A 115,343-nucleotide genomic window follows, 5' to 3' on the forward strand; every position below is an offset into this window, starting at 1 on the left:
CCGCCTTCGCGCTTCTCATCGACATGCCCGAACTCGGTACACTCGACCAGGCCCAGGTCGCTTCCCTCGCCGGCCTCGCTCCGGTCGCTCGCCAGTCCGGACAGTGGATCGGCCGCGCCTTCATCCGCGGCGGCCGGGCCAATGTCCGACGAGCACTCTACATGCCCGCGCTCGTCGCCATCCGCTTCAATCCCGACCTCAAGGCCAAATACGACCCGCTCAAGGCCGCCGGAAAAGCCTCAAAACTCGCCATTACCGCCGTCATGCGAAAGCTCATCATCATCGCAAACGCATTGCTCAGGGATGGCCGCATATGGGAACCAACCCGTACTTGACCAACACGGATACTCTAAAGCGCGTCGCGATCTTTCAGATTCACTCCTTGCGCTTTAAGCGCTCGACATTTCGCAGGTCGTTATCACAAAACCGCTGCGCACTTTTGCGCGACAAGCTTTAGTGAATGCCCGCAGTCAGGGCCGGCGCTTTGGTCGCGAGCGCCACTCTGAGCTTTTCGAGCGCCCGAGTTTCGATCTGTCGCACCCGTTCCTTGGAAATGCCGAGATCGAGGCCGAGCTCTTCCAGCGTCGCACCGTCCTCCGACAGTCGTCGTGCACGGATGATCCGCATCTCCCTTTCGGTCAAGGCACCCAGCGCATCGCGGAGCCACACACGGGCCCGCTCGCCGTCGATCATGTCGCTGACCTGTTCGTCCGGAAGCGGCGCATCGCTGGCCAGGAAATCCAGCCGCTCGCCGCCATCGGAATCGGCGCCGCCAACGGGGGCCTGCAAGGAAGTGTCGCTGCCGGAAAGCCGCGCATCCATGGTCTGCACATCGGCGATGCTGACGCCGAGCGCCGCGGCAATTTCCTCATGCATAGCCTGCGATGTAAGTTGCCTGTCGCCTTGCGCCAGACGTGCACGCAACCGCCGCAGATTGAAGAACAGCGCCTTCTGAGCCGAACTCGTGCCGCCCCGGACGATCGACCAATTGCGCAGGACATAGTCCTGCATCGATGCCCGGATCCACCAGGTCGCATAGGTCGAAAACCTGACCTCACGGCTGGGTTCGAAGCGGGCCGCCGCTTCCAGGAGGCCGATATGGCCTTCCTGCACCAAGTCGCCCATGGGCAGGCCGAAGTTGCGGAACTTCGCTGCCATCGAGATCACGAGCCGCATATGCGACATGGCGATCTTGTTGCGGGCTTCCTGATCATGGTCGTTCCGCCAGGCCTGTGCCAGCGCGTGCTCCTCGTCGCGCTCGAGATAAGGCGCCTCCATTGCGATCTTGATCATCCGCCGGTCTGCAGTGAGAGTCTTCATCGATCACTCCGTGACTGGCGCCCGGGCGCCATTGCGTGTGAAGTCTAAAAGGCCGGACAGATGGCGCGTCCGGCAGCAGGGGCGTCTAGATCACGATGATTTGGATCGGATCGATCGAAATCATCGTGATCGGTTCTTTTAAGTCAGAGCGGGATGGGCGCGGAAAACCGCATGATCTTTTCCTTCCCCGCTCAAGAGCCTCAGCGCCGAACTTGAAGAAACGACGCGGCGCCCTAACTTCAAAATCACGAACCTGAACGGTGACGGATCACAGAACCAAGATCGCCCGGCGCGAAAGCGGCGCGTTCCTGCCGGCTAATGTAAATGCGCGTGGCGGGCAAAAGTTCCATCAGATCAAAGAAAAAGCCCGGCGCGATGGCCGGGCTTTTTTGCAGTCTCACTGCGGGTGGAAGCCTATGCTGCTTCGTCCTGGGCGTCGTCTTCGTCGATCGCCTTGCCGCGCTTCGGGCCCTTGCTGAGGTTTGCCTCGACGAGGCGCACAGCTTCGGTCTCCGACATTTTGTTCACGGCAGCGATTTCGCGCGCCATGCGGTCGAGAGCAGCTTCATAGAGCTGGCGTTCGGAATAGGACTGTTCCGGCTGGTTTTCGGCGCGATAGAGATCGCGAACGACTTCCGCGATGGAAATCAGGTCGCCGGAGTTGATCTTGGCATCGTATTCCTGGGCGCGGCGCGACCACATGGTGCGCTTCACGCGAGCCTTGCCCTGCACAACCTTCAACGCACGATCGACGAAATCGGTTTCAGACAGCTTGCGCATGCCGATGCTGACAGCCTTGGCCACCGGCACCTTCAACCGCATCTTGTCCTTCTCGAAATCGATGACAAAAAGCTCAAGCTTCATGCCCGCGACTTCCTGCTCTTCGATCGCCACGATCTGGCCAACGCCGTGGGCCGGATAGACGATCGATTCACCGGTCTTGAAGCCCTGGCGTGTCGAAGATTTTTTCTGCTGGGTCGTCATTCGTTTCAAAAACTCCCTGTTTCGCGCCGGCCATTCTGGCCGGGGCCGGGTCAGTGAGGCCCGGGATAGACGGGGATACCGCCGGGTGGGTACATCCTGGTCCGTCCACGGAACGCAAACAGCCTCATGAAATGCGGTCGCAACAGAGCAAAGCCATGTTGCGTAATAGGGAGAAACCGCCTTTTGGAGATCGTTTGCTTTCGTGATGGTTTTCGGGCGCGCAAAAACACCCTCTGTGGATCAGTAGAAGGAACCTATCACAAAAAAGTGCCGAAATCAATAATTTGCTGCATGGCAGCCATCAAGCCACCATTCTCGCACCTGCGAGCGCAGTGCGTGTTTTCCCCAGGTTTGGCGCGCTGGGTCGCGCTCGCTGCGTCAGCCTCGACGAACGATAGAGATCGTCCGTCTCAGTCGCCCTGTCCCGGCTCGGCGGAGAAGAACTTCTCGTACTTGCCTTCGACGCCGTCCATCTCCTTGGCTTCCGGCATCGGGTCGCGCTTGACCGTGACGTTCGGCCACTTCGTGGCAAAATCAGCGTTCACTTTCAACCACATATCAAGGCCCGGCTCGGTGTCCGGCTTGATCGCCTCGGCAGGACATTCCGGCTCGCAAACGCCGCAATCGATGCACTCGTCGGGATGGATGACGAGGAAATTCTCGCCCTCATAGAAGCAGTCCACGGGGCAGACTTCGACACAGTCCATATACTTGCAGCGAATGCAATTGTCGGTCACGACATACGTCATGAGGTACTCCAGCCAATGCTCACGTTTGATGGCAGACGGCAATCAATGGTGATGCTCATCGTCCGCGCATGCTAGGAATGTCCGGCGCGCATAGCTGCCGAAGCAAGACCGATGCACCCAACGTGGGTCTGTCAGGTAAAGGCTTTATGGACCCTTTGCAAGAATATTCAATGCGCGAAACGCCGCGGCAAAGGCAGAGTTTTCTAATCCTCGCGCGGATCGAAATCGGGTTTTAGCCGATCGGTATCCCGCCGCTCTTTCTTGGTCGGGCGTCCCGCCCCACGGTCGCGTGTGGCGAGATCAAATGCCGAGAGTTTCTCCTTAGGCAATTCCGGCGTGAGATCATCATAAAGAAGCCGCGCTTCCTCGTAGGGGCCACGTCGTTCCCCTGGAGCAAGCACGCGCACGGTCACGCTGCGGCGGTCGAGGACGAGCTCAAGCAGGTCCCCCGTCTTGACCTGAAACGACGACTGCGTCACGCGCTGCTCGTTGACGGCCACGCGGCCGTCCTCGATCGCTTTTTGCGCAAGCGAGCGCGATTTGATCAGCCGCGTGAAAAACAGCCACTTGTCGAGACGCTGGCGCGATGCCGGGTTGGACGTGGGCTGTTTTTCCATGACCTGCCTTACTTCTTCATCTGCTCCTTGAGCGCCGCGAGCTTGGCGAAGGGCGAATCCGGATCCACCGGCTTCTCGCGACGCGGCGGGCGCGCCTCGAACTTGCCCTGGCCCGGCTTGCCGCCGCGGTCGTGGCGATCATGACGGTCACCACGGTCCTGGCGCGGACCGCCTTCCGACTTGCCGCCGTCATGGCGCTTGCCGCGCACCGGCTGGCCGCCCTTGCGTCCGCCCTCACGTCCCTCGCCCTGGCCTTGGCCTTGGCCATGTCCATGGCGCTGGCCGCCGCGACGCTGGTCGCCCTGGTGGCGACCGCCGCCCTGGCGCTGGTTATCCTGGCGGGTGCCGGGACGCCACAGCAGCACGGGCTTGGCTTCGACCGGTTCTCCGGTCTCGGCGACTTGAGCTTCGGCTGGTTGGACCTCGCTGGTGGCGACTTCGCCCTCAGGCTTCTCGGCCTCGGCGGCCGGTGCCTCAACGGCTGCGGTCTCGGCATCCGTCGCGCTGTCAGCAGCGTCCGCGTCATCGACGGCGGCAACCGGCTCGGAGGCGGCGGCAGCAGAGGCGGGCGCACCGTCCTGGCTGGCGAGGAAGGCCGCAGCCTCCTCGGCCTTGACGCTGTCGGCCCGATAGCCAAGGCCCTTCAGGATCTCTTCCATATCATCAGGCGTTGCGCCGAGGATCGAAAGCATCGAGGTGGTGGCGGTGAAACGACGGCCGTCATAGGCGCCTTCAGGACGCGGCTGCGCGCCGGGCTTCCACTGCAGCAGCGGCCGGATGAGATCGGCCAGGCGCTCGAGGATGTCGATGCGCACGGCGCGCTTTCCGAGGAAGCGGAAGCCGGCAAGCTTGTAGAAGGTGCGCTCGAAGGACGGATCGGTGACGACCGACGTACGGCCGGCAGCGAGCATCGGGATGAGGTCGCCATAGCCGGGCTTGTCGAGGCCGTCGTTCTTCAGCGCCCAGAGCAGCGTGATCAGCTCGGCCGGAGCCGGCTTCAAGAGCGCCGGAAGGAAGATGTGGTAGGCGCCGAAGCGAACGCCGTATTTGCGGATCGACGCGCGACCGTCCTGGTCCAGCGACTTCACGTCGTCGGCGACATCGCGGCGGAAGAGCACGCCGAGGTTCTCGACGAGCTGGAAGGCAAGGCCCTTGGCGAGGCCTTCGAGGTCTTCAGCGCGCGAGATATCGTCGAGCGGCTTCAGCACCGTACCGATGTGATGGTTCACGAAACGCTCGATGCGCGCCACGACATGCTCGCGGGCGTTCGCCTGCAGCTGATCGTCGGCAAGCAGGATGACGCGCGGACGCATGACATGGTCGCTCGCTGCCAGACGGGCGACGGGATCGCCGAGCCAGCGCACGAGACCATCCGACGAAAGCGCCAGGTCGTTGTTGCCCGAGGCGTGCAGACGTGCGGCCCGCGCCTCGAACTCGAGCGCCAGCGCCTTCTGGGCAGCGCCCTGCACGGCCTTGGCATCCGGGCCGTCGCCGCCGGTCGCCAGCGTAAACCGGAAACCGGTTAGTTGTCCTACGTGGTGTCCTTCGACGAAGACATCACCATTCACACTGATTTCAGCTTCCAGCATAGCATTCTCTCTCAGGCGCTTCATGAGCACAGATGTCCTGCGATCAACAAAGCGTTTCGTCAACCGTTCATGTAGTGCGTCGGATAATCGATCTTCAATTTCCCGCGTCTTTTCTTGCCAGTGTGTCGGATCGGCCAGCCATCCCGGCCGGTTCGACACATAGGTCCAGGTTCTGATCTGCGCGATTCGCGCCGAAAGTGTGTCGATCTCACCGTCGGTGTGATCGGCACGCCTGACCTGTTCGGCCATGAAGTCCTCGTTCACCGTACCCCGGCGAACGAGATCCGCGTAGATCGTCGAGATCAGATCGGCGTGCTGGGCGGGCGTGATGCGCCGATAGTCCGGCAGCGCGCAGGCTTCCCATAGTTTTTCGACGCGCTCGGCATTGGTCGTAATGTCGACGACCTCCGGGTAGCGGGCCAGATGCTCGAACGCCTGCTGGTCTACCGCAGGTAGCGCCCGGGCAAGGCCGGGAACTTTCGGCGCGGCATCGAGGCTCTTCTTCAAGGCGGTAAGCGAGGAATAGTCGAACGCCTTCGAGCGCCATTGCAGCACCTTGACCGCATCGAACTCGTGCGACTCGATGCGATGAACGAGCTCGTTGTCGAAAGGATCGACGCGACCCGTGACGCCGAACGTTCCGTCACGCAGATGTCGCCCGGCGCGCCCGGCGACCTGCGCCAGTTCCGCCGGGTTCAGGTTGCGAAACTGGTAGCCGTCGAACTTGCGGTCCTGCGCGAAGGCGACGTGATCGACGTCGAGGTTGAGACCCATGCCGATCGCGTCGGTCGCCACCATGTATTCGACGTCGCCTTCCTGATAGAGCGCCACCTGCGCATTGCGCGTGCGCGGCGAAAGCGCGCCGAGCACGACGGCGGCGCCGCCGCGCTGGCGACGGATCAGTTCGGCGATCGCATAGACTTCGTCGGCCGAGAAGGCGACGATCGCCGAGCGATGCGGCAGGCGGGTGATTTTCTTCGAACCGGCATAGAGCAGTTGCGACATGCGCGGCCGCTCGACGACGGTAATGCCGGGCAGGAGGTGCTCCAGGATCGGCCGCATCGTTGCAGCCCCCAGAAGCAGCGTCTCGCCACGCCCCCTCAGATGCAGGATCCGGTCGGTGAAGATGTGACCGCGCTCGAGATCGCCTGCAAGCTGCACTTCGTCGATCGCCACGAAGGACGCGGTCGTCTCCCTCGGCATCGCTTCGACGGTGCAGACCGAATAGCGGGCGCGATGCGGAGTAATCTTCTCCTCGCCAGTGATCAGCGCGACATTGTGATGGCCGACCCTTTCGACCAGGCGCGTATAGACCTCGCGCGCCAGGAGGCGCAGCGGCAGGCCTATGACGCCGCTGTCATGCGCGATCATGCGCTCGATCGCGTAGTGCGTCTTGCCGGTATTGGTTGGCCCGAGCACCGCGGTTACGCCGCGGCCGCTCAGGATCATGGGGTGAACGGACACGTCATCGATCCCGGGCATTCAGAAATTACGACAGCGTCTTTTCACGCTGGCGGCAAACACATGCCCACGCACCGAGCCAAACGCAAGGGGCGCCGACAACTAAAACCATCGTTCGGCGTCTCTCAGCCCATTGCACCACCTGTTGTGGTTGGCGCAATCGAGAACGGGAACAGCCATGGAACGAATCGGCGACGAATCGAAGACTCATCGCGATTCACTGTATGTTCACGACTACATATAGATTTCAACACCAAACGTTGCACCACATGCTGAATCTGACGCCGCGCGCGTGTGTTAGAGCCCACGACTCGCCTCAATCCTGGCTGTCCCATTGCCAGACAGGTCAAAGGATTCCGAATCCAAGACTCTGGAAAGCCTAGAAAATTTTTAACGAAATTCATCGGAGATTCGCTGGGGAGAGAGAATGAGAATCGCACCGAGCACCCTCGACCAATACGGGAGGATCCGATGGCGACTCGTGGTACGGGCATCATTCCGCTTTTGTTCTCCACAAGATATAGTGTCTGCGCCGCGCGCCGGCAGCAGATTCACGTGCGCGATTTCGGGATTCAAATGCCGGGGCAACAGGCGTCTCTTCTCTCCGCCCTACACAAAGACGGCGCCCCGAAGGGCGCCGTTCAAAGCAATGATGAGATCAAAAGGTCAGACGAAGAACTGTCCGCCATTCGCCGAAATCGTCGAGCCGGTGATGAAGCCGGCGTCGTCGGAGGCCAGGAACACAACGCAGCGGGCGATTTCTTCCGGCTCGCCGAGGCGGCCAACCGGGATCTGCGGGATGATCCGCTCGTTCAGCACTTTCTCCGGCACCGCCCGCACCATTTCCGTGCCGATATAACCCGGGCAGATGGCGTTGACCGTGATCCCCTTCGCCGCACCTTCCTGGGCAAGCGCCTTGGTGAAGCCGAGATCACCGGCTTTGGCCGCCGAATAGTTGGCCTGGCCCATCTGGCCCTTCTGGCCGTTGATCGACGAGATGTTGATGACGCGGCCGAAACCGCGGTCGCGCATGGCGGACCAGATCGGATGCGTCATGTTGAAGAGACCGGTGAGGTTGGTGCCGACCACCTCGCCCCATTGCTCGGGCGTCATCTTGTGGAACATCGCGTCGCGGGTGATGCCCGCATTGTTGACCAGCACTTCGACCGGGCCGAGATCGGCCTCGACCTTGGCGATGCCTTCGGCGCAGGACTGATAGCTGGAAACATCCCACTTGTAGACGGGGATGCCGGTTTCCTGCTTGAAGGCCTCAGCCTTTTCGTCATTGCCGGCATAGTTTGCGGCCACCTTGTAGCCGGCATTCTTGAGTGCGACGGAGATTGCCGCGCCGATGCCGCGCGACCCACCTGTGACCAATGCTACCCTGCTCATGCACGCCTCCCACTTGATCAGTTCAGTTTCTCAAAGGCCTTCTTCATCAGCTTTTCGCCGACCTGTCGTCCGTAGAGCTCGGCGGCAGCCTGGAACTGAGGCGTCGCGAGCATAGACATACCCACCTCGCACTTGGTGAGCGCGAGGTTCATCATCAGACTGGAGAGCTGAACGAGCGACGCTTTCAAAGCGCCACTGTCATCGTTCGGGGCCGCAACCATCATGTCCTTGAAAACGGCCTCGTCGTCCGAGGTCGTATGTTCCAGCATGCACTGAACCAACCGCGCCTCGTCGAGAGGCGCGGGATTGGCATGTGCGGAAACGATCGGCGAACCGGCCAGAAGAAGGGAAAACGGAACCCACCTGGCGCTGTTCATGCCGCCAAACCGATTAGAGCCGTTCGACGCACATGGCGACGCCCATGCCGCCGCCGATGCAGAGCGTTGCAAGCCCCTTGGAAACGCCGCGGCGCTTCATTTCGAAGAGCAGCGTGTTGAGCACGCGGGCGCCGGAAGCGCCGATCGGATGGCCGATGGCGATCGCGCCGCCATTGACGTTGACGATCGACGGATCCCAGCCGAGGTCCTTGTTGACCGCGCAGGCCTGTGCCGCGAAAGCCTCGTTGGCCTCGACCAGTTCGACGTCGCCGATCGCCCAGCCGGCTTTCGCCAACGCCTTGCGCGAAGCCGGGATCGGGCCGGTGCCCATGACCTGCGGATCGACGCCGGCCGTTGCCCAGGAAACGATACGGGCGAGCGGCTGGATGCCGCGCTTGGAAGCCTGCGCTTCGGTCATCAGCAGAGTGGCCGCGGCGCCGTCATTGAGGCCGGAGGCGTTGCCGGCGGTGACCGTGCCTTCCTTGTCGAAGGCCGGACGCAGCTTCGTCATCTGGTCGAGCGTTGCGCCATGGCGGATATATTCGTCCTGGTCGACGGTGACGTCGCCCTTGCGGCCTTTGACGATGAAGGGAATGATCTCGTCGGCGAACCGCCCGGCCTTCTGGGCCGCTTCGGCCTTGTTCTGCGAGGCGAGCGCGAAAGTATCCTGCTCTTCACGGCTGAGCTGCCACTGGCGGGCGACGTTTTCGGCAGTGATGCCCATGTGATAGCCGTAGAAGGCGTCGGTCAGACCGTCCTTGATCATCGTGTCGATCATCTTGAAATCGCCCATCTTCACGCCGCCGCGAAGATGCGAGCAATGCGGCGCCATCGACATGGACTCCATGCCGCCGGCGACGATGATATCCGCATCACCGGTTGCAATCTGCTGCATGCCGAGCGCCACGGCACGAAGACCGGAACCGCAGAGCTGGTTCATGCCCCAGGCGGTTTTCTCCTGCGGAAGACCCGCCTTCATCGCCGCCTGACGCGCCGGGTTCTGGCCCTCGCCGGCCTGCAGGACCTGGCCGAGGATCACCTCGTCGACCTCGCCTGCCTCGACGCCTGCGCGCTCGAGCACGCCCTTGATGACGGCGGCGCCGAGTTCGTGCGCCGGTGTGTTGGCGAATGCACCGTTGAAGGATCCGACCGCGGTACGGGCGGCGCTGGCGATCACGATGGAGGGATTGCTCATGGGACGTTTCCTCAGATCTTTCTTGCCTAATGGAAGCAGACTGGCAAAGCGCGCGGCGCAAGTCAAACGCCTTGATGCGGTGCCACAAAACCGTCACCCAAGACGCAACCGCAAGATTTCGCACTTGCGTCGCCGCAACGCACAAAGACATTGTCAGCGGCGCTCTTTTGCGGATACTCTGAAAAACGCAATAAAGACGGGATGATGGGTGAGAGGAGACCCTGATGGCGAAGCACGAAGGCCAGATCGTTATAAAAAAATATGCGAACCGGCGGCTCTACAACACCGGGACCAGCACCTATGTCACGCTCGACGACCTGGCTGTCATGGTGAAGAAGGGCGACGATTTCATCGTCCAGGACGCAAAGTCCGGAGAGGACATCACCCATTCCGTGCTGACGCAGATCATCTTCGAGCAGGAGTCCAAGACCGGCAACACGCTGCTGCCGATCTCCTTCCTGCGCCAGCTGATCTCGTTCTACGGCGACCAGATGCAGATGGTGGTGCCGAGCTATCTCGAGCATTCGATGCAGGCTTTCACCGAGCAGCAGTCGCAGATGCGCGAGCAGATCAACAAGGCCTTCGGTGACACGCCGCTCGGCAAGAACCTGCAGGTTCCGCTGCAACTTGTCGAAGAGCAGGTCCGCCGCAATACCGAGATGTTCCATCAGGCGATGCAAATGTTCTCGCCGTTCATCACCGCCCCGCCGGTGAAGGAAACCAAGAAGGCCGAAGCCAAGGATATCGACGAGCTCAAGGAACAGCTTCGCGCGCTCCAGACCAAGCTCGACAATCTCGGCTGAGCGCATTCTCCTTGCAAAGGCGGGTGTGAGTCACCCGCCCAATTCCCGTCCAGCAAACCATGTTTTGAATTGGGCCAACGCCCCGGGATCGATCGTGACCTAAAGCGCGTCGCGATCTTTCAGATTCGCGCCTTGCGCTTTAAGTTCTTGATATTTCGCATGTCGTTGTCGCAAAACCGCTGCGCACTTTTGCGCTACAGGCTTTAAAGGCCGATCGACACGTCCCGTCCGGCCGAGCGCATCGAGACGGCGAAGCCGGCGATGACGTCGATGAAGCTGATCGTCATCAGGATGAAGAAGAGCTGGGTTGCCGCCGGCGCCAGCAGCAGGAATTCGATCAGGAAGGCGATGAACAGAATCATCGACAACAGGTGATCCATCAGCGCACGCGTGCTCGTGCGGGTCGCCTTCAGCAATTCGACGAAGAGCAACAGCAGTGCGACGACGATCAGGAGGTCGCCGAAGCGCATCGTCCAGGTCGCGCCCGACAGCATGGACAGCGACAGCATCTCGGCGTTCAAGCCGGCAATACCGCCGAACATTCCGATCATCGCGAGATTGTAGACAACGAACGGCAGGATCAGCAGCGGAACGGCAGCGAGCATCGGGCACGAACTCCTTTGCCGCGTCTTGCGGCGTCTTCAGGCCTACTGCATGTTTCCTTTAATCGTAGCCGGTTAAAGGACAAAAACATGCAGCAATTCAAAGTGCTACAGCGACGTTTGCGCGTCTGATAAGACGCGCGGCGCTGTAGAGCGCTGTGCGTTCGCATGAACGCACCAAGGACGCTCCAGCACTTAGGGTCTAGAGCATCTCTCCGCTTCCAGTGACTTCACCTTGGCGCGTGATGCTCTAGCTCCTGCGGATAACACAGGGTCCAAGCGAGAAAATGTCAGACGCAAAACAAAAGGGCCGGCAGAGCCAGCCCTTTGAACCATTCCACGAACGGAAACGCTTATGCGTTTTCCTTCGGGGTCAGAACCTGACGGCCACGGTACATGCCGGTCTTCAGGTCGATGTGGTGCGGGCGACGCAGTTCGCCGGAGTTCTTGTCTTCGACGTAGGTCGGCGTCTTGAGAGCGTCAGCGGAACGGCGCATGCCACGCTTGGACGGGCTCGTTTTTCTTTTAGGTACAGCCATTTCATTCTCCACTTATCGGGCAAACACTGTTCAGCAGCCGAAATGGCCGTGTTAAACAGATGTCAATCACGGAAATTTGGCGCGCTTATACATGGGCAACTGCTGTTTGACCAGTCCCCAGCCGCAATTTTTCGACTCAAGATCTGGCGGCGCCGATTCAGACCTCGTCATCGGGAACGACCCACGGCTCGGCGCGGGCAGCCTCTTCCCACTTCCGGAAAGCGAAATGTGCCTTCACCCGTTGCATGTAGCCGAGCGTTTCTTGATCCGCAACGAGATCGTAGACGTCGAAGCGGTTGACCACAGGCGCGTACATTGCATCGGCCGCGCTGAAGGATCCGAAGAGGAACGGCCCGCCGGAGTGGGCAAGCGCCTCCTTCCAGATCTGCTCGATGCGCACGACATCAGCGCGAACGTCGGCATCCACCTGAAGCGCCCGCCTCTCCCGGCGGATGTTCATCGGGCAGGCACCGCGCAGCGCCCTGAAACCGGAGAGCATCTCCATGGAATAGCTGCGGGCCCGGGCGCGGGCCTGGCGATCGGACGGCCAAAGCCCGGCGTCGGGAAAGAGCTCGGCGACATATTCGATGATCGCCAGCGATTCCCAGACGAGCAGATCGCCGTGGCGCAGCAGCGGCACCTTTCCGGTCGGCGAGATCGCGCGGATATCAGGATTGCCGGCCGCGAAATCGAAGGGAATGACCACGTCCTCGAAGGCGATGCCCGCGGCGGTCATCGCCATCCAGGGCCGCATCGACCAGGACGAATAGTTCTTGTTGCCGACGTAAAGGGTAAGTCCGGTCATCTACATTCCTTGATGCTGGCCTTAATTGCTGGCCGTGATTGCTGATCTGTCCGAGAAAACGATCAGTTCCTCGAAATGGTTCATGTCCTCGAACGAGCAGAAGGCCGGCGGATCGAGCTCGATCACCGGCGCCCGCTCCCTGAGGCAGGCGAGTTGTTCGCTCAACATTTCCTGCCAGCGCGGCAGTGCCGCGTCATCGAGCCAGTCGATGACATAGGCGAAGGTGATGTGAAACGCATAGTCGTCATGATCAGGATGGCGATAGCCGAAGACTTCGGCGAAAGCATCGCGCCAGGCCTTGAGGCAAGCCCGATCGGCGACGCTGTCGCCTTCAAGCGCGAGACCGGTTGGCGTGATCTCGGTCACGCGGGCACGGAAGGGCTGCAACGGCGCAAAGTGCCTCAGCCGCGCACAGTAGTGTTCGGTCATCACATCGATCGGTGTATCGAGCGCCATATCGACGGGCCAATAGGGTAGCCTGCGACGATATTCGATGATGCCCTGGAAGATCGTCATGTGCAGGCTGGACGGATGCGTGAAGGCGAACTGCCCCGCCTCGGGCATCGCCATCAGACGCTCGCGCACGGCAAGCACGGCCGTCTCGGACGGCGATCCGGCGGTGACGTGGGAGACGACCGTGTTGCCCGGCTCACGCAGGAAGCGGCCGTCCGTGGCGTAGCGGGTTCCGAGATGCTTCGGCGGAATGGTGTCCGCGTTGCGGCCAAAGGCGAGAAGCGAAGGGGAAATCGAGGTCATGGGAGCGATCGGGCCTTTTGAATGGAGAGAGGGCCCAGATGGCAGAACTCTACGAAGCCAGGATGACATCCCCCGGCAACCGCATCCAATGAAAAGGTCTGATCTCAATCATAAAGGCAGGTGATGTAGCCGCCGGAGCGGCTGGCGCGACGCTCGATCAAATTCGCCAGACGCTTGAGCCCACGGCCGGGTTTGCCGACATTGCGCTCTTTCGGGTTGGGCAGCGAAACCGCAAGCAGTGCGGCCTGCCGGCGCGAGAGCTTCGCCGCGGAAACGCCGAAATGGTGGCGGGCCGCCGCCTCGATACCGTAGATCCCATCACCCCATTCGGCGACGTTCAAATAGATCTCCATCATCCGCCGCTTGCTCCAGACGAAATCGGCAGCGACCGCCAGCGGCAGCTCCATGCCCTTGCGCAGGAAGGAGCGGCCGTTCCAGAGGTAGAGGTTCTTGACCGTCTGCATCGGGATGGTGCTGGCGCCACGGGTCGATTCCCCTTCAAGCGCATCCTCGACCACGCCGCGCATCTGGCCCCAGTCGACGCCGTCATGGGCGCAGAACTGACCGTCCTCCGACATCATCACCGATTGGACGAGCACCGGCGAGATGTTCTCGAAATCGACCCATTGGCGGTCGTAGCCGCGAAGCAGAACGAGATCGCGCAGCATCAAGGTGGAGACCGGGTGGACGAACTCGACGAGATAGAGAACGATCAGCACATAGGGGAGGGCAACGAAACCCAGGACAGCCAGGATGATCTGGCGGCGTTTCTTGCGCAATGTCCGGCGAAGCGAAGACCAGCGACTGGAAGGCACTTCGCCCTCCTCGCGCGCTTCCGGAACGACGTTCACGGCCTGACTGTTCACCTCGCTGTCCATCCGCTTCTCTTAGTGCATGGTCCGGCAAAGTTGAACGGGCTTTCTGGTAAAAGGCAAGGCGCCCAGGCGGCTGTCCCAGGGAAAGCGCGCCGCTGCGACACGAATCCCCGTTGAAAGCCCTCTTCGCCCGTGCCAAAGAGCGCGCATGAGCCAGGACACATCGCCCTTCACCCGCCGCCTCACCGGCAATGCCCGCGCCGTCGAAGCTCTGCTCGAGCGCCTGCTCGGCTCGGCGACGGCGGTCGACGAGATTGCGCGACCAGCAAACCTGCTCGCGGCCATGCGGCACGGCGTGCTGAACGGCGGCAAGCGGCTGCGCCCCTTTCTGGTGATCGAATGTGCGGATCTTCTCGGCGGCAGCTTGGATGCATCCTTGCGCGTCGGGGCGGCGCTCGAATGCGTCCATTGCTATTCCCTCGTCCATGACGACCTGCCGGCGATGGACGACGACGATATCCGCCGCGGCCAGCCGACGGTGCACAAGGCCTTCGACGAGGCAACCGCGATCCTCGCCGGCGACAGCCTGCTGACCTTCGCCTTCGACATCATCGCGGCCCCCGAAACGCTGCTGACGGACGGCCAGAAAGTGGAGCTGATCCTGGCGCTCGGACGCGCCGCCGGCCACGGTGGCATGGCCGGCGGACAGGCGCTCGATCTGGCAGCAGAGAAGTCGCCGCCCGACGAGGCCGGCATCGTGACGCTGCAGGCCATGAAAACCGGCGCCCTCATCCGCTTCGCCTGCGAAGCGGGCGCCATCGTCGCTGCCGCATCGAAAGACGACCGCGCCCGGCTTCGCCACTTCGGCGAAAAGATCGGCCTTGCCTTCCAGCTCGCTGACGACCTGCTCGACCTCACTGCTGACGCGGAGACCATGGGCAAGGCGACCGGCAAGGACGCCGCCCGCGGCAAAGGCACGCTGGTCGCGCTGCACGGCCAGGCCTGGGCAGAGGAGCGGCTGGAGCAACTGGTCGCAGAAGCCGAATCCCTGCTCGCGCCCTATGGTGAGCGCTCGGCCATCCTCATCGAAACCGCCCGCTTCGTCGCCAACCGCAGGAATTAGCCCCGTGAGCAAATACTGGTCGCCGATCGTCTCGAAGCTCAAGCCCTATGTGCCGGGCGAGCAGCCGCGCATCGCCAATCTGGTGAAGCTTAACACCAACGAATGCCCCTACGGTCCCTCGCAAAAAGTGCTCGACGCGATCGGCGCTGCAGCAAGCAGCGATCTCCGCCTTTATCCCGACCCGCTGGCGCTCAAGCTTCGCCAGGCGATCGCCGCGCGCTATGGCGTGACGGCGGAGGAAGTCTTCGTCGGCAACGGCTCGGACGAGGTGCTGGCCCATATCTTCGCCGGCCTCCTGAAGCACGACTCGCCGCTGCTCTATCCGGATATTTCCTACAGCTTCTATTCGACCTACGCGCGGCTTTTCGAGATCGACACGGTCGAGGTCCCGCTCAACGACGCCTTCGAGATCGACATCGCCGACTATGATCGCCCCTGCGGCGCGATCATCCTGCCGAACCCGAACGCTCCGACAGGCATCGGCCTGCCGCTCGCCGAAATCGAGCGGCTCGTCGCAAGCCACCCGGACCAGCCCGTCGTCATCGACGAGGCCTATGTCGACTTCGGCGGCCAGTCGGCAGCAGAACTCGTTTCGAAATACGAGAACCTGCTGGTCGTCCAGACCTTCTCCAAGTCGCGCGCGCTTGCAGGCCTTCGTGTCGGCTTCGCCATCGGCCAGCGGCCGCTGATCGAGGCGCTGGAGCGGGTGAAGGACAGCTTCAACTCCTATCCGCTCGGCCGTCCGGCGCAAGCAGGCGCCATCGCCGCGATCGAGGACGAGGCCTGGTTCGAGGAAACGCGCGCAAAAATCATCGACTCCCGCGAACTGCTTGCGGCGGACCTCACTCAACGCGGCTTCGAGGTATTGCCATCTCAGGCCAACTTTGTGTTCGCCCGGCATCCGGGCCATGACGGCGAGGCATTGATGAAGGCGCTGCGCGAGCGGGCCGTGCTGGTCCGCCATTTCGCCAAGCCCCGCATTTCCGATTTCCTGCGCATCACGATCGGCACCGATCAGGAATGCGCGCGACTGATCGAAGCGCTGGACGAGATCCTCTAGAGCGTCTTTCCGCTTCGAGTGATTCCACCTGAGAGCGGGCTGACGTCGCGGCGATAGGCCCCAAGCCGCGCGCTTCCGGGCGGCAGGAGCCTTGTACGTCGCTTGGAACTGCCCGGAAGAAACCGCCTATTCGGCAGCCGCCTGGCCGCGGCCATAACGCTTCTCGATATAATCGGAAACCAGCGTCTCGAAGTCCGCGGCGATGTTCGGGCCGCGCAGGGTCATCGCCTTCTGGCCGTCAACGAAAACTGGGGCGGCCGGCATTTCACCGGTGCCCGGAAGCGAGATGCCGATGTCCGCATGCTTGCTTTCGCCCGGGCCGTTGACGATGCAGCCCATCACCGCGACCTTCAGGCCTTCGACACCGGGATATTTCTCGCGCCAGACCGGCATGTTGCGGCGGATGTCGTCCTGGATCTTCTGCGCGAGCTCCTGGAACACGGTGGACGTCGTGCGCCCGCAGCCGGGACACGCTGCAACCACCGGAATGAACTGGCGGAAGCCCATGACCTGTAGCAGTTCCTGCGCCACCTGCACCTCGCGGGTGCGGTCGCCACCGGGCTCCGGCGTCAGCGAAATGCGGATCGTGTCGCCGATGCCCTGCTGCATCAGGATGCCGAGCGAGGCCGAGGAGGCGACGATGCCCTTGGTGCCCATGCCGGCTTCCGTCAGCCCGAGATGCAGCGCATGGTCGGAGCGTGCCGACAGCATGGCGTAGACGGCGATCAGGTCCTGGACACCCGAAACCTTGGCGGAGAGAATGATGCGGTTGCGTGGCAGGCCGATCTCTTCTGCGAGATCCGCCGACAAGAGCGCCGACTGCACGATGGTCTCGCGCGTCACCTGCTGGGCCGTCAGCGGAAAGCCGTTCGCCTGGTTCTCGTCCATCAGCCGCGTCAGCAGTTCCTGGTCGAGCGAGCCCCAATTGACGCCGATGCGCACCGGCTTGTCGTAGCGGATCGCCATTTCGACGATCTCGGCGAACTGCTTGTCCTTCTTGTCCTTGAAGCCGACATTGCCCGGGTTGATGCGGTACTTGGCGAGCGCTTCGGCGCAGGCCGGATGATCGGCGAGCAGCTTGTGGCCGATATAGTGGAAGTCGCCGACGAGCGGCACATCCAGACCGAGGCGCTCGAGGCGCTCGCGGATCTTCGGCACGGCGGCGGCACTTTCGTCGCGGTCGACGGTGATGCGCACCAGTTCCGAGCCGGCCTTGTGGAGAGCGGCAACCTGCGCCACCGTTCCGTCGATATCAGCGGTATCGGTGTTGGTCATCGACTGGACGACCACCGGCGCGCCACCGCCCACTATGACCCCGCCGACATCGACGGCGACGGACGCACGGCGGGGCTGCGGATCAAAATCGAAGGCGGCAGACATGGAGGCCTCTTGGTCCCCAGGTCACGCCAGTGACCTGGTCTCATCGTTTCAGCGCGGGATGCGGGCGGAAAACCACATGGACTTCTGCCCGTCCCGCTCTTGCTTTTCGTCCATCAGGTGGATGAGGAAAGCACCGTTGTCAACGGCGACATCATGCCCTGACGGCGATTTGATGGCAGGCGGCCGCCGTCAGTGTCCCTTTGCGTGGTCGGCATGATGAGCATGATGCGACAGCATCAGCACGACGATGAACAGCACCGGCACCGAGGCAAAGACGATCGCGAAGCCCGTATGCTCGGCGACGAAGCCGATCACCGATGGAGCAAACAGCATGCCCGAATAACCCATGAAGGTCGCGACCGAAAGGCCGATGCCAGGCTGCAGGCCCGGCATGTTGCCGGCCGCCGAAAAGGCGATCGGCACCATGTTGGAGATGCCGACGCCGGCAATCGCAAAGCCGAGGATGGCGATATAGGCATTCGGCGCCGTGCCCGCGATGATCATGCCGATGAGTGCAGTGACCGTGCAAATCCGCAGCGTCTTCTTGGCACCGAAGCGGTCGCGCACGAGGTCGCCGGCAAAGCGCATGGTCGCCATGGTGGCGGAGAAAGCGGCGAAGCCGAAGCCGGACAGTTCCACCGAGGCACCAAGCTCGTTGCGCAGGTAGAGCGCGCCCCAATCGAGCACCGTGCCCTCCGGCACCATCGAAAACAGCGCCATGATGCCGATCAGCCAGGGAAGCGGCGTCATCGGCAGGCGGAGCTTTTCCTTGGCGGCGGCCGGATGCGGCTTGTCGGCAAGGATCATCGGCCAGGCAATCGCAATCAACGTCAGGCAGATCACGGTGACGACGAAGACATGCGGCAGCACGCCGACGCGCGCCATGAGGAACCCGCCGATGCCGGCACCGATCAGGCCGCCGAGGCTCCAATAGGCGTGGCAGGAGGACATGATTGCCCGCCGCATCGATTTCTCGACCTCGACCGCATTGGCGTTCATGGCGACATCCATCGCGCCGACGAAACCGCCGAGCACGAACATGCCGATCGCCGCCGCCCAGACGTTTGGCACCAAGGTCAAAAGCAGAAGCAGCGGCGACAGGATGATGGCCGTGACCTTGACGACCTTCTGCGAGCCGATGCGGGCGATGTAGCCGCCGGCAATCGGCATCAGCACCAGCGAGCCGATGCCAAACATCAGGATCAGGAGGCCGAGTACGCTTTCGCTGATGCCGAGCCGGTCCTTGAACTCGGGGATCTTCGGCGCCCAGCTGCCGGTGACGAAGCCATTCATCAGAAAGAGCAGGGAAACCGCCAGCCGGTTGCGGGTCATATAGCCCTGGCGGACGGTTGCAGTGGGAGAACGTTGGTCCATGGTATTGCCTCTGTGCCGGATCGTGCCGGCTCAAACAGTGATTTCGATCAGATTTCCATCGGGGTCGCGCAGCACCGCCTCGTAGAAGCCGTCGCCGGTCCAGCGCGCCTTCGCGACCAGGATGCCCTCGGCCTCGGCGCGCACAGCAATGGCATCGACCGCCTGTTCGCTGCCGAGCGACAGCGCGACATGGGCAAAGCCTGCGCGCTCGAGCTCGGCCGGATCACCCGGAGCGACCCAGGGACCTTCCATGATCTCGATCGCCGGTCCTTTGCCGAGTGTCAGGAAGCGCGAACGGAAGCCAGGCCGCCGCCGGCTTTCGTAAACGTCGCCGACCTCCGCACCGAAGAACGCCGACCAGAATCCGGCAATCTTATCGAGGTCGTGGGTCCAGAGAGCCACATGGGTTATCGTCATTGTTCCACCCCTCCCGCAATCAGGATGTCTGCACCCGCTGCCTCGAATGCCGCGCGATGCTCAGCAGGCGCGTCTGCCTCGAGAAGCAGCGTCGCCTTGTCGTCGATATCGACGATCCCATGAGCGGCAGCCGTCCCGAGTTTGTCGCTGGTGATGGCAACGACCAGACGGCGGCTGCGCAAGGCGACGAGCCGCTTGAATTCGGCGTCCTCGAAATAGATCGCCGTCAGGCCCGCTTCGGCATCGGCGCCGCAGGTGCCGAGAAAGCAGAGATCGGGCCTGAGCAGTTCGGCGTCGCGCTGCGCCCGCGCGCTGATGGCCGCACCGACCGCACGGTTGAGTGGCCCGCCAAGCAGGATGAGATCGACGCCAGGCTTCTCCATCAGCGCTGCAGCGATCAGCGGCGTATTGGTGACAATCGTGACCTGGAGCTCCGGCTCGATCAATTGCGCGATGGCGAGGTTTGTGGAACCGGCATCGAGGAACACGGTCATGCCCGGCTTGATCAATCCGACCGCCGTGCGGGCAAGTGCTGCCTTGCGCTCCGGCGCCATCGCCGCCCGCTCGCTCAAACTGCTGTGTGCAGCAGGAACGACCGGGAGCGCGCCACCATAGACCCGCTCGCAAAGCCCCGCTGCCGCCATTTCGCGCAGGTCACGGCGGATCGTGTCTTCGGAAACATTGAGCTCGGCAGCAAGATCCGCAGCCAGCACCCGGCCCTTGGCCTTCAGCCGCTCCTGGATCAGCGTCTTTCGTTCACGAAGAAGGAGTTCACCGGACATTTTTACCAATCGTGCATAAACGTGCATGAATCGCCATAAATGTGCATAGCGAATTTTGAAACCGATTTCAAGTCGCGGAGTCAGCCAAATCACCGCGGGCCAGCAATTCGAGCAAACCGTGCCTTTTGCGCGTGGTCGACGCCATTTCGAGGAAAATTCTTCATCAAAACGCTCGGGAATTGGTGTTTTATACGCTCAGATCGCCAATCTTTTGTGCGATTGTCCGCTCAATCCGGACGACGGGCCGGACCACAAAGAAGATGGAAATCACGATGAAGCTCCTCCCCACGCTGTTCGCCGCCGCTCTGATGCAGGTTGCCGCCCTCGCCTCCGCTGAAGCCGGCGAGAATCTCGACGCGGTCAAATCCGCCGGCGTCCTGAAGATCGGCACCGAGGGCACCTATGCGCCCTTCACCTATCACGATGCCTCCGGCGCTCTTGTCGGCTTCGACGTTGAGATCGGCCAGGCCGTCGCCGAGAAGCTCGGCGTCAAGGCCGAATTCCTCGAAGGCAAGTGGGACGGCCTGATCGCCGGCCTCGACGCCAACCGCTACGACACGGTCATCAACCAGGTCGGCATCACCGAAGAGCGCAAGAAGAAGTACGACTTCTCCGAGCCCTACATCGCCTCGAAGGCCGTGCTGATCGTCAAGACCGACAACGAGGAGATCAAGGGCTTCGCCGATCTCAAGGGCAAGAAGTCGGCTCAGTCGCTGACCAGCAACTTCGGCAAGCTCGCAACCGCCTCCGGCGCCGAACTCGTCGGCACCGACGGCTTCGACCAGTCGATCCAGCTCGTGCTCACCGGCCGCGCCGATGCCACGATAAACGACAGCCTCTCCTTCCTCGATTTCAAGAAGAAGAAGCCCGACGCGCCGGTAAAGATCGCGGCCGAACAGGCTGACGCCGACTTCTCCGGCATCATCATCCGCAAGGACGAGCCGGAACTCTTGGAAGCGATCAACAAGGCGCTCGGCGAGATCAAGGCCGACGGTACCTACGACAAGATCTCGCAGAAGTACTTCGGCGCCGACGTCTCGAAGTAACCCCTGTCCCGAGCGCCGGGTCGGTTTCTCCGCCGGCCATTCTCGGTTATGAATCGCGATCCGTTCCGGACACCGGGGCGGATCGCGCTTTTTGAAAGGCCCGCCCCTTGCCCACCTGGCTCCAACTGATGCTGGATTCGCTGCCGTCCCTGCTCTGGGCCGGCCTCACCTTCACCATCCCGCTGACGCTGCTTTCCTTCATTTTCGGCCTGATCCTCGGGCTCGCAACCGCCGTCGCCCGCCTCTTCGGACCGGCGCCGGTCGTCGCGATCGCGCGATTTTACGTCTGGGTGATCCGCGGCACGCCGCTGCTCGTCCAGCTCTTCGTGATCTTCTACGGGCTGCCGAGCGCCGGCATCCTGCTCGACGCCTTCACCGCCGCGCTCATCGGCTTCTCGCTGAACGTCGGCGCCTATACCTCCGAGATCATCCGCGCCGTCATCTCGTCAGTGCCACGCGGACAGTGGGAAGCGGCCTACTCCATCGGCATGAGCTGGAGCCAGGCGATGCGTCGCACCATCCTGCCGCAGGCGACCCGCGTCGCCGTGCCGCCGCTGTCGAACACTTTCATCTCGCTGGTGAAGGACACCTCGCTGGCCGCCGCCATCACCGTGCCGGAGATGTTCCAGACCGCGCAGCGCATCGTCGCCACCACCTACGAGCCGCTGATCCTCTATATCCTGGCGGCGCTGATCTATCTCGCCATGAGCTCCGTGCTCTCGGCCCTGCAAGTGCGGCTGGAGCGGCGCTTTGCCCGCTATGGCGGCTTCCTGGAGGCACGTGCATGATCGAGCTCTCCCACATCGAAAAGCGCTTCGGCGACAATCTCGTGCTGAAGGATATTTCCGTAACACTCGCCGAAGGCACGGTGACGGCGCTTGTCGGCCCATCCGGCGGCGGCAAGAGCACGCTGCTGCGCTGCATCAATCTGCTGGAAATCCCAACGTCCGGCGCAATCCGGCTTGGGGACGAGACGCTCGAATTTTCGCCCGGCCGCAAGGTCGGCTGGGCGGCGATCCAGCGCCTGCGCCGGCAGACCGGAATGGTGTTCCAGAACTTCCAGCTCTTCCCCCACCAGACCGCGCTCGGCAACGTCATGGAAGGCCTCGTCACGGTGCTGAAGTGGCCGGCCGACAGGGCGAAGACGCGCGCGATGGAACTCTTGGAAAAGGTCGGCATGGCGCACAAGGCCGACGCCTGGCCGGCGACCCTTTCCGGCGGCCAGCAACAGCGCGTGGCGATCGCCCGCGCGCTTGCCCCGTCGCCCCGCGTGCTTCTCTGCGACGAGCCGACCTCTGCCCTCGACCCGGAACTGGCGGAGGAAGTGGTCGAAGTCCTGAGCCGGCTTGCCCGTGAAGGCACGACCATGGTCATGGCGACCCATGACCTGCGCCTCGCCTCCCGCGTCGCCGACAAGGTGATCTTCCTCGATGGTGGTGTCATCGTCGAAAGCGGTGCCCCGAAGACGATCTTCTCGGCGCCCGAGCGTGAGCGTACCAAGAAGTTCATCGCCTCGCTGAGCGCCCCGCACGACTACGAAATCTGAGCGGAGGGGACGACGGATCACAGGACGATCCGGCGGGTGTGGGTCGGGCACCCTTTGCGCCAGCCTTGTCTATCTCTACCGTCATCCTCGGGCTTGATGTTCAGTCCGGGGAGCAGGACGGACGACCCCAGCAGGCTAGACGCCCCCTCTACTTCCAGAAAACAAAACGGCCGGATTCGCATCCGGCCGTTTCTGTTTGTTTGAACTTACCCTCAGGCGCCGAAGACCATCAGCAGATCCTTGGCGTCGATCTGGTCGCCGGCGCGCACCAGCACTTCGGCAATCGTGCCGTCCTTCTCCGCATGCAGCGCCGTTTCCATCTTCATCGCCTCGATCGAAAGCAGCACGTCGCCCGCCTTGACCGCCTGTCCTGGCGAGACAAAGACCGTCGAGATGACACCCGGCATCGGCGCGCCGAGATGGGCGGCGTTACCGACCTCGGCCTTGCGACGCACCGCGCTCTGAGCGCTGCGGTTGCGGTCCGGCACTTTGATCAGGCGCGGCTGGCCGTTGAGCTCAAAGAACACCTTGACCATGCCCTTCTCGTCCGGCTCGCTCTTGGCCTGGTGCAGGATCACGAGCGACTTGCCCCGCTCGATCTCCGGCTGCAGCTCCTCGCCCGGCGCAAGCCCGTAGAAATAGGCCGGCGTCGGCAAGACGCTGACCGGGCCATAGGTGTCGGCAGCAACCGCATAGTCGGTGAAGACCTTCGGATACATCAGATAGGAGGCGAACTCGAAGTCGTCGACCTTGCGCTCAAGCTTGTCCTCGATTGCCTTGCGCTCAGCATCGAGGTCGGCCGGCGGCAGCAGCGAGCCCGGAACGGCGGTATAGGCCTTTTCGCCCTTCAGCGCCTTCTTCTGCAGCGCTTCCGGCCAGCCGCCCGGGGGCTGGCCGAGATCGCCCTTGAGCATCGAGACGACCGAATCCGGGAAAGCGATGTCCTTCGCAGGATTTTCGACGTCGGCGACGGTCAGGTCCTGGCTCACCATCATCAGCGCCATGTCGCCGACGACCTTGGACGATGGCGTCACCTTGACGATATCGCCGAACATCTGGTTGGCGTCGGCATAGGCCTGGGCGACGCGGTGCCACTTGGTTTCGAGACCGAGCGAACGCGCCTGTTCCTTAAGGTTTGTGAACTGTCCGCCCGGCATTTCGTGCAGGTAGACTTCGGACGCCGGTCCCTTGAGGTCGCTTTCGAAGGCGGCATACTGGTGGCGCACCGCTTCCCAATAGAAGGAGATGCGACGAATCCACTCGGGATCGAGACCCGGATCGCGGTCCGACCCCCGGAGCGCCTCGACGATCGAGCCGAGGCAGGGCTGCGAGGTATTGCCGGAAAGCGCGTCCATCGCCGCATCGACGACATCGACGCCGGTCTCCACGGCGGCAAGCACAGTCGCGGCCGCAATGCCCGAGGTGTCGTGGGTGTGGAAATGGATCGGCAAGTCGGTCGCCTCACGCAGCGCCTTGAACAACACGCGTGCGGCCGCCGGCTTCAACAGGCCCGCCATGTCCTTGACGGCGATCATGTGCGCGCCGGCCTTTTCGAGGTCGGCGGCAAGGGCTGTGTAGTATTTGAGATCGTATTTCGGCCGGGCCGAATTCAGGATGTCGCCGGTATAGCAGATCGCCGCCTCGCAGATGCGATTCTCCTCGGCAACGGCCTCCATCGACACCCGCATGTTGTCGACCCAATTGAGGCAGTCGAAGACGCGGAACACGTCGATGCCGCCTTTTGCCGCCTGGCGCACGAAGTATTTGACCACGTTGTCGGGGTAGTTTTTGTAGCCGACGCCATTGGCGCCGCGCAGAAGCATCTGCAGCAGCAGGTTCGGGGCATCTTCGCGAATGCGGGCCAGGCGATCCCACGGGTCTTCGGTGAGGAAGCGCATGGACACGTCGAAGGTCGCGCCACCCCAGCATTCGAGCGAGAAGAGCTGGGGAAGCGCGCGGGCATAGGTGCCGGCGACGCGGGCGATATCATGGGTGCGCATGCGGGTCGCAAGCAGCGACTGATGGCCGTCGCGCATCGTCGTATCGGTCAGGAACACTTGGCGTTCGCCACGCACCCACTCGGCGAACTTCTTCGGGCCGAGTTCGTCGAGCTTCTGCTTGGTACCGGATTTGATGTCGCCGTCGATGAACGGGACGACGGGCTTTGCCGCATCCGCCGGCGGCTTCGGGCGGCCCTTCGTCTCCGGGTGGCCATTGACCGTGACGTCGGCGAGATAGGTGAGGAGCTTCGTCGCGCGGTCCAGGCGCTTCACCTGCTGGAACAGTTCCGGAGTCGTGTCGATGAAGCGCGTCGTATAGCTGTTATCCTGGAACTTCGGATGGCTGATGATCGCCTCGAGAAAGGTCAGGTTGGTTGCCACACCGCGGATGCGGAACTCCCGCAGCGCGCGGTCCATGCGGCTGATCGCTTCGAGGGGGTTCGGCGCCCAGGCGGTAACCTTGACGAGCAGTGGGTCGTAGAAGCGGGTAATGACTGCACCCGGATAGGCGGTGCCGCCATCGAGACGGATGCCGAAGCCGGACGCCGAGCGATAACCGGTGATGCGGCCATAGTCCGGAATGAAGTTCTGCTCCGGGTCTTCGGTGGTGATGCGGCACTGCAGCGCGTGACCGTTGAGGCGGATGTCCTCCTGCTTCGGCACGCCCGATTCCGGCGTGCCGATCGCCTCGCCGTCGAGGATGTGGATCTGCGCCTTGACGATGTCGATGCCAGTCACGACTTCCGTGACGGTGTGCTCCACCTGAATGCGCGGGTTGACCTCGATGAAGTAGAACTTGCCGGTGTTGGCATCCATCAGATACTCGACCGTGCCGGCGCCGACATAGCTCGTCGCACGGGCGATCATCAGCGAATAGTCGGCAAGCTCCTGGCGCTGCGCATCCGAGAGGTAGGGCGCCGGCGCGCGCTCGACGACCTTCTGGTTGCGGCGCTGGATCGAGCAGTCGCGCTCGAAGAGATGCACGACATTGCCGTGGGTATCGCCGAGGATCTGGCTTTCGACGTGGCGGGCGCGCTCGACTAGCTTTTCAAGATAAACCTCATCCTTGCCGAAGGCGGCCTTGGCTTCGCGCTTGCCTTCCGTCACCTCGCGGATCAGGTCCTTCGGGTCGCGAATGGCGCGCATGCCGCGTCCGCCGCCGCCCCAGGAGGCCTTGAGCATGACCGGATAGCCGATCTCGGCCGCAAGGCGGTGGATTTCCTTTTCGTCGTCCGGCAGAGGATCGGTGGCCGGAACGACCGGCACGCCGACGGAAATCGCGAGGTTGCGCGCGGCAACCTTGTTGCCGAGCTGGCGCATCGTCGCCGGCCGCGGACCGATGAAGATGATGCCGGCGGCATCACAGGCATCGACGAATTCAGGGCTTTCCGAAAGCAGGCCGTAGCCCGGGTGGATCGCGTCGGCGCCCGAAAGCTTGGCGACGCGGATCACTTCTTCGATCGACAGGTAGCTCTCGATCGGACCGAGGTCGCGGGCAAGGTGCTGCCCGCGGCCGATCTGATAACTTTCGTCCGCCTTGAAGCGGTGCAGCGCCAGTTTGTCCTCTTCAGCCCATATCGCGACCGTTTTCAGACCGAGTTCGTTTGCAGCGCGGAAAACGCGGATGGCAATTTCAGAACGGTTGGCAACAAGGATCTTCGAGATAGGCAAGTCGGTCTCCTCAATGACTTGATATTGCGGGAAATGCTGCACCCGCGAAATAAAGTATTAGCGAGTCACCGAGCAGAGCGCAATTTCAGATGCGACAGGAAACCGAAAGCCTTCGACTCTAGGAGATCAGCCCGAGCCGGAAGGCGATCGCCACGACGTGATGGCGGTTCTTGCCCTTCAATTTCTCCTGGATGCCGTTCATATACCAGTCGACCGTATGGCTCGAGATATCGAGCACCTTGCCTATGTCGTTCGAAGTCATGCCGTCGGCGAGATAGTTGAGCGCTTCCATTTCGCGCCGCGTCATCTGCACCTCGACGCGCGAGCCGAGTTCGGCCGAAACCTCGGGATCGGTCAGCTCCAGAAGCTTCCAGAACAGCCGCTTGGCGATGGCGTCGAAGAGGCTGATCTCGACCGGGCTCAAGTCGACGACGCGACCGCCGACCGTCAGGTTGCCGAGCAGGCCGCGCCGGCCGTGCACCGGAAAGATGTAGCCATCGTAGAGACCGTGGTTTCTGGCCTCGATCATCATGCTTTCCATGCGCTTGCGATGTGGATCGGAGCGGAAGGCAAACAGCGTGTCACGCCAGCGGAAGCCGCGCTGCGCATGGCCGAGATAGCGGATGGTCGGATCGATCACCACGAACTTCTTGCGGATGTAGATCTGCGGCCAGCCTTCCGGCCAGCGGCCGGCGAGCAGCAGCCGCAGCGGATTGTCATGCGGTTTCGGCTGCCGAACGACACCGTAGAAGTCGAAGCCGCAGCGATCGAGCAGGCGCTCGAATTCCGGGACGATTTCCTCGCGTGTCTTCATCTCCTCCAGAAGCGCGAGAAACTGTACGAGCAGCGTAATGTTCATGGATCACCTTCCAGGTAGATGCATATGGTCGCATTTCCGAATCCGGACATAAAGGCACCGTTCAGCGACCATTCATGTTGCACCCGCGATAATCCCTCATACCACGCCCGGTCTTATGCGAAATATGCAAGAAATCGGAGTTGGCACGACAGATAGCAGACTATGAATATTCTCGCCAAGCTCGCATTCGAGCGAAACGGGAAAACGAGTGGCTGTCCATGCGTCCGGCTACGGCTTCCCTTTGCCGCAAAAGACCGTCTCAGCGCGGCCCCGAGTGTATGGGGGCGGAGCCCAAGCCCGCCAACCGTAGCTCGAGGACGCGGGTGCATCCGCCGCAGAAGGACTGCGGCGCGTCAAATCCGGTACCCGGAAGGGGTGAGACAGTGTCATTGTTCCAAGTGTATGCAAGAGCGCTCCAGTATCTTGCGGTTCACAAGTTTCGTGTCTCGGCGATCGTCCTCGCCAACGTCGTTCTGGCAGCCATCTCGATTGCCGAACCGATCCTGTTCGGGCGCATCATCGACGCCATCTCGTCGAAGGGCGAGGTCACGCCGATGCTTTTGATGTGGGCTGGCCTCGGCGTCTTCAACACCGTCGCCTTCGTGCTCGTTGCCCGCGAGGCGGACCGGCTGGCCCATGGCCGCCGCGCCACGCTCCTGACGGAAGCCTTTGGACGGATCGTTTCCATGCCGCTCGCCTGGCATAGCCAGCGCGGCACGTCCAACGCGCTGCACACGCTGTTGCGCGCCTGCGAAACCCTATTCGGTCTCTGGCTCGAATTCATGCGCCAGCACCTGGCTACGGCCGTCGCGCTGATGCTGCTCATTCCGACCGCCTTTGCCATGGACGTGCGCCTCTCGCTCGTCCTTCTCGTGCTCGGCGCGGCCTATGTCATGATCAGCAAGGCGGTGATGAGCCGCACCAAGGAAGGTCAGGCCTCGGTCGAGAACCACTATCATACGGTTTTCTCCCACGTTTCCGACGCCATCAGCAACGTCTCGGTCGTGCACAGCTACAACCGCATCGAGGCTGAAACCCGCGAGCTGAAGAAGTTCACCGAGCGGCTGATCTCCGCCCAGTTCCCGGTGCTCGACTGGTGGGCACTGGCGAGCGCGCTGAACCGCGTCGCCTCCACCATTTCGATGATGGCGATCCTCGTCATCGGCACCGTGCTGGTGCAGCGCGGCGAGCTCGGCGTCGGCGAAGTCATCGCCTTCATCGGTTTTGCCAACCTGCTGATCGGCCGTCTCGACCAGATGAAGGCCTTCGTGACGCAGATTTTCGAAGCCCGCGCCAAGCTCGAAGACTTCTTCCAGCTCGAGGACGCCGTGCGCGAACGTGACGAGCCGGCAGGCGCGACTGAACTGCCGCCAGCTGTCGGCGAAGTCGAGTTCCGCAACGTCTCCTTCGATTTTGCCAACACGAACCAGGGCGTGCACAACGTCTCGTTCACGGCCAAGGCCGGCCAGACGATCGCGATCGTCGGCCCGACGGGTGCCGGCAAGACGACGCTCGTCAACCTGCTGCAGCGTGTTCACGATCCGCGTGACGGCCAGATCCTGATCGATGGCAACGATATCTCGAAGGTAACGCGCAAGTCGCTGCGCCGCTCGATCGCCACCGTCTTCCAGGATGCGGGCCTGATGAACCGTTCGATCTCGGACAACATCCGCCTCGGCCGTGACGATGCGACGATCGAGGAAGTCATGGCTGCCGCCGAAGCGGCCGCCGCCTGCGACTTCATCGAGGGCCGGACGGGCGGCTACGACACGGTGGTCGGCGAACGCGGCAACCGTCTGTCGGGCGGCGAACGCCAGCGTGTGGCCATCGCCCGCGCCATCCTCAAGAATGCGCCGATCCTGGTGCTCGACGAGGCGACCAGCGCGCTCGACGTCGAAACCGAGGCCCGCGTGAAGGATGCGATCGATGCCCTGCGCAAGAACCGCACGACCTTCATCATCGCACACCGCCTGTCGACGGTGCGCGAGGCCGACCTGGTGATCTTCATGGATCAGGGCCGTGTCGTCGAAATGGGCGGTTTCAACGAGCTCAGCCAGAGCAATGGCCGCTTCGCAGCCCTCTTGCGCGCCAGCGGCATCCTGACGGACGAAGACGTCCGCATGAGCCACACGGCGGCATAAGACACGCGCTTGAAGTCAAGCGAACGAACCGAACCACCCGCGGTCAAACGCGGGTGGTTTTTTGCTTTTCGGCTTTCTGACAACGTCGCGTCGACCAGCCTTGCCATTCTCGAGATTGTTGGTAGACGGGAATTCCGGCCCCAATTCCAAAGGAGTCATCATGCCGGACATCTCCACAATCGCAGTTTTCGCCACAGCAAGCCTCGTGCTCACCGCCACGCCCGGCCCTGACATGCTGCTCATCGCTTCTCGGAGCGTGAGCCAGGGGCGCGCAGCCGGGTTCCTCACCTATGCCGGGATCGCAGTCGGCACCTATTGCCACGCGCTGGCCGCAGCACTCGGTCTTTCCCAGCTCTTCGTCACCTTGCCGGTTGCCTATGAGATCGTGCGCTGGGCGGGCTGCGCCTATCTGCTGTACCTCGCCTACAAGACAGTCCGCTCGAACGCATCGAGCGCGTCACCGGTTTCGACGCTCAAGCGACTTTCGAACTGGCGGATCTTCGGCGAGGGGCTGATGACGAACCTGCTCAATCCGAAGATGGCGCTCTTCGTACTGGCGCTGCTCCCACAGTTCGTAACCCAAAGAGCGGGTCGATGGTCACGCAGATGCTTCTGCTGGCGACCGTGTTGAACGGGTCGGCTTCCTCGTGAACGGCTCGGTCATCCTGGTCGGCAGCCATCTGCGCGCGCGGCTCGCTGGCATCAGGCGTTTCCCGAAGCTGCCGCAGTATCTTCTCGCCGGCGTATTCACGGGGCTCGCCTGCCGCCTTGCCCTTGGTTCCAGAAATTAGTCGCCCAGCAGGGGCGGCGTTCTCTTACGCCGCCCGCAGCGGCTTTGCAGTAGCAATGCCGCGCAACCATTCGAGATAATAGGCATAGGCGAAATGCAGCCCGATGCCGACGAGCACGAAGAGGCTGCCGAAGATCGGGTTTCTCCCGGTGACGAACAGCAGCACCTGGCCGGACATCGCCAGGATCGTGCCGAAGATGAAGATCGGCAGCGAGTGTCGCCCGACAACCGCGAGCGGATGATCGCTGTCGAGTTTGGCGAGGTTGCTGATGCGAGGCGTCACGGCGACGATGTAGGCAAGCGCCAGCACATGGAGCAGCCGGGGGCCCGACAGGAAGGTCTTGTCAAAGCCGGTCAAGACCGCTGGAAGACCGAAGGAAAGGTCGATGCTCCAGAAGGAGAAGAGTACCCAGACAGCGGAGACCGCAAGATAAGCGCCCGACAGGACGATCAGCCAGGGCCATCGGGGGAGTGATCCACCATTGCGAACGAAGGTCATCATGACGATGCCGATGACGAACAGGAACTGCCAGGACCAGGGATTGAGGAACCAATAGCCCTCGTCGAGGAAATTCGACGGCACGAACTTGAAGATGCCTGCTGCGAGCCACAGGGCGGCCGACAGCGACAGCAGCAGTTTCTTGCTGACGCCGTTCAGCCAGAGAATACCCGGCAGCATCAGGAACAGCGCCGCATACATCGACAGGATGTTGTTGTAGCCGAGCTGATACCCCAGAAGCACCATGGCGACGATGCCCTGTTCCGTCTGTTCCACCATCGGCCGAATGTTGATCTCGCCGATCAGATCCTGCCGGCCGAAATAGATCGCCCCGGCCGCAAAAATCGCCAGCGTCACGATGCTGGTCATGATGTGGGCGACATAAAGCGCCAGCGCCCGGCGCCAGATTTTCAGCGTCATCGCCAGCCGTTCTCCGGCGGCGAACTTGCCGCCATAGGCGATCCCGACCGACAGGCCGGAGATCAGCACGAAGGCTTCGGCGGAATCGGAAAAGCCGAAGTTCTTGTGCGTCAGATATTCGAGGTACTGTCCCGGAACGTGGTTGACGAAGATCGTCAGCAGGCACAACGCCCTGAACACGTCGAGGCGTGTGTCACGCTCGTTGGGAACCATTCGGGCGGACGTCGGGTTGACACCACCCTGAAAAGTCTTTTGCAGCATGCGGTCCGTTTTCCAGGATTTGGCGCCCCTGCCCCATCCCTGTTGAAACGGGCACCGACAGCCCGCGCCGTCATTCAAACGCGCGAGATGCCCGGCACCATGAACTAGCTGGGATGAGGAACATGTTGCAGTTCTCCGCCCCATCCCGCTCCGATGATCTAGAGCATCCCGCTTTCAAGTGAAGTCACTGGAAGCGGATAAGATGCTCTGGCTTCAAAGTGTTAGAGCGCCCTTTGTGCGTTCGTCTGAACGCCTGGCGCTCCAAGACACGACACCCGGCCGTCGGGGTCATGCCGCCCGCATTTCCGCAAAGAAAAACCGGCCTTGCCCTTGCGGGAACAAAGCCGGTCTCATCCTGTCTTCAATGCCGGCCGTTACAGCAAAATGCCTTCATGCGCGTTTTTTGTGACACTATTGTTTATGCTGACAATCGGCTCGCCACTTTTCTGGTCGCGCTGCACCGAAATCTTGTGCCGCGCGCCGTTGAGCGTCACTTCTGCGGAGTAGCCGTCCCAGGCCGCCGGCAGCACCGGCCGAATGACCAGCTTGTCGCCCTGTCTGCGGATCCCGAGAATACCTTCGACGCCGACGCGGTAGAGCCAGCCAGCCGAACCGGTGTACCAGGTCCAGCCGCCGCGTCCCGCCAGATCGCCTTCGCCATAGATATCGGCGGCGACGACATAGGGCTCGACGCGGTAGTGTTCCGCCGCCTCGCGGCTCTGCGCATGCGAGACCGGGTTCAGCATCTGGAAGACGCGCCAGGCTTCTTCCGCCCTGCCCTGTTCGGCGAAGGCAAGCGCCACCCAGGTGGCCGCATGGGTATATTGCCCGCCATTTTCGCGCACGCCGGGCGGATAGGCCTTGATGTAGCCTGGATCCTGCGACGTCCGCTCGAGCGGCGGCGTGAACAGCCGCACGATGTGCTGGTCCGGATCGACCAGTTCGGCCATGACCGCATCCATCGCCTTGAGCGAACGCTGCTCGTCGCCTTCGCCTGAGAGGACGCTCCAGGACTGGCCGATCGAATCGATCCGGCACTCGAGCGCCTCGCTGGTGCCGAGCGGCGTGCCGTCGTCGTAATAGCCGCGACGATAGTAGTCGCCGTCCCAGCCGGCGGTGTCGAGCGCCTTCTTCAGGGCTTCGAGATGCGCCTCCCAACGGGTGACGCGTGCCTGGTCCTTACGCTCGCGAGCGTAAGGCAGGAAGCCGCGGAGCGTGCCTGCGAGGAACCATCCAAGCCAGGTGCTGGTGCCCTTTCCGGCAGCACCGACACGGTTCATGCCATCGTTCCAGTCACCGCCGAGGATCAACGGCAGGCCGTTCTCGCCGGTCCGCTTGATCGCGAGGTCGAGCGCACGGGCGCAATGCTCGTAGACGTCGCCGACCTCCTCGGAAATCTCAGGCTTGTAGAAGGCGTCGTGCTGGCCCTCTTCGAGAGCCGGACCGCTGATGAAGGCGATCTGTTCTCTCAGGATGTCGGAGGTACCGGTCACCGAGCAGTAATGCGTAACGGCATGGGCGAGCCAGACGACGTCGTCGGATATCATCGTGCGCACGCCGGCGCCGGTTCCCGGCAGCCACCAGTGCTGCACGTCGCCCTCGACGAACTGACGAGCCGCAGCATTCAGGATCTGCGCCCGGGCAAGCTCCGGCCTGTGGATCAGGAAAGCCAGCGTGTCCTGCAGTTGGTCGCGGAAGCCGAAGGCACCGCTCGCCTGGTAGAAGGCGGAGCGCGCCATGATGCGGCAACCGAGGCTCTGGTAGGGCAGCCAGTTGTTGATCATGGCGTCGAAGGCCGGATCCGGCGTTTCCACCTTCACGATATCGGTGAAATCGCGCCAGAACGTCTTGGCCGCCCCGAGCACCGTGTCGAATGCAGTCTCACGCAACTCACCGAGTACGGCACGAAGCTGATCCTCATTGTCGGCATCGCCGAGAATGAAGGTGACCTGCTGCTCGGCACCGGGTTCGATGGTCAGATCGGACGCAATGACCGCGCAAGGGTCGCCGTCTACGTCGACCGAACCCGAGAGATCGGCACCCGAAAGCACCGCCTGCGGCACGAGGATGCCGCCGAGCGAGCCCAAGAACTCCCGCCGGCTCGCGGTGTAACCGGCAGCCTGGCCGCCATCAGCGGTGAAGAACGCCGAACGACCGGCATAGTCGATGCTGTAGGGGTTGGTCGCGACCAGCGCTGCTGTCTCCTCATCCCATTTCGAGAGAATGAAGGGCGCCGAGCGGGCGCGATTGTTGCCGAGTACCCATTCGTTGTAGCCGTAGAGCCTCAACCGTCGCGCTGTCGTCGCACGGTTGCGGATCGAGACGCGGACGAGCTTTGCCGGCAGGCTCCGGTGAACCGTATGGGTCGCCTCGATCTCGAGGTCGTCCTGGGTGCTGCGGAAGCGCGAATAGCCGAGCCCATGCGCCGTTTCGAAGACGACGGAGCGGCGACGCGAGAGCGACGCATAGGGCGTCGATACCGAACCACTCTCCATGTCGCGGATGAAGATCGCCTCGCCCGGACGGTTGATGACCGTGTCGTTCGTCCACGGCGTCAACTGGTAGTCGCGCGAATTGCGGCTCCAGGAGAAGGCCGCGCCTTCCGCCGAAACGTGGAAGCCGAACTGCTCGTTGGAGATGACGTTGATCCAGGGCTGCGGCGTCGCTTCGCCGCCACGAAGACGCACGACATACTCGCGACCGCCTTCGGCAAAACCACCGAAGCCGTTCCAGAAGGAAAGGCCATCGCCCTTGATTTCGGCCGGGGCAACGTCTGCCTTCTCCTGCGGCGCCGCCAAAAGCGGTCCCACGAACTCGCCGCTCTTCTCGACACCTTTCACCGGTGCCGGCGAATAGAGCGAGTTGGCGCGGGCGATCTGGTCGGAGATCGTGCCGTTGCGGGCATGGAACACGGCGCGCGAGGCCGACAGCAGGGTCGACCAGGTCTCCGGTTCCATCAGGTCGCGGCGCACCGAGAAGATATGCTGGCGCGGGCCGTCCGAAAGGCCGCGAAGCCTCAGGTTCTCGCACATGGAATCCAGCGCATGCTGCATATCCTGCGCATAGGACGAGGCCCGCTCGTTGATGATGACGAGGTCGGCGGTGATGCCGCGGGCGCGCATATATTCCTGGGCGCGCAGCGCTTCACGTGCGATGCCGAGATCGCCGTCGTCGTTGATGCGGAGGCAGAAGATCGGGTAGTCGCCCGAGATCGCCAGCGGCCAGAGCTTCGATTGGGAGTCGAGGCCTGCCTGCACCGTCGCCGTGTCGGCACGCAGATGCATGTCCGGATAGACGAGGTAGCGGCCGAGCATCTGGAAGCTCGCGGCCTCCTGCGATGTCACGCCGACATGGCGCATCTGCACCTGGCTGCGGGTCCAGGCGTGGATGAGTTCCTGGTTGAAGGTCTCCGGATGGCGATAGCGGTCGATCGCGCGATCGACCTCCTCGCGGCTCGGCGCAGCGATTGTCCAGAAGACGACGCTGACCTTCTTGCCGGCGGGCACGCGAACGACGCGGCGCAGCGACATGATCGGATCGAGCGTAAAGCCGTCCGTGCCCGAAAGCACTGCGTCCGTGTCGAACGCGGCAGCTTCGGCAAGCGTCCGGCCCGGGCCGATGAAGCGGCGACGGTCGGTCTCCGCTTCCGTATGGCGATCGCTGCCGGCATTGTCGGTGACGAGATGCGCCACTTCCATGTCCGGGTCGCTGGAGCTGCGCTTGTTGCGGCTGACGCGAATGACGTCGCCGCGGCGGCTGATTTCCGTGCGCACGAACATCTTCGAAAAGGCCGGGTGCGCGCTGTCGGCCTCGTCGATCGAAAGCACCGGCTCGGCATAGGAGGTCACTTCGATGAAGCGATCCTGGGTGCCGGTGTTGAGCAGGATGACCCGGCGCCCTTCGGCGTCGTGTTCGGTGGCGACGATGCACTCGACCTCGCTGGTGAGGTCGCCGACGGTCTTGACGAATTCGGCCTTGTCGTCGCCGAAGCGGGTCAGCACCTTCTCGCCGGCCGCACGGCGCGGCTCCGATGTCGCGGACCACCAATCGCCGGTCGTCGTGTCGCGCAGGAAGATGAAGGTGCCGGTGCGGTCCTCGACCGGATCCGGCTTCCAGCGGGTGACGGACTGGCCGTTCCAGCGGGCATAGCCGGCGCCGTTGGCCGTCAGCATGACTGAGTAATGGCCGTTGGAGAGAAACACGGTCTCCCGGTCCTGTGCCAGCGGGTTCTCGATGATGCGGACTTCCGGACGCAGGAGATCGTCCTGACCCTTGCCGACCGATTCCGGCTCGCGCTTGGCATTCATGATCGGGATGTCGCGCGGCGCCTTTTCCTGCAGCAGCAGTTCGGCGGCCTCGATCACCGGATCGGCGTGGAACCACTCGCGCAGACGGCCATTGAAGACGACATTGGCGACAGCCGCGATCGACATGCCATGGTGGTGCGCATAGTAGTTGCGCACGACCGCACACTTCTGGCCCTCGGGCACACGCGTCGGCGTGAAGTCGACGGCATCATGGAAGCCGTAGACACCGAGTGCGCCGACCTCGCGCAGACGTCCGAGGTTGGCGAGCGCCGATTTCGGATCGTACATGCAGGCGAGGATCGAGGCGTAGGGCGCGATGACCGCGTTCTGGCCGAGGCCGCGCTTGAGCCCGAGCGTCGGCACGCCGAAGTTGGTGTACTGGTAGGTGAGCTCGTGGTCGCGCGCGTTGAACGCGGCTTCCGAAATGCCCCAGGGCGTGCCCAGACGGCGGCCGTGGTTGATCTGCTCCTTCACAATCAGATTGTTGGTCTGGTTGAGGATACCGCCCTGCCGCTCCTGCATCACCAGCGGCGGCATGAGATATTCGAACATCGAGCCCGACCAGGAGATCAGCGCGCCGCGCGCGCCGATCGGCACGATCGGACGGCCGAGCTTGTACCAGTGCTCCGTCGGCAAGTCGCCCTTGGCGATGGCAAACAGGCTGGTGAGACGTGCTTCCGAAGCGAGAAGGTCGTAGCAGGCCTCGTCGAGCTCGTTGGCGTTGACCCGGAAGCCGATCGACAGCAGGCGTCGCTCCGGCCGGAACAGGAAGCCGAAATCCATCGAGAAGGCGATGTCGCGGGCGCGATCCTTCAGCACCAGCAGGCGCTGGCGCAACGATTCGATCGCACCGAGATCGAAGACACCGTCGGAAATATGGGCTTCGCAGGTGCTGACGAGCGCATTTGCCCACTTCGTCACTTCGGTGCTCTGCGGCGTGCGCACCTCGTGGTCGAGGTTGACGGTGAGCTTGTGCATGTCGCGCGCCAGCACCGCGAGGTTGATCACCCGGATCGACGCGAACTCGCGCTCGCGCTTGACCGCGGCAAGCGCGTTCTGGAAGCCGACGATGCGTTCCTCGATCAGGCGACGCAGCGGCCGGACCGTCTTGCGGTCGTCGGGCAGATCGCGCAACACCTCCTGGAGGATCGCCACCACGTCGCCGATGCCGTCCAGGCTGCCCTGGACATGCGCCGACGGCGCCTCGGCCCAGTCGCGGCACATCGACGATACGGCAATCAGGTGACCGGCAAGGTTGCCGCTGTCGACCGACGAGATGTAGCGCGGCTCCATGGTGTCGAGCGTGTTCGTCCGATACCAGTTGAACAGGTGGCCGCGATACTTCGGCAGGCGGTCGATGGTGGCGATCGTCTGCTCCAGCCGGTTGATCGTCTCCTCGAAGCCGATCCAGCCGAAATCGCGTGCCGACATCACCGACAGCAGGTAGACGCCGATATTCGTCGGCGAGGTGCGCTCGGCCAGGACCGGCTGCGGCGTTTCCTGGAAGTTGTCCGGCGGCAGGAAGTGCTGCTCGGCGGTCACGAAGGTCTCGAAATAGCGCCAGGTGCGCCGGGCAATCAGGCGCATCTCGTCGATCGCTTCATCGGAGACGACGAGCTGGTCCTCGGTTTCGGCCGACTGGCTGACGAACCAGGCGACCGCAGGCGAAAGCGCCCAGAGCAACGCGAAGGGAATGCCGATGAACGGCAGGCCGGTGTCGGAGATCGCGGCAAGCGCCAGCGAAAGCGCCGAAAGCGCCGGCGCGATCCACATCGCGCGGTAGTAATCGCCAATCGTGCCGTGGCCGGCACTCTGCACCTGCGCGGCCGTGCGCCATTCGAGCATCAGCTTGCGGCTGACGAAGGTGCGGTAGAGCGAGCGCGCGATCGCGTCGCCCATCATCGCCGCATTGTGGGCGATGAAGACGATGCGGAGCGCCACTTGTGCATTGGCAGCGCGGACTTCCGTCAGCACCGCGTGAAGGTGGGCGCGGGCGACGATGTCGTTGCGGCGCGGCAGGAGGCCGTTGATCAGCGACAGGGTCGGGGCCACGAACAAGCTGAAGATCAGGACAATCTGCCAGATCAGCGCCTCGGTGGGCTCCATGTAGTACCAGCCCATCACCGAGGCGACGAGCCAGGCAAGCGGGATCAGCGAGCGACGCAGGTTGTCGTACATCTTCCAGCGCCCGAGCATCGACAGCCCGTTCGAGAAATTGAAGATGTAGGGCAGCAGCTGCCAGTCGCCACGCGCCCAGCGATGCTGGCGCGACATCTCGACCTCGTAGCGGGTCGGGAAGTCCTCGACGAGCTCGACGTCGGTTACCAGCGCGCAACGCACATAGGAACCTTCGAGCAGATCGTGGCTGAGAACGGCATTTTCCTGGATCCGGCCCTTCAGCGCCGCCTCGAAGGCGTCGACATGGTAGAGGCCCTTGCCGGTGAAGCTGCCTTCGCCGGCGATGTCCTGGTAGACGTCGGAAACGGTGAAGACATAGGGGTCGATGCCGCGGTTGGCCGAGAAGATACGCTGGAAGGCGGAAGCTTCGCTGCCCGTTGTCAGCGACGGCGTCACGCGGGGCTGCAGCAGGCTGTAGCCGGCGATCACGTCCTGTGTCTTAGGGTCGACCACCGGACGGTTGATCGGATGGTAGATCTTGCCGACGAGCTTCGTCACCGCATCGCGCATCAGGCGCGTGTCGGAATCGAGCGTCATCACGTACTGCACGTTGTCCGGCACCGTGTTGGCGCCCTGCAGGAACGAGGTGTCGCGGTCGCCGCGAAGCAGCATGTTCAGTTCGTGCAGCTTGCCGCGCTTGCGCTCCCAACCCATCCACACGCCTTCCTGCTCGTTGAACAGGCGGCGGCGATGCAGGAGATGGAAGCGCGTCTTGCCATCATAGGCGTAGCGCGCCGAAAGCTGAGCGATCTCGCGCTTGGCGTAGTCGAGCACATCGGAATCGGTGCTCGACTCCTCAACCTTGCTATCGGCCCAGTCGCTGAGCAGCGCGAAATAAATCTCGCCGCGCGGGTTGGCGAGGTAGTGCACTTCGAGATTGCGCACGAGTTCGTCGACATGGTCGCGCTTGGCAATCAGGCAAGGTACGACGACGAGGGTGCGGGCATGCTCGGGAATTCCGTCGAGGAATTCATAGCCGACAAGTCGCGATGGTCTGACGAACAGCGTCACCAGCGTGTTGAACAGGCCCATCGCGCCTTCGGACGCCGGCAGCGCGAACAGAAGCAGCATGATCAGCTTCGCGCCGTTCGGAATATCCATCGGACTGACGAAGGAATAGACGGCGATCATCGCCAGGATCGTCAAGAGGATGTTCGGGCCGGCGATCGCGAACCAGTCGAGCTTGCGGCTGATACGGATGATGGTCTGCAGCAGCGACGGTCGATAGCCGATCTTCTTCTCGAGCACCTTGCGCTGCTTGCCGACGAGGAAGGATCCGACGTTCGGCTCCTGCAGCGGCACTTCGGTCTCGGCCGCAGTCTCCGCCTCGCGCACCATCTCGATGGCGATCTGCGTCACCTCGTATTCGCTGTGACCGGAACGACGCGCGAGCTTCTCGATCGTGTCGCGATACTTGTTGCGCGAGCCGAAATCGAGCGCCGCATAGTCGGAGCCCTCGCGTAGCGCCGCGTCGATCTTGCTGACGCTTTCGAACCAGACAGCCCAGTCGGTATCGTCGATTTCGCGCAGGCTGCGGATGATGTTGCTCATCGTCGCATTGCCGGACGACAGGCGGTTCTGTTCGGCGACCAGCGCGTTTTCGACGTCGCTGCCGCGCCTCTCAAGCTGTTCCTCGATCCAGCCGATGACGGCACCGGAGGTCTGCGAGCCGTCACGCGTGCGGTAGAGCAGTTGCGCGACGAAGGTGTTGTCGGCAGCCAGCGCTTCCGATTCCGCAAGCAGCGCCCGATATTTCTCCGGATCGTTCAGGCGGATGATCTGGTCGGCAATGTCGTTCGCCTTTCGGCGCATGCCGCGCGAGCGCTCGACGCGGATGGCGATCCGGCGGAGGTTCTCGATCAGCACGAAGCGCAGGATCGACGGCAGCGCCCAGAGTTCGCCGATCTTGAAGGTGTCGTGCTTCTGGAAGCCTTCGACCATCGCCGTGATGCTATCGCGCGTCACCGTGCTGTGGGTGTGGGCGACATAGAGCCAGGCGAGCGCCATGGTGCGCGGGATCACCGTACCGGAAACCGAAAGCGTCGGCAGCTGGCGATAGAACCGACGCGGGAAATCGCGCCGGACCTCCTGGATCGCCTCTTCGACGACGTGGTGGTTGTCGAGCAGCCATTCGGCGGCCGGCGTGATCGTCGCCCCGGCTTCCACGTCCGCAGCGGTCGCGCGGTAGACGCGCAGGATCTCGCTCTCGTTTTCGCGATGCCGCGGCCGGAACTCGAACGGGAAGAATCCCGGCAGCGAGGAGGCACCCTTCACTGCGAGATCCTCGCCGCATTGCCGGAGGTCCTCCATCGAGAAGAAGGTGGCGCGGATCGAATCGTTGTAATCGATCTGCTTTGCTTCCGGTTCGCGCGGAGAGGTGGGCGGCGTTGTTTGAAGCTGCATGGGTACGGGTTCTGAATCCAACCGGGGTTGATCGGCCCGGTCCTCTTGGGGTTGCCGGGTTGGCTGCGGACCTGAGAAGTCAGGCTGAGCCGGCGCATTGCTAGACACGGTCATGTGTCCTCCCATCCACCGTCAAATTCCCGCATGTGGGGAATTGGCGGTAACAGGCACCGCCCTCGACTGGGCATCGGAGATCGCAAAGCCGGCGGCGCATTGGTTTTCAAGGCCGCGGTGATGCATGAAAATGGCATTTTTTAGCCGTGGTGCCAACAGCTTGCAAGGATTGCTCATACAAGTTCGGACGATTTGCGCACAAACGAATCAAGCCGAAACCGGCCGCTGCGCGCGCCCCCAATGGCACTTCGATACAGCTCTCTCAATTGCCCTCTTCTCAAGCTTCATCGCGAATGGCAGACGAGGCGAAACGTGAAGCGGCGAGGAAGGTTCCCTCGATTTGTAGAAAAGCGTCGATCCGCTCAGCCCACTTGCTCGGTGATCCACTCCCGGAAGGCCAGGCTGATGGGGTTTTCGAGCTTACCCTCGGGCACGGCCAGATAATAGCTGTTTTCCGTCTTCATCGGCCGATCGAGCACGATGCTGAGCGTGCCGGCGGCAATTTCCTGCTCGATCAGGTAACGTGGCAGCAGCGCGAAACCGAGCCCCGCCGTCGCCGCTTCGATCACCATGGAGAACTGGTCGAAACGGTTGCCGCGATAGGCGCCGCGGCCGTCCATGTCGTTGGCCTCGAACCATTGCGCCCAGAGCTTCGGCCGCGTGGCGAGATGCAGCAATGGGCCGGCGACGAGATCCTCGGGGGTCTCGATCGGATGGTTCGCCAACAGGGCAGGGCTCGCAGCGGGCACGATGATCTCGCTGCACAGATAGCTGCAGGTGGCGCGCGCCCAGACCGGTTGGCCGTAGTGAATGGCGAGATCGAAGTTCTGCTCGTCGAAATCGAAGGGCGCGGAACGGGAGGCGATGTTCAGCACCGTATCCGGATGGCGCTTGAGGAAGTCGGGAAGGCGCGGCACCAGCCAGCGGCTGCCGAAAGTCGGCAGCGACGCGATCGAGAGCGTCGAGTCCGCCCGCGCCGAAGCCATGGCGCGCACCATCAGCTCCTCGGTCTGATTGAGGAGACGGCGAACCTCGGGCAGGAACTTCTGGCCGGCATCCGACAGGATCACCCGTTGGCGCACGCGCTCGAACAAAAGCACGCCGAGCTGGTTTTCGAGATCCTTGATCTGCCGGCTGACGGCGCTTTGGGTAAGGTTCAGCTCGGCAGCGGCCTGCGTGAAGCTGCCGTGTCGCGCCGCGCATTCGAACGCCTGCAGCGTCGTCACGTCGGGAACCAGCCTGCGGCTTAACTTCATTCCAGCCTCGCATCAACATAGTCAGAAGCAACGCGATCAATGGCCAGTTCGATCGGATATGATCCGAAATGAGAATGACCTTGTCCTTCACCCATAGCGCGAGGCGAGCCCCAGTGAAAGAGAATAGTTTCGTATCGGCCGACGACATCCGTTCGGCCTTTTCCGCAGCCATGTCGGTCATGTACCGCGACGAGGTGCCGGCCTACGGCACGCTGATGGAACTGGTCGCCAAGGTGAACGACGATACGCTCGCCGCCGACCCGCTCCTGAAGGAGCGCCTCGACGCCACCGATTCGCTCGACCGTATCTCCGAGGAACGCCACGGCGCGATCCGCCTCGGCACGCCCGCCGAGCTATCGATGATGCGTCGCGTCTTTGCCGTCATGGGCATGTACCCGGTCGGCTACTACGACCTGTCGACTGCCGGTGTGCCGGTGCACTCGACGGCCTTCCGCCCCGTTGGTGACGCCGCTCTGAAGCGCAATCCCTTCCGCGTTTTCACCTCGCTTCTGCGCCTGGACTTGATCGCTGACGAGAGCCTGCGCGCCGAGTCACAGGCGATCCTCGCCGAGCGCCGGATCTTTACGCCCGTCGCTGTCGAACTGACCGAAAAGGCTGAACGTGACGGCGGTCTCGACAAAGCCGACGCTGAGCGTTTCGTCTCGGAAGTGCTCGAAACCTTCCGCTGGCACGACAAGGCCAATGTCAGCGCCGACATGTACAAGCGTCTGCACGACGCCCATCGTCTGATCGCCGACGTCGTTTCCTTCAAGGGTCCGCACATCAATCACCTGACGCCGCGCACGCTCGACATCGACAAGGTGCAGGCGCTGATGCCGGAATACGAGATCGCACCGAAGGCCGTCGTCGAGGGCCCGCCGACCCGCAAGTGCCCGATCCTTTTGCGCCAGACCTCGTTCAAGGCGCTGGAAGAACCGGTTTCCTTCAAGGATGCCGACGGCGCCTGGAAGGCCGGCTCCCACACCGCCCGTTTCGGCGAGATCGAGCAGCGCGGCATCGCGCTGACCCCGAAGGGTCGTGCACTCTATGACGACCTGCTCGACGCCTCGCGCAAGATCGTCCGCCCGGCCGCCGACGGCTCCAATGCCCGCGAATACGAAGCGGCCCTCGCCAAGGCCTTCGAACCCTTCCCGGACACTTGGGCCGGCATCCGCGAAGCCGGCCTCGGCTATTTCAGCTACTCGCTGACGGAGAAAGGCCGCAAGGCCGGCGTCTCCCCGGCGCGTGACATCGAAGCGCTGATCGCGAGCGGTCTCGTCCAGTTCGACGCGATCGTCTACGAAGACTTCCTGCCGGTCAGCGCCGCGGGTATCTTCCAGTCGAACCTCGGCGACGGCGCCCAGCAGGACTTCGTCGCGAGCCCGAACCAGAAGCGCTTCGAAAGCGATCTCGGCGCCACCGTGCTCAACGAGTTCGATCACTATGCCGGCATTGAGCAGGCTTCGATCGAAAGCTGCATCCGGGCCTTGACCGGCGCGATCGCTGCGGAATGATGCTTTTCTGATGATCGACAAACGGCACATCGACGCGCTCGCCGACATCCTTGGAAACAAGGGGGTCGTTACGCGTCCTGAAGACCTGGAAGCCTACGAGACCGGCGCGCGCTACGATCGCGGCCGGACCTCGCTCGTGCTGCGGCCGGCAACGACGGAAGAAGTCTCTGCTGCAGTCGCCTATTGCGTCACGAACGGCATAGCGCTCATCCCGCAATCCGGCAACACCGGGCTCGTTTCCGGCTCGACCCCGGATCAATCGGGCGACGAGGCCGTGCTCAGCCTCGACCGGCTGGCGAAGCGCTTCGAGCTCGACCTCGACAATCGGTCGGTGCGGCTCGACGCCGGCTTTCGGCTGTCCGATCTCAACCGGCGCCTGGAAGAGCACGGCCTGTTCTTCCCGATCGATCTCGGCGCCGACCCGCGTATCGGTGGCATGATCGCCACCAATACCGGCGGTTCGCGCTTTCTGAAATATGGCGACGTGCGCCGCAACACCCTCGGGCTCAAGGTCGTTCTCGCAGACGAGGACGGCACCGTGCTCGACCTGCAATGCGACCTGCGCAAGAACAACACCGGCGTTGACTGGAAGCAGCTCTTTATCGGCACTTCGGGCGCCTTCGGCATCGTCACCGAATGCGTGCTGAACCTAGAACGCCTGCCGCAACAGACGGCAACCGCGCTGCTCGTTCCGGCAAGCGGCGCCCATGTACTGCCGTTGCTCCGAGCCATGGAAGAGCGGCTCGGCGCCTATCTCTCGGCCTTCGAGGGCATGTCGAGGAACGCCGTCACGGCCGCCTTCGCCCATGTGCCGTCGCTGAAGAACCCCTTCCAAGGCGGCAACGTTCCTGATTATGTCATCCTCGCCGAGATCAGCCGCACCTGGGCACCCCGCGAGGGCGAACAGTCGCTCGACGCCGTGCTGGAATCGGCTCTCGCCGAGATCTGGGAGATGGAATCGGCACCCCTCGCCGATGCCTTCGTCGGCCCGCCGCACGAGATCTGGGCGCTGCGCCATGCGCTGTCCGAGGGCGTCAAGCATCTCGGTAAGCTGATCGCCTTCGACGTCTCCTTCCGGAGGGGTGACATCATGGCCTTCTGCGACCATATGAAGGCCGAAATGCCGGCGAAATTCCCTGATGTGACCGTCTGCGACTTCGGCCATATCGGCGACGGCGGCGTGCACTTCAACCTCGTCGTGCCGAAGGACAGCGACCTTCTCAAGGACGAGACCTTCGAACCGCGGCTGCGCGAATGGGTTTTCGCGGTCGCCGTTGAGGAGTATCACGGCAGCTTCAGCGCGGAACATGCGATCGGCCGCCGCAACCAGGTCTATTACGACATTTATACACCAGACAAACTCAAGGACATGGCCGCAGGCCTGAAGACGCTCACCTCGCCGGGAAAGCTCGGCAGCGTGCGCTTCGGATAGGTCAAGCCAGGAAAACGGGAGTCAGACCATGAACATCGCAACCAAAAAAGTCGACGTGACCAAGGAAGCCGCAGCGCTTCTCGAGAAGATGGGCGTCGCCAAGGAACTCTACACCGGCGGCGACATGCCGTCCTACAGCCCGGTCACCGGCGAAAAGATCGGCAACCTCAAGACGGTTTCGGCCGCGGAAGCCGCCGCCAAGATCGAAAAGGCTCATGAAGCCTTCAAGGCCTGGCGCCTGGTTCCGGCACCGAAGCGCGGCGAACTGATCCGCCTGCTCGGCGAAGAACTGCGCGCCTTCAAGGCCGACCTCGGCCGCCTGGTTTCGATCGAAGCCGGCAAGATCACCTCCGAAGGCCTCGGCGAAGTCCAGGAAATGATCGACATCTGCGATTTCGCCGTCGGTCTTTCCCGCCAGCTATACGGCCTGACGATCGCCACCGAGCGCCCCGGCCACCGCATGATGGAAACCTGGCATCCGCTCGGCGTCGTCGGCGTCATCTCGGCCTTCAACTTCCCGGTCGCCGTCTGGTCGTGGAACACGGCGCTGGCGCTCGTCTGCGGCAACTCCGTCGTCTGGAAGCCGTCGGAAAAGACCCCGCTCACGGCGCTTGCCTCGCAGGCAATCTTCGAGCGTGCACTCGCCCGCTTCGGCGATGCGCCGGAAGGCCTGTCGCAGGTTCTCATCGGCGACCGCACCGTCGGCGAAGTCCTCGTCGACAACCCGAAGGTTCCGCTCGTTTCGGCGACCGGTTCCACCCGCATGGGCCGCGACGTCGGCCCGCGCCTTGCCAAGCGTTTTGCCCGCGCCATCCTCGAACTCGGCGGCAACAATGCCGGCATCGTCTGCCCGTCGGCCGATCTCGACATGGCGCTGCGCGCCATCGCCTTCGGCGCCATGGGCACGGCCGGCCAGCGTTGCACCACCATGCGTCGTCTCTTCGTGCACGAGAGCGTCTACGACCAGCTCGTTCCGCGTCTGAAGAAGGCCTATGGCTCGGTATCGGTCGGCAACCCGCTGGAATCGACCGCCCTCGTCGGCCCGCTCGTCGACAAGGCTGCTTTCGACAGCATGCAGAAGGCAATCGGCGAAGCCAAGTCGCATGGCGGCACCGTCACCGGCGGCGAACGCGTCGAGCTCGGCTATGATAACGGCTACTATGCCAAGCCGGCCCTCGTCGAAATGCCGAAGCAGGCTGGCCCGGTGCTCGAAGAGACCTTCGCGCCGATCCTCTACGTCATGAAGTACAGCGACTTCGACGCCGTCGTTGCCGACCACAATGCGGTCGCGGCCGGCCTGTCGTCCTCGATCTTCACCCGCGACATGCAGGAATCCGAACGCTTCCTGGCGGTCGACGGCTCGGATTGCGGCATCGCCAACGTCAACATCGGCACCTCGGGTGCTGAAATCGGCGGCGCCTTCGGCGGTGAGAAGGAAACCGGCGGCGGTCGCGAATCCGGCTCGGACTCGTGGAAGGCCTACATGCGCCGCGCCACCAACACGGTGAACTATTCGAAGGCTCTGCCGCTGGCGCAGGGCGTGTCGTTCGACATCGAATAATCGGCGCACTTAAGTAGGATTCGACCATGACCATCAACCAAACGGTCAAGGAGGCGGGCTTTCAGCCCGCCTCGCGGATCTCCTCGATCGGAGTCTCCGAAATCCTGAAAATCGGCGCCCGCGCGCAAGCCATGAAGCGCGAAGGCAAGCCGGTCATCATTCTCGGCGCTGGCGAGCCGGACTTCGACACGCCCGACTACGTCAAGGACGCCGCCTGCGAGGCGATCAAGCGCGGCGAAACCAAGTACACCGCACTCGACGGCACGCCGGACCTCAAGAAGGCGATCCGCGAAAAGTTCCAGCGTGAAAACGGCATTGCCTACGAGCAAGACGAGATCACGGTGGCAACCGGCGCCAAGCAGATCCTGTTCAACGCCATGATGGCGTCGATCAATCCCGGCGACGAGGTGATCATCCCGACGCCCTACTGGACCTCCTATTCGGATATCGTCCAGATCTGCGAAGGCAAGCCGGTTCTGATCCCCTGCGACGCCTCCTCGGGCTTCCGGCTGACAGCCGACAAGCTCGAAGCGGCAATCACGCCGAGGACGCGTTGGGTGCTCCTGAATTCGCCGTCGAACCCCTCGGGTGCCGCCTACAGCGCTGCCGACTACCGGCCGCTGCTCGACGTGCTCCTGAAGCATCCACATGTGTGGCTGCTGGTCGACGACATGTACGAGCACATCGTCTATGACGGCTTTCGCTTCGTCACCCCGGCCCAGCTCGAGCCGCGCCTGAAAGACCGCACTCTGACGGTCAACGGCGTCTCCAAGGCCTATGCCATGACCGGCTGGCGCATCGGTTATGCTGGCGGACCGCGTGACCTGATCAAGGCTATGGCCGTGGTCCAGAGCCAGGCAACCTCCTGCCCCTCCTCCGTCAGCCAGGCCGCTTCCGTCGCCGCGCTCACCGGGCCGCAGGAATTCTTGATGGAACGCACGGCCAGCTTCCAGCGTCGCCGCGACCTGGTCGTCCATGGCCTCAACGCCATCGACGGTCTCGACTGCCGCGTTCCGGAAGGTGCCTTCTACACCTTCTCCGGCTGCGCCGGCATGCTCGGCAAGGTCACACCCTCGGGCAAGACGATCGAGACGGATACGGACTTCTGCGCCTACCTGCTCGACGATGCCCACGTGGCCGTCGTTCCAGGCTCGGCCTTCGGCCTGTCGCCGTTCTTCCGCATCTCCTATGCGACGTCGGAAGCGGAACTGAAGGAAGCACTCAAGCGCATCGCCGACGCCTGCGCGCGGCTTTCGTAACGTACTGCGGACGGCGCCCCGGCGCCGTCCGTCCTCAAAACGTCGGCGGCGTACAGGCGCTGATCACCTCGCAAGGCACCGGCCCGACGCAGCGAAAGCGATGCGGCCGCCGGCTCTCAAAGTAATACGCATCCCCCGGCCCCAGTATCCGCCGCTCGTCATCGACGGTGACCTCGATGCGGCCCGAGAGTACGATGCCTCCCTCCTCGCCATCATGCACCAGCGGCACCTTTCCGGTGTCGGCGCCCGGCTGGTAACATTCCTTCAGGATCTGCAGGCTGCGGCCAAAGAGGTTCTCGCCGATCTGCCGGTAGGAAATCGGCCCCTTGCCGATTTCGACCAGTTCCTCCGCCGCATAAAACGCCTTGCGCGGCTTCTCCGGCTCGAAGGAGAAGAACTCCGCAAGCCCGATCGGAATACCGTCGAGGATGCGCTTCAGAGCCCCGACGGACGGATTGGAGGCGTTCGATTCGATCAGCGAGATCGTCGAGTTGGTGACGCCGGCGCGCTTGGCGAGTTCGCGTTGCGACAGATTGTGCATCAGCCTCAGATGACGAAGCCGGTTTCCGATGTCGACTGTCATGCAGATCAAACCTTGGTGTTCAGGTTGTTCGAAATAGCGCAAATACACTGCATCGACCCGATGAAATTCAATGAGTTAAGTGACAGCAGAAAAGGACTTGTTTGGCAAATCAAATCATGGCGTCAATCGCCGACCTCAGGAGGATGCCATGAACCAGCACACCAAACCCAACGCTCCCGTACTCGACAGCTATTGGATGCCCTTTACCGCCAACCGGCAGTTCAAACAGGCACCGCGCCTGCTCGCCTCGGCCGAGGGCATGCACTACACCAGCACCGATGGCCGCACGATCCTCGACGGCACCGCCGGCCTCTGGTGCGTCAACGCCGGCCATGGTCGCCGCCAGATTGCCGCTGCCGTCGAGCGCCAGCTGTCGACCATGGATTTCGCGCCCTCCTTCCAGATGGGCCACCCGATCGCCTTCGATTTCGCCGAACGTCTCGCCGAGATCGCTCCGGGTCCTGAGGGCCAGAAGCTTGACCGCGTGTTCTTCACCGGCTCCGGCTCGGAATCGGTCGACACCGCCCTGAAGATCGCGATCGCCTACCAGCGCGCGATTGGCCAGGGCACCCGCACCCGCCTGATCGGCCGTGAGCGTGGATATCACGGTGTCGGCTTTGGCGGCATTTCGGTCGGCGGCATCCTCAACAACCGCCGCGTCTTCCCGCAGCTTCCCGGTTCGGACCACCTTCGCCACACCCACGACCTCGCCAAGAACGCCTTCGTCAAGGGCCAGCCGGAGCACGGCGCCGAACTTGCCGATGATCTCGAGCGGCTGGTGGCGCTGCACGGCGCCGAAACCATCGCCGCCTGCATCGTCGAACCGGTCGCCGGCTCGACCGGCGTGCTCATCCCGCCGAAGGGTTACCTGGAACGCCTGCGCGCCATCTGCGACAAGCACGGCATCCTCCTGATCTTCGACGAAGTCATCACCGGCTTCGGCCGCTTGGGCGCCCCCTTTGCGACGGATTTCTTCGGCGTCACGCCCGATCTGGTGACGACCGCCAAGGGGCTTACCAACGGCGCGATCCCGATGGGCGCTGTCTTTGCCAGCCGCAAGGTGCACGATGCTCTGATGCATGGTCCGGAAAACGCGATCGAGCTCTTCCACGGCTACACGTACTCCGGCCACCCGGCCGCTTGCGCCGCCGGCATCGCCACGCTCGACATCTACCGCGACGAGGGCCTGATGACCCGCGCTGTCGAGCTGCAGGACGCCTGGCACGATGCCATGCATTCCATGAAGGGCCTGCCAAACGTCATCGACATCCGCACGATCGGCCTGATTGCCGGCATCGAGCTGCAGTCGCGCGACGGCGCTGTCGGCGCCCGCGCCTATGACGTCTTCGTCGATTGCTTCGAAAAGGGTCTGCTGATCCGCGTCACCGGCGACATCATCGCCTTCTCGCCGCCGCTGATCGCCGAAGAGAAGCATTTCGCCGAGATCGTTTCGATCCTTGGCGATGCGCTGAAGCGCGCCAAGTAAGTCAAAGCGAAGCAAGTCAAAACAGCGCCGCCGCCGCGGATATCGGCGGCGGCGTTTGCATTTCACATGCGGCGCCGAATCCGGCTAACATCTCTGCGAGAAAGCCGCGTCCTAGCGGATCAGCAGCGCCCGGAAATCGTTGACGTTCGTTCCGGTCGGTCCGGGCGCGAAGAGATCACCACTCGCGGCAAAGGCCGACCAGGCATCATGGCGGGCGAGGTGCAGGCGCGGATCGATGCCGGCCGCCCGCATGCGGGTTATGCTCTCACCGTCGGCAAAGGCGCCGGCATTGTCCTCGGAACCGTCGATGCCATCCGTATCCGCCGCAAGCGCATCAATGCCCGCAACGCCATCGATATCGAGCGCCAGCGACAGCAGCAATTCGCTGTTGCGCCCACCCTTGCCGTAGTCCTTGCCTGAGATCGTCACCGTCGTCTCGCCGCCGGAAAGCAGCACCACCGGCTTCTCGAAGGGGCGGCTCCTGAGCGCCACTTCACGAGCGAGCGCCGCATGCATGCGGCCGATATCACGCGCCTCTCCCTCGATCGCATCGGATAGAATATGCGCCTCGATACCGAGTTCGCGCGCCTTAGCCGCGGCCGCCTCCAGCGACACGCTCGCCGAGGCGATCACGTGGCATTCATGTCCGGCAAAACGCAGATCGTCCGGATCAGGCGCTCTTGCCGCTTCCGAGCGCAGATGCGCCATCACCCCATCGGGCAGCGCCATGCGGTAACGAGCAACGATATCAAGTGCCTCCGCCGGCGTGCTGCGATCCGGAACGGTTGGACCCGAGGCGACGAAGGCCGGATTGTCGCCGGGCACGTCGGAGACCACCAGGGTGACGACACGCGCCGGGAAAGCCGCCGCAGCGAGCCGACCGCCCTTGATGCGCGACACGTGCTTGCGGACCACATTCATCGCTGAGATCGGTGCACCGGAAGCAAGGAGCGCTTTGTTGACCGCAATCTCGTCGGCAAGCGTCAAGCCTTCAGGCGGCGCCGGCAGCAGGGCCGAGCCGCCGCCGGAAACCAGCGCAACCACGAGATCGTCGGCTGTCAGGTTGGAGACGGCGTAAAGCAGCACGCTCGAGGCCGCGAGGCCGGCTTCGTCCGGCACAGGGTGGGCCGATTGCAGCACCGTGATCCGCTCGCAATGTTCGATCGGGCCGTGTCGTGCCACCACCGTCCCGCGCAACGGATGCTTCCAGAGCCGCTCAAAGGCGGCCGCCATCTGGCTCGCCGCCTTGCCGGCGCCGACGACCACGGTCCGCCCCTTTGGCGGATCGGGCAGATGCGCCTTGATTGCCTCATAGGGGTCGGCGGCTCTTACGGCTTCCTCGAATAGCCGGGTCAGGAACGGGCGCGCTTCGAGCATGATCGTCACTCAATCGGCAATTTCGAGGTCGTAGACGAAGATACCGGCAACGCCGCCTTCGGCCGCAGCGACGATCTTGGCGCCGGTCTTGCGGTGCGCCTCGTCTTCCAGGTAGGCGTCGCGGGCCGCCGCATCGGTGAAGTCGACGATGAAACCTAGGCCATGGCCCTTGTCCATGCCCACTTCCGGGCTGACATTGCCACCGATATGGGCTGCCATGAAACCCGGCAACCGTGATTTCAGCGCGACGATCTCGTCGAAGATCGTTGCTTTCTCCTCCTCGGAGATTTCGGGGCGGAAGCGGATGAAGACGCAATGGCGGATCATGGGGACCTCAACGGATATCGGCGCGGGCGCGCGGGCGGCTGTCGTTACGTTCGTGGGCAAAGATGGCAGGCGGCAGGGGCTGGCGCTCGCGAATGATGTCGGCGCCCTTCTCCCCCATCATGATCGTCGGCCCGTTGGTGTTGCAAGAGGGAACGCGCGGCATCACCGAGCTGTCGCAGACGCGCAGTCCCTCCAGCCCCCGCACCTTGAGATCGAGGTCGACCACCGCCATGGCGTCCGTCCCCATCTTGCAGGTCCCAACCGGGTGGTGATCCGTCTTGGCATTGGCGCAGCCGTAGTCGAAGAACTGTTCATCGCTGATGACCGAATTGCCGGGAAGACGTTCCGCCATCACGAAAGGCTTCAGCGCCGCCTGCTGCATGATCTCGCGGGCGATCTTCAACCCCTCGATCGACATCTTGCGATCGTGCGGATCCTCCCAATAGTTGGGGTCGATGAGAGGCGCTGCCGCCGGATCGGAGGACGAAAGCCGGACCGTGCCGCGTGAGCGCGGATGCAAATAGGCGGAATTGAGCGTCACGCCGGCGTTCTTCAGCTTTTCGACGCCCGCCTCGATGCCGGAGCCAAGCCCCAGATGGAACTGGATATCCGGCGAGCGCGCATTGGGATCGGCATACCAGAAGCCCCCGGTTTCAAAGAGCGAGGACGCCACCGGTCCGGAACGGAACAGCACATATTGCAGTCCGGCCCATAGCGTACGATGAAGTTTCGCCACACCGTCATAGGTGTGGTCGCCGGTGCATTCGGAAATGACGAAGAGATCGAGGTGGTCCTGCAGGTTGCCGCCAACGCCGGGCAGGTCGTGCTTCACCGAGACGCCGACCGACTTCAGGTGATCGGCCGGGCCGATGCCGGACTGTAGCAAGAGCTTTGGCGAACCGATGGCGCCGGAGGAAACAAGCACTTCCCGCTCCGCCCGGATGATCTCGCTGCCCTTGCCCGTGACGACTTCGACGCCGACGGCGCGGGTGCCCTCAAGCACGATACGGGCGACGCGCGCGCTGGCGCGGACCGTCAGATTACGTCGATCCTTGATCGGCGAGAGATAGGCAAGCGACGCGCTCGACCGGCGACGGTTGCGCTGGGTAAGCTGGTAGAAGCCGACGCCCGCCTGCTGGCGGCCGTTGAAATCGTGGTTGTAGGGAATGCCGAGTTCCTGGCCGGCCCGAATATAGGCGTCGCAGATCGGCAGGGCAGAGACCGGCATTGAGACGCCGAGCGGGCCGCCATAGGCGTGATAGTCGTCGGCAAAGCGCTGGTTGTCTTCGCAGCGTTTGAAATAGGGAAGTACGCTGCGATAGTCCCAGCCGGTGCAGCCGTCCTCGGAAGCCCAGAGATCGTAGTCGGCGGCATTGCCGCGGGTATAGAGCTGGGCATTGATCGAGGAGCCGCCGCCGATGACCTTGGCCTGGGTATATCGCAGCACCCTGCCCTTCATGTGCTTCTGCGGCACGGTCTCCCAGCCCCAGCTGGCCACCCCCTTGGTCATCTTGGCAAAGCCGGCCGGCATGTGGAACAGCGGATTCCAGTCGCCGCCGCCGGCCTCCAGCAGCAGGACGCGCACCGACGGATCCTCGGAGAGGCGGTTGGCAAGAACGCAGCCGGCCGGGCCGGCACCGGTGATGATGTAGTCGTAGCTCATTCCCTGTTTTCCTCCGCCGCCGCCATTTGGAACGTTCCAAGTTTTCGACGTGATAACTCCAAACCCTGCCCGCTTGCGAGCGTCTGTAAGTCCTGCCTGTTTCCTAGAGTCGGCCGATCGAAAGGCCGCCATCCGCCTGGATGACAGAACCCGTGGCAAAGCCGAATTTGCCACCGGCGAGACCGGCCACCATGTTGCCTATATCCGCCGGCTCGCCCCAACGGCGCATCGGCACCAGCCCGCCATCGATCAGAGTGTCGTATTTCGCCGAGACGCCCGCGGTCATGTCGGAGCGGATGATGCCCGGCCGGATCTCGAAGACCGAGATTCCGGTATTGGCGAGCCGTAGCGCCAGCCCCTGGCTGAAGGCGGCAAGCCCGGCCTTGGTCATGCAATAGTCGAGCCGCTCCGGCGAACTCATCGTCGCCGAAACCGAGGTGATGTTGATGATCGACCGCGGCGTCACATCGGCCGGATCGGTCAGCATCGACACCAGAACGGCCTGGGTGAAAAACACCGTGCCGCGCAGGTTGGTGGCGACGATCGTGTCGAAATTCTCCGGCAGCAGGTCGAGAAAGTCACCCCTGACGACCGAGGCGATGCCGGCATTGTTGACGAGGCAGCGGATCGGGCCGAGCTCGGCGCGAACGCGCTCAACGGTGGCGCCATGCCCGCCGACATCGGCAAGATTGGCCTCGATGTAGATGGCCCGGCCGCTGTCGCCCGCAAGTTCGGCAAGCGTCTGGTCCGTGGCAGTGTCTGGAGCGCCGAGACCGGTGATGGCGATGTCGAAACCGTCGCGCGCAAGCGCGCGGGCAACGCCGAGCCCGATGCCGCGGCGGCCGCCGGTGACGATGGCGACGGGACGCGTCGATGACGTCATGATCGGAACTCCTTCGCAACGATATGGTCGGCGACGCGCAGCGCCTGGGCGGCAACCGTCAGCGCCGGATTGACGGCGGCGGACGTGGGCAGAAAGGCGGCGTCGACGACGAAGAGATTGGGGTGGTCGAAGGCACGGCAATAGACGTCGAGCGGCGCGTCCTTCGGGTCGGTGCCGATTCGCACCGTGCCGCATTGGTGCGACGGCGTGCGCTTGTCGAAGGCCTGGGAAAGCACGATCGGATAGCCGGCGGCCTTGAAGTGCGCGCGCATCTTCGCTTCGAGCCCGGAAAGTGCCTCCATGTTCGAGCGCCGCCACTGCATGATGATGCCCTTGCCGTCGACCATGATACGACTTTCCGGGTTCGGCAGGTCCTCGGTCATCATGTACCAGTCGACCGCATGACCGGCCATGAAGTCGAAGGCGAAGCGTGGCCCCCAGATCGGCGCATTGGCTTTGAGGATGTCGGCATTGATCTTGCCGAGCAGCTGGACATTGCCGAGTGGCAGGCCATCCCTACCGCCGGTCAGGTAATAGTCGTTCAGCATCAGCGTCTTCTGGTAGATGCTGTCGTTGCGCCTGAACGGATTGATCGCCAGCATGGCGCTGCAATTGTGGTTCATGAAGTTGCGGCCGACCTGGTCGGAAGCGTTTGCCAGCCCCTTGCCGTCGCCGGAGCGCAGCAGGATGGCCGCCGAATTGATCGCGCCCGCCGCCAGGATCACCAGCTTCGGCGACAGCTTCTTCTTCTCGCCCCTGTGGGTATAGTGGATCGCCTCGATCCGGCCGCCCGGCCCCGCCTCCAACGTGTCGACATGGGCTGAGGTGATCAGCTCGATATTGGGGTCCTTCAGGGCGGCCGCAAGCGATGCGGTCTCGGCATCCTTCTTGCCCTTGCCGGTGTTGGGAAATCCGTCCCATGGCGTGCGCCCGCCGGCGAGCCACGTCTCGATATCGACACCGAGCGGCAGCGTCGCCGGGTGCAGTCCCTGCGCCTTCAACTCGGCGCGCGCGCGGGCAATCGCCGGCTCGTCCGGTACCGGGCCGTGAGGATAGGGCGAGGCATGGAACGGCTCCGTCGGGTCCTGGCCCAGCTCGCCGCGCACCTCGAACAATTGCTCGGCCTTGCCGTACCACGGCTCCAGCTCTTCATAGGCAAAGGGCCAGGCCGGCGAGACGCCGCCAAGGTGCTGCATCTCGGTGAAATCCTCGGCACGGTAGCGCAGGAGCACCGCGCCGAACAGCTTGGAATTGCCGCCGACGAAGTAGAAATTTCCCGGATTGAACTCGGCACCATCGGGCTCGCGCCACATCTCCTTTGGCCGGAAATGGCCCTTGACGAAGATCGAGCTGTAGCTGCGCGCCTCCGGCGTATCGGGCAGGCGCTCGCCGCGCTCGAGGATGGCGATGCGGGCACCGGAGCCGGCAAGCCCCGCCGCAAGGGTGGAGCCGCCGATACCCGACCCGATGATGACGATGTCCGGCTGCTCCTGCATCGTTCGTTACACGATCCGCTGCTGGCTCTGCGGGTCGAAGAACACCGCCTTGTCGAGGTTGAAGGCAAGGCGCGAGGTCTGGCCGGGGGCGATGCGCGCATCGGCGCGCAGGCGAGCAACGACCTCCTTGCCGCCGAGACGGGTCACCGCGAAAGTGTCCGAACCCGCGGGCTCAACCACCTCGATCAGGCATTCACCTTCGACGATCGCCTTGGCATTGCGGTCGGCCCCGTCAGGATCGGTCAGCGCTTCCGGACGGATGCCGAAGACGACGTCCTTGCCGGCATAGGCGGCGAGTGCGCCGTTATGCGGCACCGCCAGCTTCATCGGCTCGGCGTTCGGGCGCGCGAGCGTGACGGCAACGTCGGAACCGCTCTTTTCGATGCGCGCCGTCAACAGGTTCATGGCCGGCGAGCCCATGAAGTCGGCGACGAACATGTTGGCCGGATTGTTGTAGATCTCCGCCGGCGTTCCGAACTGCTGCAGCACGCCGTCCTTCAAGACCGCGATCTTGGTCGCCAGCGTCATCGCCTCGATCTGGTCGTGCGTGACGTAGACGATCGTCGTCTTCATGCGATGGTGCAGGCGCTTGATCTCGGTGCGCATGTCGACGCGCAGCTTGGCGTCGAGGTTGGACAGCGGCTCGTCGAACAGGAAGACCTGCGGGTTGCGCACCAGCGCACGGCCCATGGCGACGCGCTGGCGCTGACCGCCGGAAAGCTGGCTCGGCTTGCGGTCGAGCAGATGGCCGATCTGCAGCATGTCGGCGACCTGCTTGATCGCCTTTTCGCGCTCGTCCTTCGGCACGCCGCGGATTTCCATGCCGAAGGCGATGTTTCCGGCGACCGTCATGTTCGGATAGAGCGCGTAGGACTGGAACACCATGGCGATGTCGCGCTTCGACGGATGCAGATCGGCGACCGAGCGGCCATTGATGGCGATCTCCCCCGACGTGATCGGCTCCAGCCCGGCAATCGTGTTGAGCAGCGTGGACTTGCCGCAGCCCGAGGGGCCGACGAGCACGAGGAAACCACCCTTTTCAATCTCCAGGTTGATGTCCTTCAGGATCTCGAGCGAGCCATAGGATTTGCGCAGGTTGCTGATTTTCAAGAAAGACATGAGCTTATCCTTTCACGGCGCCCGACATCAGCCCGCGAACGAAGTAGCGGCCGGACACGATGTAGACGATGAGCGTTGGCAGGGCGGCAAGGATCGCGCCCGCGAAGTGAACGTTGTATTCCTTGACGCCTGTCGAGGACGAAACGAGGTTGTTGAGCGCAACCGTCATCGGCGTCGAATAGGGGCCGGAGAAAGACGCACCGAACAGGAAGTCATTCCAGATGTTGGTGAACTGCCAGATGACCGAAACGACGATGATCGGGCCAGACGACGGCAGGAGGATACGCCAGAAGATCTGGAAGAAGCTGGCTCCATCGATCTGCGCCGCGCGCACCAGCTCGGTTGGAAACGCCTCGTAGTAATTGCGGAAGTAAAGCGTCGTGAAGCCGAGGCCGTAGATCACATGGACGAAGATCAGGCCCCAGATCGAACCGGCGAGCCCCAGGATACCAAGGATGCGCGCCATCGGGATCAGCACGATCTGGAACGGGATGAAGCAGGACAAAAGCAGCATGCCGAAAAAGATGTTGGCACCAGGAAAGCGCCACTTCGTCAGGACGTAGCCATTGAGCGCGCCGATGATCGTCGAGATCGCCACGGCCGGCACCACCATCAGGATCGAGTTGATGAAGAATGGCTTGAGGCCAGTCGGCTGAACGCCTATCTGCGCCGTCGACCAGGCCTGAAGCCAGGGCTCGATCGTCCAGGTCTGCGGCAGGTTGAGCATGCCGCCCTGGCGGATCTCATCGAGCGGCTTCACCGAATTCACCAGCATCACATAGAGCGGCAGCAGCGAATAGAGCGCGAAAAGGATCAGTGCGGTATAGATCAGCGCACGGGTGAGGCGGTTGTGCGAGATGATGTTGTCTGGGCTCGGAGCGCTCATCAGCGTTTTGCTCCCCGGATTTCGGAATAGAGATACGGAACGATGATCGAGAAGATCATCACCAGCATGATGATCGCCGAGGACGCGCCGATGCCCATCTGGTTGCGGGTGAAGGTGTAGGAATACATGAAGGTCGCTGGCAGTTCGGTCGCCTGCCCCGGGCCGCCGCCGGTCAAGGCGATGATCAGGTCGTAGGCCTTGATCGCCAGGTGCGCGAGCACCACGAAGGCCGACAGGAACACCGGCCGCATCAAGGGAATGATGATCCGGCGATAGATCGTCGAGGTCTTGGCGCCGTCGATCTGTGCTGCCTTGATAATCTCGTTGTCGACGCCGCGAAGGCCGGCCAGGAACATCGCCATGATGAAGCCGGTCGACTGCCAGACCGCGGCAATCACGACGCAGTAGATCGCGTAGTTGCGGTCCTTGATCCAGTTGAAGGAGAAGCTCTCCCAGCCCCAGAGATGCATGGTGTTTTCAAGACCGATGCCAGGATCGAGGAACCACTTCCAGGCCGTTCCCGTCACGATGAACGAGAGCGCCATCGGATAGAGGTAGATCGGCCGCAGGAAACCTTCGGCCCGGATCTTCTGGTCGAGCAGGATTGCCAGCCCGAGACCGAGCACGGAGCAGATGGCGATATAGAGCGCGGCGAAGATCGCCAGGTTGCTCACCGCCCGCCACCAGTGCGGCAGCGCCCACAGTTTCGCGTAATTGCTGAACCCCACGAAATTGTAGGACGGCAGCATCTTGCTGTCCGTCATCGACAAGAAGCCGGTATAGGCAATGAAGCCATAGACAAAGATCAGGACGATAAGGAAGCTCGGGGCAAGGACCAGCTTCGGTATCAGGTCCTGCAGGCGGCTGCGGCTATCCATGAACGTTCACCACTTCTGGCGCGGCCGTCGGGAAATCCCTGATATCGGCATCCGCGCGAGGTTCTGGGTATCGAAGCGCCCTTCCCCGCGTCCTATTGGCCACGGCGGTACGATGACGCTTGCATGTCGGAATGGGTGTCCGGGGCGCTTTGAGCGCCCCGGAACGAGCCCGTTACTTCGCGGCCTCGACCGCTGTGACCAGTTCCTTGACGGCCTCTTCGGACGTCAGTTCGCCGTTGAACTCACGCGTCACGACGTCGTAGATCGCGTTCTTGACGGCAGCCGGGTTGGCATGGCCATGCGCCATGGAACCGAAAAGCTTGCCGTTGCTGTTGGCTTCGGCGAGGTCCTTGATGCCCTTCTTGCCGCAAGCGTCGAAGTCCGTGTCCGGAACGTCGGTGCGGGCCGGGACCGAACCCTTGACCACGTTGAAGGCCGACTGGAAGGTCGGGCTTTCGATGGCCGAAGCCATGGCGAGCTGCGCCGGAACCTTGTCGTCAGCAACCTTGAACATCGCGAACTGGTCGGAGTTGAAGGTGACCGAGCCTTGCGTGCCCGGGAAGCGCATGCAGACGAAATCGGTGCCAGGCACCTTCTTGGCCTTCAGGAACTCGCCCTTCGCCCAGTCGCCCATGAACTGCAGGCCGGCCTTGTTCTCGATGACCATGGCGGAAGCGAGGTTCCAGTCGCGACCGGAGAAGTTGTCGTCGACATAGGAGCGCAGCTTCGTCATGCGATCGAAGGCTTCCTTCATCTTGTCGCCGCCGAGCGCTGCCGGGTCGAGGTCGATAAAGGCCTGCTTGTAGAAGTCGGTGCCGAGCGAAAGCACGACAGCGTCGAAGATCGTCGCATCCTGCCAGGGCTGGCCGCCATGGGCGATCGGGGTGATCCCTTGAGCCTTGAAGTTGTCGAGCAGCGCGATCAGTTCGTCCCAATTGGCCGGTTCCTTGCCGCCAGCCTTGTCCAGTGCGGCCTTGTTGATCCAGACCCAGTTGGTCGAGTGGACGTTGACCGGAGCTGCGATCCAGTGGCCGTCATACTTCGAGAACTGCTGCAGGGCCGTCGGCACAACCTTGTCCCAGCCTTCCTTGGCAGCGGTTTCATCGAGGTTGCCGAGCGCGCCTTCCTTGGCCCAGTCGAGAATGTCGAAGCCGAGCATCTGAACGGCGGTCGGAGCGTTGCCCGCGGTGACGCGAGCGCGCAGAACGGTCATGGCTTCCGTACCGCCACCGCCGGCAACCGGCATGTCGGTCCAAGTGATGCCCTTGCTTTCCAGATCCTTCTTCAGAACGTCGAGCGCGGCAGCTTCGCCACCGGATGTCCACCAGTGCAGAACTTCCACATTCTCGGCTGCGCGCGCGGCGGTGGCCGCCATCATCAGCGCCACAACGGCCGTCGTCGTCATCAACTTGCGCATCGTTATCCTCCCGTTTGCAAGTTTTCGAAGTGGAACCTCCTTCCACCCCGGAATTCGCGCCGCTCTAGCCAGCGGCTGGCCATTTAAAACGTTATAAATTCAGCAAGTCAAGCATTGCACCATTTTGTATTTTAGCACCTTCAGAACCGATTGAATTTGCTGAATTATATAGCACACATTGGCTTTTGCAGTGCAGCAAACCATGCCGCGATGCGAGATTTAAAACGTTTTCATGATTCGATTGCCTAAGCGTTCGCACCACGTTACAAAACCCGCTCTCGCCCGCTCTCAGGATGACTTGCATTGGCCGATCCCTCCAAGCCCGCCCATCGCGAAGACGGTGGCTCCACCGCCAAGCGCGGCAAGCCGACCCTTCGCACGATCGCGGAAATCACCGGCCTTGCGGTCACCACCGTATCCCGCGCGCTTTCCGATGCGCCGCAGATTTCGCTCGATACCCGCAAGCGGGTGCGCGAGGTCGCCGATGAGATCGGCTACTCGCCCGACCGCGCCGCCCAGCGCCTGAAGACCGGCCGCACCAATGTCATCGGCGTGCTGCTCGACCCGCATGAGGAAATCCTCGGCTACGGCACTTCGATCATGAGCGGCATCGCCAAGGCGCTGCAGGGCACGGCGTTTCACCTGATCGTCATGCCGAACTTCCTGAATTCGACCAATGTCGAGGCGGTCAACTACATCACCCGCAACGGCATGGCCGATGGCCTGATCTTCTCGCGCACGGAACCGCTCGATCCGCGGGTCCGGTTGCTCTCCGATCTCGGTTTTCCCTTCGTCACCCATGGGCGCACGGAGCTTTCCACCCCGCACCCCTATGTCGACTACGACAACTTCACCTTTTCCTACCAGGCGACGAAACGGCTGATCGCCAAGGGCAGACGCAAGCCGGCTCTGATCAGCGGTCCCGCCGGTTTCACCTTCGCCGGGCACCTGCAGCATGGCTTCATGACCGCCGTACGCGAGGCCGGTTGCGCCTATGAGATCCTCACCGGCATCGACCTTGATAGCCCCGCCGGCGCGATCCGCGACCGTATCCGGCAGCGCTACGCCGAGCCCGGTCCGCCGGATAGTTTCATGTGCGGCGGGGAGGTCTGCGCGCTCGCAACCATCACCGGCATGAGCGATTGCGGGCTGACGCTTGGCCGCGAATACGACATCGTCGCCAAGCAGACCTCGCATCTGCTGAGCGCCATCCAGCCGCAGGTCGAGACGATCTACGAGGACCTGACGGCAACCGGCGAGGACATGGGCCGGGTGCTCCTGCAAAAGATCGGCGGCGAAAGCGACGTCAGCAAGCTGCAACTGTTGCTCTGTCCGCAAATCCCCGCGAGTTTCGGTACGGCGGGCTGAGCAGGCGGGAAAGATGCGCAAGGCCGCGTCGCGTGACGCTGCCTCCTGCCGCCTCTGATCTCCGCCCTCGATCCGCATGTCTTCTCCTCCCTCAGCAGCGCCTTAACGCGGCATCCACCAGCCGGTGCGCGGCCCCATATGCATGTTGAGCGTCTTGGTCTCGGTGTAATCCTCGACCGAATGTCGGCCGAGCTCGCGGCCGAGACCGGATTGCCGGTAACCGCCAAAGGGCAGCTCCGACGCGCCATCCATGAAGGTATTCATCCAGATGGTGCCGGCGCGCACGCGGCGGCCGATCGTCAGGCAGGTGTCGAAGTCGCGGCTCCAGACGCCGGCCGAAAGACCGTAGTCGATCGCATTGGCTATGCTGATCGCTTCCTCGGTCGACTCGAAGGTCAATACCGAGAGAACCGGGCCGAACACCTCTTCGCGCGCCACCGCCATGTCGGGGCGCACGGCCGAGAGGATCGTCGGCGCCATGAACTGGCCCATGCCGAGATCGAGGGCCGTGCCGCCATGAGCGACCGCCGCCCCCTCCTTCGACGCAGCAGAAACATAGCCGGCAATTTTTTCCAGATGCTGCGGCGTGATGATCGCGCCGACCTGGGTTTCCGGATCGAGCGGATCGCCGACCTTGACCTTGGCCGAAAGCTCGGCGATCCGCCGCGTCACCTCGTCGGCGATATCGCGATGCAGGATCAGACGCGAGCCGGCATTGCAGCATTCGCCGGCATTGAAATAGGCGCCGAAGACGGCCGCATCGATGAATTCGTCGAGATTGGCGTCGGGGAAGACGATCTGCGGGTTCTTGCCGCCGAGTTCCAGCGACACCTTCTTCAGCGTCTGTGCGGCATTGGCCATGGTCAGGCGACCAACGCCGGTCGAACCGGTGAAGGACACCATGTCCACATCCGGATGCGTCGTCATCGGCGCGCCGACCTCCGGCCCCGTGCCGGTGATGATGTTGACGACGCCAGCAGGGACGCCAGCCGCTTCGAGGATTTCGCCGAGCAGCAGCGTCGAAGCCGAGGTCAGTTCGGACGGCTTGACCACCGTGGTGCAGCCCGCCGCCAAGGCGAAGGGCAGCTTCTGGCTGACGATCAGGAACGGGAAGTTCCAGGGCGTGATGATCGAGACGACGCCAATCGCTTCGCGCAGCACGACACCAAGCGTGCCATCGCCGAGCGTGTTGTAGCTTTCGCCATGCAGATCGCGGGCAAGGGCCGCGGCATAGCGCCAGATATCGGCCGCGCCGCCAAGCTCGCCCTTGGCCTGGCTGATCGGCTTGCCGGATTCGATCGCGTCGAGATAGGCGAGTTCATCGGCCCGTTCCGCGATGATGTCGGCGGCCCGCAGCAACACCAGCGAGCGCTGGGAAGCGGTCATGCGCGGCCAGGCGCCTTCGTCGAAAGCACGGCGAGCCGCGGCGATCGCCTTTTCGGCGTCGGCCTTGGTGCCCGCTTGGTAGCGGCTGACGACGACGCCATGGCCCGGCGACACGCGCTCGATCATGCGCCGCTCGGCGCTGTCCACCCATTTGCCGTCGATCAGCATCTGGAAGGCGCGGACCTTGTGGTCGCCAAGCGCCTTGGGTTTCACGAGCACGGTCATTACCATTCTCCCTTGAATTGGGCTTCACGCTTTTCGGAAAAGGCGGCAACGCCTTCCTTGAGATCACCGGTCTTGGCGACGAGGATCGAGCCGAGAGCCTCGACCGCCGAGCCATTGTCTTCGCCATTCGCCGAAGCGATCATCAGTTTCGAGATTTCGAGCGCCGCCGGGCCGCGCTTCGCAACACGCGCCGCGTAGTCGCGGGCGGCGGCAAGGACCGTGCCGGTCTCGACGACGGCATCGACCAAACCTTCCTTGAGCGCAGTCTCGGCAGTGAACATCTCGCCACCCAGCACCATGCGCCGCACGATCTGGGCACCGAAGCGCGAGACCAGGCGCTGCGTGCCCGACCAACCGGGAACCATGCCGAGGCTCGTTTCCGGCAGACCGATCTTGATCTGCGCCTCGGCCAGGCGGATGTCGGCCGCGGCCGCAAGCTCCAGCCCGCCTCCGAGCGCGTGGCCGTTGAGCGCGGCGATCACAGGCATGCGCAACGTCGCCAGCCGCTCGAACACACGATGGCCGAAGCGCACCCAGTCATGACCGAATGCGGGCGCATCCATGCCGCCCCAGGCCTTGATGTCGCCGCCGGCCGAAAACGCCTTGCCCTCACCGGTGAGGATGACAACGCGGATGTTGCGGTCGGCCTCTACCGTATCGCAGGCGGCGGCCAGGGCCTTCAGCATGTCGATGTCGAAGGCGTTGAGCTTTTCCGGGCGGGCGACCGTCATGGTCGCGATCGCGCCTTCTATCTCAATTCGGATGCGCCCCTCAGCCATGGTGGCCTCCGTCGAGCCGACGCTGCGCCTTTTTCGGCAGCTCAAGCCCGATCAGTGCGTCCTGGAAGAGGGCAGCATCCATCGTTTTCAGCTGATTGGACACGATCAGCGGAAACTCCGACTGATCAAGAATATGGGTCTGCAGATCGACGCCCGGCGCGATCTCCGTCAGCATGACGCCCTCAGGCGTCAGCTTCATCACGCAGCGCTCGGTCACATAGGTGATGTCCTGGCCTTGCTCGATGCCGCGACGGCCGGAGAAGGTGACGTGTTCGACCTCGTTGACCAGCTTCTTCAGCTTGCCTTCCTTCTCGATCACCAGCTTGCCATCGCCGATCGAAAGCTTGGCGCCGGCATTGAACATGCCGGAAAAGACGATCTTCTTCGCCCGCGCCGTGATGTCGACGAAGCCGCCGGCGCCGGCCGTCACATGCGGACGGAACGAGAGCTTTGAGACATTGACCGAGCCGTGACGGTCGATCTCGAGGAAGGAGAGCAGCGACGCGTCGAAGCCGGCACCCTGGAAATAGGTGAACTGGTAGGGCGAAGGCATGAAGGCATCAGCATTGGAGGCGCAGCCGAAGGCGAAGTCGAGGAGCGGCACGCCACCGACGGCGCCCTGCTCGATCACCCAGGTGACCGCGCCATGCAGGCCTTCTTCGAGCAGGATGCGCGGCACGTTGGCCGAGATGCCGAAGCCGAGATTGACGGCGCTACCGGCTTGCAGCTCCTGCGCCACACGGCGGGCGATCACCTTCTGGATGTTGAACTCCGGCACCCGGAAACTGTCGAGCGGCCGGAAGATTTCGCCTGAGATCGCCGGATCGTAAAGCGTCTGGGTCGTCTGTTTCTGGTCAGGATCGACGATGACATAATCCACGAGGACGCCCGGCACCCGCACGTCGTGCGGCTTCAACGAGCCTTCCTTGGTGATGCGCTTGACCTGGGCAATGACGATGCCGCCATTGTTGCGGGCGGCGAGCGCCTGGTCGAGACCGCCGAGATAAGCGCCCTCGTGTTCATAGGTGAGGTTGCCGCGCTCGTCCGCGGTCGTGGCGCGGATGATGGCCACCTCAGGCGCGATCGCCTTGAAATAGAGCCAGTCCTCGCCCTCGAACGAGACCTTCTTGACCACCGGCTCGGCCGCGGCCGAAGCATTCATCGCGCAGCCCTCGCGCGACGGGTCGACGAAGGTGTCGAGGCCGACCTTGGTCATGACGCCCGGCCGCTTGGCGGCGGCCTCGCGGTGCATATCGAAGAGGATGCCGGACGGGACGTTGTAGGCGGCCACTTCGTTGGCGCCGATCATCTGCCAGATCAGCGGCGGCTCGGCGCTGGACGGACCGGAGGGATAGGAGCCGCCGATGATCTTCTTCAGCAGGCCCTTCTTCGCGATGTAGTCGACACCTTTGATGCCGCTCATGTCGCCGGCGGCGATCGGGTGCAGTGTCGTGAGATCGCGCGGATGACCGGTCGCCTCGAAGCGCTCACCGATCGCCTTCAGCATCAGGTCGGGGCAGCCGAGTCCACTGGACGACGAGACGGAAACCACCGCGCCATCCGGGATCAGGGCGGCCGCTTCGGCCGGCGAGATATGCTTGTTCATCGACATGAGTTCAAAGTCCCGTTTCGATCGCCACCGCCTGGCCGGTCGCAGCCGCCTTGACCACGGCAAGACCCGTCGCCAGCGACCACACGCCGTCTTCACCCGTGGCCGAAGGACGGCCTTCGCCCTTGACTGCGGCGTGGAAGGCGGAAAGTGCGGTTTCGTAGAGGTTGCGATGGTCGAGCGACAGCTCGGTCTCACCATCGGCATTGCGCAGCGTCACGGTTCCGACCGGTCGCTGGGTCATGACCTTGCGGCCGATCAGCGAGCCCTCGGTTCCATGCACCTCGAGGCCGGTATCGGCGAACCTGGTGGTAAAGGCGTCATGGAACTGGGCGATGACGCCGGAGCGGAAGTGCAGCACGCCCATGACGCCGTCTTCCAGGCCTTCCTTGCCCATGCCGGCGCTGTGGCTGATGGCGACCGCTTCGATCGGGTCATCGTCGAGCACGTAGCGCAGCGTATCGACATCATGCACGGTGATGTCGAGAATGACGCCGCCGCCGGCTTCCGGCCTGTCGAGCCGCCAGCCCTGGAGGTGCGGTGGCAGATAGACGGCATGGAAGACGCGTGCCGCAATCGGCCTGCCGATTCGGCCCGCGGCGATCGCTTCACGCATGGCGCGATGGGGGGCGGCATTGCGCAGATGGTGGTTGGTGGCGAGCACGACGCCCGCCTCACACGCCTTCAGCACCATCTCGCAGCCATCATTGAGATTCATCGCCAGCGGCTTTTCGCAAAGCACGTGTTTGCCGGCAGCGATCGCCGCCAGCGTCTGTTCGCGATGCAATTCGTTGGTGGTCGAGACATAGACCGCATCGACGTCGGGATCACCGACCAGTTCAGCAACTGACGTCACCGACTTCGGAATGCCGTTTTCCTCGGCATAGGCAGCGCCGCGCTCGGCATTGGTGCTCATGACCGAGACGACCTCGCCACCGGCGGCGCGGATCGCGCCAATCACCCATTCGCGCGCAATCGTGCTTGCGCCGATCAGACCCCACCGCGTCATGCCAATGCCTCCCTTTTTCTCTCCACCGCAGCGCCGCAGCTCTGGCGAACGACGAGGCGCACCGAACTGACGATCGCTTCGGGTTCCGCCTTGCCGGCCTTGATCTGCTTCAGCAGCAGTTCGGCGGCCCGCTGACCCATGCCCTGCGGATCGACGGAAACCGTCGTCAGTGCCGGCACGGCGGTCTTTGCCTCGATCACGTCGTCGAAGCCGATGACGGCGAAATCGGCGCCCGGCTCCAGCCGCCGCGCCCGAAGGCCGTCGCAGACGCCGAAGGCGACCGCATCGTTGAAGCAGAGCGCCGCCGTCGGGCGGTCGGCGAGCATCATTGCCTGTTCCACCGCCGTTACCCCGCCGGCGCGCGATGGCGCCGAACCGATGATCAACGCATCGGAGCCTGCAATACCGGCCTCGATGAGAGCATCGCGGTAGCCGCGCATGCGCGCCTCGAAGACGGCAGTATCGGGAAAGCCGCCGAGAAAGGCGATGCGCTGGTGGCCACGCTCGATCAGGTGACGCACGGCCGCCATGGCACCGGCGTGATTGTCGGATATCAATGAAGAAACGTCGGCGCCGGCAATGTCGCGCACGACAAGCACGACGGGAATGCCGCTATCGACCAGAGGCGCGAGATCGGCAACTTCCGTGCCGCGCGCCGGAGAGACGATCAGGCCGGAGACGCCGTGCTCACGCATCGACGCCACCACTTCGCGCTGACGCTCGATCTTTTCACCGGTGTTGGCAAGGAACTGCACGAAGCCAGCCGACTGCACGACGGCATCGACACCGACGGCCAGCTCCGCAAAGAAGCTGTTGGTGAGATCGTTGACGACGATGCCGATGATCTTGGACTTCGCCTGGCGAAGATTGGCAGCTCCACGGTTGTAGACGTAGCCGAGATCGCGGATCGCGGCATTCACCTTGGCGCGCGTCGCCTCGTTGACGAGCGAGCTGCCCTGCAGAACGAGCGACACGGTCGACTTGGACACGCCGGCGGCGTGCGCAATATCGATGACCGTCACCCTTTCCTTGACCACAGCATCCTCCCGAATTCTCGTACCTGCTTTTCTCTTTCATAATTGGAACGTTCCAATTTCGTCAAGAGATGATTGATCACTTTTTTCTGGACCAACGACTCTTCTAGCGATCAATCGGCATTAAATGCCAGTGAACTGGCGCCTTCCTGATGACAAAAATCGATACAAAACAACGATGTAATCACACGTGAGCCGCTACCGATAACACTGTTGGCGAATTCCCAAAAACAATGCCACTTGCCATTTGGAACGATCCAAAGTATTTCAACACAAACTTCCGCGGAGGAGACCTACCCCGATGACAAGCCTCACGCTGCCGCACCAAGACGGCTCGCTCGAACACTACCGCCTGACGGGAACCCCGATCGAACGGCCGCAGACGCCGCCGACCTTCAACCGCATCGCCTATGCGGCCGCCCATGTGGTCTCGGATCCTCTCCGGGATCTCGATCCCTGGGGCAATCCGGCGATCGACTGGGGGGCGACGATGGCGTTTCGCCACCATCTCTGGAGCCTTGGCTTCAAGATCGCCGAGGCGATGGACACCGCCCAACGCGGTATGGGCCTTGCCTGGCCGGGCGCGCAGGAACTGATCCGCCGCTCGCTTGCGGACGCGCGGCAGGTTCCGGGCGCCGATCTTGCCTGCGGTGCCGGCACCGACCACCTGGCGCCGACCGATGCGCGATCGCTGGACGACGTGATTGCCGCCTACGAAGAGCAGGTCGGCTTCGTCGAAGGCGAGGGGGGCAGGGCGATCATGATGGCAAGCCGCGCACTCGCCCGCGTTGCCCGCTCCGCCGACGACTATCGCCATGTCTATGGGCGCATCCTCGGCCAGACCCGACACAAGGTCGTGCTGCACTGGCTCGGCGACATGTTCGACCCGCAACTTCGGGGTTACTGGGGCTCTGAGGACTTCGACCAGGCGCTCGATACCGTGCTCTCGATCATCGAAGCCAACCGCGACAAGGTCGAAGGCATCAAGATCTCGCTGCTCGACAACGCCAGGGAAGTGGCGCTACGCAACCGCCTGCCGGACGGCGTGCTCTGCTTTACCGGCGACGATTTCAACTATGCGGAACTGATCGAAGGCGACGGCACGAAGTTTAGCCACGCCCTGCTCGGCATTTTCGATGCGGTAGCACCCTCCGCCTCCAAGGCGCTCGCAGCACTCGCCAAGAGTGACCTCGCCACCTTCCGCGGCGTGATCGAGCCGACCGTGCCGTTGTCACGCAAGATCTTCGAGGCGCCTACGCAATACTACAAGGCCGGGGTCGTTTTCCTTGCCTGGCTGAACGGCCACCAGCGCCACTTCACCATGCCCGCCGGCATGCAGTCCGCCCGCGGGGCGCTGCACTATGCCGACATCTTCCGTCTCGCCGACCGCGCCAATGTGCTCGACCGGCCGGAACTGGCGGCGCAACGGATGCAAAGCCTGCTATCGACATTTGGCGTCGAGCAGAGCGCTTGAGCAGAATGCTAAAACGGCGCCCGAGGGCGCCGTTCCAATATCCAGCCAACCGGGCAGGTTTCAGGACACCTCAGGCCGCCAGGCCCTTCTTTGCCAGCATCGCATCCGGGCTCGGCAGCTTGCCGCGGAACGCCTTGTAAGCATCCTCCGGATCGATCGAGCCGCCGACCGAATAGATATTGTCCTTGAGGCGGGCGGCCATCGCCGGATCGAAGGCATTGCCGGTTTCCTCGAAGGCCGCGAAGGCGTCGGCGTCGAGCACTTCCGACCACATGTAGGAATAGTAGCCTGCCGAATAGCCGTCGCCCGAGAAGACGTGCAGGAAATGTGGGCTGCGGTGGCGCATGACGATGGATTTCGGCATGCCGATCTCATCGAGCTTCTTTGCTTCGAGCGCCATCGGCTCCGCCGTCTCCTCGGCCGTGTGGTAGGCCATGTCGACCAGAGCAGAAGAAGTGAACTCGACGGTGGCGAAGCCGGAGTTAAACGTCCGGGCGGCGAGCACCTTGTCAAGCAGCGCCTGCGGCATCGGCTCGCCGGTCTGGTAATGCACTGCGTAGCGCTTGAGGATCTCCGGCACCGTCAGCCAATGTTCGTAGAGCTGCGACGGCAGCTCGACGAAATCGCGCGACACACCGGTACCCGAAACGGACGGATAGGTGACGTTGGATAGCATGCCATGCAAGGCATGGCCAAACTCGTGGAAGAGCGTGCGGGCATCGTCGAGCGACAGCAGTGCCGGCTTGCCCTCGGCGGGTTTGGCAAAATTGCAGACGTTATAAATGATCGGCAGTTCGCCTTCGGCGCCGTTCTTCAGTTTCAGCTTGTGCTGCGACTGGAACGAGCTCATCCAGGCGCCGGAACGCTTCGACGACCGGGCGAAATAATCGCCGAGGAAGAGGGCCACCAGCTTGCCGGACGCGTCCTTGATCTCGAAGACCCGCACGTCAGGATGATAGGCGGCGATGCCTTTCTTCTCCGTCGCGGTGATGCCGAACAGGCGCTTGGCAACGTCGAAGCAAGCTTCGATGATCTTTTCGAGCTGCAGGTAAGCCTTGAGTTCGCCTTCTGAGAAATTGAACTTCTCGGCCCGGAGCTTTTCGGCATAATGGCGCCAGTCCCAGGGCATGACGTCGTGATTGCGACCCTCGCCGGCAACGAGCCGGGCAAGCTCCGCCTCTTCCTCGTGGGCGCGGGCAACGGCCTTTTCCCAGACCTGCATCAGGAGACCGTTCACTGCGGCCGGCGTCTTCGCCATGGTGTTGTCGAGCTTCAGCGACGCGAAGTTTTCATAGCCGAGCAGCTTCGCCTTTTCCGCGCGCAGCGCCAGCATCTCGGCGATCAGCCCGCGATTGTCGGTGTCGCCGCCGTTTTCGCCTCGCGCGACCCAGGCGCGGAAGGCCTGTTCACGGAGCTCGCGATTTTCCGAGAAGGTCAGGAACGGTTCGATGATCGAGCGCGACAGGGTAACCGCGTATTTTCCCTTCTGGCCACGGTCCTCGGCCACTGCCGCCATGGCGTCGCGAAGGAAGTCCGGCACACCGGCGAGCTGTTCCTCGCTTTCGAGGAACAGAACCCAGTTCTTCTCGTCGGCAAGCACGTTCTGCCCGAACTTCGCGCCGATGCCGGCGAGCTTTTCGTTGATCGCGGCCAGCCGCTCCTGCTCGGGTTTTGCGAGCTTGGCGCCGGATTTGACGAAACCCTTCCAGTGCCGCTCGAGCACACGGGTCGCTTCAAGATCAAGCCCCAGGGACTGGCGGCCTTCCCACAGCGTGTCGATGCGCCTGAACAGCGCGGCATTCATGCCGATCTTGGAATAGTGCCGCGACATCTTTGGGGCGATGTCGCGCTCCAGCGCCTGAATCGTTTCGTTGGTGTCGGCCCCGGCCTTATTCCAGAAGATGGAGGACACGCGCGAAAGTGCATCGCCAGCGATTTCGAGTGCAACGATGGTATTCTCGAAGGTCGGAGCGGCCGAATTTTCGGCAATCGCGTCAATCTCCGCTTCGTGCTCCCGGAAGGCCGCTTCGAACGCCGGCGCGAAATCCTCGTCCTTCACCAGATCGAAACGCGGCAGGCCCTCGTGGCCTGACCATGATGTGAGCGCGGGGTTGAGCGGGGTGCTGGTGGTCATCAGAAATCCTTTCGCATGCGGTCCGGCTTAGGTCCGGGGAGGGGGCCGGCTACCTCCGACATGAGGAAGCGGCGAAAATGAAGGTGGTTGCCGGCAGGGATACCGTCAAGGTTTGCGCAGCCCGAGAAGTCCCGGCGCTGCGTGCCAGACGGCTTGAGCGGCGAAGCCCATGAACAGGAGACCGGAGAGCCTGACGATTGCCAATTCGTGCCGTCGGTAGAAACGCCGCACCACAGAGGTGCCGATGATGACGATCAGGATCAGGTCGGCAACAAGAAAGCCGATGAGCGAGACGCCAAGCAGCGCCGGAAGCGCGTTGAACTCAAGCGCGTTCGCCGAGCTGGCAAGCAACGCCGTGAAAGTTGCGAGCGCCACCGGATATCCCTTGGGATTGGTGAGCCCAAAGATCAGGCCGCGCCGCAGCGGACGCTCGACGGTCAGGAGTGCCCGGTTCTCGCCCGCCGGCCTCGCACGGAGTGCCGTCCAGCCGATCCAGCCGAGATAGACGCCGCAAAAGAGGCCGAGAATATCGAAGATCGTGCTACCGACCGAGCGCGCGCCAACGATGGCAACCAGCGCCAGGGTCGACCAGAGAACGTCACCCGCCAGGTGCCCGCCCATGAACAAGGCGCCTGCCTTGCGCCCCTGTCCGGCGCCGATACCGAGCAACGCCAGAAACGCCGGTCCGGGAATAAGGACATAGGAAAGGGCGGCGAGAAAGGCTCCGATCAGCAGCGTCTCGGACATGGCGGGTTCCCGGTTGTGTTGCCCGCATTCGATCCGGAGGCACCGATTCAGTCAAGAGGAAAGCTAAGCCAGCTATATGACGACGCGGGTGACCGCTTGCCAGCAAAGGTTAAATTCTTGGCCGTGGCGCGGATATGTGTGGCGACTGCATGGACGAACTTGCGCATGCTTTTCTCCTAGGAGGATCGATGGCCGGGCAAGATGCGCGGCCTCGAAAAGAGCATCCCACTTCCTCGGTAGAGCAGCTGTTCCGCCGGGAACGTGCCGCTCGCAGCCGCGCACAAATCTTTCGTCGCGGCGATTTCCCTCGATACGAAGTTGCGCTAGAACGCGGCCGAGTTTTCCCCCGCGAGAAGGACTATCCATGACTGTGCGCAACCTCTTCCTTCTGCCCGGCGACGGCATCGGCCCGGAAGCCATGGCGGAAGTCCGCAAAATCATTGCCTACATGAATGCCGAGCTTGGTGCCGGCTTCGTGACCGACGAGGGCCTGGTCGGCGGTTCGGCCTATGACGCCCATGGCCAGGCGATCTCGGAAGCGGACATGAAGAAGGCGCTGGCCGCCGATGCGGTGCTGTTCGGCGCCGTCGGCGGTCCGAAGTGGGATGCGGTGCCCTACGAGGTGCGTCCGGAAGCCGGGTTGCTGCGTCTGCGCAAGGATCTCGAACTGTTCGCCAACCTGCGCCCGGCGATCTGCTATCCGGCACTGGCTGCCGCCTCGTCGCTGAAGCCGGAACTGGTCGAAGGCTTGGACATCCTGATCGTGCGCGAACTGACCGGCGGCGTCTATTTCGGCGAACCGAAGGAAATCATCGATCTCGGCAACGGCCAGAAGCGCGGCATCGACACCCAGGTCTACGACACCTACGAGATCGAGCGCATCGCCGGCGTCGCCTTCGAGCTGGCCCGCACGCGGTCCAACCGCGTCTGCTCGATGGAAAAGCGCAACGTCATGAAGTCGGGCGTCTTGTGGAACCAGGTGGTGACCGAGACGCACAAGGCGAAATACGCCGACGTCCAACTCGAGCACATGCTGGCGGACGCCGGCGGCATGCAGCTGGTGCGCCAGCCCAAGCAGTTCGACGTCATCGTCACCGACAACCTGTTCGGCGACATGCTGTCGGACGTCGCCGCCATGCTGACCGGCTCGCTCGGCATGCTGCCGTCGGCCTCGCTCGGTGCCCCGGATGCGGTGACCGGCAAGCGCAAGGCGCTCTACGAGCCGGTGCATGGCTCGGCCCCCGACATTGCCGGCAAGGGCATCGCCAACCCGATCGCGATGATCGCCTCCTTTGCCATGTGCCTGCGTTATTCCTTCAACCTGGTGACGGAAGCCGACAATCTGGAGAAGGCGATCGCCGCCGTGCTCGACCAGGGCATCCGCACCGGCGACATCATGGCCGAGGGTGCGAAGAAGGTCGGCACCACGGAAATGGGCGACGCCATCCTCGCCGCGTTCAAGGCGCTGTCGGCCTGAGCCACCAACGATTGCCGTCGGCGTGATCTGACGCCGACCTGCAGACAAGAACAGACACCTCCGGAGCGCATCCGGAGGTGTTTTGCGTCGCACGGCCTTGAATTTGCCGAAAGAACCGACACATCGGGGAACTAGACGCCATGAGAAGAACGAACGCGGCGCAGACATGCGACGCGGCGGCAGGACGGAGATTCATGAACGGACCACTTGCGACCACCGGATGGATTGCACTGACTACTTTCGTCCTCGTGCTCGCACTCATTCCATTGGATCCATATCTGTCGCAAAGCGCGCAGGCGCTGCCGGAAAGCATCGTCGATTTCAATCGGATGATCACGGACTTCGGGACGTTCGCCTGGATGATCTACCTTTCAGCTGGGCTCCTGGCAGCGACGTTCATCCTGCGTCGCGCGGCAAACCAGGGGCCGCTTCAGCGCAGGGCAAGTGCCGCCCGCGATCTTGCGGCCTATTTCCTCCTGACGATCGGCACAGCCAGCGCGCTGGTCCACACACTGAAAATTATCGTCGGCCGGGCCCGGCCGGAACTCTTCACCGAGCTCGGCGCCTACAGCCTGACGCCGTTTGCCAACAGCGGTCTGTACGAAAGTTTCCCCTCCGGCCATTCGACCGCGGCCGGCGCCTTCTTCGGTGTCTTCGCCATGCTGATGCCGAAGCTGAGGCCACTCTTTCTGATCCTGGCGCTGACGATCGGCGTTTCCCGCGTCATCGTCGGCGCACACTACCCAAGCGACGTCGCTGCCGGGCTGCTGCTCGGTCTCTGGACATCCGTGATGGTGGCGTTTCTCTTCGCGCGGCAGAACCGGCTGTTTCATCTGAGCGAGGGTGGATGGCCGCTCGTGGGGCGCAGCGATCCACGCCCATAAAAAAGCCGGCGCGGAAGGCCGCGCCGGAGTCAGGAGAGCCATAGTAGCTCGGGGAAGATTTGGTGCGCTCCCGGGAAATGGTTCTCCCGGGAGCGCGTGACTGCAGACTTAGTCCATCGCGTGAATGTCGCGGTCCTTCGTTTCCGGCAGGAACAGGAGGCCGATGACCAGCGTGATGCCTGCGAAGACGATCGGGTACCAAAGGCCGTAGTAGATATCGCCCTGGGCCGCGCTCATCGCGAAGGCCGTTGCCGGAAGCAGGCCACCGAACCAGCCGTTGCCGATGTGGTAGGGCAGCGACATGCCGGTGTAGCGGATGCGGGTCGGGAAGAGTTCGACCAGCAGCGCAGCGATCGGGCCGTAGACCATGGTCACGTAGATGACGAGCACGGTCAGAACGGCGATGATCGTCGTCCAGTTGACATTGGCGGGATCCGCCACCATCGCGTAGGTGCCGCCGCCGGCGATCGTGTAGACGGCCATTTCGGTGGCAGTGCCGACTTCATCCTTCGTCAACAGCTTGTCGGCGACGAGCTTGTCGGCCGGAACCATGGTCTTCTCGCCGCCGCGAACGGCAGCCGGATCAAGCGCCAGTTCCGGGTTGGCGGCGACAAAGCCGTCAAGCTTGGATTCCGGAACCTTTGCCGCACCACGAACCAGCGGGTAGCCGGCATTGTGAAGCGCCGTGTTGGTTTGCTTTTCGAAGGCGGCATTGGCAGCCTTGGCGCCATCGCCTGCGGCGACCGCGTCGTAGCTGTTGATCGTGGTTTCGCCGACCTTGACCGTTGCGGCCGTACCCGCGGCGGCCGTCGTTACCACGTCGTAGGGCACCGAGTTCTTGGTGAGGAATGCGGTTGCGATGTCGCACGAGGTGGTGAACTTCGCCGTGCCCGTCGGGTTGAACTGGAATTTGCAATCGCCGGGGGCCGCGGTCACCGTCGCGCGGACGGTTGCCTGGGCTTGAGCGAGTGCCGGGTTACCGGCCCAGGTCAGCGCCTTGAACAGCGGGAAGTAGGTGAGCATGGCAAGCAGCAGGCCGGCCATGATGATCGGCTTGCGGCCGATCTTGTCGGAGAGCCAGCCGAAGAGCACGAAGAAGCCCGTACCGATCAAGAGCGAAGCGGCGACCATGATATTTGCCGACTGGCCGTCCACCTTGAGCACGCCCGTCAGGAAGAACAGCGCGTAGAACTGACCGGAGTACCAGACGACGGCCTGGCCGACGACGGCACCAAACAGTGCCAGAAGCGCGATCTTGGCATTCTTCCACTGACCGAAAGCTTCCGACAACGGTGCCTTGGAGCCCTTGCCCTCTTCCTTCATCTTCTTGAAGGCCGGCGATTCGTTCATCTTCAGGCGGATCCAGACGGAAACGCCGAGAAGCACGACGGAGACGAGGAACGGAATGCGCCAACCCCAGGCAGCAAAGGCTTCCTTGCCGACCAGGAACTGGACGAGGAGGATCACCACCAACGACAGGAACAGACCGAGCGTCGCTGTCGTCTGGATCCAGGAGGTGAAGTAACCGCGGCGCCCGTGCGGCGCATGCTCGGCCACATAAGTGGCGGCACCGCCATATTCACCGCCGAGCGCCAGGCCCTGCAGCATGCGCAGCGCGATCAGCAGGATCGGTGCGGCAATGCCGATCGAGGCAGCGCCGGGCAGGATGCCGACCAGGAAGGTCGACAGACCCATGATCAGGATCGTCACGAGGAAGGTGTACTTGCGGCCGACGAGGTCACCGAGGCGACCGAAGACCAGGGCGCCGAACGGGCGAACGAGGAAGCCCGCGGCAAAGGCCAGAAGCGCGAAAATGTTACGCGTCGTTTCCGGATAGGAACTGAAGAAGGTCGCGCCGATATAGACGGCAAGCGAGCCGTAAAGATAGAAATCGTACCATTCGAACACGGTACCAAGCGACGAGGCGAAGATGACCTTCTTCTCCTCGCCGGTCATTGGACGCGTTTTTGCGTCGTCCACTGTCGCGACATTTGCCATTTCGTTTATCCTCCACTCCAAAACAGCTTGTTGGAGCGCCCATTGGCTGGTCCGGCATTCCTCCCTAGAACCGCCGGACGTGGTGCGCCTGTTGAAGAGGATGTCAGAAAACCTGCGGCGCAGGCAGAGATGCTTTCGGCTTATGACTTTCGTCTAATGCGGCGATCGACCGCGGACCACGCCGGGGAAGCCACCAAGATGCAGCGGCGTCTTGACTCTTCCCCAAAACCGCGTAAGAGCAGCGACGAACGAGGAAATCACCACCATGCGACCGATCGGTCCAGCCATCGCTGCTTTGATCCTGCCGGCTCTTGCCGCGGGGCAGGATGTCGATTTTTCGTTCGCTTGCAAAACAACGGCCAAAACGACGACGAAAACCGTCTGACGTCTCTGGCCCTCCGCTCTCTCCCCGGTAAGGCCGGGGACCGGAACCTTCGTGGCAACGCGCGCGGTTCCCCCTCCACCCGACGAGGAGAGACAGAAAGAGAGCTTAGATCATGGGTTTCAAGATTGCAGTCGCAGGCGCCACCGGCAATGTCGGCCGGGAGATGCTGAACATCCTTTCCGAACGCGGCTTTCCCGCGGATGAAGTGGTCGCGCTTGCTTCCGCCCGCTCCCAGGGCACGGAAGTTTCCTTTGGCGACAAGACCCTCAAGGTCAGGAACCTCGAAAACTACGATTTTTCCGATACCGATATCTGCCTGATGTCGGCCGGCGGCGCTGTTTCTCTCAAGTATTCGCCGAAGATCGGCCAGCAGGGCTGCGTCGTCATCGACAACTCTTCGGCCTGGCGCTACGACGCCGAAGTGCCGCTGATCGTGCCGGAAGTGAACCCGGACGCGATCTCGCTCTTCACCAAGAAGAACATCATCGCCAACCCGAATTGCTCGACGGCCCAGCTCGTCGTGGCGCTGAAGCCGCTGCACGACCATGCCAAGATCAAGCGCGTCGTCGTCTCGACCTACCAGTCGGTTTCCGGCGCCGGCAAGGACGGCATGGACGAACTCTTCAACCAGACCCGCGCCGTCTTCGTCGCTGATCCGATCGAATCGAAGAAGTTCACCAAGCGCATCGCCTTCAACGTCATCCCGCACATCGACGTGTTCATGGAAGACGGCTACACGAAGGAAGAGTGGAAGGTCCTGGCCGAAACCAAGAAGATGCTCGATCCGAAGATCAAGGTGACCTGCACGGCTGTGCGCGTTCCCGTCTTCATCGGCCATTCGGAATCGGTCAACATCGAGTTCGAGAACGAGATCACCGCAGACGAGGCCCGCGACATCCTGCGCGAAGCACCGGGTTGCCTGGTCGTCGACAAGCACGAAAACGGTGGCTACGTCACGCCTTACGAATGCGCCGGCGAAGATGCGACCTACATCTCGCGCATCCGCGAGGACGCAACCGTCGAAAACGGTCTCAACATCTGGGTCGTTTCCGACAACCTGCGCAAGGGTGCGGCACTCAACGCGATCCAGATTGCCGAGCTCCTGGTCAACCGCGGTCTCATCAAGCCGCGTAAGCAGGCCGCCTGAAACGGCAATTGAGCAATTCGTTCCCGCCGAGCCCATCCGGGCTTGGCGGGTTTCCTGTTTCACAATCGCGGGTCGTTTCGCCCCGGCTTCACGTGAAACCACGAAAAAGTTACCGCCGCTTCCGGCAGGTGACATGGCCGGCCAAGGCTGGCATTTTTGAAAGCAATGAGATTCGGGCTATGACGGGGTATTTCATGCACAGGGCAAAGTGCGTAGCGGTGGGGCTTGCTGCCCTGGTTTCGACTGTAGTTTTTCCGGCGGTGGCCTCCGCCGCCCAATGCGGCAACGACGGAAGCGGATTTGCTGCCTGGGTGCAGAATTTCAAGCAGGAAGCCTCAGGCAGCGGCATCAGCCCTGCGGTGCTCGACCGCGCCCTTTCCAGCGTCTCCTACAACAAGGCGACGATCCGCGCCGACCGCGGCCAGAAGAGCTTCAAGCTGTCGCTCGACCAGTTCATGCAGAAGCGCGGCGGTCAGACGATCATTTCCCGCGGCAAGAAGATGAAGCAGCAGAATGCGGCGCTCTTCACCAGCATTGAACGCCGCTTCGGCGTGCCCGCCGGCCCGCTGATCGCTATCTGGGGCATGGAAACAGGCTTTGGCGGCTTCATGGGCAAAGAGCATACGCTCTCGGCGGTTTCGACGCTCGCCTATGACTGCCGCCGCTCGGACTATTTCACCGACCAGCTCTATGCCGCCCTGCAGCTTGTACAGCGCGGTGACCTGAGCCCCGATGCGCGCGGTGCGGCCCACGGCGAGATCGGGCAGACCCAGTTCCTGCCGGCCAACGTCCTGAAATACGGCGTCGATGGCGACGGCAACGGCCACATCGACATGGTTCGCTCCAAGGCCGACGCGCTGGCCTCGACCGCCAACTTCCTGCGCGGTCACGGCTGGCAGCCGGGTGCCGGCTATCAACAAGGCCAGGCGAATTTCGGCGCGATCCAGGGCTGGAACGCGGCAACCGTCTACCAGCAGGCAATCGCCATCATCGGCGCCGAGATCGACGGCCTCTGATCGAACCCAATTCGCGCATCTCTCCGGATGCACGATGCCTTTCGGAAGATTGCAAAGCCCGGATCGTCGATTCGGGCTTTTTTGCTGGTTACATGCCCGGGCGGGAGAAGTCGCCGGTCGCGGGATCCATGATCCAAAGCTCGCCGGTCGAGATGTCGAACCAGGCGCCGTGCAGATGCAGCTTGCCCTTGGCTTCGAGGATCTGAACACAAGGGAAGGTGCGCAGGTTGGCAAGCGAGTTGCGGATCGAGACCCGCTCGAGCGCACGCTGCCGCTCCGCCTGGGTCATGACGTCGTTGCTTTGGATCTGCTCGGCGGCCGGCTTCAGGAGGTTCATCCAGCGACCGATGAAATCGCCCGGCGACAAGGGCTCGGCATCAGGATCGAGCACCGCCTTGATACCGCCGCAGCGGCCATGCCCCATCACGACGATGTCGCTGACGCGGAGCGACTGCACGGCGAACTCAAGCGCGGCCGACGTCGAATGGTAATGGCCATCCGGCTCATAGGGCGGCATGAGATTGGCGACGTTGCGCACGACGAAGAGTTCACCCGGCCCGCTGTCGAAGATCGTTTCCGGCGCCGCCCGCGAATCGCAACAGGCAACAACCATCGTCCTCGGCTTCTGGCCGGTTTCCGCCAGCACCTTGTAGCGCTTCTGCTGTTCGCTGAAGCGGCCATTCATGAAGTTGTGGTAGCCGTTCAGAAGGTGGTCCGGAAAACGCTGTTGCTGCTTGTCCATCGATTACTCCGCTGCTGCTTCGAGCGGGATGAGCGGACTTCCGCCCGCATCACGCCCCGCCATGAATATCATCATGACCTAAAGTTCAATCCACGATGCGACAAGGGCTGCTGCCCATGAACAGTTTCTTCTATTTGCGCCGCATCTGATTCGGATGCACCAGGCGGCGCATCTGCACCATCGCCATCGGCGTCGAAAGGCTCGAAGCGTCCTGCTCGATCGTCAACTCGTCGGCACCGCGTTTGACGCTCCGCGCGATGATCTCGAACACGCTTGCGGTCGCCATCTGCAATGCGCGCTCTTCCGATAGTCCTTCGAGAAGCCGCGCGAGAAACAGGGCAGTCAGCAAGTCTCCGGTGCCATTCGGCGGGTTCTCGACGAGCCGATGTTCGGCGAGCAGCGCGTGATTGCCCGAAAGGAAGAGATTGCCGGTACCGCCGCTCATCATCGGCACCGCTGAGGTCACCAGCACGCGGGCCGGACCGAGGCCGAGGGCGGCATCGAGGATCGCCGTATTGGTTTCCAGCGTCGCGCCGGCGAGCCAGGCGAGCTCGAAGCGGTTCGGCGTCGCCAGGTTGGCGAGCGGCAGCAGCTGGTCACGGATGGCCGTCGCGGTCGCCTCCGGAACATAGAGCCCGCCGGCGTCGCCAATGACGGGATCGCAAGCGTAGATCAGCTTGGGATTACGTTCCCTAAGAGCCGTCACCAACCGCGCGACACCTTCGGCCTGACCGGGCGATCCGAGATAGCCCGAAAGCACGGCGCGCACCTCCCCGACCCAGGGCGCGGCAATGAGATCGTCGATCATCGACTGGAAATCCGCGTCTGAAATGGTGACGCGGGTCGAGCGCCCGTGTCCGGGATGCCAGGGAAGAATGACCGTCGGAAGTGCCCAGACCGGATGCCCCAGCGTCTCCAACGCGAACACCGCGGCCCGGTTGCCGACCTTGCCACGCACGACATGGCTCGAGATGACGATGACGGCGCCGGGCAGGGAGGGCATTTCGGGCATCGACGAGTCCAATCCTTCGGTCTACAAACTCTGATCACCCGACTGTCACCGCCCTGTCAACAGGCGATGGCAGATAGGTCCGGTGGAAGCCGCTGGCGTTTTCGTACTTTTTCATCGATTTTCGAGCAATTTTCGCGAAATCGCCTTCGATTTAAATGGATTTAAGCTGTTTTCACGTGAAATTCTCCAATTTTCGGCTCGATTTTGCCGAATTCGGCGTAAAAAGCGGTCGCCATTAGCCATGGTTCTGATAGGGTTTGGCCTATCATGAGTGGGAGAGACTTCATGGGCGTGAAATACAATCCGAAGCGGGACAGACACATCGACGCAGCAAAGGCGGCCGCCATCAAACTGGGCGTCGACGCGCTGGCGCCGGAGAGCCTCTTCGGTGGGGCCAGCAACGACGACCTCGATCTTTATTCGGCGGACATGCTGGCGCTGATTGCAGCCCATGCGCATCGTGAACTCGCCCGCTGGGATGGCGGCAAGCCGCAGGTTTCGGTCGAAACCGTCGCCGGCGTCGCGCCGGGTGGCACCGAGGTTTCGATCATCGCGATCACCGAACACAACATGCCGTTCCTCTATGATTCGGTCATGGGGGAAATCACCAGCACGCACCGCGATATCCACCTCGCGATCCATCCCATCCTGGTCAAGGAACCGGGCAAGCCGGTAAAACTCTTCGATCCGGAAGAGGCAAGCGATCCGGCGCACCGCGTCAGCCACATCCAGATCCACTTGACGAAGCTGGCGCCCGTCGAAGCCGAGCAGCTCAGCAACCGCATCCGCGACGTGCTGGAGCAGGTACACCAGACGGTACACGACTGGCCGGCGATGACGGCGCTGCTCGACCAGGCCGTGCAGGAACTCGAGGCCTACAACGCCTCGCGCAAGAAGAGCGACCGTGATGAGGCGCTCGCCTTCCTTCGCTGGCTGCGCGACAACAACTTCACCTTTATCGGCATGCGCGAGTATACCTACTCGGGTAAGGGCGGAAAGGCGACGGTCGAGCGCGGCAAGGGCAGGGGCCTCGGCATCCTCTCCAACCCCGACGTGCGCGTTCTGCGCCAGGGCAAGGACGCAGTACTGACCACGCCGGAAATCCTCGCCTTCCTCGACGGCCCCGATTTCCTGATCGTCACCAAGGCCAACGTGAAATCGGTCGTCCATCGCCGCGCCTATATGGACTATATCGGCATCAAGCGCTTCGATGCCGACGGCAATGTCGCCGGCGAGTTGCGCATCGTCGGCCTGTTCACTTCCTCGGCCTATACCCGCCAGGCGGCTGAAATCCCGTTGCTGCGCCACAAGATCGAGAAGATCGTCGACCATTTCGGCTACGACCCGCAGAGCCACTCCGGCAAGATGCTGGACAACACGCTCGAATCCTATCCGCGCGACGACCTCTTCCAGATCGATGTCGGTCTGCTCGCCGCCTTCTGCGAACAGATCAACGAACTCGGCGACCGGCCGCGCATCCGCGTCCTGCCGCGCATCGACCATTTCGACCGCTTCGTCTCGGTCATCGTCTTCGTGCCGCGCGAACAATATGATTCCGACGTACGCGAAAAGATCGGCGACTACCTGAAGACCGCCTATGACGGCCGCGTTTCGGCCTATTACCCGGCCTTCCCCGAAGGCGGTCTGGCGCGCGTGCACTTCATCATAGGCCGCACCAGCGGCAAGACCCCGCGCATTCCGCAGGCCAAGCTTGAAGAGGCCGTTCGCGGCATCGTCACGCGCTGGATCGATCGGTTCGACCTTCTCGCCCGTAAGGACGGCATCGAGCTTGATGTCGACGGCGCCTACCAGTCGTTCTTCACGCCGGCGGAAGCCTATGCCGACCTTGCAGACATTGCCGCCTGCAAGGCGGAAGATCCGATCCGGATCTCGTTCTACAACTATAACCGCCCGGTCAACCGTCCTGACACGGCCGAGCTGAAGATCTTCCATGCCGGCGAGCCCGTGTCGCTGTCGCGCCGCGTGCCGCTGCTGGAAAACCTCGGCTTCCGGGTCATCAGCGAACAGACCTACGACCTCAATGTCGGCAGGCACGGCGAGGACAAGCACCGCGTGGTGCTGCACGACATGGAGCTGATCCATCGCGACGGCCTTGCGCTCAATCTCGAAAAGTCGGGTGCGGCGCTGGAGGAAGCCTTCCTCGCCGCCTGGAACGGCACGATCGAGGACGACAACTTCAACCGGCTGATCCTGCTTGCGGGCCTCAATGCCCGTGAAGTCACAGTGCTGCGCGCCTATTCCCGCTATCTGCGCCAGGCCGGCATCACCTATTCGCAGGGCTATATCGCCGACACGCTGAACAAGTATCCGGCGATCGCAGCCGATATCTTCAAGCTGTTCGTGACCCGGATGGATCCGAAGCTCGAGGAAAAGCCGCGTGCAAAGAAGTGCAGCGCCCTGCTTTCCGCGATCGAGGACGCGCTGTCTGCCGTTCCGAGCCTTGACGAGGACCGCATCCTTCGTCGCTACGTCAACGCGATCGAAGCGACGCTCCGGACCAACTACTTCCAACATGGCGCCGACGGCAAGCCGCGCGCGGTTCTCGCCTTTAAGCTTGACCCGAAGCAGCTCGACGGCCTGCCGGAACCGCGTCCGTTCCGCGAAATCTTCGTCTACGGCACCGAGGTCGAGGGCGTTCACCTGCGCTTCGGCAAGGTCGCCCGTGGCGGCCTGCGCTGGTCTGACCGCGCCCAGGACTACCGCACGGAAGTGCTTGGCCTCGTCAAGGCGCAGCAGGTCAAGAACGCCGTCATCGTGCCGGTTGGCGCCAAGGGCGGCTTCTATCCGAAGCAACTCCCCGTCGGCGGCACCCGTGACGAGGTCTTCAGGGCCGGTACCGAAGCCTACAAGACCTACATCCGCACTCTGCTTTCGGTGACTGACAACATCGTCGGCCAGGATATCGTGCCGCCCGCCGATACGCTGCGCCGCGATGGTGACGACCCCTATTTCGTCGTTGCCGCCGACAAGGGCACTGCGACCTTCTCCGACACGGCCAACGGCCTGGCGCAGGAAGCGGGCTTCTGGCTTGACGACGCCTTCGCCTCGGGCGGCTCCGCCGGCTACGACCACAAGAAGATGGGCATCACCGCCCGCGGCGCCTGGGAGACCGTCAAGCGGCACTTCCGCGAGATGGACATCGACATCCAGACGACGCCCTTCACCGTTGCCGGCGTCGGCGACATGTCCGGTGACGTCTTCGGCAACGGCATGCTGCTCTCGGAGAAGATCCGCCTGATCGCGGCCTTCGACCACCGCGACATCTTCATCGATCCGAATCCGGATATCGATGCCTCGTTCGCCGAGCGCACGCGCATGTTCGCTCTGCCGCGTTCGAGCTGGCAGGACTATGACCGCAAGACGCTCTCCGAGGGCGCGATGATCATCTCGCGTGCCGAAAAGTCGGTGACGCTCACGCCTCAGGCGATGGCCGCCATCGGCCTCGACAAGCAGAAGGCAACGCCCTTCGAGATCATGAATGCGATCCTGAAGAACCAGGTCGATCTGCTATGGTTCGGCGGCATCGGCACCTACATCCGCGGCAGCAACGAAACGGATGCGGAAGTCGGCGACCGCGCCAACGATGCCATCCGTGTGACGGCCGAAGAGGTCCGCGCCCGCGTCATCGGCGAGGGCGCTAACCTGGGCGTTACCCAGAAGGGCCGAATCGGCTTCGGCCTCAATGGCGGCCGCTGCAACTCGGACGCCATCGACAACTCGGCCGGCGTCAACTCCTCCGACGTCGAGGTCAACATCAAGATCGCGCTTGCTTCGGCCATGCGCGATGGTCGCCTGACCCGCCCGAAGCGCAATACGCTGCTCGCCTCGATGACCGAGGAAGTGGGCCATCTGGTGCTGCGCAACAACTACGAGCAATCGCTGGCGATCTCGCTGACCGCGATGCAAGGACTCGGCAACCGGACGACGCTTGGCCGGCTCATGACGCGCCTCGAGGCCGACGGCCATCTCAACCGCAAGGTCGAGACGCTGCCGACCGACCAGGCGATGACCGAGCGCTACCAGGCAGGCAAGCCGTTGACCCGCGCGGAAATCGGCGTGTTGCTTTCCTACTCCAAGCTCGTTCTCTTCGATGAACTGATCGCGAGCGAACTGCCCGACGATCCGTACTTCACGGCAACGCTGGAGCGCTACTTCCCGGCGAAGATGCGCAAGACCTATGCCGGCGACATTCACGGCCATCGTCTGCGCCGCGAAATCATCGCGACGATCCTCGCCAACGAGGTCATCAACCGCGGTGGCCCGGCTTTCGTCTCGACGCTGACGGATGCGACCGGCTTCTTCTCGGCCGACGTCGTCAAGGCCGCTGTGCTGGCGCTCGACGGCTTCGACCTGCCGCGCATCTATGACGAGATCGACGCACTCGACAACAAGATCGGCGGCGGCCTGCAGAACATCCTCTACCAGGAAGTCGGCCGCATCTTCACGCTCGTCACCGAGCGGGCGCTGCGGACCCATGCAGCGACCGGCTCGGTCTCCGAAGCCGTATCGCGCCTCGGCGACGGCCTGCAGAAGCTGCGCGCTACCATGCGGACCGCCGTCTCCGGCGAGAGTGCTGAAGAGGCCCGGTTGAAGACGGCTGCCTTCGTCGAGGGCGGGGTACCCGTCAAGCTCGCCGAGGAGATTTCGGAACTGGCGTTGATGACGCTCGTGCCCGAGATCATGCAGATTGCCGCTGAAACCGGTGAAACGCTGAGCCGCACGGCCCAGGGCTACTTCGCCGTCACCGATACGCTTCGGATCAACCGCCTGCTTGCGGCGTCCGATCGTGTTCCGGCAACGGAGCAGTTCGAGGCAATGGCTCTATCGCGAGCCGTATCCGATATCGCCGCCGCGCGGCGGGATATCACCGCGGCAGCGCTGCGCGAGCAGAAGAAGGACCGCAATCCGGTAGCCGCCTGGGAAGAGGCCGAACGCGTCCGTGTCGCCCAGGCGACGGGCCAGCTGCGGCTCCTGACCGAGAAGGGCGAAACGACGCTCGCCAAGATCACCGTTGCTGCTGGTCTGCTCAATGACCTCGCACGCGGTAGGGCGAAGTAAGACAGTTTATCCCGTACCGATCGGCGCGGGTTGGATGGATCCGACCCGCCTGAACGGGACAAATGCAGATGCGGGCAGTTTTTTCGTCCGCATCCTGCTCTGGACCTTTTGGAATCGGTGGGATTGAAGATAGGCTGCGCCGCGCGTTCGAGAGGACGCGCGGCGCAGTCGTTTCGGGAGGGGACCTTGCAGATTTCGGCCGAGAGGACTGAGGAACAACCGCGGGCGTCGCGCGCGGGCATCGCTGGCTGGATGCTGTTCGACTGGGCGGCGCAACCCTTCTTCACGGTCATCACCACCTTCATCTTCGGCCCCTATTTCGTCTCGCGACTGACGGAGGATCACGCCGTCGGCCAGGCGATGTGGGGCTACACACTCACCGTTTCCGGCATCATCATCGCGATCCTTTCACCGGTTCTCGGCTCGATTGCCGACGCGACCGGGCCGCGCAAACCTTGGATCGCCTTCTTCGCGGTCATCAAGATCATATCGCTGGCTATGCTTTGGTTCGCAGCCCCAGGCTCGCCGATCCTCTACCCGGCGATCTTCATGATCCTCGCAAGCATCGCGGCCGAGTTCTCGATCGTCTTCAACGATTCGATGATGCCCCGCCTCGTCCCGGAGAAAGACGTCGGCCGCATCTCCAACATCGCCTGGGGGCTCGGCTACCTCGGCGGCATGATCGTGCTGATCGCCGTCGTGGCGCTCCTTGCCGGCAGCCCCGAGACCGGCAAGACGGCAGCCGGCATCGATCCGTTGTTTGGTCTCGATCCTGCCAAGGGAGAGGATGCGCGCATCACCGGCCCGATCTCGGCGCTTTGGTACCTCGTCTTCATCCTGCCGATGTTCCTGTTCACCCCGGATGCGACTAAGGCGACCATGTCGCTTGGCAAGGCAACCGTCACCGGCCTTCGGGAATTGAAGGGCACGCTCGGCGAACTCAAGGAAAGAACGGGCATTCTGCGCTTCCTCATCGCGCGCATGATCTTCCAGGATGGCGTCAACGGCCTTCTGGCGCTTGGCGGCACCTTCGCCGCCGCAATGTTTGGCTGGCGGACGCTGGAACTCGGCATCTACGGCATCATCTTGAACGTCGTCGCCATCGGCGGCTGCCTCTATGCAAGCAGGCTTGATACGCGGCTCGGCTCCAAGGTCATCGTCACTGCCAGCCTGATCTGCCTGACATTGGCAACGATCGGCATCGTCTCGACCGGCCCGGGCTTCACCCTGTTCGGTCTCATGCCGCTGTCGACGGAGGATACCGGGGGCCTGTTCGGCACGGCGGCTGAGAAGGCCTACATCCTCTATGGCCTCTTGGTTGGCATAGCCTTCGGCCCGGTTCAGGCCTCGTCGCGTTCATATCTTGCCCGCAGCGTCAGCCTGGACGAGGCCGGGCGCTACTTCGGTCTCTATGCGCTTTCCGGCCGCGCCACGTCGTTCCTTGCCCCTGCCTCGGTCGCGACGATCACGCTTGCCACCGGTTCGGCCCGCATCGGCATGATGGCCCTCATCGCGTTTCTGGTCGTTGGCCTGTTGATCCTCCTGCGCACGCCCTATCCGGCTGACGACGGGCGCAAAAAAACCGCCGCATCCTTCGGACGCGACGGCCTCTGACTTGTCGTTCACGCGCCTTAGTGGCGGAAGTGGCGCATACCGGTGAAGACCATGGCAACGCCGTGCTCGTTGGCAGCGGCAATCACCTCTTCGTCACGCATCGAGCCGCCCGGCTGGATGACGGCGGTGGCACCCGCCGCGATCGCTGACAGCAGACCGTCAGCAAAGGGCAGGAAGGCTTCGGAGGCGACAGCGGAGCCCTTGGTGAGCGGCGTTGCGAGACCGAGCGCCTTCGCCGCCTCCTCGGCCTTGATCGCAGCGATGCGGGCGGAATCGACGCGGCTCATCTGGCCGGCGCCGATGCCGGCGGTCTGGCCATCCTTGGCATAGACGATCGCGTTCGACTTCACGTGCTTGGCCACCTTGAAGGCGAACTTCATGTCCTCGAGTTCCTGGGCCGTCGGCGCGCGCTTGGTCACGACCTTGAGCTCGAGATCTTCGACCATGCCGTTGTCGCGCGTCTGGACCAGCAGGCCGCCGGAAACGGTTTTGGCGGCAAGACCGGGGATGCGCGGGTCCGGCAGGCCGCCGGTCGAAAGCAGCCGCAGGTTCGGCTTGCGGGCGATGACCGCCTTGGCCGCATCGCTGACAGACGGTGCGATGATCACTTCGGTGAAGAGCTTGACGATTTCTTCCGCCGTTTCGGCATCGAGCTCCTGGTTGAGCGCAATGATGCCGCCAAAAGCCGAGGTGGAATCGCAGGCAAGCGCCCGGCGATAGGCTTCCGCCAGCGTCGGCGCCGTCGCAACGCCGCAGGGGTTGGCGTGCTTGATGATGGCGCAGGCCGGCGCCTTCTCGGGTAGGAATTCGGCGACCAGTTCGAAGGCCGCGTCCGTGTCGTTGATGTTGTTGTAGGAGAGCTGCTTGCCCTGCAGCAGCGTTGCCGTGGCGACGCCCGGGCGGTTCTCGCCGGTGAGATAGAACCCGGCCTTCTGATGCGGGTTCTCGCCGTAGCGCATCTCTTCCTTGAGCACGCCGCCGATTACCCGGTGGCGCGGCATCGGCGTATCGAGCGCCTCGGCGAACCAGTTGGAGATGGCTGCATCGTAAGCCGCGGTGCGGGCATAGGCCTTGGCCGCCATCTTCTGGCGGAAGGCATAGGTCGTCTTGCCGGCAGCAAGCTCTTCCAGAAGAACCGGATAGTCGGCCGGATCGGTGACGATCGTCACATAGGCATGGTTCTTGGCCGAGGCGCGGATCATTGCCGGGCCGCCGATGTCGATGTTTTCGACTGTGGTCGGATAGTCGCCGCCCTGGGCGCGGACTTCTTCGAAGGGATAGAGGTTGATGATCGCAAGGTCGATCGCGGTGATGCCGTGCGTCGACATCGCGGCGACGTGATCGGCATCGTCGCGGATCGCGAGCAAGCCGCCGTGCACGCCCGGGTGCAGCGTCTTCACGCGGCCATCCATGACTTCAGGAAAGCCGGTCAGTTCGGAAACGTCGCTCACCGGCAAGCCGGCCTCCGACAGCGCCTTGTGCGTGCCGCCGGTCGATACGAGCCGGATGCCCTTTTCGTGAAGAGCGCGCGCCAGATCGACGACGCCTGTTTTATCGGACACGGAGAGGAGGGCGGTGCGGACCGTAACCTCGTTCGGGGCGGGGATTTTCTTGGAGGCGACAGCCATCAACCATGCTCCTTTAGCGGCGCCGGACGCCCGGGAGGAGGCTCCGGCGGTTGGGATGGCTGCCCGTTAGCATAGCTTGTCTGCCGAAGGAACCTCAACGAGACGGCAACGCTAAAATAAGCACCTCAGTTCGCGCGCGAGAAGGTCCACTGGATCTCCGGCTGGCGGGCGACGGCGAAGGTTACGGTCAGTTGCGACGACGCGCGGATGCCCGAGGGATCGGCAAAGAAGATATCCTCTCCCACCGCAAGCTCCCCGTCCTGGCAGGCAAAGAGCCAGATCTCGCCATCCGGCGCGGTCAGAAAGATCTCGCGCGCATTATTCTGGCGGATGCCGACGGCCGGATGGATGTGGAAGCGCGCCACCGCCGTGGCCGTATTGGCCTCGTCCGGATCACTGCCATCTGCCCGCGACAGCCGGTCTCGACCACGGATCATACGGCCGCCGTTCAGGACGCCGATATCACGTTCGTGGACCAGGTCGAAGGCAGCGAGATAACCATCGTGACTTGCCGTCACCGACTCCAGCCCGCCGGGCTCGTCTTTCCGCGCCACCGTTACCTTGGAAACGCCTGTCGTCATGATCGGCCCCAGGAAACGGGACTGCGAGAAACGCGAAGAGGACGTGTCGTTGACGGTGACCGTTGAATGCGCGGCGGTCGTACGCGACATCTGCCGGAAACGGTCGCCGGCAAACTTCGGCGCGCCGGAATTGACGACAAAGCGGGTCTTGCCCGAGGACATTTCGAAGGACAGGCAGCCGGCATGAGCGCTGCGCGAAAGATCGACGGAAAGCGGCCGGCCGGTATCCATGATGACGACCGTGTTCTCGATCGCCAGACGCTCGTAATGCGCATGGGGCAGTGAACGGAACGGTTCGCCTGCCGTCTCGTCATAACGCAGCACCGAGGCCAGTTCGTGCGCCAGGACCGACGTCGCGCCGTTGAACAGCGCGAGCTCGCCGCCCTGATGGCGGAAAAAGCGCAGGGCCGGATACATGCGGTCGATGCAGGGGATCAGCCGCGACGGCACGTCATGGCCGAGATTGACGTAGGTCTGCCGAAGCGGCAGCAGATCGAGCAGCAATTCGAGCCCGGCCCGGGGGCTACGCGAGCAATGGCTGCCATCCGGCAGGATCTGGCGATCGAGTTCGAGGTCGAGATGGCGCGAGGCTTTGCGAATGGCGCTCGGCGAAGCTGGCATGGCGACCGACGCCATGGCAAGCGCAAGCCGCACCCGAAGCCTCGCCTCGCCATCGCGCACCGTCTCGGCGATATGGCGCAGGTAGCGCACCTGAAGCGCGAGACTCTTCAGGAAACGGCGATAGAAACCATGCTCCGCATTGCGCAAAACAACGGGCGAGTGGGAAAGCCAGGCAATGATGCGCTGGGCGATGATATCCGGATCCCAGGCAATGCCGCCGAGATCGCGGCCATGGGTGGCGATCCAGTCGTCGACGATCTGGCGCAAACGCACGTAGCCGGCATCCTCGCGGATCGCACGCAGGTGCCTCAGCCAGCCGAAGGAGTGCAGACGCGCCGCGAACTCGCGCGACGGCAGGTCGATCTCGAACGGCGATTCGCCTTCCGTATCGACAACGCGGCCGGCAAGCGGGAAACGACCAGCAAGAATTTCTTCGGCAACAAAGGGATCGACGGCTCTAAGATCGGTGGGCGCGACGATCAGGCGGTTGGGCGTCGAGCCGGTAAAGCGCAAAGTGGAGACGCGACCGATCGATAGCCGGCGCGACACGCGGCGCCAGCCTTCACGCACATACAGGTAAGAAAGCCTCCGCCTGCCGGAAAACAACATCAAGGTCGCCGGTTTCCTTATTTCTGGCACGACCGCTCAACATCTGAACGGGCGATGGTCTCGCGCCAGCCGCCGCATGGTGTCAGAGAGACCGTTAAACTTTTATCAATATTGTCGTCTTTGATAGGCCTCTGGCGCGATAGCGTCAAATGACGCGGCAAAACAGGGCCTTGAGCCCCATTTTGACCGACTCAACTTCGGTTGGCGCTGCTATTTGCGGCGAATCACCGCCGCGTAGAAGCCGTCGAGACCACTGGCAAAGGGCGCGTCGAGCGGGAACATCGCCGGCGTGGTGCGCATTTCGCCGAGCGGCGTGATTGCGTCCTCCAGCCCCGGCCAGTCCGCAGCCGAAATCGCAACCCGTTCATAGGCAGCACCGGAACCGATCACTCGCTCAACAACCTCTTCGCCTTCGAGCGGGTCGAGAGAGCAATTGGAAAAGACGACGATGCCACCGGGCTTGACGACGGTGAGCGCATGGCGGAGCAGCCGCTCCTGCAAGGCGGCGAGCTTTGCGATATCCTCCGGCCCCTTGGTCCACAGCACGTCGGGGTGACGACGTGTCGTGCCGGTGGAAGAGCAGGGTGCATCGAGCAGGGCCGCATCGAACAGCATTTCCGGCTGGAAGTCGGCCATGTTGACTTCCTTCGTCTCCGCCTCCAGGCCAAGCCGCTTCAGATTGCCCTTCAGCCGACGCAAACGGCTGCCGGACTGATCAAGCGCCGTCACTTCGGCGCCGGCGAGGATGAGCTGTACGGTCTTGCCGCCCGGTGCGGCACAGAGATCGACGACCCGCTTGCCGCTGAGGTCGCCGAACAGCCGCGCCGGTATCGACGCTGCAGCATCCTGAACCCACCATGCGCCATCGTCGAATCCGGCTAAGGAAGGGATGGAGCCGGAAAATGCGCCGAGACGGACCGAACCGGTCGGCAAGACGATGCCACCAAGACGCTCGGCCCAAGCTGCGGGCTCAGACTTGACCGACAAATCGATTGCCGCCGGCGTCAGCTGCGCTTCCGCGATCTGTTGGGCTGGTCCAGCGCCATAGCGGGCGACCAGGCGCTCGAAGAACCAATCCGGCATCGCCGGGACATCACGCATGCCTTCGAGAATGGCATCCTTTTCACGTGACAGGCGCCGAAGAACCGCATTCACGAGATTGGCGAAACGCCGATTGCGCGGATCCGCCTGCGCCTGCTCGACGGCGAGGTCGACTGCGGAATGATCAGGCACATCGAGATAGAGGATCTGCGCTGCCGCCACGGCCAGCACGTGATCGAGCGCGCGCGCGCCCTCCGGCAAAGGCGTCTGCAACAGCGAATTGATGGCGGCCTGGATGCGCGGGAGATGGCGAAGCCCTGAGTTCAGGATCGCCCGAACCAGAGCACGGTCGGCCTCATTGAGTTCGCGATAGGCCGGATTGCCGTGCTCGCTGTCGAGCATGCCGTCGAGCGACGTCTTGCGGTCGATCACCGCGCCGAGAATCTTGGCGGCGGCCTGACGTGCTCTTAGCCCCGGTTTTTCCGGGCCGCGAGGCGCATCGGCGGGTTTTTTCGATTTCGCTGCGGCGCCGTTTCGGTGCGATCGTTTCGGGGGTGAATCGTTCTTGTTATCTGCGGACATCAGGACCAGGGACCTTTGGGTGGTTCGGAACCACCGCGACCCCAACCGGTAGAGGGTACAGAGCGCGATTTGCGCACCGGATTATCAGTCCGAACCGGCGGCGTCGAGACCGAAGACATTTCCTGGGCCATCTGCTGCAGGGCCGCAATCCGGTTTTCGGTGTTCGGATGGGTCGAGAACAGATTGTCCATCCGCTCGCCGGAGAGCGGGTTGATGATGAACATATGCGCCGTTGCCGGATTGCGTTCGGCGTCGTCATTGTGAATCTGCTGCGCGGCACCGGCAATCTTCTGCAGCGCCGAGGCCAGCGCCATGGGCTTGCCGCAGATCTCGGCGCCGCGCCGGTCGGCCGAGTATTCACGGGTACGGCTGATCGCCATCTGCACCAGCATCGCCGCCATCGGCGCCACGATCATGGCGACCAGCGTGCCGATGAAACCGAGCGGATTGTTGTTTTCACGGTTGCCGCCGAAGAAGAAGGCAAAGTTGCCGATCATCGAGATCGCGCCGGCAAGCGTCGCCGTCAGCGTCATCGTGAGGGTATCACGGTTCTGTACGTGCGCCAGTTCGTGCGCCATGACGCCCGCCACTTCATCATAGTTCAGCGCATGCAGCAGGCCGGTGGATGCGGCAACCGCGGCATTTTCCGGGTTGCGACCGGTGGCGAACGCATTCGGCTGCGGGCTGTCGATCACATAGACGCGCGGCATCGGCAGGCCGGCATTCCGGGCGAGGTCACGCACGATGCCGTAGTACTCCGGCGCACTGCGCTCATCGACTTCCTGGGCGCGATACATGCGCAGCACCATCTTGTCGGAGTTCCAGTACGAGAAGAAGTTCATGCCCGCGGCCATGACGAAGGCGATCATCATGCCGCCGCGTCCGCCGATGACGAAGCCCACCGCCATGAACAGGGCGGTCATGACTGCAAGCAGCATGGCGGTGCGGACAAGGTTCATCTAAGTCTCCGGATCGTCGATGTTTCACGTGAATCAGGGTTCCCGTTGTGTGAACGGCATCCTATATGATGGGTGCAAATGCCCCGTTCTTCAATATTGATGCTCGAATCCGGATACCGTTCAGATGCAGAACGACAATGACAACGCTCCCGATCGCCCGAAACGGCCACTGCCGCCCGCAGCCATGCGCGCGCTGAAGGAAGCCGAAGAGCGGCGTCAGGCGGAAGAGAAGAAGGAATTGCCACCAGAGATCGGCGGACGCGGCGGTGAAGATCCTGCCCGCTACGGCGACTGGGAGATCAAGGGTCGGGCGATCGACTTCTAAGCTTGAGGCGGCAAGCCGCCGACCCCTTAGCTGCGAACTGAATCCGGCTCACTAAGTTGCGGCGTGTCCAAACGGATGCGCATAGGGACGTCTTAGTTCACAGCGATCACAGCGAAGCTTATTTGTTTCAGTGGAAACGGCCACTGCGCACCCAAGAGATGCGCAGTGGCCGAAAAGGTCAGGCCTTGTTCTGACGGTTGGCAATCAGGTCGTCGACGACGGCCGGATCGGCGAGCGTCGAGGTATCGCCGAGCGCACCAAAATCGTCTTCGGCGATCTTGCGCAGGATGCGGCGCATGATCTTGCCCGAGCGGGTCTTCGGCAGGCCGGGCGCGAACTGGATCTTGTCCGGCGTGGCGATCGGTCCGATTTCCGAACGGACGTGCTTCACCAAGGCCGCGCGAAGATCGTCATTGCCGATCTCGCCCGCCATCAGCGAGACATAGCAATAGATGCCCTGGCCCTTGATCGGATGCGGATAGCCGACGACGGCGGCTTCCGAGACGAGGTGATGCGATACCAGCGCCGATTCGACTTCTGCCGTTCCGAGACGGTGGCCGGAAACATTGAGAACGTCGTCGACGCGACCGGTGATCCAGTAATAGCCGTCCTCATCGCGACGGCAGCCGTCACCGGTGAAATACTTGCCCTTGTAGGTGGCGAAGTAGGTCTGGCCGAAGCGCGCGTGGTCGCCGTAGATCGTGCGCATCTGGCCGGGCCAGCTGTCGGTGATGCAGAGGTTGCCGTCAGCAGCACCCTCAAGTACGTTTCCTTCATTGTCGACCAGCTGCGGCTGCACGCCGAAGAACGGCCGGGTGGCGGAACCGGGCTTCAGATCGGTTGCGCCCGGCAGCGGCGTGATCAGGATGCCACCGGTCTCCGTCTGCCACCAGGTATCGACGATCGGCGACTTCTGCTCGCCGACGACGTTGTAGTACCACTCCCAGGCTTCCGGGTTGATCGGCTCGCCGACCGAGCCGAGCAGGCGGAGCGACGAGCGCGACGAGCGCTTGACGAAGTCGTCACCGGCACCCATCAGCGACCGGATCGCCGTCGGCGCCGTGTAGAAGACGTTGACCTTGTGCTTTTCGACCACTTCCCAGAAGCGCCCGGCATCCGGGAAATTCGGGACACCTTCGAACATTACGGTCGTCGCCGCATTCGCCAGCGGGCCGTAGACGATATAGGAGTGGCCGGTGACCCAGCCGACGTCGGCCGTGCACCAGTAGACTTCGCCGTCGCGGTAGTCGAAGACATATTCATGCGTCATCGACGCATAGACGAGGTAACCGCCGGTCGTGTGCAGCACGCCCTTCGGCTTGCCGGTCGAACCCGAGGTATAGAGGATGAACAACGGATCTTCCGCCTTCATCTTCGCCGGCTCGCAATGCGGCTTCACCGTGGCGATTTCCTGGTGATACCAGAGGTCGCGGCCAGGCGCCCAGGCGGTCTTGCCGCCGGTGCGGCGGACCACGAGCACCTTGTTGACGATGACATGCTGCTTAGCCGCGATGTCGATCGCGGTGTCGGTGTTTTCCTTGAGCGGTACCGGCTTGCCGCCGCGCACGCCCTCATCGCAGGTAATGACGAAGGTGGATTCGCAGTCGACGATACGGCCGGCAAGCGCATCCGGCGAGAAACCGCCGAAGACGACCGAATGGATGGCACCGATGCGGGCGCAGGCAAGCATCGCATAGGCCGCTTCCGGGATCATCGGCATGTAGATGGTGACGCGGTCGCCCTTTTTGACGCCGTGCTTCTTCAGCACGTTGGCGAGGCGACAAACCTGCTCGTAGAGCTGGTTGTAGGTGATCTTCTTGTCGATATAGGGGTTGTCACCTTCCCAGATGATTGCCGTCTTCTCGCCATGCGTCTTCAGGTGGCGGTCGATACAGTTGTAGGAGACGTTGGTGAGGCCGTCTTCATACCACTTGATCGAAACCTTGCCCTTGAAGGAGGTGTTCTTGACCTTGGTATAGGGCTTGAACCAATCGATCCGTTTGCCGTGTTTGCCCCAGAACTTTGCCGGGTCCGAAACACTCTCCTCGTACCACTTCAGGTAAGTGGCGTTGTCGAGCAACGTCCGGCTCTTGGCAGACTTCAACACCGGATAGATTTTGGCGGACATATTTTCCTCCCTACGCATTCCTAGTGCGGCTCGCCACTCCCAGGGCCAGCCCGTTTCGCGGACATACATAGCAGGTCAAATGGCTGCCGCAATTAGACAAAAGGACATTTGGAACTGAAGAATTGCAATTTTGAGACAAGGACGGTATAGAGGCCCACATTTCCCGGAAATCAGTGGTAGACTCCACGGCCCGCGACACCGGCGCGGCGGACAAAAGGACTATATCCATGGCTCAGCAACTGCTTATGCCCAAGGCAACAGCCGTCTGGCTCGTTGACAATACCGCGCTGTCCTTCGACCAGATCGCGCAGTTTTGCAAGCTGCACCCGCTTGAAGTAAAGGCGATCGCCGACGGTGAATCCGCGCAGGGCATCAAGGGCCTCGACCCGATTGCCACGGGCCAGCTTTCGCGTGACGAGATCGCTCGCGCAGAAGGAAACCCCAACCACAAGCTGAAGCTTTCCGAGCCGAAGGTCCGCGTTCCTGACTCGAAGCGTAAAGGTCCGCGCTACACCCCGGTCTCCAAGCGCCAGGATCGCCCCAACGCCATTCTCTGGCTGGTTCGCAACCATCCCGAGTTGAAGGATGCACAGATTTCGCGCCTCGTCGGCACCACCAAGTCGACGATCGAGCAGATCCGCGAGCGCACCCACTGGAATTCCGCCAACCTGACGCCGATGGATCCGGTGACACTCGGCCTCTGCTCGCAGATCGACCTCGACCTCGAAGTCGAACGCGCCTCCAAGGGCCGTCCGCTGCCGACGGCTGCCGAACTCGGCCAGACGCTGGAATCGGCTCAGGAGACCGAAAAGCTGGGCTTCAACTACGAGCGCGAGGAAGAGAAGGAAATTGACGCCGATGCCGTCTTCGCCAAGCTCAAGTCGCTGAAGTCGGACCGCAAGGACGAGGACGAAGACGATCACTATTGATCGCCGTCCAGCTCAATGAAAAAAGCCCGGATCGTCGATCCGGGCTTTTTTGTTGGCCAGTGTTCAATACGTTCAATAGGCCGAACCGGATGGATCGTTGAGGTTGTGGCGCTCGGTCCCTTTAAGCGGCGGATTGAAGATGCTGACGAGGATCAGATCTTCGTCCTTGCCGCCGCGCAGATAGTGTTTGTCGTGCTGGTCCAGCACGTAGATATCGCCCTTGTTGATCGGGAAGATCTTGCCCTGCATGTCCTCGACCTCACCGTGGCCGGCGATGCAGTAGCAGGCCTCCAGATGGTTGCGGTATTCGAGCAGCGATACCGTGCCGGCGCGCACCACCGTGTGGCATACGGTGAAGCCCATGCCATCCCTTTCGGTAAGCAGCCGATGACTGGTGCCGCTGCCCCATTCGACGAAATGATCGGTTGCTTCGATCTGCTGCAGGCTGCGCACGAACATGGGTCTCTCCATCTGTAAGGATTTCTAATGTTTTCGGACGGGATTCTTCCGCCCTTTCCACGATGAGCTCAGTATCCGTTGACATAGGAAGCCAATCAAACGACGATTCCTCACGGAATTGATGAGGAAAATTTACAGATGATGCTGCCACCACTCGGCATGCTGCGCGCCTTCGAAGCCGCAGCGCGTTTGGCAAGTTTCTCCCGCGCCGGCGACGAACTGCATGTGACGCATGCGGCCGTCAGCCACCAGATCCGCTTGCTGGAAGAGTGGTTTGGCCGCCCGCTCTTCGTGCGGGAGAAACGTGGAGTGCGGCTAGCAGCGGAGGCTGAAAGCCTAGCAACGGCGCTGACATCGGCGTTCGAGCGCATCGCCGCGGAAACGGAGTTGCTGCGATTGAATGCCAAGGCGCAAGTGAGCGTCGCCTGTATTCCCTCGATCGCCACCCGCTGGCTGATACCGGCACTCGGTGAATTTCTCGGCCGTCATCCCGAGGTCGACGTCAAGGTCGTCTACGCCATGGCCGAACAGCAATTGCGCGAAACCGGCTGCGATATCCTCATCACTCTCGGCGCCGATACGAGCGAAGGGACGCGGTCAGACCGGCTGTTTTCGCGAATCAATCGGCCAGTTGCGAGCCCCCGTTACATCGAACGGAAAGGTGAGTTGAGGGCAGTGCAGGCGATCGCTTCCGCCGATCTGCTGCACGACGAGACAACCTCGCGGTGGCGCGATTGGTTCGCCAGGGCAGGGGTGACGACGGGACAAAGCCTGCGAGGTCCCATCTTCCAGGACTTCAACCTGCTCGCCACGGCCGTCATTGCCGGCCATGGCGTGGCCCTTTGTCCGGTCGAGGTCTTCCGGCGCGAAATCGAAAGCGGCGACCTCGTGATCCTCTCCGATATCGCCACTCTCGAAGACGAGAGCTACTTTCTCATTACCAAGACCGCGCGCTCAAAGGCAGTGTCAGTGTTCAGCGACTGGTTCGCGACCGTCGTCAGGTCTTGATGCAAGCGCCGTGGCGCTCACATCATAAGCCGGCTCAGGAAGTCGCTAGATGCCGATTCCCCGGCCATGCAGCGCCAACGTGATCTCGTCCAGGATAACCGGGTCGTCGATCGTCGCCGGCATTTTCCAGGGTTGGCGATCGGCAATTTTCTGGATCGTAGCCCGCAGGATCTTGCCCGACCGCGTCTTCGGCAGTCGCTTGACGCAAATCGCCATGCGGAAGGCCGCCACCGGCCCGATGCGCTCGCGCACGAGGCTGATCACTTCGCGTTCGATCTCCGACGTTTCACGGGAAACATTGGAATTGATGACGAGGAAGCCCGCTGGCACCTGACCCTTCAAATCATCGGCTATCCCGATGACGGCGCATTCGGCGACATCAGGATGGCTGGCGCAGACCTCCTCCATCGCCCCGGTCGAGAGCCGGTGACCGGCGACGTTGATGATGTCGTCGGTGCGCGCCATGATGAAGATATAGCCATCCTCGTCGAGATAGCCGGCATCGGCGGTCTTGTAGTAACCGGGGAATTCTTCGAGATAGGCCGCGCGGAAACGATGGTCGGCATTCCAAAGCGTCGGCAGGCAGCCGGGCGGCAGCGGCAGTTTTACGACGACATTGCCGAGCGTGCCCGGGCCGACCGAATGTCCGGCATCGTCGAGAATTTGGACATCATATCCCGGCAGTGGGACCGCCGGAGAACCGTACTTGACCGGCAGCAGGCCGAGACCCATGGGATTGCCGGCCACCGGCCACCCGGTCTCCGTCTGCCACCAGTGATCGATCACCGGAACCCCAAGCGCCTTCTCCGCCCAGCGGATCGTATCCGGATCCGCCCGCTCGCCGGCAAGGAACAGCGCGCGGAAGCGCGACAGGTCATAGCGGCCGACATAGGACGCGTCGGGATCGTCCTTGCGGATCGCGCGCAGAGCGGTCGGCGCCGTGAACATCACCACGACACCATGCTCGGCAATGATCCGCCAATAGGTTCCGGGGTCAGGCGTGCCGACCGGCTTGCCCTCGAAGAGGATCGAGGTGCTGCCGTTGAGGAGCGGGCCATAGACGATATAGGAGTGGCCGACGACCCAGCCAATGTCGGAGGCCGCCCAGAACACTTCGCCCGGCTGAACGCCGAAGAAATTTTCCATCGACCATTTGAGCGCAACCATGTGGCCGCCATTATCGCGCACCACGCCCTTGGGCTGGCCGGTCGTGCCCGACGTGTAGAGCACATAGAGCGGATCGGTGGAGGCCACGGGTGTGCATCCGACCTCTTCGCCCGCCTGTTTTGCCGCTACCAGCGCCGATGCGAAATCGATGTCGCGCCCCTCCATCATCTCCGCTTCCGCCATTTCCCGTTGGAAGACGAGGCAATGCGCCGGCTTGTGGGTCGCGATCTCCAGCGCTGCATCGAGCAGCGGCTTATAGGCGACCGTTCGGCCGGGTTCGATGCCGCAGCTTGCGGAAACCACGAGCTTCGCCTGGCAATCGTCGATGCGCACGGCCAGTTCGTTGGCGGCAAAACCGCCGAAGACCACCGAATGCACGGCGCCGATCCGGGCGGCAGCCAGCATGGCAACCGCCGCCTGCGGGATCATCGGCATGTAGATGATGATGCGATCACCCTTGCCGACACCGAGCTTCCGATAGACGGCAGCCAATGCTGCCACATCGGCAAGCAATGCCGCATAGGAGATGCGCTCGACACGCCCGGTGACCGGACTGTCATAGATGAAGGCGATCTGCTCGCCGCGCCCGGCTTCGACGTGGCGGTCGAGACAGTTGTAGCAGGTGTTCGTCGAGCCACCGGCATACCAGTGCCCGTAAGTACCGCCCGCGGCATCGAAAGCGCGTTGCGGACGCTCGAACCAATCGATGGCGTCGGCAGCACCGGACCAGAAGCCTTGCGGATCCGCCTTCCAGGCGGCGTACACTTCGGAATAGCGACTCGCCATTTCCGTTCCTCCCTATGCATTTGCCGGACATGTCCGGCCTCCTCGTGCACAAGGATAGGCTAATGGGTGGGCAGGGGAACCCCGACGAAAGCGTAATGCGGCGAAATGGCGTTATCGCGCGCCGAAAATGGCCGAACCGACGCGGACGCTGGTGGCGCCGAACTGCACGGCCGTCTCGAAATCGCCGGACATGCCCATCGACAGCTTCTCGAGCTTGCAGGCTGCGGCCAGCTTGGCGAGCAGGGCGAAATGCGGGCCGGGATTTTCCTCGACCGGCGGAATGCACATCAGCCCCTCGATCTGCAGACCCAGCTCCTGGCGGCAGAGATCGACAAAAGCGACCGTTTCCTCCGGTGGGATGCCGGCCTTCTGCGGCTCCAGCCCGGTGTTGACCTGAACGTAGAGCCTGAGGTTCCGGCCCTGCTTCTGCATCTCTGCGGCGAGCGCGCGGGCAATCTTCTCACGATCGACGGTCTCGATGACGTCGAACAGAGCAACCGCCTCGGGCGCCTTATTCGATTGCAACGGGCCGATCAGGTGGAGTTCGAGACCGGATGTCTCTGCCTTCAGTTCCGGCCACTTGCCTTGCGCTTCCTGCACGCGGTTTTCGCCGAAGACCCGCTGGCCTGCGGAAATCACCGGCCGGATTGCATCGGCGTCGAAGGTTTTGGACACGGCGACCAGCGTGGCGGCACCCTTGGCACGATGAGCAGACTTCTCTGCCGCCTGAATCCGGCTCACGACATCCCGCAATCGCTCTTGGACTTCCATGGACCTTTGCTCCGAAACGGATTTCTCAAACCACTCACCGAGCGGATTAGGCAAAGTTGATCGGCTTGCCAAGACCGCCACCCTCATGACGGGCGCAAATCCGCCAAAGTGTCGCGGCAAACCCTTCAAAAACTTGACCGTCAGGCGGTTTCGTGGTGAAGGTCACCCCAACTATCATGAGGCGCCTCTATGCGCCGCAGAACTTCCGGAACATCGAAAAGACATGTCTAGCGAACGATACAATCCGCGTGATGCCGAGCCCCGTTGGCAGCAGGAATGGGAAAAGAACGAGGTCTTCCAGACCGAGAACGACGATCCGCGCGAAAAGTACTACGTGCTAGAGATGTTCCCCTATCCGTCGGGCCGCATCCATATGGGCCACGTGCGCAACTACACCATGGGTGACGTGGTGGCGCGGTACAAGCGTGCCCGCGGCTTCAACGTGCTGCACCCGATGGGCTGGGACGCCTTCGGCATGCCGGCCGAGAACGCCGCCATGGAGCGTGGTGTGCATCCAGCGAGCTGGACCTACCAGAACATCGCTTCGATGAAGGCGCAGCTTAAGGTCATGGGCCTGTCGCTCGACTGGAACCGCGAATTCGCGACCTGTGACCCCGCCTACTACCAGCGCCAGCAGCATCTGTTCCTGGACTTCCTGGAAAAGGGCCTCGTTTACCGCAAGCAGTCCAAGGTCAACTGGGACCCGGTCGACAACACCGTGCTCGCCAACGAGCAGGTGATCGACGGCCGCGGCTGGCGCTCGGGCGCGCTGGTCGAACAGCGCGAACTGACGCAGTGGTTCTTCCGCATCACCGACTTCAGCCAGGAACTGCTCGACGCGCTGGACACGCTGGATCAGTGGCCCGAGAAGGTGCGCCTGATGCAGAAGAACTGGATCGGTCGCTCCGAAGGCCTGTCGCTGCGTTGGGAGCTGGTCGAAGGCACCCCCGGTGACGCGACCGAGCTGACCGTCTACACGACCCGTCCGGACACGCTCTTCGGCGCTTCCTTCCTGGCGATCGCTGCCGACCATCCGCTGGCTAGGCAGGCGGCGGCGACCAATCCGGAAGTCGATGCCTTCTGCGAGGAGTGCCGCCGCGCCGGCACCTCGCTCGCCGCGCTGGAAACGGCAGAAAAGAAGGGCATCGATACCGGCATTCGCGCCAAGCACCCGCTCGATCCGAGCTGGGAACTGCCTGTTTATGTCGCAAATTTCGTACTGATGGACTACGGCACGGGCGCCATCTTCGGCTGCCCCTCCGGTGACCAGCGCGACCTCGACTTCGCCCGCAAATACGACCTGCCGGTTGTTCCGGTCGTTATGCCGAAGGACGGCGATGCCGCAACCTTCGCCATCGGCGACGAGGCCTATATCGGCGACGGCGTGATGATCAACTCGCGCTTCCTCGACGGCCTGTCGACGGAAGAGGCATTTGAGACAGTCGCCTCGAAGCTCGAGCAGGAAACGCTCGACGGCACGCCGAGCGCCGAGCGCAAGGTGAACTTCCGCCTGCGCGACTGGGGCATTTCGCGTCAGCGCTATTGGGGCTGCCCGATCCCCGTCATCCATTGTGATGACTGCGGTGTCGTGCCGGTTCCGAAGGCCGACCTGCCGGTCATTCTGCCGCCGGACGTCACCTTCGACAAGCCGGGCAATCCGCTCGACCGTCACCCGACCTGGCGCCACGTTGCCTGCCCGCATTGCGGCAAGGATGCCCGGCGCGAGACGGACACGATGGACACCTTCGTCGATTCGTCCTGGTACTTCACCCGCTTCACCGCGCCGTGGGAAGACAATCCGACCGACCCCAAGGTCGCCAACCATTGGCTGCCGGTGGATCAATATATCGGCGGCATCGAGCACGCGATCCTGCACCTGCTCTACTCGCGCTTCTTCACCCGCGCGATGAAGGCGACCGGTCATGTCGCGCTCGACGAGCCGTTCAAGGGTCTCTTCACCCAGGGCATGGTCGTGCACGAAACCTATAGCCGTGGCGAGGGTGCCCAGCGCGAATGGGTGACCCCGGCCGAGATCCGCATCGAGGAAATCGACGGACGCCGCCGCGCCGTGCTGCTCGAGACCGGCGAGGAAATCGCCATCGGCTCGATCGAGAAGATGTCGAAGTCGAAGAAGAACGTCGTCGATCCCGACGACATCATCGCTTCCTATGGCGCCGATACCGCGCGCTTCTTCGTTCTCTCCGATTCGCCGCCGGATCGTGACGTCATCTGGTCCGAAGCCGGTGTCGAAGGATCACATCGCTTCGTCCAGCGCGTATGGCGCTTGATCAGCGAGGCGGCCGAAAAGCTGCGCGGGATCGAAGCCGTACCGGCGCTTGAAGGCGAGGCCCTTGCCGTTTCTCAGGCCGCGCACAAGACGCTGCGCGCGGTCGAGGCGGATTATGACAAGCTGGCCTTCAACAAGGCCGTGGCGCGGATCTATGAGCTCGTGAACACGCTTGCCGCACCGCTGACACAGGTTGCCGCCGGCAAGGCGGACGCAGCGCTCGCGAGCGCTGTAAAGGACGCCACGACGATCCTGGTCAGCCTGATTGCACCGATGACGCCGCACCTCGCCGAGGAATGCTGGCGCGAAATCGGCGGCGAGGGGCTGATCGCGGAGCGCGGCTGGCCGACGTTCAATCCTGCGCTGGTCGTCGAGAACGAAATCACCCTTCCCGTGCAGATCAACGGCAAGAAGCGCGCCGATTTGACAATCGCCCGCGATGCGGATCAGAGTGCGATCGAAAGCGCCGTCCTGGCGCTCGATGCCGTCAAGTCCGCGCTCAACGGCAGCAGCCCCAAGAAAATCATCGTCGTGCCCCAGAGGATCGTCAATGTCGTTGTCTGATAGAGCTGGCTCCCGTATCCGGTCGTTTCCGGTGCTGGCAGGTGTTCTTTTGCTGACCGCGCTCGCCGGCTGCCAGGTCAGGCCGCTCTACTCCGATCCTGTCGGTACGTCGACGGCGCTGGCGGCGATCGAGATCTCCGATGCCGACGAGCGCGTCGAACAGGAAGTCCGCAACGCGCTGATCTTCCTTGTGGCGGGCGGGCAGGGCGAACCGGTAAACCCGCAATATCACCTGTCGCTGGACGTCACGAGCCGCGCCATGGGCGTGCTCTATGATCAGAACAAGGACCGCGTGGATCGGGCAAGCGCCGGACGCATCGTCGTCAAGGCGGACTACAACCTGACGAAGATCGGAACGGGCGAGACGATCAAGTCTGGCAACCGCACGGCGGTCGCGCTTGTCGACTTCTCCGTCCAGGAATTTGCCAAGGTGCGCGCCGTGCGCGATGGCGAAAACCGCGCCGCAAAGGAATTGGCCGAGCTGATCCGGGCTGATGTTGCCGCGGCCCTCAGTCGCTAGTCCGGTGTCGGGATGAGCGAAGTCAAGTCGCACGAATTCGACTCCTTCCTCCAGAAGTCCGTCGGGGTCTACCGGCTGTTCATTCTCTACGGGCCCGATCGCGGGCTCGTATCCGAGCGTGCGTCCGCACTCGCCGCGCGCTGCGGCGTGCCGCTGGATGATCCCTTTTCCGTCCTGAAGCTCGATGTCAGCGAGCTGGCGCAATCGCCCGGCCGGCTGCTGGACGAGGTCAATTCCATCGGCCTGTTTGGCGGTGAGAAGCTCATCTGGGTGCGGGGAGCAGCCAACGAGAAGTCACTCGTCGACGCGATGCAGCTTTTGGCGGCCGAGCCGCCCTCAGGCAGCTCTGTGATCGTCGAGGCCGGTGACCTGAAGAAGGGTGCCGCCCTTCGCAAGATCGGCGAGACGGCCCGCTCTGTTGCCTGTATCGCCTGCTACAGTGATGACGTTCGCGGCCTGCAGGCCTTGATTGATAAGGAACTTGGCGACGAGGAGCTGGGAATCACGCCGGCCGCCCGTGCGCGCCTGGTGGACGCTCTCGGCGGCGACCGTCTGGCGTCACGCAACGAGCTGCGCAAGCTCGCCCTTTACTGCCGTGGGAAGACGGCCGTGGACGAGGAGGACGTGCTCGACATCGTCGGCGATGCCAGCGCCATTTCCGTCGATGACGCGGTCGATGCGGTGCTCAAGGGCGATCTCGATGGCCTGCTGCACGCGATGCAAAAGATCACGACCTCGAAGACCCCGGCGTTTCTGGTACTGCAGGCCTGTCTGCGACAGTTCCAGCAGCTCGACGTGATGCGCGCCGAGATGGACGCCAGTCGTCAACAAACAGGGCAAGTGATTGCGACGCTCGGGCGTGGTCTGCATTTCCGACGCAAACCGATCGTCGAGGCCGCGCTGAAGCAATGGACGGCGCCGGCGATACGCCGTGAACTCAATCGCCTGCAGACAACCATCTTCCAAAGCCGCAGCCGCGCCAGCCTCGAAGAAAGCCTGGTCTTGCAGAACCTCATGGCGATCGCGGTGCAATCCGCACGGCGTTGATGCGTTTGGCCCAGGGGAATTCAGCCGGCTGAGGTCGCTTGCTTCCTTCATTTCCTAGCTGGAATTGCCTCTTTACACGCATGGATCCACGTCCTTGCAGGCGATCCCTTTGAATCTGGTCCATTCGCGCAGAAAGATTAGAGAAATCAATATATTAAGGCGCGCGCCCTTGTTTGCAGGGCGCGCCTCTCGATTGTTCTCACAATGCCGTTTGTAAGCGCTCAGCGGCGCTCGAGCAGCCGGCAGATTTCCTCAAGCTGATCGAGCGTCTTGTAAGCGATGCGAAGATGGCCGCCGGAAGCCTTGTGATTGACGGTCACCTCGAGGCCAAGGCTGTCCGACAGGGTGCGTTCAAGCGCCAGCGTGTCCGCATCCTTCTCGTCGCGGCGTGCCGTCTTGCCGAAATTCGGGTCGTTCTGTGCGCGGATATCGTTCTGGGCGATGCGCTCGGCATCACGCACCGAAAGCCCCTTGGAGACGATCGTGCGGGCCAGCGCCGCCGGATCCGACGTGGGAATCAGCGCGCGCGCATGCCCGGCAGACAGCGCGCCTTCCGACAGCATGTCGCGCACCGGTTCCGGCAATTTCAGCAGTCTCAGGCTGTTGGCGACGTGGCTGCGGCTCTTGCCGATAATTTCGCCGAGATCGTTCTGCGTATAACCGTGCTCGGCAATCAACTGCTCATAGCCGAGCGCCTCGTCGAGCGGGTTGAGATCCGAGCGCTGAACGTTTTCGACGATCGCGATCTCGAGCGCCGTGCGATCGTCAACGTCACGGATAATGACCGGAATCTCGGTGAATCCGGCTAACTGTGCCGCCCGCCAACGACGTTCGCCGGCGATGATCTCGTAGCGGTCGGCGCCGATCGTGCGAGCGACAACAGGCTGAACGATGCCGTGCTGACGAATCGAATTGGCGAGATCCTGAAGTTCGGCTTCGTCGAACTGCCGGCGCGGGTTGCGCGGGTTGCGCGACACGAACTCAATCGGCACACGCCGGTCCGGGTTGACCGGGGCAGGGGCGGAAGCACCTGCCTGCAGCGGTTGATCCATCTCGCCGATCAACGCGGCCAGTCCGCGACCAAGCCGTCTCTTCGAGCTATCGTCGTTCATATCGTCACCCGATTTAAATTACGCTACCGAAATGATTATGCAGCCTTGCGCTGGCGTTCACGCTGAATCACTTCCGATGCCAACTGCAGATAGGCCTGGCTTCCAGCGCATTTCAGATCATAGAGAATCGCAGGCTTGCCATAGGACGGCGCCTCGGAAACGCGAACATTGCGCGGAATGAGAGTGTGATAGACCTTGTCGCCAAGATGGGTCCGGACATCACTGACGACCTGCTGGGCGAGATTGTTGCGCGAGTCGAACATCGTCAGCACGATACCCTGTATATCCAGCGACGGATTCACCGATCGGCGAACCTGATCCACAGTTTCCAACAGCTGGCTGAGACCTTCCAGCGCGAAGAACTCGCACTGCAACGGCACCAGCACGGAATGCGCTGCGGCCATGGCATTCATCGTCAGGAGATTGAACGACGGCGGGCAATCGACGAGCACATAGGAGTACTCCATCGCCGCCGGGCTGACCAAAGCTTTGCGCAGGCGGAAGACCCGGTCCGGTTCCTGAGAAATCTCCATCTCGACGCCGAGAAGATCCATAGTCGAAGGCACAATCGAAAGATTGGGCACAGCGGTTTGCTGTGCTATCTCGTTGATCCCGTGCGAGCCCATCATCAGCTCATAGGATGAGAGGTTCCGATCGCGCCGCTGAATACCCAGACCGGTGCTGGCATTGCCTTGCGGATCGAGATCGACGATGAGGACTCGTTCGCCGATTGCCGCGAGAGCAGTCGCCAGATTGATGGCGGTCGTCGTTTTACCGACTCCACCTTTCTGATTTGCGATTGTGATGATCCGATTTCTTGCGCCAAACATGTTTCCGCTCGCCGATCACTGAACCTTGCGTGATAGATTTGCGATCTCGAGCACAACAGAGTCCGGCTCGACGACGCTTGGATGTTTTACCAGATCGAACTGATAGCGGCCAATGGCTTTGTCGATTTCGCGCTGGTAATCCCGCCCTTTGTGGAAATAGGCGACCGTTTTGCGCTCATCTGCCAGCAACCACGGCGCAGAGTAGTCGAGCAAGAGCGTCAAATCGGCCAAGGCCCGCGCCGAAACCGCGTCGGCGTGCGGAATCACCTTGCCGGCTTCTTCGATTCGAATCGGGTGAACGGAGCCACGCGCGCCCGTTTCGGCCAAGGCGACTCGCAAGAATGCGGCTTTCTTGTTGTTGCTTTCGACGAGATGCACCCAGCCGTCAGCGAACTCCGAGAGATAGATCGCCGTAATGATGCCCGGGAAGCCGCCGCCGCTTCCCAGATCAACCCAGGTCTTTGGCTCCGGCGACAACTGTACAAGCTGTAAGCTATCAACGATATGGCGGCGCCATAGATCCTCAATCGTCGAAGGCGCTACGAGATTGATCGACTTCGCCCACTTCTGAAAAAGGCGGGCAAAGTGCTCCAGGCGTTCATTCGTTTCACGTGAAACACGCAGTCCGTTCAACACATCGATTGGACTCGTTTTCATTGTGCACTTGCCTTTTCTTCGCGTTCTGCGCTTCCGTTTTGACGCTTCAGCCAGGCAAGGATCAGCGATGCGGCGGCGGGCGTCATGCCATCCACCTTCATCACCTGCGACAGATTGCGCGGGGCATGCTGTTTCAGCTTCTGCTTCAACTCATTGGACAATCCCGACAGCCTGTCAAAGTCAAAGCCTTCAGGGATCACCAGATTTTCCTCGCGGCGAATGCCTGCAATATCCGCCGCCTGCCTCTCCATATAGACCGCATAGGCGGCGTCAATTTCCAGCGCCTCGACGACCCGTGAACCAATCGACGACAGCTCCGGCCAGATCGGCACCAAGGCGGAAATCGATTGATCCAGATAGGAGAGGATTTCAAAGGCGGTGCGCCGCTGGCCATCCTGGTTCAGCTTCAGGCCATGACGATTGCCTTCGGCTGGCGTCACCGAGAGGCTCTTCAACAGTTGCCGTCCATCATCGAACTGTACTTGCCAGTCGGTAAAGCGGTCGCGGCGCGCATCTGAAATACAGCCGAGTTCCATCGCCAATGGCGTCAGTCGCGCATCGGCATTATCAGCGCGCAGCGACAAACGATACTCCGCTCGAGATGTAAACATGCGGTAAGGCTCGGTAATGCCGCGCGACGTCAGGTCGTCGATCATGACGCCGATATAGGAGTTGGTGCGGCTGAAGATCACCTCGGGCCGACCGGTCGCCAGCAGCGCCGCATTCAGGCCCGCGACCAGCCCCTGGGCGCCGGCTTCTTCGTAACCTGTCGTCCCGTTGATCTGCCCTGCCAGGAACAGGCCGGGCATCTTGCGCACCGCCAGCGTCGCGTTCAACTCGCGCGGATCCACATGGTCATACTCGATGGCATAGCCGGGCTGCAGGATCGCCACATTCTCCAATCCCGGAATTGTTCGAATGAACGCCTCCTGGATATCAGCCGGCAATGAGGTCGAGATCCCATTCGGATAGATGGTGTCATCGTCGAGGCCTTCCGGCTCCAAGAAGATCTGATGACCGTCGCGCTCGCCAAAACGCACGATCTTATCTTCGATCGACGGGCAATAGCGCGGACCGACGCCTTCGATCTGACCCGAATACATCGCGGACTTTCCGATATTGTCGGCGATGATCTTGTGGGTGGCCTCGGTCGTGCGCGTCACGCCGCAATCAATCTGACGGTTCAGAATGCGGTCGGTCATGAAGGAGAACGGTACAGGATCCTCGTCGGGACCTTGTCGGCCGACACTGTCCCAATCGATCGTGCGCCCATCCAGGCGTGCCGGCGTACCGGTCTTCAGACGTCCCAGCTTCAGGCCATAGCGCAGCAGTGTCGCCGAAAGCCCAACAGAGGGTTCTTCACCAACGCGGCCAGCCGGGATCTTCTGGTCGCCGATATGGATCAGCCCCTTCAGAAAGGTGCCGGTCGTCAAAACCACGGACGTCGATGCAAACGTCCGGCCGTCCTTCATGACGACACCGCTGACCTTGCCATTGCTCTCGATCAAGTCGAAGGCGTCACCCTCAACCACCGTGAGGTTGGCAATGCCGCTTATTTCGCGCTGCATGGCTTCGCGATAAAGGCGCCGGTCGGCCTGCGTGCGCGGACCGCGGACAGCCGGGCCCTTGCGACGGTTGAGCAGGCGAAACTGAATCCCGCCGGCATCGGCGACCCGACCCATCAGACCATCCATGGCATCGATCTCGCGCACGAGATGGCCCTTGCCCAATCCACCAATCGCTGGATTGCAGGACATCACGCCGATGGTCGACGCCTTGTGCGTGATCAGTGCCGTGTTGGCGCCGAGACGTGCAGCCGCGGCCGCCGCCTCGCAACCGGCATGTCCACCGCCAATGACGATAACATCATACTGGGTCATTGCTCATATCTCCAAGCCAGCACACCTTTGCACCGGCACGAATCGTTTCACGTGAAACACAACGAAGGACTCGCAAACGTTGTATCGTTGTTTCCACAGACTATTTTCCGATACAGAATTCGGAAAATATCACATCCAAAAGGTTCTCGACATCCACCCGCCCGGTAATCCGTCCAATCGCGTCTCCGGCAAGACGAAGCTGCTCTGCTCGGATGTCCAGGCCGTAATGTTGCCCCGCCAAGCTCTCTTCGATTGCCCGAAGAGCCTGCCGGAGACTATCGACGTGACGGCGACGTGAAGGCAAGGCAAGGGACGTTCGACCGCTGAGGTCGGGGAGATGGGCGGCGATCTCATCCAGTAGGCGATCCATGCCTTCACCCGTCCGGGTCGAGATCAAAACATCGGCTTCATCAGGAGACCATTGCCGATCATCTCGATCTATCTTCGTTGCTACACGCAAGACGGCAGTGCCGTCAGATGTGATATCGGACAGAGAATTAAAGCCGCTCGCCGTCTCCGAAAGGAGGAGGATCAAATCTGCTCGCTCGATAACTTCTCGCGCGCGACGTATGCCCTCTTGCTCGACACGTTCCTCGGTTTCACGCAGACCGGCGGTGTCATAAAGCTTGACTGAGAATCCGGCTAATGAAAGATCCACCGAGAGCACGTCACGCGTTGTCCCGGCAATTTCCGTGACGATCGCGATATCTCTCTGCGCCAGTGCATTGAGCAAGCTGGACTTTCCGGCGTTCGGCTCACCGGCGATGACGATCTTCAGCCCATCACGGATGATCTCGGCAATCGGCGCATCGGCGATGTGTGCGGCGATCTCCTGTGCAAGCACGGACATGTCCTGCCAGATGCGTTCGCTCACCGAGCTCGGCACATCGTCCTCGTCAGCAAAGTCGAGTTCGGCCTCGATCATCGCCCGCGCGTGCGTGAGACGTTTCGCCCAAGCCGCATAGACCTGCGATTGCCCGCCGCCAGAGTGTTCGATCGCCAGGCGGCGCTGCATCTCGGTCTCGGCGACGATCAGGTCGGCGAGACCCTCGACTTCCACAAGATCCAGCTTGCCGTTCTGGAAGGCGCGTCGTGAGAACTCACCCGCTTCGGCGTGGCGTAGACCTTCGAACTCGGAGAGCTCTTCGAGCAGGGCGTTCACCGCAGCGCGACCGCCATGGATCTGAAACTCGGCGCAGTCTTCCCCCGTGAAAGAGGCTGGTCCGTGAAAATAGAGAACAAGACCGCTATCGATCACAAGACCGTTGCGTGTCCGAATCGTTTTGAGCGTTGCTGCCCGCGGTAACGGGACATCGCCGCACAATTCCCGTAGGACCGCCGCAGTGTGCTGACCGCTGACACGCACGACCGCGACGCCAGCGGGCAGGGCTCCACTGGAAAGCGCATATATCGTGTGCATTGCTGTCATTGGCTCACCTGAAAAGACCGCGGAGACGGAAGGGCGCCTCGCTGGTCGAAACAATGGGGATCGTCGAAGTTCCGGACCGATTGTTTATTCTTCGCGGAGCGTGCTCACGCAGAATGAAAACGGTATCTCAAAGGGTCGGGGAGCTTATGCCGAAACGGCGCCGAAATATCAAGGTCCCGCCACGCTCATGTTTCACAGCGTCGGTGTGTTTCACGTGAATCAGCCGGAGCGATCACCTATCCCAGATCCCGGAGAGAACGAGATTGTTGCGAAGCCGAATCAATGAGGAAGAAGAATCCGGATAAGGTTCTGGGAAAACAAAAGACCGGTCGACGATAGGTCGACCGGTCTTTGAAATCGGATATCGAACGGGTCTTACGTGTTCATCGAGTCGAAGAAATCGCCATTGTTCTTCGTCTGCTTGAGCTTGTCGATGAGGAACTCGATCGCGTCGGTCGTGCCCATCGGTGCCAGGATGCGGCGGAGCACGAAGATCTTCTGCAGATCCTGGCGCGGCACCAGCAGGTCCTCCTTACGCGTGCCGGACTTGAGAATGTCCATCGCCGGGAAGATGCGCTTGTCGGCGACCTTGCGGTCGAGCACGATTTCCGAGTTGCCGGTGCCCTTGAATTCTTCGAAGATGACTTCGTCCATGCGGCTGCCGGTATCGATCAGCGCGGTCGCGATAATCGTCAGCGAGCCACCCTCTTCGATGTTACGGGCAGCGCCGAAGAAGCGCTTCGGGCGCTGCAGCGCGTTGGCATCGACACCGCCGGTCAGGACCTTACCCGATGACGGAACGACCGTGTTGTAGGCGCGGCCGAGGCGGGTGATCGAGTCGAGCAGGATGACGACGTCGCGGCCGTGTTCGACAAGACGCTTCGCCTTTTCGATCACCATTTCGGCGACCTGGACGTGGCGCGTCGCCGGCTCGTCGAAGGTCGATGAAACGACTTCGCCCTTCACCGAGCGCTGCATGTCCGTCACTTCTTCCGGACGCTCGTCGATCAGAAGAACGATCAGGTAACATTCTGGATGATTGGCAGTGATCGAATGCGCGATGTTCTGCAACAGAACCGTCTTACCGGTGCGCGGCGGTGCGACGATCAGACCGCGCTGGCCTTTGCCGAGCGGCGCCACCAGGTCGATGACGCGGGCGGAGAGATCTTTCGACGTCGGAACCTCGAGTTCCATCTTGAAGCGCTCGTTCGGATAGAGCGGCGTCAAGTTGTCGAAGTGAACCTTGTGACGGATCTTTTCCGGATCGTCGAAATTGATGGTGTTGACTTTGAGGAGAGCGAAATAGCGCTCGCCTTCTTTCGGTCCGCGGATCGGGCCCTCGACCGTGTCGCCGGTCTTCAGCGAGAAGCGGCGGATCTGGGAAGGCGAGATGTAGATATCATCAGGACCGGGAAGGTAGTTTGCATTCGCGGACCGGAGAAAGCCGAACCCATCCTGCAGCACTTCAACAACGCCTTCGCCGATGATTTCGATATCCTGAGCCGCGAGCATCTTGAGGATCGCGAACATCAGCTCCTGCTTGCGCATCGTGCTGGCGTTCTCCACCTCGAGCTCCTCGGCAAAGGCGAGCAGATCGGTCGGCGTCTTGTTCTTGAGTTCTTGTAGCTTCATTTCAGCCATGAAGGATCCATGTTTGGTATGGGTAATGGAGAGATGGCGAGTATTCGTTGGGGAGCTGCGGCTGGAAGAGGCAGGCTCTTGTCTTTGTCACAAGCCATGAAGAGGAGATGGCAGAAAATAGCGATTCACGTGAAACCCTGCAAGGGGCTGTCGCAAATTAGAAACGACTATTGCAAATCACGAATCGATTATATTCAGAACGGCTTCACCACGACCATGATCACGATGAGAATCATCAGCAGCGTCGGAGCCTCGTTCATCAGCCGCCAATAGCGCGCATCGTGCTTGTTTTCGTCACGCTGAAATTCGCGAACGGCACGGCTGAAGCGCATGTGGACTGCCGTCAAAAGCACCACGAACAGGAGCTTGGCGTGCAGCCACCCGCCCTGGAAGCCATAGACGCTCCAGGCGAGGTAGAGCCCGAGCACCCAGGAGATCATCATCGCCGGGTTCATGATCACCTTCAGCAGCCGCATCTCCATCATCTTGAAGGTTTCCGATTGCGCGGAGCCCGGCGCGGCGTCGGTGTGGTAGATGAAAAGGCGCGGCATGTAGAGCAGGGCTGCCATCCATGACATCACCGCGATGACATGCAACGCCTTGATCCAGAGATAGAAATCATCCGGCCGCCAGACGAAGAGACCGACGAGAAGCGCCACGAAAGCGCCAATCGCGATCGCTGCCCTGAGCCGCGCCCTGTTACCGGGCGCCAGATCGATCTGCTTCTCGGCCATCATTGCGCTCCACGAACCCGCGCAACCAGCGCCGACACGTGATCCGGATCGGCCTGCGGCGTGATGCCATGGCCGAGATTGAAGATCAGCGGTCCATGGCCAAGCGCATCGAGAATACGATCGATGCCTTCCTCGAGCGCCATGCCGCCCGCCACGACCCGCATCGGATCGAGATTGCCCTGGACCGGCCCTTCCTTCTGCAAATCCTTCGCAAAGGAAAGCGGCACGGTCCAGTCAAGGCCGATGGCATCGGCGTCGGTCGCCTGGCGATAGGTCTTCAACAGCTGACCGGCGCCTTTTGCAAAGGCGATGATCTTTGCATTCGGCCGCTGCGCCCTGACCGAAGCGATCATGCGCTGCACCGGCCTGACCGCGTAACGGGCGAATTCCTCCTCGCCGAGAACGCCGGCCCAGGAATCGAAGATCTGCACCGCATCGGCGCCGGCATCGATCTGCCGCACGAGATAATCGGCCGAGACATCCGCCAGGAAGGACAGCAGATGATCGAAGGCTTCCGGGTTGCGGTAGGCGAAGAGCCGGGCAGGGGCCTGGTCCGGCGTCCCGTGTCCCGCGATCATATAGGTCGCAACCGTCCAGGGAGCGCCACAGAAGCCGAGCAGGGTCGTTTCGGCGGGAAGTTCAGCGCGCAACCGCGATACCGTCTCAAAGACAGGCTGGAGGTGCTCAGCGATGCCCTCCGGCTTCAGGCGCAAAATACCGTCGACATCAATCGGATCCATTCGTGGCCCGTGGCCTTCCTCGAAGCGCACATTGCGTTTCAGGGCATCGGGGATGACCAGGATATCGGAGAAGAGGATGGCAGCATCGAAGGCGTATCGACGGATCGGCTGCAGCGTCACCTCGACTGCGAGATCGGGTGTGTAACAGAGATCGAGGAAGCTCCCGGCCGTAGCCCGTGTCGCCCTGTACTCCGGCAGGTAACGGCCTGCCTGGCGCATCAGCCAGATCGGAGGAGGAGACACCGTCTTCCCTGCCAAAACCTCCAGAACCTTTCTGCGCGTTTCGGTCACGGATCATCTCTCCCAATATAAAATCAAAGATATTTAGAAGGTTTCTATTTCTTAGAGTCGGTGGGTATCAAGGATTAAAACAACCCACTGACTTGTCCACGGTTGCCGATCGGGACGACGCGCGATGGGAGAACGACTCGTCAATCTGGAAAAACAGTGTAGAGAGGCGAATAAAGGCCTTTGGATTCAGTTGATTAGCGGAACCACGGATTTGGTCACGCTTGTGGACAAGCGGTTGATACGCGTGACACTTTGTCATCGTCGCGAGTCTTTTCCACATTTGCCCCGAAACGGTTTCCGCGACAGCGCCAATTGTGAATAAGTCGGCAGTTTTCCACTTGCCTGGGTCGGCGCCCCGTCGTTAGCTGTCTTTCATCCCGGCTTATCAACAGCACCAGGAGAATTGCGTGGAGAACAAGAAAAACTACTTCCACCTTCACCTGATTTCGGACTCGACGGGCGAGACTCTGATTGCCGCCGGACGCGCCGCCGCCGCTCAGTTTCAGAGCTCGCATGCGCTGGAGCATGTCTATCCGCTGATCCGCAACCGCAAACAGTTGTTGCAGGTCCTCGACGCCATCGATGGTGCGCCCGGCATCGTGCTCTATACGATTGTCGACCGCGAACTCGCCGATGTCATCGATCGGCGTTGCCGCGAGATGGGCGTCCCTTGCGTCTCGGTGCTCGATCCGATCATCGACCTCTTCCAGTCCTATCTGGGATCGCCGTCGCGCCGTCGTTCGGGCGCCCAGCACGTGATGGATGCGGAGTACTTCGCCCGCATCGACGCCCTCAATTTCACGATGGACCATGACGACGGTCAGTTGCCCGCCGATTTCGACGAGGCGGATGTCGTTCTGGTCGGCATCAGCCGGACGTCGAAGACGCCGACCAGCATCTACCTCGCCAACCGCGGCATCAAGACGGTCAACATCCCGATCGTCCCGGGCGTGCCGCTACCCGAAAGATTGATGGAGGCGACGAGGCCGCTCGTCGTCGGCCTGATCGCAACGGCCGACCGTATCTCGCAGGTGCGCCAGCACCGGGTGCTCGGAACGACCCAGGGTTTTCACGGCGATCAATATACGGACAAGGCCTCGATCACCGAGGAACTAAAATATGCCCGGTCGCTTTGCGCCCGCAACAACTGGCCGGTCATCGACGTCACCCGCCGTTCGATCGAGGAAACCGCGGCGGCAATCGTTGCCCTGCGTCCGCGTCTGCGCTAGACCCGAATCGAACAATACGGGAACCTGCATGATGAATCCTTCGCTCGTCCTGGCCTCGGCAAGCCCGTTTCGACGTGCGCTCCTGGAAAATGCCGGCCTCGTTTTCGAGGCGAAGGCAGCCAAGATTGATGAACGTGCGCTGGAAAAGCCACTCGAA

General features: G+C 62.5%; 87 protein-coding genes and 1 pseudogene (1 of these 88 running past the window's edge). 30 read left to right on the plus strand and 58 right to left on the minus strand.

Annotated features, from left to right (window positions below; genetic code table 11):
• A partial coding sequence (locus BLU35_RS13770; protein ID WP_143032927.1) for a transposase occupies positions 1-335 on the plus strand: 335 nt, incomplete at its 5' end.
• Between the two features lie 118 nt (positions 336-453).
• On the opposite strand, the gene BLU35_RS13775 is transcribed toward BLU35_RS13770, so the two are convergent.
• The 8 genes from BLU35_RS13775 to BLU35_RS13810 all read right to left on the minus strand — a co-directional run bounded on the left by BLU35_RS13775 (position 454) and on the right by BLU35_RS13810 (position 9,684).
• Positions 454-1,320, minus strand: a complete 867-nt coding sequence (locus BLU35_RS13775; protein ID WP_057254889.1) for an RNA polymerase factor sigma-32 — start codon at positions 1,318-1,320, stop codon at positions 454-456.
• A 414-nt stretch (positions 1,321-1,734) separates the two neighbouring features.
• Positions 1,735-2,304 (minus strand): CarD family transcriptional regulator, encoded by a 570-nt coding sequence (locus tag BLU35_RS13780; protein ID WP_034802893.1) that lies wholly within the window; start codon positions 2,302-2,304, stop codon positions 1,735-1,737.
• A 410-nt stretch (positions 2,305-2,714) separates the two neighbouring features.
• A complete protein-coding gene (gene fdxA, locus BLU35_RS13785; protein ID WP_057254888.1) occupies positions 2,715-3,053 on the minus strand; it encodes a ferredoxin FdxA in 339 nt (112 codons plus the stop codon).
• 203 nt (positions 3,054-3,256) lie between these two features.
• Positions 3,257-3,670, minus strand: coding sequence for an RNA-binding S4 domain-containing protein (locus tag BLU35_RS13790; RefSeq protein WP_057254887.1), 414 nt, complete (start codon positions 3,668-3,670; stop codon positions 3,257-3,259).
• Positions 3,671-3,678: 8 nt separating this feature from the next.
• A complete protein-coding gene (locus BLU35_RS13795; RefSeq protein ID WP_093233508.1) occupies positions 3,679-6,708 on the minus strand; it encodes a helicase-related protein in 3,030 nt (1,009 codons plus the stop codon).
• 678 nt (positions 6,709-7,386) lie between these two features.
• Positions 7,387-8,112 carry a beta-ketoacyl-ACP reductase gene (locus BLU35_RS13800; RefSeq protein WP_057254886.1) on the minus strand — a complete coding sequence of 242 codons (726 nt, stop codon included), beginning with the start codon at positions 8,110-8,112 and terminating at the stop codon, positions 7,387-7,389.
• Between the two features lie 17 nt (positions 8,113-8,129).
• On the minus strand, positions 8,130-8,489 hold the full coding sequence (locus BLU35_RS13805) for a hypothetical protein (RefSeq protein ID WP_057254885.1): 360 nt from the start codon (positions 8,487-8,489) through the stop codon (positions 8,130-8,132).
• A gap of 13 nt (positions 8,490-8,502) precedes the next feature.
• Entirely contained in the window at positions 8,503-9,684 is a 1,182-nt protein-coding gene (locus tag BLU35_RS13810) for an acetyl-CoA C-acetyltransferase (protein ID WP_057254884.1), read from the minus strand.
• A gap of 224 nt (positions 9,685-9,908) precedes the next feature.
• On the opposite strand from BLU35_RS13810, the gene phaR reads away from it, so the two are divergent.
• Complete coding sequence (gene phaR, locus BLU35_RS13815; RefSeq protein ID WP_057254883.1) at positions 9,909-10,487, plus strand: polyhydroxyalkanoate synthesis repressor PhaR; 579 nt, start codon at positions 9,909-9,911, stop codon at positions 10,485-10,487.
• 203 nt (positions 10,488-10,690) lie between these two features.
• On the opposite strand, the gene BLU35_RS13820 is transcribed toward phaR, so the two are convergent.
• The 5 genes from BLU35_RS13820 to mtgA form a co-directional block, all read right to left on the minus strand.
• Positions 10,691-11,092, minus strand: coding sequence for a hypothetical protein (locus BLU35_RS13820; RefSeq protein WP_057254882.1), 402 nt, complete (start codon positions 11,090-11,092; stop codon positions 10,691-10,693).
• Between the two features lie 350 nt (positions 11,093-11,442).
• Complete coding sequence (gene rpmF, locus BLU35_RS13830; protein WP_057254881.1) at positions 11,443-11,628, minus strand: 50S ribosomal protein L32; 186 nt, start codon at positions 11,626-11,628, stop codon at positions 11,443-11,445.
• 157 nt (positions 11,629-11,785) lie between these two features.
• Positions 11,786-12,433: a glutathione S-transferase family protein gene (locus BLU35_RS13835; RefSeq protein WP_057254880.1), complete on the minus strand. Its 648-nt coding sequence runs from the start codon at positions 12,431-12,433 to the stop codon at positions 11,786-11,788.
• Positions 12,434-12,454: 21 nt separating this feature from the next.
• Positions 12,455-13,189: a DUF1868 domain-containing protein gene (locus tag BLU35_RS13840; RefSeq protein WP_058321665.1), complete on the minus strand. Its 735-nt coding sequence runs from the start codon at positions 13,187-13,189 to the stop codon at positions 12,455-12,457.
• Positions 13,190-13,293: 104 nt separating this feature from the next.
• Positions 13,294-14,067: a monofunctional biosynthetic peptidoglycan transglycosylase gene (mtgA, locus tag BLU35_RS13845; RefSeq protein ID WP_093233448.1), complete on the minus strand. Its 774-nt coding sequence runs from the start codon at positions 14,065-14,067 to the stop codon at positions 13,294-13,296.
• Between the two features lie 145 nt (positions 14,068-14,212).
• On the opposite strand from mtgA, the gene BLU35_RS13850 reads away from it, so the two are divergent.
• Positions 14,213-15,127, plus strand: a complete 915-nt coding sequence (locus BLU35_RS13850) for a polyprenyl synthetase family protein (RefSeq protein ID WP_057254878.1) — start codon at positions 14,213-14,215, stop codon at positions 15,125-15,127.
• 4 nt (positions 15,128-15,131) lie between these two features.
• Entirely contained in the window at positions 15,132-16,187 is a 1,056-nt protein-coding gene (hisC, locus tag BLU35_RS13855; RefSeq protein ID WP_057254877.1) for a histidinol-phosphate transaminase, read from the plus strand.
• A gap of 126 nt (positions 16,188-16,313) precedes the next feature.
• On the opposite strand, the gene ispG is transcribed toward hisC, so the two are convergent.
• The 4 genes from ispG to BLU35_RS13875 all read right to left on the minus strand — a co-directional run bounded on the left by ispG (position 16,314) and on the right by BLU35_RS13875 (position 20,140).
• The gene (gene ispG / locus BLU35_RS13860; RefSeq protein ID WP_057254876.1) at positions 16,314-17,567 is read right to left on the minus strand and encodes a flavodoxin-dependent (E)-4-hydroxy-3-methylbut-2-enyl-diphosphate synthase; all 1,254 of its coding nucleotides are present in this window, start codon (positions 17,565-17,567) and stop codon (positions 16,314-16,316) included.
• Positions 17,568-17,756: 189 nt separating this feature from the next.
• Positions 17,757-18,941, minus strand: a complete 1,185-nt coding sequence (locus BLU35_RS13865) for an MFS transporter (protein WP_058328023.1) — start codon at positions 18,939-18,941, stop codon at positions 17,757-17,759.
• A 30-nt stretch (positions 18,942-18,971) separates the two neighbouring features.
• Entirely contained in the window at positions 18,972-19,358 is a 387-nt protein-coding gene (locus BLU35_RS13870; RefSeq protein ID WP_058328024.1) for a glyoxalase/bleomycin resistance/extradiol dioxygenase family protein, read from the minus strand.
• Positions 19,355-20,140 (minus strand): DeoR/GlpR family DNA-binding transcription regulator, encoded by a 786-nt coding sequence (locus BLU35_RS13875; RefSeq protein WP_093233449.1) that lies wholly within the window; start codon positions 20,138-20,140, stop codon positions 19,355-19,357. The genes BLU35_RS13870 and BLU35_RS13875 overlap by 4 nt, the downstream gene beginning before the upstream one ends.
• A gap of 272 nt (positions 20,141-20,412) precedes the next feature.
• Between BLU35_RS13875 and BLU35_RS13880 the strand changes: the two genes are divergently transcribed.
• The 3 genes from BLU35_RS13880 (at position 20,413) to BLU35_RS13890 (ending at position 22,732) form a co-directional block, all read left to right on the plus strand.
• Positions 20,413-21,186, plus strand: a complete 774-nt coding sequence (locus BLU35_RS13880) for an amino acid ABC transporter substrate-binding protein (RefSeq protein ID WP_057254872.1) — start codon at positions 20,413-20,415, stop codon at positions 21,184-21,186.
• Positions 21,187-21,293: 107 nt separating this feature from the next.
• On the plus strand, positions 21,294-21,974 hold the full coding sequence (locus BLU35_RS13885) for an amino acid ABC transporter permease (RefSeq protein ID WP_082616163.1): 681 nt from the start codon (positions 21,294-21,296) through the stop codon (positions 21,972-21,974).
• Positions 21,971-22,732, plus strand: coding sequence for an amino acid ABC transporter ATP-binding protein (locus BLU35_RS13890; protein WP_058328026.1), 762 nt, complete (start codon positions 21,971-21,973; stop codon positions 22,730-22,732). The genes BLU35_RS13885 and BLU35_RS13890 overlap by 4 nt, the downstream gene beginning before the upstream one ends.
• 212 nt (positions 22,733-22,944) lie before the next feature.
• On the opposite strand, the gene pyc is transcribed toward BLU35_RS13890, so the two are convergent.
• On the minus strand, positions 22,945-26,403 hold the full coding sequence (gene pyc, locus BLU35_RS13895; RefSeq protein WP_093233450.1) for a pyruvate carboxylase: 3,459 nt from the start codon (positions 26,401-26,403) through the stop codon (positions 22,945-22,947).
• A gap of 118 nt (positions 26,404-26,521) precedes the next feature.
• Positions 26,522-27,262, minus strand: coding sequence for a helix-turn-helix transcriptional regulator (locus BLU35_RS13900; RefSeq protein WP_057254868.1), 741 nt, complete (start codon positions 27,260-27,262; stop codon positions 26,522-26,524).
• A 383-nt stretch (positions 27,263-27,645) separates the two neighbouring features.
• On the opposite strand from BLU35_RS13900, the gene BLU35_RS13905 reads away from it, so the two are divergent.
• Positions 27,646-29,403, plus strand: coding sequence for a glucan ABC transporter ATP-binding protein/ permease (locus BLU35_RS13905; protein ID WP_057254867.1), 1,758 nt, complete (start codon positions 27,646-27,648; stop codon positions 29,401-29,403).
• Positions 29,404-29,563: 160 nt separating this feature from the next.
• Positions 29,564-30,194 (plus strand): annotated as a pseudogene (locus BLU35_RS13910) (LysE family translocator).
• Between the two features lie 24 nt (positions 30,195-30,218).
• Here the strand turns inward: BLU35_RS13910 and BLU35_RS13915 are convergent.
• From BLU35_RS13915 to BLU35_RS13925, 3 genes are all read right to left on the minus strand, one after another.
• The gene (locus tag BLU35_RS13915) at positions 30,219-31,373 is read right to left on the minus strand and encodes an OpgC family protein (protein WP_057254865.1); all 1,155 of its coding nucleotides are present in this window, start codon (positions 31,371-31,373) and stop codon (positions 30,219-30,221) included.
• 374 nt (positions 31,374-31,747) lie between these two features.
• Positions 31,748-40,375, minus strand: a complete 8,628-nt coding sequence (gene ndvB / locus BLU35_RS13920; RefSeq protein WP_093233451.1) for a cyclic beta-(1,2)-glucan synthase — start codon at positions 40,373-40,375, stop codon at positions 31,748-31,750.
• 362 nt (positions 40,376-40,737) lie between these two features.
• Complete coding sequence (locus tag BLU35_RS13925) at positions 40,738-41,631, minus strand: LysR family transcriptional regulator (RefSeq protein WP_057254863.1); 894 nt, start codon at positions 41,629-41,631, stop codon at positions 40,738-40,740.
• 113 nt (positions 41,632-41,744) lie between these two features.
• Here BLU35_RS13925 and hglS point away from each other — a divergent pair, with 113 nt between their 5' ends.
• The 4 genes from hglS to BLU35_RS13945 are packed head-to-tail and all read left to right on the plus strand — an operon-like array spanning position 41,745 to position 47,397.
• On the plus strand, positions 41,745-43,145 hold the full coding sequence (gene hglS / locus BLU35_RS13930; RefSeq protein ID WP_093233452.1) for a 2-oxoadipate dioxygenase/decarboxylase HglS: 1,401 nt from the start codon (positions 41,745-41,747) through the stop codon (positions 43,143-43,145).
• A 10-nt stretch (positions 43,146-43,155) separates the two neighbouring features.
• Positions 43,156-44,577, plus strand: a complete 1,422-nt coding sequence (locus BLU35_RS13935; RefSeq protein ID WP_093233453.1) for an FAD-binding oxidoreductase — start codon at positions 43,156-43,158, stop codon at positions 44,575-44,577.
• A gap of 28 nt (positions 44,578-44,605) precedes the next feature.
• On the plus strand, positions 44,606-46,138 hold the full coding sequence (amaB, locus tag BLU35_RS13940) for an L-piperidine-6-carboxylate dehydrogenase (protein WP_093233454.1): 1,533 nt from the start codon (positions 44,606-44,608) through the stop codon (positions 46,136-46,138).
• A 26-nt stretch (positions 46,139-46,164) separates the two neighbouring features.
• Positions 46,165-47,397 carry a pyridoxal phosphate-dependent aminotransferase gene (locus BLU35_RS13945; RefSeq protein ID WP_058321652.1) on the plus strand — a complete coding sequence of 411 codons (1,233 nt, stop codon included), beginning with the start codon at positions 46,165-46,167 and terminating at the stop codon, positions 47,395-47,397.
• 34 nt (positions 47,398-47,431) lie between these two features.
• Here the strand turns inward: BLU35_RS13945 and BLU35_RS13950 are convergent, their stop codons facing one another.
• The gene (locus tag BLU35_RS13950) at positions 47,432-47,980 is read right to left on the minus strand and encodes a cupin domain-containing protein (protein WP_057255083.1); all 549 of its coding nucleotides are present in this window, start codon (positions 47,978-47,980) and stop codon (positions 47,432-47,434) included.
• A gap of 148 nt (positions 47,981-48,128) precedes the next feature.
• Between BLU35_RS13950 and aptA the strand changes: the two genes are divergently transcribed.
• Complete coding sequence (aptA, locus tag BLU35_RS13955; protein WP_057254858.1) at positions 48,129-49,466, plus strand: omega-aminotransferase AptA; 1,338 nt, start codon at positions 48,129-48,131, stop codon at positions 49,464-49,466.
• 111 nt (positions 49,467-49,577) lie between these two features.
• Here the strand turns inward: aptA and BLU35_RS13960 are convergent, their stop codons facing one another.
• The 9 genes from BLU35_RS13960 to BLU35_RS13995 form a co-directional block, all read right to left on the minus strand.
• Positions 49,578-50,843 carry a glycerate kinase type-2 family protein gene (locus BLU35_RS13960; RefSeq protein WP_176907252.1) on the minus strand — a complete coding sequence of 422 codons (1,266 nt, stop codon included), beginning with the start codon at positions 50,841-50,843 and terminating at the stop codon, positions 49,578-49,580.
• Positions 50,844-50,852: 9 nt separating this feature from the next.
• A complete protein-coding gene (locus BLU35_RS35625) occupies positions 50,853-51,170 on the minus strand; it encodes a Dabb family protein (protein ID WP_057254857.1) in 318 nt (105 codons plus the stop codon).
• A 7-nt stretch (positions 51,171-51,177) separates the two neighbouring features.
• The gene (locus BLU35_RS13965; RefSeq protein ID WP_093233455.1) at positions 51,178-52,833 is read right to left on the minus strand and encodes a GMC family oxidoreductase; all 1,656 of its coding nucleotides are present in this window, start codon (positions 52,831-52,833) and stop codon (positions 51,178-51,180) included.
• A 103-nt stretch (positions 52,834-52,936) separates the two neighbouring features.
• Positions 52,937-53,716, minus strand: coding sequence for a 3-ketoacyl-ACP reductase (locus BLU35_RS13970; RefSeq protein ID WP_093233456.1), 780 nt, complete (start codon positions 53,714-53,716; stop codon positions 52,937-52,939).
• Entirely contained in the window at positions 53,713-55,212 is a 1,500-nt protein-coding gene (locus BLU35_RS13975; RefSeq protein WP_093233457.1) for an FAD-dependent oxidoreductase, read from the minus strand. The genes BLU35_RS13970 and BLU35_RS13975 overlap by 4 nt, the downstream gene beginning before the upstream one ends.
• 6 nt (positions 55,213-55,218) lie before the next feature.
• Positions 55,219-56,331 (minus strand): ABC transporter ATP-binding protein, encoded by a 1,113-nt coding sequence (locus BLU35_RS13980; protein ID WP_057254853.1) that lies wholly within the window; start codon positions 56,329-56,331, stop codon positions 55,219-55,221.
• 4 nt (positions 56,332-56,335) lie between these two features.
• A complete protein-coding gene (locus BLU35_RS13985; RefSeq protein WP_058321647.1) occupies positions 56,336-57,217 on the minus strand; it encodes a carbohydrate ABC transporter permease in 882 nt (293 codons plus the stop codon).
• Positions 57,217-58,095, minus strand: a complete 879-nt coding sequence (locus BLU35_RS13990; protein WP_057254851.1) for a carbohydrate ABC transporter permease — start codon at positions 58,093-58,095, stop codon at positions 57,217-57,219. Before BLU35_RS13990 ends, BLU35_RS13985 begins: the two co-directional genes overlap by 1 nt.
• Positions 58,096-58,267: 172 nt before the next feature.
• A complete protein-coding gene (locus BLU35_RS13995) occupies positions 58,268-59,500 on the minus strand; it encodes an ABC transporter substrate-binding protein (protein WP_373419844.1) in 1,233 nt (410 codons plus the stop codon).
• A gap of 315 nt (positions 59,501-59,815) precedes the next feature.
• Between BLU35_RS13995 and BLU35_RS14000 the strand changes: the two genes are divergently transcribed.
• Positions 59,816-60,880, plus strand: coding sequence for a LacI family transcriptional regulator (locus BLU35_RS14000; protein ID WP_093233458.1), 1,065 nt, complete (start codon positions 59,816-59,818; stop codon positions 60,878-60,880).
• A gap of 102 nt (positions 60,881-60,982) precedes the next feature.
• On the opposite strand, the gene BLU35_RS14005 is transcribed toward BLU35_RS14000, so the two are convergent.
• From BLU35_RS14005 to BLU35_RS14025, 5 genes are read right to left on the minus strand one after another with little or no spacing between them, the layout of a single operon-like run.
• Entirely contained in the window at positions 60,983-62,491 is a 1,509-nt protein-coding gene (locus BLU35_RS14005) for an aldehyde dehydrogenase family protein (RefSeq protein WP_093233459.1), read from the minus strand.
• Entirely contained in the window at positions 62,491-63,270 is a 780-nt protein-coding gene (locus tag BLU35_RS14010; protein ID WP_057254847.1) for an enoyl-CoA hydratase/isomerase family protein, read from the minus strand. The genes BLU35_RS14005 and BLU35_RS14010 overlap by 1 nt, the downstream gene beginning before the upstream one ends.
• The gene (locus BLU35_RS14015) at positions 63,263-64,882 is read right to left on the minus strand and encodes an acyl CoA:acetate/3-ketoacid CoA transferase (RefSeq protein ID WP_093233460.1); all 1,620 of its coding nucleotides are present in this window, start codon (positions 64,880-64,882) and stop codon (positions 63,263-63,265) included. The genes BLU35_RS14010 and BLU35_RS14015 overlap by 8 nt, the downstream gene beginning before the upstream one ends.
• A 4-nt stretch (positions 64,883-64,886) precedes the next feature.
• On the minus strand, positions 64,887-65,888 hold the full coding sequence (locus BLU35_RS14020; protein WP_058321644.1) for a Gfo/Idh/MocA family protein: 1,002 nt from the start codon (positions 65,886-65,888) through the stop codon (positions 64,887-64,889).
• Positions 65,885-66,925, minus strand: coding sequence for a LacI family DNA-binding transcriptional regulator (locus tag BLU35_RS14025; RefSeq protein WP_093233461.1), 1,041 nt, complete (start codon positions 66,923-66,925; stop codon positions 65,885-65,887). The genes BLU35_RS14020 and BLU35_RS14025 overlap by 4 nt, the downstream gene beginning before the upstream one ends.
• A gap of 298 nt (positions 66,926-67,223) precedes the next feature.
• Here BLU35_RS14025 and BLU35_RS14030 point away from each other — a divergent pair, with 298 nt between their 5' ends.
• Positions 67,224-68,396: a dihydrodipicolinate synthase family protein gene (locus BLU35_RS14030; RefSeq protein WP_057254844.1), complete on the plus strand. Its 1,173-nt coding sequence runs from the start codon at positions 67,224-67,226 to the stop codon at positions 68,394-68,396.
• A 70-nt stretch (positions 68,397-68,466) separates the two neighbouring features.
• Here the strand turns inward: BLU35_RS14030 and BLU35_RS14035 are convergent, their stop codons facing one another.
• Both BLU35_RS14035 and BLU35_RS14040 read right to left on the minus strand, forming a co-directional pair.
• Entirely contained in the window at positions 68,467-70,530 is a 2,064-nt protein-coding gene (locus BLU35_RS14035) for a M3 family metallopeptidase (RefSeq protein ID WP_093233462.1), read from the minus strand.
• A gap of 105 nt (positions 70,531-70,635) precedes the next feature.
• Positions 70,636-71,277 (minus strand): LysE family translocator, encoded by a 642-nt coding sequence (locus BLU35_RS14040; RefSeq protein ID WP_057254842.1) that lies wholly within the window; start codon positions 71,275-71,277, stop codon positions 70,636-70,638.
• Between the two features lie 364 nt (positions 71,278-71,641).
• On the opposite strand from BLU35_RS14040, the gene leuB reads away from it, so the two are divergent.
• Positions 71,642-72,754, plus strand: a complete 1,113-nt coding sequence (gene leuB / locus BLU35_RS14045; protein ID WP_093233463.1) for a 3-isopropylmalate dehydrogenase — start codon at positions 71,642-71,644, stop codon at positions 72,752-72,754.
• A gap of 194 nt (positions 72,755-72,948) precedes the next feature.
• Positions 72,949-73,638: a phosphatase PAP2 family protein gene (locus tag BLU35_RS14050; protein WP_057251994.1), complete on the plus strand. Its 690-nt coding sequence runs from the start codon at positions 72,949-72,951 to the stop codon at positions 73,636-73,638.
• Positions 73,639-73,746: 108 nt separating this feature from the next.
• Here the strand turns inward: BLU35_RS14050 and BLU35_RS14055 are convergent, their stop codons facing one another.
• Positions 73,747-75,636 carry an MFS transporter gene (locus tag BLU35_RS14055; RefSeq protein WP_057251995.1) on the minus strand — a complete coding sequence of 630 codons (1,890 nt, stop codon included), beginning with the start codon at positions 75,634-75,636 and terminating at the stop codon, positions 73,747-73,749.
• 497 nt (positions 75,637-76,133) lie between these two features.
• On the opposite strand from BLU35_RS14055, the gene BLU35_RS14065 reads away from it, so the two are divergent.
• Together BLU35_RS14065 and BLU35_RS14070 are read left to right on the plus strand one after the other, a co-directional pair.
• Positions 76,134-77,168 carry an aspartate-semialdehyde dehydrogenase gene (locus BLU35_RS14065; RefSeq protein ID WP_057251996.1) on the plus strand — a complete coding sequence of 345 codons (1,035 nt, stop codon included), beginning with the start codon at positions 76,134-76,136 and terminating at the stop codon, positions 77,166-77,168.
• 194 nt (positions 77,169-77,362) lie between these two features.
• Complete coding sequence (locus tag BLU35_RS14070; RefSeq protein WP_093233510.1) at positions 77,363-78,184, plus strand: lytic murein transglycosylase; 822 nt, start codon at positions 77,363-77,365, stop codon at positions 78,182-78,184.
• A gap of 88 nt (positions 78,185-78,272) precedes the next feature.
• On the opposite strand, the gene BLU35_RS14075 is transcribed toward BLU35_RS14070, so the two are convergent.
• Both BLU35_RS14075 and pdxY read right to left on the minus strand, forming a co-directional pair.
• Entirely contained in the window at positions 78,273-78,926 is a 654-nt protein-coding gene (locus tag BLU35_RS14075; protein ID WP_058327505.1) for a carbonic anhydrase, read from the minus strand.
• 130 nt (positions 78,927-79,056) lie between these two features.
• A complete protein-coding gene (gene pdxY / locus BLU35_RS14080) occupies positions 79,057-79,938 on the minus strand; it encodes a pyridoxal kinase PdxY (RefSeq protein WP_093233464.1) in 882 nt (293 codons plus the stop codon).
• Positions 79,939-80,223: 285 nt separating this feature from the next.
• On the opposite strand from pdxY, the gene BLU35_RS14085 reads away from it, so the two are divergent.
• Together BLU35_RS14085 and BLU35_RS14090 are read left to right on the plus strand one after the other, a co-directional pair.
• A complete protein-coding gene (locus BLU35_RS14085; protein WP_093233465.1) occupies positions 80,224-85,017 on the plus strand; it encodes an NAD-glutamate dehydrogenase in 4,794 nt (1,597 codons plus the stop codon).
• Between the two features lie 186 nt (positions 85,018-85,203).
• Positions 85,204-86,631: an MFS transporter gene (locus tag BLU35_RS14090; protein ID WP_057252000.1), complete on the plus strand. Its 1,428-nt coding sequence runs from the start codon at positions 85,204-85,206 to the stop codon at positions 86,629-86,631.
• Between the two features lie 17 nt (positions 86,632-86,648).
• On the opposite strand, the gene purH is transcribed toward BLU35_RS14090, so the two are convergent.
• From purH to htpX, 4 genes are all read right to left on the minus strand, one after another.
• The gene (purH, locus tag BLU35_RS14095) at positions 86,649-88,259 is read right to left on the minus strand and encodes a bifunctional phosphoribosylaminoimidazolecarboxamide formyltransferase/IMP cyclohydrolase (RefSeq protein ID WP_093233466.1); all 1,611 of its coding nucleotides are present in this window, start codon (positions 88,257-88,259) and stop codon (positions 86,649-86,651) included.
• Positions 88,260-88,384: 125 nt separating this feature from the next.
• A complete protein-coding gene (locus BLU35_RS14100; RefSeq protein WP_093233467.1) occupies positions 88,385-90,070 on the minus strand; it encodes a heparinase II/III family protein in 1,686 nt (561 codons plus the stop codon).
• 210 nt (positions 90,071-90,280) lie between these two features.
• Positions 90,281-91,693 (minus strand): RsmB/NOP family class I SAM-dependent RNA methyltransferase, encoded by a 1,413-nt coding sequence (locus BLU35_RS14105; protein WP_093233468.1) that lies wholly within the window; start codon positions 91,691-91,693, stop codon positions 90,281-90,283.
• A complete protein-coding gene (htpX, locus tag BLU35_RS14110) occupies positions 91,693-92,652 on the minus strand; it encodes a zinc metalloprotease HtpX (RefSeq protein WP_093233469.1) in 960 nt (319 codons plus the stop codon). The genes BLU35_RS14105 and htpX overlap by 1 nt, the downstream gene beginning before the upstream one ends.
• A gap of 124 nt (positions 92,653-92,776) precedes the next feature.
• Here htpX and BLU35_RS14115 point away from each other — a divergent pair, with 124 nt between their 5' ends.
• Complete coding sequence (locus BLU35_RS14115; protein ID WP_057252005.1) at positions 92,777-92,977, plus strand: DUF1674 domain-containing protein; 201 nt, start codon at positions 92,777-92,779, stop codon at positions 92,975-92,977.
• A 178-nt stretch (positions 92,978-93,155) separates the two neighbouring features.
• Here the strand turns inward: BLU35_RS14115 and acs are convergent, their stop codons facing one another.
• Positions 93,156-95,105, minus strand: a complete 1,950-nt coding sequence (gene acs / locus BLU35_RS14120) for an acetate--CoA ligase (RefSeq protein ID WP_057252006.1) — start codon at positions 95,103-95,105, stop codon at positions 93,156-93,158.
• A gap of 227 nt (positions 95,106-95,332) precedes the next feature.
• On the opposite strand from acs, the gene BLU35_RS14125 reads away from it, so the two are divergent.
• A complete protein-coding gene (locus BLU35_RS14125) occupies positions 95,333-96,034 on the plus strand; it encodes a DUF1013 domain-containing protein (RefSeq protein ID WP_093233470.1) in 702 nt (233 codons plus the stop codon).
• Between the two features lie 72 nt (positions 96,035-96,106).
• On the opposite strand, the gene BLU35_RS14130 is transcribed toward BLU35_RS14125, so the two are convergent.
• Positions 96,107-96,493 carry an ectoine synthase gene (locus BLU35_RS14130; RefSeq protein WP_093233471.1) on the minus strand — a complete coding sequence of 129 codons (387 nt, stop codon included), beginning with the start codon at positions 96,491-96,493 and terminating at the stop codon, positions 96,107-96,109.
• Positions 96,494-96,631: 138 nt separating this feature from the next.
• Between BLU35_RS14130 and BLU35_RS14135 the strand changes: the two genes are divergently transcribed.
• Positions 96,632-97,501, plus strand: a complete 870-nt coding sequence (locus BLU35_RS14135) for a LysR substrate-binding domain-containing protein (RefSeq protein WP_375374154.1) — start codon at positions 96,632-96,634, stop codon at positions 97,499-97,501.
• Between the two features lie 45 nt (positions 97,502-97,546).
• On the opposite strand, the gene BLU35_RS14140 is transcribed toward BLU35_RS14135, so the two are convergent.
• Entirely contained in the window at positions 97,547-99,454 is a 1,908-nt protein-coding gene (locus tag BLU35_RS14140) for an AMP-binding protein (RefSeq protein WP_093233472.1), read from the minus strand.
• Positions 99,455-99,565: 111 nt separating this feature from the next.
• On the minus strand, positions 99,566-100,225 hold the full coding sequence (locus BLU35_RS14145; RefSeq protein ID WP_093233473.1) for a YggS family pyridoxal phosphate-dependent enzyme: 660 nt from the start codon (positions 100,223-100,225) through the stop codon (positions 99,566-99,568).
• Between the two features lie 223 nt (positions 100,226-100,448).
• Between BLU35_RS14145 and leuS the strand changes: the two genes are divergently transcribed.
• Genes leuS through holA form a run of 3 tightly spaced genes read left to right on the plus strand, consistent with a single transcriptional unit; the run spans position 100,449 to position 104,643 of the window.
• Positions 100,449-103,076, plus strand: a complete 2,628-nt coding sequence (gene leuS, locus BLU35_RS14150; protein WP_093233474.1) for a leucine--tRNA ligase — start codon at positions 100,449-100,451, stop codon at positions 103,074-103,076.
• Entirely contained in the window at positions 103,063-103,596 is a 534-nt protein-coding gene (gene lptE / locus BLU35_RS14155) for an LPS assembly lipoprotein LptE (protein ID WP_057252012.1), read from the plus strand. Before leuS ends, lptE begins: the two co-directional genes overlap by 14 nt.
• A gap of 12 nt (positions 103,597-103,608) precedes the next feature.
• Positions 103,609-104,643 (plus strand): DNA polymerase III subunit delta, encoded by a 1,035-nt coding sequence (holA, locus tag BLU35_RS14160; RefSeq protein ID WP_093233475.1) that lies wholly within the window; start codon positions 103,609-103,611, stop codon positions 104,641-104,643.
• A 221-nt stretch (positions 104,644-104,864) separates the two neighbouring features.
• Here holA and BLU35_RS14165 read toward each other — a convergent pair whose 3' ends face one another.
• The 8 genes from BLU35_RS14165 to hemE all read right to left on the minus strand — a co-directional run bounded on the left by BLU35_RS14165 (position 104,865) and on the right by hemE (position 113,957).
• Positions 104,865-105,755, minus strand: coding sequence for a ParB/RepB/Spo0J family partition protein (locus tag BLU35_RS14165; RefSeq protein ID WP_057252014.1), 891 nt, complete (start codon positions 105,753-105,755; stop codon positions 104,865-104,867).
• Positions 105,756-105,790: 35 nt separating this feature from the next.
• The gene (locus BLU35_RS14170) at positions 105,791-106,585 is read right to left on the minus strand and encodes a ParA family protein (RefSeq protein WP_057252015.1); all 795 of its coding nucleotides are present in this window, start codon (positions 106,583-106,585) and stop codon (positions 105,791-105,793) included.
• Positions 106,586-106,600: 15 nt separating this feature from the next.
• The gene (gene rsmG, locus BLU35_RS14175; RefSeq protein WP_058321626.1) at positions 106,601-107,242 is read right to left on the minus strand and encodes a 16S rRNA (guanine(527)-N(7))-methyltransferase RsmG; all 642 of its coding nucleotides are present in this window, start codon (positions 107,240-107,242) and stop codon (positions 106,601-106,603) included.
• Positions 107,239-109,122, minus strand: a complete 1,884-nt coding sequence (gene mnmG / locus BLU35_RS14180; protein ID WP_093233476.1) for a tRNA uridine-5-carboxymethylaminomethyl(34) synthesis enzyme MnmG — start codon at positions 109,120-109,122, stop codon at positions 107,239-107,241. The genes rsmG and mnmG overlap by 4 nt, the downstream gene beginning before the upstream one ends.
• A gap of 100 nt (positions 109,123-109,222) precedes the next feature.
• Positions 109,223-110,551, minus strand: coding sequence for a tRNA uridine-5-carboxymethylaminomethyl(34) synthesis GTPase MnmE (gene mnmE, locus BLU35_RS14185; RefSeq protein WP_093233477.1), 1,329 nt, complete (start codon positions 110,549-110,551; stop codon positions 109,223-109,225).
• A gap of 375 nt (positions 110,552-110,926) precedes the next feature.
• Positions 110,927-112,192, minus strand: coding sequence for a transcription termination factor Rho (rho, locus tag BLU35_RS14190; protein ID WP_093233478.1), 1,266 nt, complete (start codon positions 112,190-112,192; stop codon positions 110,927-110,929).
• A 194-nt stretch (positions 112,193-112,386) separates the two neighbouring features.
• Complete coding sequence (gene hemJ / locus BLU35_RS14195) at positions 112,387-112,929, minus strand: protoporphyrinogen oxidase HemJ (RefSeq protein ID WP_093233479.1); 543 nt, start codon at positions 112,927-112,929, stop codon at positions 112,387-112,389.
• Positions 112,926-113,957, minus strand: a complete 1,032-nt coding sequence (gene hemE / locus BLU35_RS14200; protein WP_093233480.1) for a uroporphyrinogen decarboxylase — start codon at positions 113,955-113,957, stop codon at positions 112,926-112,928. The genes hemJ and hemE overlap by 4 nt, the downstream gene beginning before the upstream one ends.
• 407 nt (positions 113,958-114,364) lie before the next feature.
• Between hemE and BLU35_RS14205 the strand changes: the two genes are divergently transcribed.
• Both BLU35_RS14205 and BLU35_RS14210 read left to right on the plus strand, forming a co-directional pair.
• Positions 114,365-115,186 carry a pyruvate, water dikinase regulatory protein gene (locus BLU35_RS14205; protein ID WP_058321621.1) on the plus strand — a complete coding sequence of 274 codons (822 nt, stop codon included), beginning with the start codon at positions 114,365-114,367 and terminating at the stop codon, positions 115,184-115,186.
• Positions 115,187-115,217: 31 nt separating this feature from the next.
• A protein-coding gene (locus BLU35_RS14210; RefSeq protein WP_093233512.1) for a Maf-like protein crosses the window boundary here: on the plus strand, positions 115,218-115,343 show its start. The gene runs 474 nt beyond the window's last position; only the first 126 of its 600 coding nucleotides appear in the window; the start codon lies at positions 115,218-115,220; its stop codon lies beyond the right edge, outside the window.

It is taken from the genome of Sinorhizobium sp. NFACC03, from assembly GCF_900103435.1.
Classification (GTDB): domain Bacteria; phylum Pseudomonadota; class Alphaproteobacteria; order Rhizobiales; family Rhizobiaceae; genus Ensifer.

What these genes read in the sequence shown, in the direction of transcription:
- BLU35_RS13880 (WP_057254872.1), top strand. Translation starts at nt 20,413, where the DNA reads ATGAAGCTCCTCCCCACGCTGTTCGCCGCCGCTCTGATGCAGGTTGCC.
- BLU35_RS13805 (WP_057254885.1), bottom strand. Translation starts at nt 8,489, where the DNA reads ATGAACAGCGCCAGGTGGGTTCCGTTTTCCCTTCTTCTGGCCGGTTCG.
- acs (WP_057252006.1), bottom strand. Translation starts at nt 95,105, where the DNA reads ATGTCCGCCAAAATCTATCCGGTGTTGAAGTCTGCCAAGAGCCGGACG.
- BLU35_RS13835 (WP_057254880.1), bottom strand. Translation starts at nt 12,433, where the DNA reads ATGACCGGACTTACCCTTTACGTCGGCAACAAGAACTATTCGTCCTGG.
- BLU35_RS13980 (WP_057254853.1), bottom strand. Translation starts at nt 56,331, where the DNA reads ATGTCTTTCTTGAAAATCAGCAACCTGCGCAAATCCTATGGCTCGCTC.
- BLU35_RS14145 (WP_093233473.1), bottom strand. Translation starts at nt 100,225, where the DNA reads ATGGAAGTCCAAGAGCGATTGCGGGATGTCGTGAGCCGGATTCAGGCG.
- rsmG (WP_058321626.1), bottom strand. Translation starts at nt 107,242, where the DNA reads ATGAAAACGAGTCCAATCGATGTGTTGAACGGACTGCGTGTTTCACGT.
- BLU35_RS13970 (WP_093233456.1), bottom strand. Translation starts at nt 53,716, where the DNA reads ATGACGTCATCGACGCGTCCCGTCGCCATCGTCACCGGCGGCCGCCGC.
- BLU35_RS14125 (WP_093233470.1), top strand. Translation starts at nt 95,333, where the DNA reads ATGGCTCAGCAACTGCTTATGCCCAAGGCAACAGCCGTCTGGCTCGTT.
- BLU35_RS13990 (WP_057254851.1), bottom strand. Translation starts at nt 58,095, where the DNA reads ATGGATAGCCGCAGCCGCCTGCAGGACCTGATACCGAAGCTGGTCCTT.
- ispG (WP_057254876.1), bottom strand. Translation starts at nt 17,567, where the DNA reads ATGTCTGCCGCCTTCGATTTTGATCCGCAGCCCCGCCGTGCGTCCGTC.
- BLU35_RS13995 (WP_373419844.1), bottom strand. Translation starts at nt 59,500, where the DNA reads ATGACGACGACGGCCGTTGTGGCGCTGATGATGGCGGCCACCGCCGCG.
- BLU35_RS14030 (WP_057254844.1), top strand. Translation starts at nt 67,224, where the DNA reads ATGACAAGCCTCACGCTGCCGCACCAAGACGGCTCGCTCGAACACTAC.
- amaB (WP_093233454.1), top strand. Translation starts at nt 44,606, where the DNA reads ATGAACATCGCAACCAAAAAAGTCGACGTGACCAAGGAAGCCGCAGCG.
- purH (WP_093233466.1), bottom strand. Translation starts at nt 88,259, where the DNA reads ATGGCTGTCGCCTCCAAGAAAATCCCCGCCCCGAACGAGGTTACGGTC.
- BLU35_RS14015 (WP_093233460.1), bottom strand. Translation starts at nt 64,882, where the DNA reads ATGTCGATGAACAAGCATATCTCGCCGGCCGAAGCGGCCGCCCTGATC.
- BLU35_RS14140 (WP_093233472.1), bottom strand. Translation starts at nt 99,454, where the DNA reads ATGGCGAGTCGCTATTCCGAAGTGTACGCCGCCTGGAAGGCGGATCCG.
- BLU35_RS13850 (WP_057254878.1), top strand. Translation starts at nt 14,213, where the DNA reads ATGAGCCAGGACACATCGCCCTTCACCCGCCGCCTCACCGGCAATGCC.
- BLU35_RS14035 (WP_093233462.1), bottom strand. Translation starts at nt 70,530, where the DNA reads ATGACCACCAGCACCCCGCTCAACCCCGCGCTCACATCATGGTCAGGC.
- BLU35_RS13780 (WP_034802893.1), bottom strand. Translation starts at nt 2,304, where the DNA reads ATGACGACCCAGCAGAAAAAATCTTCGACACGCCAGGGCTTCAAGACC.
- BLU35_RS14075 (WP_058327505.1), bottom strand. Translation starts at nt 78,926, where the DNA reads ATGGACAAGCAGCAACAGCGTTTTCCGGACCACCTTCTGAACGGCTAC.
- BLU35_RS14020 (WP_058321644.1), bottom strand. Translation starts at nt 65,888, where the DNA reads ATGACGCGGTGGGGTCTGATCGGCGCAAGCACGATTGCGCGCGAATGG.
- BLU35_RS13890 (WP_058328026.1), top strand. Translation starts at nt 21,971, where the DNA reads ATGATCGAGCTCTCCCACATCGAAAAGCGCTTCGGCGACAATCTCGTG.
- BLU35_RS13975 (WP_093233457.1), bottom strand. Translation starts at nt 55,212, where the DNA reads ATGCAGGAGCAGCCGGACATCGTCATCATCGGGTCGGGTATCGGCGGC.
- BLU35_RS13950 (WP_057255083.1), bottom strand. Translation starts at nt 47,980, where the DNA reads ATGACAGTCGACATCGGAAACCGGCTTCGTCATCTGAGGCTGATGCAC.
- BLU35_RS14040 (WP_057254842.1), bottom strand. Translation starts at nt 71,277, where the DNA reads ATGTCCGAGACGCTGCTGATCGGAGCCTTTCTCGCCGCCCTTTCCTAT.
- hemJ (WP_093233479.1), bottom strand. Translation starts at nt 112,929, where the DNA reads ATGATGGCCGAGAAGCAGATCGATCTGGCGCCCGGTAACAGGGCGCGG.
- ndvB (WP_093233451.1), bottom strand. Translation starts at nt 40,375, where the DNA reads ATGACCGTGTCTAGCAATGCGCCGGCTCAGCCTGACTTCTCAGGTCCG.
- mtgA (WP_093233448.1), bottom strand. Translation starts at nt 14,067, where the DNA reads ATGGACAGCGAGGTGAACAGTCAGGCCGTGAACGTCGTTCCGGAAGCG.
- BLU35_RS14070 (WP_093233510.1), top strand. Translation starts at nt 77,363, where the DNA reads ATGCACAGGGCAAAGTGCGTAGCGGTGGGGCTTGCTGCCCTGGTTTCG.
- BLU35_RS14135 (WP_375374154.1), top strand. Translation starts at nt 96,632, where the DNA reads ATGATGCTGCCACCACTCGGCATGCTGCGCGCCTTCGAAGCCGCAGCG.
- BLU35_RS13900 (WP_057254868.1), bottom strand. Translation starts at nt 27,262, where the DNA reads ATGAACATTACGCTGCTCGTACAGTTTCTCGCGCTTCTGGAGGAGATG.
- BLU35_RS14130 (WP_093233471.1), bottom strand. Translation starts at nt 96,493, where the DNA reads ATGTTCGTGCGCAGCCTGCAGCAGATCGAAGCAACCGATCATTTCGTC.
- BLU35_RS13840 (WP_058321665.1), bottom strand. Translation starts at nt 13,189, where the DNA reads ATGACCTCGATTTCCCCTTCGCTTCTCGCCTTTGGCCGCAACGCGGAC.
- holA (WP_093233475.1), top strand. Translation starts at nt 103,609, where the DNA reads ATGAGCGAAGTCAAGTCGCACGAATTCGACTCCTTCCTCCAGAAGTCC.
- pdxY (WP_093233464.1), bottom strand. Translation starts at nt 79,938, where the DNA reads ATGCCCGAAATGCCCTCCCTGCCCGGCGCCGTCATCGTCATCTCGAGC.
- BLU35_RS13985 (WP_058321647.1), bottom strand. Translation starts at nt 57,217, where the DNA reads ATGAGCGCTCCGAGCCCAGACAACATCATCTCGCACAACCGCCTCACC.
- BLU35_RS14165 (WP_057252014.1), bottom strand. Translation starts at nt 105,755, where the DNA reads ATGAACGACGATAGCTCGAAGAGACGGCTTGGTCGCGGACTGGCCGCG.
- BLU35_RS13870 (WP_058328024.1), bottom strand. Translation starts at nt 19,358, where the DNA reads ATGACGATAACCCATGTGGCTCTCTGGACCCACGACCTCGATAAGATT.
- lptE (WP_057252012.1), top strand. Translation starts at nt 103,063, where the DNA reads ATGTCGTTGTCTGATAGAGCTGGCTCCCGTATCCGGTCGTTTCCGGTG.
- phaR (WP_057254883.1), top strand. Translation starts at nt 9,909, where the DNA reads ATGGCGAAGCACGAAGGCCAGATCGTTATAAAAAAATATGCGAACCGG.
- BLU35_RS14105 (WP_093233468.1), bottom strand. Translation starts at nt 91,693, where the DNA reads ATGTCCGCAGATAACAAGAACGATTCACCCCCGAAACGATCGCACCGA.
- leuS (WP_093233474.1), top strand. Translation starts at nt 100,449, where the DNA reads ATGTCTAGCGAACGATACAATCCGCGTGATGCCGAGCCCCGTTGGCAG.
- BLU35_RS13865 (WP_058328023.1), bottom strand. Translation starts at nt 18,941, where the DNA reads ATGGACCAACGTTCTCCCACTGCAACCGTCCGCCAGGGCTATATGACC.
- BLU35_RS14050 (WP_057251994.1), top strand. Translation starts at nt 72,949, where the DNA reads ATGAACGGACCACTTGCGACCACCGGATGGATTGCACTGACTACTTTC.
- BLU35_RS13915 (WP_057254865.1), bottom strand. Translation starts at nt 31,373, where the DNA reads ATGCTGCAAAAGACTTTTCAGGGTGGTGTCAACCCGACGTCCGCCCGA.
- fdxA (WP_057254888.1), bottom strand. Translation starts at nt 3,053, where the DNA reads ATGACGTATGTCGTGACCGACAATTGCATTCGCTGCAAGTATATGGAC.
- BLU35_RS13775 (WP_057254889.1), bottom strand. Translation starts at nt 1,320, where the DNA reads ATGAAGACTCTCACTGCAGACCGGCGGATGATCAAGATCGCAATGGAG.
- BLU35_RS13820 (WP_057254882.1), bottom strand. Translation starts at nt 11,092, where the DNA reads ATGCTCGCTGCCGTTCCGCTGCTGATCCTGCCGTTCGTTGTCTACAAT.
- BLU35_RS13960 (WP_176907252.1), bottom strand. Translation starts at nt 50,843, where the DNA reads ATGCTCGAAGCGCGCCCGTTCCTGACCCGGCTATTCGAGGAAGCCGTA.
- BLU35_RS13965 (WP_093233455.1), bottom strand. Translation starts at nt 52,833, where the DNA reads ATGAGCTACGACTACATCATCACCGGTGCCGGCCCGGCCGGCTGCGTT.
- BLU35_RS13795 (WP_093233508.1), bottom strand. Translation starts at nt 6,708, where the DNA reads ATGATCCTGAGCGGCCGCGGCGTAACCGCGGTGCTCGGGCCAACCAAT.
- BLU35_RS13810 (WP_057254884.1), bottom strand. Translation starts at nt 9,684, where the DNA reads ATGAGCAATCCCTCCATCGTGATCGCCAGCGCCGCCCGTACCGCGGTC.
- aptA (WP_057254858.1), top strand. Translation starts at nt 48,129, where the DNA reads ATGAACCAGCACACCAAACCCAACGCTCCCGTACTCGACAGCTATTGG.
- BLU35_RS14170 (WP_057252015.1), bottom strand. Translation starts at nt 106,585, where the DNA reads ATGTTTGGCGCAAGAAATCGGATCATCACAATCGCAAATCAGAAAGGT.
- BLU35_RS13925 (WP_057254863.1), bottom strand. Translation starts at nt 41,631, where the DNA reads ATGAAGTTAAGCCGCAGGCTGGTTCCCGACGTGACGACGCTGCAGGCG.
- BLU35_RS14085 (WP_093233465.1), top strand. Translation starts at nt 80,224, where the DNA reads ATGGGCGTGAAATACAATCCGAAGCGGGACAGACACATCGACGCAGCA.
- BLU35_RS14115 (WP_057252005.1), top strand. Translation starts at nt 92,777, where the DNA reads ATGCAGAACGACAATGACAACGCTCCCGATCGCCCGAAACGGCCACTG.
- BLU35_RS14065 (WP_057251996.1), top strand. Translation starts at nt 76,134, where the DNA reads ATGGGTTTCAAGATTGCAGTCGCAGGCGCCACCGGCAATGTCGGCCGG.
- BLU35_RS13935 (WP_093233453.1), top strand. Translation starts at nt 43,156, where the DNA reads ATGATCGACAAACGGCACATCGACGCGCTCGCCGACATCCTTGGAAAC.
- BLU35_RS14055 (WP_057251995.1), bottom strand. Translation starts at nt 75,636, where the DNA reads ATGGCAAATGTCGCGACAGTGGACGACGCAAAAACGCGTCCAATGACC.
- mnmE (WP_093233477.1), bottom strand. Translation starts at nt 110,551, where the DNA reads ATGACAGCAATGCACACGATATATGCGCTTTCCAGTGGAGCCCTGCCC.
- BLU35_RS13800 (WP_057254886.1), bottom strand. Translation starts at nt 8,112, where the DNA reads ATGAGCAGGGTAGCATTGGTCACAGGTGGGTCGCGCGGCATCGGCGCG.
- leuB (WP_093233463.1), top strand. Translation starts at nt 71,642, where the DNA reads ATGACTGTGCGCAACCTCTTCCTTCTGCCCGGCGACGGCATCGGCCCG.
- rpmF (WP_057254881.1), bottom strand. Translation starts at nt 11,628, where the DNA reads ATGGCTGTACCTAAAAGAAAAACGAGCCCGTCCAAGCGTGGCATGCGC.
- BLU35_RS14100 (WP_093233467.1), bottom strand. Translation starts at nt 90,070, where the DNA reads ATGTTGTTTTCCGGCAGGCGGAGGCTTTCTTACCTGTATGTGCGTGAA.
- htpX (WP_093233469.1), bottom strand. Translation starts at nt 92,652, where the DNA reads ATGAACCTTGTCCGCACCGCCATGCTGCTTGCAGTCATGACCGCCCTG.
- mnmG (WP_093233476.1), bottom strand. Translation starts at nt 109,122, where the DNA reads ATGACCCAGTATGATGTTATCGTCATTGGCGGTGGACATGCCGGTTGC.
- BLU35_RS14010 (WP_057254847.1), bottom strand. Translation starts at nt 63,270, where the DNA reads ATGGCTGAGGGGCGCATCCGAATTGAGATAGAAGGCGCGATCGCGACC.
- BLU35_RS13790 (WP_057254887.1), bottom strand. Translation starts at nt 3,670, where the DNA reads ATGGAAAAACAGCCCACGTCCAACCCGGCATCGCGCCAGCGTCTCGAC.
- BLU35_RS13945 (WP_058321652.1), top strand. Translation starts at nt 46,165, where the DNA reads ATGACCATCAACCAAACGGTCAAGGAGGCGGGCTTTCAGCCCGCCTCG.
- BLU35_RS13875 (WP_093233449.1), bottom strand. Translation starts at nt 20,140, where the DNA reads ATGTCCGGTGAACTCCTTCTTCGTGAACGAAAGACGCTGATCCAGGAG.
- BLU35_RS14005 (WP_093233459.1), bottom strand. Translation starts at nt 62,491, where the DNA reads ATGACCGTGCTCGTGAAACCCAAGGCGCTTGGCGACCACAAGGTCCGC.
- rho (WP_093233478.1), bottom strand. Translation starts at nt 112,192, where the DNA reads ATGGCTGAAATGAAGCTACAAGAACTCAAGAACAAGACGCCGACCGAT.
- BLU35_RS35625 (WP_057254857.1), bottom strand. Translation starts at nt 51,170, where the DNA reads ATGATCCGCCATTGCGTCTTCATCCGCTTCCGCCCCGAAATCTCCGAG.